The sequence below is a fragment of the Halomonas sp. 5021 genome, from assembly GCF_036663435.1.
Taxonomy (GTDB): Bacteria; Pseudomonadota; Gammaproteobacteria; order Pseudomonadales; family Halomonadaceae; genus Vreelandella; species Vreelandella janggokensis.
The window spans coordinates 1-109,965 of sequence record NZ_JAXOVU010000008.1 but is presented as its reverse complement, the minus strand read 5'-3'; the positions used below and the strand labels follow the sequence as shown (position 1 = coordinate 109,965).

Below are 109,965 nucleotides of genomic sequence, written 5' to 3'. Positions count from 1 at the left end.
TCGACCACTTCAATGGCAACGGATGGCAAGCCTGCAATGCGGCGATTATGGATAGGAGCGGTAGCGCTCAATATAGGTTTGGTGGCCCCACTTTGGTGGCGCTATGGCGATATGTCAGGGAACCTGATCGCCTGGGAGGCTTGGCTGGTCATGCCTCTCATGCTGCTCATGCCCCGAGGAAACTTGCGCTTGGGGCTTGGCATTGCACTAGCAAGCTGGCTCATCCTGGCCACGTTGATCAACCTTGGGGATGCGGCGACTTACACCGCCTTTGGTCGACCGTTAAACCTGTATCTCGACATGCCGCTGCTGGGCTCCATTGTCGACTTGCTAGTGGGTAATGTAGGCCAAATCTGGGCAGTTTGCACAATAGTCGTGGCGGTTTCATTGCTTCTGCTATTGGCCTTTGGCGTTTTCAGGCTGCTGTTGCCGGGTGAACGTTACCCGCTAAAGGGAAGGGCGAGAGTATGGGCACTGGCAGTGCTGGCGTTCTCAAGCCTGGGGGCGGGACTAACCCTGGGTGGCATGCCCATCATTGAGCGCACCAGCCTGCCGGTGGTTAAAGCGACCCATGTTCAGTGGGGGCAACTGGTCACGACCCATCAGGCCAAACAGGCTTTTGCGCGAACGCTTGAGGCAGCGCCGATCGAGCAACGCTCGCTCAACGGTTTGGCGGGTCGCCGGGTGTTGATGACGTTTATCGAATCCTATGGTGTTACGGCGCTGGAGGACGATCGCTATCGCTCTGTCCTGGCACCTACCCTGGACGAGATCGAACGGCGGCTCGCCGAGCGGGAGATCAACGTCGTATCGGGTCTGCTCGAGTCGCCGATTCGTGGTGGTCAATCCTGGCTGGCGCACGCCACGGCGTTAAGCGGTTACACCATCGATAACCAGCTGTGGTACCAGCTATTGTTAGACAGCGATGCGACCACGCTGGTGGATGACTTTCGGGCCACAGGGCAGCGCACGCTGGTCGTGATGCCGGCGATTACTCAGCCCTGGCCGGAAGGCGCGGCCTACGGTTTTGATCAATTGGTAGTGGAGAAAGATATTGACTACCGGGGACCAGCGCTGAACTGGGTGACGATGCCGGACCAGTTTACCCTGGCCTATACCCAGCGCGAATTGCTGGATGATTCGCCTGTCTTTGCGCAGTTGGCGCTGATTTCGAGTCACGCACCATGGACGCCGATTTTGCCGGTACTGGATGACTGGTCCAGCATTGGTGATGGCAGGATTTTTGCCCCTTGGGAAGACGCAGGGGATCCACCGGAAGTCTTGTGGCAGGACATCGAACGTATTCGCGATCACTATGCCTGGTCGGTCGACTACTCGATCAAAACGGTCGGCCGCTGGGCCGAGCGCGTGGCGGACGACAATACGTTGCTGATTGTGCTGGGCGACCACCAACCGGCCCCGTTGATTACCGGCGACGACGCCAGCGGTGCCGTCCCCGTCCATATTATCAGCGGCGACCCGGACTTGCTGGTGCCGTTTCAGGCCCGGGGCTTTGTACCCGGCATGTGGCCGACGCCAGAAAGCCAGGCACCCGCGGCTGAACTACGCCAGTTGCGACGTTGGCTGCACGCTGATTTCACCTCGGACGCTACCCGCTGACACCACGAAGCGGCCGGTGTTATGGCATACGCTTGCGACGGCAGGGGAACTAGTAAATCCGGTAATCGTGGAAATTGGCCAGCTTCTGCTGTTCTTGAATGGTTTTGCGGTAGCGCTTGTATTCCCACTGATACTGGGCCGGGGCAAGGGCAATGGCGGCTTCGACGCTGGCATTGACGCCGGTGGCTGACTGCACGTCGTCTGGGTCGTAGACGCGCTCGTCGGCGTCGAGGAAGTGAATCTCAAACCCTTTCCCGGGCACGCGCAGGGCGACTCCCGTCACCACGCGGGCCTGGGTGCGTGCTACCAGTTTAGGCAGCAGTGTGGCCGTGTAGGCATCGCGGCCAAAGAACGGTGCAAAGACGCCACTGCCCCAATCAGGCTCCTGGTCGGGCAGGATGCCGATGGCTTCGCTGCGTTTGAGGGCCTTGAGCAGTGCCGCAACCCCGCGAGGGTTGGTAGGCACCAACTGCGCGCCCATGCGCTCGCGGCCCTGCCGGATAACCGGGTCAAGTGCGGCCATCTTGGGTGGCTCATACATGGCAGTGAATGGAAAATGGCTCGACAGCCAGAAATTCAGCACTTCCCAGTTGCCAAAATGCGGCGCCAGTACAATCACGCCGCGTCCTTCCGCCCTGGCGTTGTCCAGTTTGTCGCGGCCATGCACCGCTAAAATGCTGGCTTCCACTTTATGAGGTTCCGCCATCCATGCATGGCCAAGTTCCAGCATGGTGGCGGTTGAGTGACGTAAACTGTGTTGGGCAAGTGTTTTGCGTTTTAAAGCAGACAGGCGAGGATACACAACGTCCAGGTTGCGCTCCGTCACCTCGCGCTCTCGCTTGTTAAAGCGGTAAACCAGTGGACCCAGGCGAGAAGAGAGTCGCCACAGTCGCACGAGTGGCCAGCTTGATAACGTACGCCATAACCAGCTGATCGCACTGGCTTTGAAGCGCTGCACGCTGGCTTCACCCCGGTGTTGAGCCATGCTTAAAACAGCCAGGTGTCTACATTAGAAGGTGCACGTTGCTCCTGCAGCCCTTTAAAGCCTTTGACACAGCGCACAATGAGCCACACGGCCAGTGCCAGCATGAGCAGGAATCCAATGCCGATGACGGCCAGGACCAGGCACAGGAGCCCGTAAACCATACCCATCCAGAAAGTGCGAATCTGGTAGCGGTAGTGTTCGTCCAGCCACTCAGGGCCTTTGCCTTTGTAGACGTAGGCGATGACGACGCCGACAACCGACGTGAAGCCGAGGATAAAGCTGGCGAGATAGAGCGCATAGACCACCATCGCCATGGTGGTGTCGGGTTTGCGCTGGTTTTCAGCCGCGCGCTCGGGCTCTCCGTTGACAACCGTTCCTTCAGTTGGCATGTCCTGGCTGCTGTCTTGCATAACGTTTCCCTTTACGTGTTTTCGGAGTGATACTGTAACAATAAGGATTGTCTATCGTATTTCAGCGACCGCTATTATAGCGTGCCTGATCAGCCTTGGCATTAACGTGCCGCGGGGCGGCAAATCTCGAGCAGGTTGCCGTCCGGGTCGCGTAAGTAAATCGACTCGATGGGCCCGTTGGCGCCCTGACGTGCCACCGGGCCCAGTTCGATATCAATACCCAGAACGTCCAGATGCTGTTTGAACTCGTCCAGCGGCAGCTGGCAGCGCAGGCAGAGGTCCAGACTGCCAGGGGTGGGCGTTGCGGAAATGGGGGCGATATCGGTGTCGGTCTGATGCAGACGCAACGCGGTATCACCGAGCAGTAAATCCACCCGTTGAGCGTCTCGGTAGCGTACCTCCAGTCCCAGAACACGTGAGTAAAAATCCACCGCGCGACCCATGTCGGTCACAGTCACAACCAGATGGTCCAGACCTGAGAGCATGCCACTTTCCTTAATACAAAACAGTGAGCCAATGAAGACGACGACGCGGCGTTGCCCGCTATGTGATGAGGACGATGCCACCTTCTACCATCAAGATCGTCGCCGAGACTATTTCCAGTGTGCCACCTGTGCACTGGTCTTCGTGCCGCCAGAGCAGCATTTGAGCGCAGCCGCCGAAAAGGCGGAATACGACAAGCACCGGAACTCGCCGTATGATACGGGATATCGACGCTTTTTAGGGCGTTTATTTACCCCGCTGACCGCTAAACTGACCGCCCAGGCCCGTGGGCTTGATTTTGGCTCTGGCCCTGGGCCCACGCTGTCGGTAATGTTCGCAGAGCAGGGCTACCCCATGTCAATTTATGATCCCTTTTATGCGCCAGAACAGCGGGTGCTTACTCATGAGTACGATTTTATCACCGCGACAGAAGTGGTCGAGCACCTGGCGAAGCCCGGCCCGGTGCTGGCTCAGCTGGCTGGAATGCTCACGCCCGGTGGCTACCTTGGGTTGATGACCAAGCGGGTCACTTCCCCGGAAGCGTTTGCCCGCTGGCACTATATTAGCGACCCTACGCATATCAGCTTTTTTAGTGAGAAGACCTTTCGCTGGTGGGCGCAAAAGAATAATTTAGTAGTGGAATTTCCTGGGCCAGACGTGGTTCTTCTATACAAACCGCTAACGTGAATAATTGTAACGTTAGAAAAGCATTGACTTTGCTCCCTTGAGGGTAATAATTGCGCGCCGCTATCCCGGCCTGACTCGATGCGCCAGGTGAGATAACGGTTTCTGTGAACCCATTTATTTGCGTTTTCACGCCTGTTTTTCACCCCTTTAGGCAAGACGAGGTTTTCATGTCGCGGCAATTGCTGGCCATGGCGCTGGCCCCCCTGTTAGGGCTGTTCATTCTCGGGATCGGTAACGGTTTTCTCGCTACCTTGATCACCATCCGCCTGGATGCAGCGGGTGAGTCGGCCACGTTAATCGGTATTGTCTCGTCTGCCTACTTTATTGGCCTGGCACTGGGTGCCATGGTGAATGATCGCCTGTTGCTGCGTATCGGTCATATCCGTGCCTACGGTAGCTTTGCCTCGCTGGTGGCCGTGACGGTACTCCTACAGGGGCTATTCTTTGATCCCTGGGCCTGGTTCGTGCTGCGCTTGATCGGCGGCTGGGCCACGGTGGGCGTGTATCTGGTCATTGAAAGCTGGCTGTTGACCTCTGGCGACCAGAAGGTACGCGGTCGTCTGCTCGCGCTGTATATGATCTCGCTGTATGCCGCTGGCGTGTTGGGCCAATTGCTGCTGGGCGTGACCGATGCCATGGGCATGACGGCACCGTTCATGGTGATCGGGCTTCTAGCGTCACTCTCGGTACTGCCGATGGCCATGATTCCCCGCGTATCACCGCTTATCGAGCATGCCGAACCACTGCCTCCTCTGCGTTTGATTACCATGACGCCTACCGGTGTCATGGGCAGTCTGGGGTCGGGCATGGTGGTCGCGGCGGCGTATACGCTGCTGCCGCTCTATTTACAGCGAATTGGCATGACGGTCAGCCAGGTCGGCCAGATGATGGCCGTGGTGATTATGGGCGCCATGCTGCTGCAGTATCCCATTGGTCGCTGGTCGGACCGCCACGACCGCCAGATGGTGTTGATCGCGATCAGCGCTTTCTGCGTGCTGATCTCGGCGGCCATGCTGTGGCTGCCGCTCTCCACGCCAATGCTGGCGGTGCTGCTCTTCCTGCTGGGGGGCGGGGTATTTGCGCTTTATCCGGTGGCGGTCAGCCATGCGGCTGACCGTGCCCCGGCCGGTGCCCTGGTGCGCATGAGCCAGGGACTGCTGTTGATCAACTCCATCGGGGCGACGATCAGCCCCTTGATGATCTCCCCGGTGATGACCGCCCTGGGTGATGCCGGGCTGTTCTGGGCTTTCGGGGCGCTGAGCCTGTTTTTTGTGGTGTTCTTCAGTTGGCGTCGACGTGTCCGCCCCGCGCCCGTGCCGGTGGCACCGTTTACCGCCACGACGCCGATGAGCTCTGCGGGTGCCGAGCTGGTGGTCACCGAAGAGTTGATGCAGGGAGCGCTGGAGCACGAGCATCTGGAGGATCTATCCGACCTGGTGCCCGATGTGGACGTGGCGGAACCTATTGTCGGGCCACCGCCTGAAGATGAAAGCCACATCGTTTATTACGATGATACCGAGCAGGCTGGCGAGCGGCATTGAAGGGCCTCCATTGCCTGGATGACGACTTGTTGAGACCTTGGGCTAATGGTGTGTAGTGGCGAGGATTACTAGTATCCTCTGTAGACTTTCAAACAATTGTTTAAAATCTCAGCCCGAGGTCTCGTTATGAACTATTACGCCGCGCCGGTACGCGATTTGCGCTTTGTGCTTGAAGAACTGCTAGCGCACCGTTCGCTGAACCTGCCGGGCTTTGAAGACGCCACCCCTGACCTGGTCGAGGCTGTGCTTGAAGAAGCAGCCAAGCTGGCCGGTGATGTCTGGGGGCCGCTGAACGATGTTGGCGACAAGCAAGGGGCGATGCGCCATGCGGATGGCAGTGTAACGACGCCGGATGGCTTCGCGGCGGCTTACCAGGCGTATGTGGAAGGTGGCTGGAACGGCATTGGCGTCTCTGAATCCCTGGGCGGACAAAATCTGCCGGAAGTGGTGGCCAGCGCCGTTCAGGAAATGCTCCACGGCGCCAATATGGCGCTGGGCCTGTGCCCCATGCTGACCGCCGGTGCCATCGAGGCCTTGGCCCACCATGGTAACGACGACCAGAAAGCGGTCTATCTCCCCAAGCTGGTAGAAGGCACCTGGACCGGCACCATGAACCTGACTGAGCCCCAGGCTGGCTCGGATCTTTCGAAAGTCCGTACCAAAGCCATTCCCGAAGGCCGTCATTACCGCATCAGCGGCCAGAAAATCTACATTACCTGGGGCGAGCACGACGCCGCCGAGAACATTATTCACCTGGTACTGGCCCGCAAACCCGACGCCCCGGAAGGCAACAAGGGCATTTCGCTGTTTCTGGTGCCCAAGTTTCTGGTCAACGACGACGGTTCCCTGGGGGAGCGCAACGACGTCACCTGCGCCTCCATTGAGCACAAGCTGGGTATTCATGGTTCGCCCACCTGCACCCTGAGCTTTGGCGAAAATGGTGGCGCGGTTGGCTATCTGGTCGGCGAGGAGGGGCGTGGTCTCAACCATATGTTCACCATGATGAACGAGGCGCGCCACAAGGTTGGTATTCAGGGCATTGGCGTGGCCGAGCGCGCCTGCCAGCATGCCTTTGCCTACGCCCTGGAGCGCACCCAGGGGCGTTCCCCTAAAGCCCGGGGCGGTAAGGACTGCACTATCAGCGACCACCTTGATGTGCGCCGCATGCTGCTCTCCATGCGTTCACGTACCGATGCGCTGCGCGCGCTGGCCCTGTACTGCGCCGCCGAACTGGACACCGCTCGCCATGGGGAAAACAGCGATGCCCGCCAAACCGCCCAGGCCCGCGCCGATATTTTGATTCCCGTCATCAAGAGCTTCTCCACGGATCAGGCCGTGGATATTGCCTCCATGGGCATTCAGGTACACGGCGGCATGGGCTATGTGGAAGAGACTGGCGCCGCCCAGCTGCTGCGCGATGCCCGCATTGCACCGATTTACGAAGGCACCAACGGTATCCAGGCGCTCGATCTGGCGGGGCGGAAGCTCCAGCGTGACAACGGCGAAGCGCTCACCGCGCTCTTGAAAGAGGTCGCCGCGACGGTGGAGCATCTCAATGCCGACCCCGCCTTGGCAGCATTGGGCCGCGGCTTGGCCGCCGGGCTTGACGATTTAAAAGCCGCCCGGGCCATTGTGCTGGCAGAGGGTAAAGACCCCGATAGCGGCGCAGACGCCGTTCAGGCTTACGCGACACCGTTCCTGAATCTAGCGGGGCATGTACTGTGCGCGTGGCAAATGGGTCAGTCAGCGTTGAGTGCCAAAGCCGCCATTGATAATGGCAGGAATGATCCCTTCTATACTGCCAAGATGCGCAGCGCTGAATTTGCCATCACCCAGTGGCTGCCGGTAGGCAGGGCCCAGCGGGCGGTGATCGAGGCAGGCGTTCAGTGTTTAAGCGACCTTGAGGTTCATTAACGCGAACCTTTTCAGTCAGCACCGCCGCCCTTTGAGGCGGCGGTGCTGTTTCTAAGCAATCAAAACAACTATTTAAAACGAACGCTTTTAGTAATACCGACTTCAACAACACGCTTAATAACAAGCCCAGGAGCCGACCATGACCGCTATCTTTGAGCAAGGCTTGCCCAAGACCGTTGCCAACCACGTGCCGCTTTCACCGCTGACCTTTATCGAGCGCTCCGCGTCGATCTACCCTGACTATACGGCGGTGGTGCACGGAAGCACGCGGCGCACCTGGGGCGAGACCTGGTCGCGCTGCCGTCAGCTTGCTTCTGCCCTTCAGCAACGGGGCATTCAGCCGGGCCAAACCGTGGCGGCGATGCTGCCCAATGTGCCCGCGATGTTTGAAGTACACTTTGGCGTGCCGCTGGCGGGGTGTGTCTTGAACACGCTCAACATTCGTTTGGATGCCGAGGCGATCCGCTATATGCTGGAACACGGCGAGGCCAAAGCCATTCTGGTCGACCCCGAGTTTGCCGACGTCATCCAGCAAGCGGTGGCCAAGCTTGAGCATAAGCCGCTGATCATCGATGTCGCCGATGTGGAGTTTCTAGGCGACACCCGGGGCATTGGCGAAATCGAGTACGAAGCGCTGCTTCAAGAAGGCGACGCGGATTTCGCCTATCAGTTGCCCACGGATGAGTGGGATGCGATCTCGCTGAACTACACCTCCGGCACCACCGGCAAGCCCAAGGGGGTGGTTTATCACCACCGCGGTGCTTACCTTAACGCGGTGAGCAATATCATGGAGTGGGCGATGCCCCACCACCCGATCTACCTGTGGACACTGCCGATGTTCCACTGCAACGGCTGGTGTTTCCCATGGACGATTGCCGCTAACGCCGGGGTCAATATTTGCCTGCGTAAAGTCGACCCTCAAAAGGTCATGCAGCTCATTACCGCCGAGAAGGTCACGCACTTCAGCGGAGCGCCGATTATTCTCAATGGCCTGGTGAACCTGCCGGCTGAAGACAAATGCGAGTTTGACCACCCGGTGAAAGTCACCACTGCCGGTGCAGCGCCGCCAGCCTCGGTGATTGCCGGGGTAGAGAAGCTGGGCATTGAAGTCACCCACGTCTATGGCCTGACAGAAGTGTATGGGCCGGTGACCGTGTGTGCCTGGCGCGAGGCCTGGGATGAGTTACCACTGGAAGCTCGGGCCAAGATCAAAGCCCGTCAGGGAGTGCGCTACCACATGCTTGAAGCATTGTGCGTTGCCGACCCTATCAGCCTTGAGCCGGTACCCAAGGATGGCCAGACCATCGGCGAGATTCTGATGCGCGGCAACAACGTCATGAAGGGGTATTTAAAGAACGCCGAAGCCACCGAGCAGGCGCTGGAAGGCGGCTGGTACCATACCGGCGACCTGGCCGTGTGGCACCCGGATGGCTATATCGAGATCAAGGATCGCTCCAAGGACATTATTATTTCCGGCGGTGAGAATATCTCTACCATTGAAGTGGAAGACGCTATTTACGGCCATCCCGCCGTGGAAGAGGCCGCGGTCGTGGCCAAGCCCGACGAGAAGTGGGGTGAAACCCCCTGTGCCTTTGTGAAGCTCAAAGTCGGTTATGGCGAAGTCACCGAGGCCGATATTATCGCCCATTGCCGTGAACACCTGGCGGGCTACAAAGTCCCTAAAACTGTTATTTTCAGCGACCTGCCGAAAACCTCGACGGGCAAGATTCAGAAATTTGTACTGCGGGAAGAAGCCAAACAGCATTAATAATCGTCAACAGCATTAGTCATCGACAGGGGAGAGAGTGCATGAGTAATCAGAATATCGGTGTCGTCGGCGCAGGCACGATGGGGCAGGGGATCGCCCAAGTGGCGGTTGCCAGTGGCTTCAATGTGCACCTTTACGATGTGGCCGAGGAGCCGCTTGGCCGTGCCAAGGCGAATATCGATAAAGGTTTGACCAAGCTGGTCACGAAAGAAAAAATCAGCGAGGCGGATAAAGACGCCGCGCTGGCGCGCCTTTCTACCACGACTACACTGGACGCGCTAAGCAACTGCGCGGTGATTATCGAAGCCGCTCCTGAACAGCCTGAACTGAAAGAGTCGCTGTTCCGCGACCTGAGCCAGCTGAGCAGCACCGCGATACTGGCCTCCAACACCTCGTCGTTATCGCTCACCCGTCTGGCAGCGGTGTGCGAACGGCCCGAGCGCGTGGTAGGCATGCACTTCTTCAACCCGGTGCCGGTACTCAAACTGGTGGAAGTGATTCGCGCCGAGCAGACCGCCGATGCCACCGTGGCCGAGATTGAAAAACTCGCCAAGGCCCTTGGCAAAACCGCCGTGCCGGTAGGTGACGCGCCTGGCTTTGCGGTCAACCGCTTACTCGTACCGATGATCAACGAAGCGGCATTTATCGTCCAGGAAGGCACTGCAACGCCTGAAGCCGTGGACGACGCCATGAAGCTAGGCGCGGCTCATCCCATGGGGCCGCTAGCGCTGGCGGACCTGATTGGCCTGGATGTCTGTCTGGCGATTATGGATGTGCTCCAGGAGGGCTTTGGCGACCCCAAATACCGTCCCTGTCCGCTGCTCAAGCGCATGGTCGCGGCGGGCTATCTAGGTCGTAAGAGCGGCCGCGGTTTTTATCATTACGATTAGCTTGCACTGACCTGAAGAGCGCGGCATAAATAAGTGATTGCCACTCAACCAAGCGTTCGCTAGGGTTGATGGGTATTCATTTTAAAATTCCATAACAAATCAAATAAGGAGCCCATCATGAGCGAAGCAGTGATCGAAAAGGTTGATAACGATGGGATGGTGCGCCTCACCATCAATCGTCCCAAAGCACTGAATGCGTTGAATAGCGATGTACTACTAGCGCTGGAAACACACCTGGTGGAGCTTGAAGCCCACCCGAATTTACGCGGCGTACTGCTTACCGGTGCCGGGGAGAAAGCCTTCGTGGCCGGTGCCGATATCACCGAAATGCGTGATAAAACACCTGAGGAAGCGCGGGACTTTGCCAGTCAAGCGCTGCGTACCATTAAACGCCTGGAAACGTTACCCGTGCCGGTGGTCGCGCTGGTGAACGGGTTTTGCCTTGGCGGCGGCTGCGAACTGGCACTGGCCTGCGACTGGGCGGTAGCCAGCGACAACGCCGTGTTCGGTCAACCTGAAGTGCTGCTCGGGGTCATCCCGGGCTTTGGCGGTACCCAGCGACTGCCGCGCCGCGTTGGCCCCGCCATGGCGATTGATCTGGTCACCACCGGACGCAAGATCGACGCCCAAGAGGCGCTGCGTATCGGCCTGGTGAACCGGTTAATGCCGCAAGCCGAGCTCGAGAGCTACGTTGAAGAGCTCACCAAACAGCTTAAAGGTAATGGCGCACAGGCGGTGCGCGGTGCCAAGCAGGCGGTTCACGACGGCTTGGATCAGGATCTGGACAGTGCTCTGGCGCTGGAAACCAGCCTTTTCGCCTTCTGCTTTGCCGGTGGTGAGCAGAAAGAGGGTATGTCCGCCTTTGTCGAGAAGCGCAAACCGAACTTTTAAGCGTTTGCTCATTCAATATTTGCTGATTTAGGGGGTGGCGCTTGCGCCACCCCCGTTTTATGCTCGAAGCAACATGGTGAAGCATTTCGTTCGATTAACGTCTCTGTTATCAACAAGGAGCGCTGCATGTTTGAGTTGTATATTGCCAACAAGAATTACTCTTCCTGGTCGCTGCGTCCTTGGGTGCTGATGAAAGCGCTGGAAATTCCGTTTAACGAACATCTCATGCCGTTCGAGGGTGGCTTTGGTGCCAGTCATGAGGCGTTTAGGCGTTTTTCCCCTTCGGGGTTGGTTCCTTGCTTGGTGGATGGCGAGCTGGCCGTGTGGGATTCTCTGGCAATCGTCGAGTACCTGGCCGAGCAACACACCAACGTATGGCCTGCAGATAAGGCAGCCCGTGCCTGGGCACGCTCAGCCACTGCCGAAATGCACAGTGGCTTTGGCGCTTTACGCGACGAGTGCTCAATGAACTGCGGCCTGCGGGTTGAGTTAAACGGCTTGTCGGATAAGTTGAAGGCTGATGTGTACCGCCTGGATGCCCTATGGCAGCAGGGACTTGAGCGCTTCGGCGGGCCCTTCCTGGCAGGCAAGTACTTCAGCGCTGTCGATGCGTTTTATGCGCCCGTGGCGTTCCGTGCGCAGACGTTCAACCTACCGCTCAGTGCACCCTCTCAGGCTTATGTGGAGCGCCTGCTGGCGCTGCCTGCCATGCAGGCCTGGTATCAAGCCGCCCTCGAAGAGCCGTGGCGCGAGCCGATGCACGAGGCCGAAACGCTAAAGAACGGCACCCTTAAAGCGGATCTCCGCCTGTCATGACCTGTCTATACCCTGTATCAGGTACACTGGCGTAAATTTTCGTTTGGAAACTGCAATGGCCCTTAGTGCAACGCCCTACAAAGTGGATATCAATCTGACCGATCTGGATCGCGGGGTGTATGAGACGCTGCGTTTTACCGTGGCACGTCATCCGTCAGAGACCGAAGAGCGCATGACCGCGCGCTTGCTTGCCTATGTGCTTTGGTATGACGAAGCCCTTGCCTTCGGGCGTGGCCTTTCCGACGTCGATGAGCCCGCTTTGTGGGAAAAGAGCCTGGATGGCCGTGTGCTGCACTGGATTGAAGTCGGCCTGCCGGATGCTGAGCGCCTTACCTGGTGTTCCAGGCGGGCTGAGCGCGTATCGCTGCTTGCCTACGGTCGCGTCGATATGTGGGAGAGCAAGGTACTGCCTAATGTGGCATCGTTGAAAAATGTGCATGTGGCGGGGCTGCCACAGGAAGCACTCGCGACCATTGCCAAGGATTTGCCAAGGGCGATTAACTGGGCCGTGATGATCAGCGAAGGATCGATGTTCATTACCGATGAAAACGGCCAACATGAAATCACGCCGTACTGGCTGCTAAGGGGTGGTTAGCCCTGCGCAAGAGTCGCTGGAGCACGGTGAATCGGAGACGCATCGGAGTGCCCTTGAGATCATCTTTTTTGATGCGCGCCAGGCTTGGCGCGCAGCGCCTTGACTGGCGCTGTTCCTGAGTTGGTACCTGAGGGTGACTTTGGGGTTAAAGTCCCCTGCACGCCCGGTAAGGGTGTCCCTCGCGAAGGGAAATCTGAAGAAAGCTCGAGGCAAAACGCTGGCCTGACGAACATGAAACGGATTGAGGCGTCATAGCGGCGTGAGGTGGCCCCATCATCAAAGCCTAGCACTTTTGCTGTACGCCATGACGTATATCCGACAGACTCAAGCGGTACAAATTCGTCTGGAACGAATTTGAGTGTCAGCCTGAAATGTGAGGCGCAAGGATGCGCTGAACAACGTCGCGTGCCTTACCTTGGGAGGTCTGGTGGTCTGCTAGGGCGCTATCGGGGTCGAGAGGCGACGGGAGGGAGTATTAGGCGAGGTCTAAATAATCGCTGATTTTCGCTGGCCTTGATTTTAGTCGGCCTAAATCAAAGATTGAGACGCTATTTTTCCGTTATTGGCGTTTTTTGCCTATTTCCGCCATGTCGGCGAAAACAGTCGCACTGGCCCTACGCCAGCAGGTATTTTTCACCGATCAGCAGATTGCTGAACGCGGCCAGCAAATTTCATCTTCAACTGCCTCCAGGGAATCAGCTTGTCATCCGCTTAAGAAAGATCTCACGACGGGTCTTCTTGCGCTTCTTGGTTTGGTACTCGGCTTCGGAAAAGGTGATTTGATCCATGGTGGCAACGAATCCTGTTGTGAGCAGGGACAGGATTATCGCTCATTTCGTGAGTTATTCAGAGTGTCCATAAAAAATATCTTTATTTTATTGAATGACTACCTTTTAGTAGGTAAGGTGTTGTCATATTCATTACTAATAAAGGTCAAAAATGAAAATCTACGAAACCGAAGGCTTTCCCAACCCGCTACGCGTCCGTATTGCCCTTGCCGAGAAAGGTGCTACCGACAAAGTGGTGTTTGTCCCGGTGGATGTCATGGGTGGTGAACACCGTACCAGTGATTTCAGGGCAAAGAACCCCGATGCCACCGTACCGGTACTGGAGCTTGATGATGGCACCTGCATTGCACAGTGCAACGCCATCACTGAGTACCTGGACGGTGTGTTTGACGGGCCCTCCCTAACGGGCGCCTCGCCTAAAGAGCGTGCGGTTATCGCGATGATGAATATTCGTGCCGAATCCGGTTTGATGAATGCGGTGGGCGCGTATTTCCACCATGCAACCCAGGGCCTGGGACCCGACCTCGAGACATGGCAATGCCCTGACTGGGGCAATAAGCAGAAGGAGGTCGCTCAGTCCACGATGGCCTACCTCAACGAGGTTCTTGCGGAAAACGAGTTTCTTGCTGGTGACCGTTTCACTGTTGCGGATATCACGACTTATGCCGGGATGGTGTTTGCAGAATTTGCCAAGGTTGACATTCCCGATCATCTCGATCATCTCCTCGCCTGGCGTGCCCGGGTCGCGGCCCGTCCGTCGATTACCGGCTGATGCCAGGGGCTTTTGGCTTGGCAGACTGATTAACCGGAGGACAGAGCATGGAAATCAATGCAGACTTTACAAAGCCCGTGGTCATTGACACCGACCAGCTTGAGTGGCGCCCTTCACCTATGAAAGGGGTGGAGCGGCGAATGCTGGATCGTATCGGTGGCGAAGTGGCCCGTGCTACCAGTATTGTGCGGTATGCGCCAGGCAGTCGGTTTTCGGCGCACACGCATGACGGTGGTGAAGAATTCATCGTACTTGACGGTGTGTTTCAGGACGAACATGGGGATTATCCGGCGGGAACCTATGTGCGGAATCCGCCAACCACGTCTCATGTGCCTGGTTCTGACGAGGGATGTACGATTTTCGTCAAGCTCTGGCAGTTTAATCCAGCGGACCGTACTCAGTTCAGCAAAAACATGGAAGCGGAACTGGGTGCTCCGGTGGAAGGCATTTCCACCTCGCTCCTGCACGAGGACGAGCGTGAAACGGTCACTTACCGCAAGCTTGAGCCCGGTGCTACCTTAACATCAGACGCGGCTGGCGGGATCGAGGTGTTGGTCCTGGACGGCGATGTCGCGGTAAACGATGATGTGCTGGGCAGGAATGCCTGGCTGCGCCTGCCTGAAGGAGAAGCATTATCCGCAACGGCCGGAGCCCATGGGGCGGAAATCTGGATTAAGACAGGGCACCTTCAGTTTGTCAGGACCCCCGAAGTTTAACTGGTGGGAGTCTGAACATTCTGTACCGGTAAGGAGCCCAAAGGGCTTGATCAAGGGAAGGAATCTCAACCTTCCCCTGATCAAGGTACCATACTAGGTAACTGCCTGAGTGAACGACGTCAACCTTTGACTAATTATGAACCGTGACACAAGAACCGCCCTGTTAGACTTCGCAGAGCGCACCGCCCGATCAAGAGGGTTTGACGGGTTCAGCTATGCGGATCTCGCGAAGGCCATCGGCATCAGAAAGGCTTCCATTCATTATCACTTTCCGACCAAGGCGGACTTGTCGGAGCGTTTGATCGAGCGGTATCACACCAGCCTGAAAGAGCGGCTGGCTGAAATAGAGGCGGCTTGTCCCAGCGCTGGCGCACGCCTAAGTGCTCTCATCGCTGTGTACCGGGGTGCCCTGCATGACGGCCAGACTGTCTGCCTGTGCGTTGCCTTTTCAATCTGTCGAGAAAGCCTGCCCGAGGCGGTTGTTAACCGGGTGGGTAGCGTTCGGACAATGGTGCTGGACTGGATCAGGGCAACCTTTGAACGGGGCCTGAGGGATGGATCAATCTCGTCCATTTCTGATCCTGCACAAGAAGCCTGCGCAACCCTGGCCATGCTGGAAGGCGCCCATCTGGCGGCGCGCACCGTAGAAGATCCCGCTCCGTTTGATGCGGCTACACAACTTTTAAGGGCTCGCTGCCAAAGTGCTTCGGAAGGGAACAACACTGGCGTTTGAATGGCAATGAATGAGACACGACAAAAAGTCACGACATTAACCTTTCATCAGGAGGTGCAACATGACCACTCACAACCTGCCAAGATTTGATAGCAATTCGTTACGCTACAGAGCACTCGGAAACTCGGGCTTGTTCGTCTCCGAACTCTGCCTGGGCACCATGACCTTTGGCGGTGATGAAGGCATCTGGGGCCTGATCGGGCAATTGCAGCAGGAACAGGCCGACGAACTGGTGAAGATCGCCCTGGAAGCCGGTATCAACTTCATCGATACGGCCAACATCTATGGCTTGGGTGCCAGCGAACGCATCGTTGGCCAATCCCTGAAAAACCTCGGTGTCCGCCGGGAAGATGTCGTGTTGGCCACCAAAGTGCTCGGCCCCATGGGCGAGGGCCCCAATGCCCGTGGTGCTTCCCGAGGCCACATCATGAGCGAATGCAAGGCGAGCCTGGCGCGATTGCAGACCGACTATATTGATCTGTACCAGATCCATGGCTTTGATCCGGCCACCCCGATCGAAGAAACCCTGGAGGCACTGAACACCCTCGTGCAACAGGGCCATGTGCGTTATGTGGGCTTGTCTAACTGGGCCGCCTGGCAGGTCATGAAGGCCATCGGTATCACCCGGGCCCGCAACCTGTGCCCGGTCGCGTCTCTGCAGGCGTACTACACCCTGGTGGGGCGCGACCTGGAACGGGAGGTGATCCCCATGTTGGCGTCGGAAAAGGTCGGGTTGATGGTGTGGAGCCCGCTGGCCGGCGGTTACCTGTCCGGCAAATACGAGGGTCCGGACGTGTCCGAGGACAACCGGCGCGCCAAATTGGACTTCCCGCCGATTAACCGAGAACGGGGCAGAGAGGTTATCAAGGTCATGCGGGAGGTGGCTGACGGAAAACAGATTGACGGCGAACCCGTCACCATGGCCCAGATCGCGCTAGCGTGGCTGCTGCACCAGAAGCCTGTATCCAGTGTTATTGTTGGTGCCAAGCGACCAGATCAGCTGAAAGCCAATATCCGGGCCGCACGGATCCGATTGTCTGATGGCGAGCGTAAAGCCCTGGACGAGGCGAGTCGTATCCCGGAGGAGTACCCGGGCTGGATGATGAGCATGATGGCTGGGTACCGCGAGCAAGGCGAATCATAAAGGTCGCTATTTTATTGATGAGGAATACCCATGACGCCAACACAGACACAAGATCTTTCTCTAACGGAACACCACGACCAGTATGACGCAATCGCTCCAACCTCTACGCTTTCAGGCACCGCCTCTGGCAAAATTGTCCTCATAATGGGTGCCTCAAGGGGAATTGGTAGGGAAACGGCGATATGCTTCGCTAAAGCAGGAGCCAAAGCCATTTATCTGACAGCACGCTCTGAGCAGTCGCTGGTGGAAACACAAGACTTAGTCTTTCAGGCAAATTCCGATACTCGGTGCGCTTATTCCATCTGCGACGTCACCAATGCGGCACAGGTTGACGCTGCGGTATCAGCTTGTGTAGAACAATTTGGCGGCATTGATCTAGTTGATGCGAATGCAGGGCATCTTGAACGGTGGGCTAAAATCGGTGAGTCTGATCCAGAGAGCTGGTGGCATACTTGGGAGGTCAATATCCAAGGAACCTATCATATCATACGGTATTCTATTCCCCACCTCATTCAATCTGCAAAAAAGTGGGCAGACATAGGAGGCAGCGGCGGTCATTTGGTTCTACTGTCGTCTGTCGGGGCTCAGCGAGTTGCGCCTACCGCATCCAGTTATCAGACATCCAAGCATGCCATCAATCGCCTTTGTGAGTTTGTGGATGTTGATCATGGTGAGGATGGTGTCAAATGCTTTGCCCTTCATCCAGGCGGCGTTGCTACAGAACTTGCTCGAAACATGCCTGAGGATAGGCACTCCTTTCTGATCGACAGTCCGGAGCTGTCAGCCGCCTTTCTAGTCTGGCTGGCGTCAGGAAGGGCAGATTGGGCACGAGGGCGCTATCTGAGTGCTAATTGGGATGTGGATGAGCTTACCTCGCTCAAAGAGGAAATCCTGCGAGACGACTTATTGGTCAATCGCCTCCAGACTGGTATGCAATAAGTAATGCTAGGTGTGTAAACAACCAACTTTTGGGGGGCGGGAAAGAAAAGTATGCTTGCTATCTTTTTACATCATTACATACAATCAACAATGTTTGTATCCGTTTCCTCAACTCAAGGAATGAGCCATGATGCCGTTCGCCAAACATCCCAGCATCCGCAAAGGCATATTTTGCAAAGCTGCGCTGTCGTTTGTATTGTCTTCCAGTTTACTACCGATGGCCGTGGCCGCTGAGGATAATACGCTTTCCCTTAAGTTCGAAAACGATCTATTTGCCAGTAGTGATGATGGTCACTTTACCAGTGGCTTTGAGCTGAACTGGATGTTTAAGCCTGAGCCGCAAAGCTGGATGCAGCGTTTAGCCACGGCGTTGCCGGATGGGCTCATTAGCCAGGCAGATCGCGCCTCTTACCGTTTGATACACCAAATTTACACGCCCGATGTCATTAAGCGTCGCGATCTTATTGAAGATGATCGCCCATACGCTGGTTTAATATATGGTGGTGTATCGCTTTATGAAGATAAGCCAGTAGGCCGTTGGCAGCAGGCAACGGATCTGCATTTGGACGTTGGCTTAGTAGGGCCTTCCTCTCAAGCAGATAGCATTCAGCAAGAGGTTCACCGCCTAACAGACAGTGATCGCCCACGTGGCTGGCGAAACCAGTTGGACGATGAGCCTATTATCAATTTTACGATGCGGCGTCAGTGGTGGCACGATACCCCCTTGGCTGGCAAGCAGTTTTCTCATGGCCCCAGCGTCGGGGCAGCACTTGGCAATCTCTATACTTATGCCAGTGCAGGTTATAGCGTGCGCTGGGGAGATGATGCACAGGGAGTTCCGACGCTGACCCCCAATCCCGGCAGTCGTCATCAGATCCATGGCAACAGCGGTTGGCAATGGTATCTGTTCGCCAACATGGAAGGATATTACATGGCGCAAAATCTGACACTTGACGGTAATACTTTCCAAGATAGTCACTCGGTCGACCGCAAGGAATGGGTAGGCGATATTTCAGGTGGGTTGGCGCTCGCCTGGGAAGACTGGCAGGTCACCTATGCAGCCGTGGCGCGCTCTCGGGAGTTTGATGGTCAGGAGGAGTCGGATAAATTCGGTGCGGTGACGCTCTCGAAGCGTTTTTAAGTCAAGTTTAGCCCTATAGGGGTCGCTTTTGGATGGACATCATGGAACCTGCGGGCGGCCTATCGAGCCGCCCGCAGGTTTTTTTGTGGTGGCTAAAGTGGTGATGGTTAATTGATGGTGGCGTGTTGACATCCTCGGCCCGGATTATTACTATAATGCAAATAAAAATCTATATCATTAATATTTGCTCCGGGATCTGTTTATCATGCGAAACGCTTTTTTCTCTATGCGTTGCCTTTCCAGCGCAGTTGCCATGGCATCAATATTTGGCACGCCGACGCTTGTCGTCGCCCAACAAAACCCCTCCGCCAACGATGTAGAGTTAGAGGCGATGCAAGTGGTCGCCACCGCTGTGGATGCCATGGGCTATATCGAAGCCGAAAAACAGCCCAGCGTCGGCAAGCTGGATGTGCCGCTCAACGAGCAGCCGTTTTCGCTCTCGGTGGTGGATGAGCAGTTTATGCAAGATACCGGCAGTAAAACGATTCAGGATGCGCTGCTCTATACGCCTGGCGTGTATGCGGGTAACTTCGGTTTCGATACGCGAATTGACGGTGCCACCGTGCGTGGCGTTGATGCCGGGCGCTATCTGGATGGCCTGCGCCAGATTTACGGCTCTTACAACTCGGTGCGCACTAACCCTTACGCGCTGGAAAGCGTGGAAGTGCTGAAAGGGCCGTCTTCCATGCTTTACGGCCAGGCTGACTTGGGGGGTATCATCAACGGTGTTTCCAAGCTGCCCGAAGAAGAGCGTAGCGGGGAAGTGTGGGCGCAGTACGGCTCTAACAACCGCAAGCAGCTGGCGTTTGACGTAACCGGGGCGGCAGACGAGGACGGGAAACTGCTGTATCGCCTGGTCGGCCTCAAGCGCGACAGTGATACCCAGGTCGACCACGTGGAAGACGACGGCTATGTGGTTTCGCCATCGCTGACCTGGCGGCCTAGCGACGACACGGAAATTACCCTGCTGGTCAATCGCCAGGAGAACAAGGGCCAGGTGTCGGCGCAGTTCCTGCCCCAGGCTGGCACGCTGGAGCCGGGATCCCAGGGCTTTATCGGCTCGGAGCGTTTTGTCGGCGAGCCGGGCTGGGATCGTTACGACCGCGAGAAAACCGAAACGACGTTGTTTTTCGACCATCAACTGAACCGCGACTGGGCTTTTTCGGCCACCGCACGTTACACCGATTCCAGCACCGAAACCCGCGAGCACTGGGTGGATATTGGCACCCAGCCGGATGCCAATGGGGAGGTCTCGCGGACGATCTATACTGCCGATGCCGAAACCCAAATTTTTAACCTTGACGCCCGTCTGGAAGGGGAATTTGCTCTGGGTGATACCAAGCACAACCTGATTGCTGGTATTGATCGCCAAGACGCCACTTGGGAGCAGGATAACTATTCATCGGTAGCGGGAGGCGGTGGCACCATTAATATTTATGACCCGCAATATGGCAACTTGCAGTTGGATTCGCTTGACCCTTCAGACCGGCCGGGCAACGAGATTGACCAAGTCGGCATTTATTTGGCCGATCATATCGAAGTCGGTCCGGTGGTGGTTTCCGCTGGGTTGCGTCACGACTGGGCTGAAAACCGTCAGGTAGCGGTTGCGGGCAGCGATACAGTGAGCGATGAAGAGGCCACCACCGGGCGTCTGGGCTTGATGTACCAATTTGATAACGGCATCTCGCCCTATGTGAGCTACTCCGAAGCGTTTGCGATGAACTTGGGTAACGATGGTGCGTCGGAAGGCGGTACGTTAGACCCCACCACTGGCGAGCAAGAAGAGGTGGGCATCAAGTACCTGTCACCGGATAAATCGCTGTCGGTCAGTGCGGCGTATTTTGACATTAGCGAAGAAAACCGCATTGCAGAGGGCGCAACCCCCGGTGGAGTGACACAAACCGGTGCCGTCATTGATGGCTGGGAGTTGCAAATCAACAAGCGCTGGCAGGACTTTGAAACCCAGCTGGGCTACACCAATATGAATGCCGATGATGAAAGCACCGGCGAGCGGCTACCATACGTGGCGGAAAAGCAGGCGTCCTGGTGGAACAAGCTTTATCTGGGGAATAACTGGCGATTTGGTGCCGGGGTTCGCTACATCGGTGACAACGTAGGCTCGGGTGGTGCGCCCAAGGTGCCGTCCGAGACCCTGGTTGACGCCATGATCGGGTATACCGTCGGGAAGTGGGATCTAAGCCTGGATGCCAAAAACCTGACTGACGAAGAGTTTATCTCCTGGTGCCGTTATGAGGGCGGCGACTGTGGCTATGGCGAGAGACGCAACGTGACGGCCAACGTACGTTACCGATTTTAATTCCTGACGTTCAGCGCATTGAAAGGACAAAAGGGACGGCTACGCCGTCCCTTTTGCGTTAGCCATGAGGCTTTTTAACCAGAATGGCCACCAACCTGCGCACAATGGGTAACACCAGGTTAATGACCGGCAGCGCGACGGCAAAGGCAAACAGCCACGCTTTGAGCCAGATCATCACAATCCCGTCAATAAAGCCGATGTTGTATAGCGTAATCACCAGCGACATCACACATGACATGAACAGCGCCATCAAAAAGGTAAACAGCAACTGGCTATATTTTGGGTCAATCATCGTGCGCCCCTTCACACTGCGTATCAGGCCAGGACTCAACTCAAAACGGCCCGCGTGGGCCGTTCGTGATTAAGGTGGAGCACTATTATTGCTTGTCTTGGGTACGCAGTTCAAAGTCGCTGGCGTCGTGGCGCTCATGTAACTGCTCATGGGGTTCGCCCCAGGTGCGGTTGACCATGCGGCCCCGTTTGACGGCCGGGCGCTCATCGATCTCTTCGGTCCAGCGAATGACATTTTTGTAGGTGTGGGCTTCAAGGAACTCAGCCGCCTCGTAAACCCGGTTTTTGACCAGTGCGCCGTACCAGGGGTATATCGCCATGTCGGCAATGGTGTATTCATCGCCTGCAATGAAGCGGTTTTCGGCCAGGTGGCGGTCGAGTACATCAAGCTGGCGCTTTACTTCCATGGTGTAGCGATCGATCGGATACTGATAGCTCTCCGGTGCGTACGCGTAAAAGTGGCCGAAGCCGCCACCGAGTAGCGGCGCGCTGCCCATTTGCCAGAATAACCAGGACAAGCACTCGGTGCGTTTTGCCGGGTCAGTGGGCAGGAAGGCGTTAAATTTCTCGGCCAGATAAAGCAGGATGGCGCCGGATTCAAATACGCGCTGGGGCGGGTTAACGCTGTGATCCATCAGCGCGGGAATTTTCGAGTTGGGATTCACTTCGACAAAACCGCTGCTGAATTGGTCGCCTTCACCAATCTGGATCAGGTGGGCATCATACTCAGCGCCCTCAATGCCTTTCTCCAGCAACTCTTCGAGCATCACGGTGACTTTCACCCCGTTGGGGGTGGCCAGTGAATAAAGCTGTAGGGGATGTTTACCAACCGGCAACGGTTTGTCATGCGTTGCGCCCGCGACAGGGCGGTTAATGTTGGCAAATTTGCCGCCGTTGCCGGGTTCCCATTGCCATACGCGTGGTGGGGTGTAGGTGTCTTCGCTCATCGTTCCCTCCTGTTAAAGGAAGCCACCGCACCAAATGATGCGGTGGCTGATGGTTCGCTGACTATCGACCTTATACCACTGTCAGTGTGACGTCGATATTACCGCGCGTTGCATTGGAGTAGGGGCAGACAACGTGGGCCTTATCGACCAGCATTTGCGCCACGTCTTTTTCAAGGCCGGGCAGGCTGATTTCGAGTTCCACTTCAATGCCAAAACCGGTCGGAATAGCCCCAATGCCAACGTGGCCGTTAATTTGGGTATCGTCTGGCAGCTTGACTTTTTCTTGGCTGGCAACGTGTTTAAGGGCGCCTAAAAAGCAGGCTGAGTAACCTGCTGCAAAAAGCTGTTCGGGATTGGTGCCGTCGCCGCCGGGGCCGCCCAGTTCTTTGGGCGTGCTTAGCTTGACGCTCAACGCGCCGTCCGACGATTTGGCATGACCCTCGCGGCCGCCGGTAGCGGTGGCGTGGGCACGGTAGGCAATGGTTTCAATCGACATCGTCAATACTCCCTGAATAATTCGATAAGTAGGGTTTACCCAGCTTGTACACATCATGGACGTGATCAATAGGTTAGTGCAGCTTTAGTTTGTGCGCAAGGTAAATGAGGGAGCGCTGTGTAGCCGGACTGGCGATAGGCTGATTACTGGGACTGCTGCAGTTTATCTCGAAGTTTGACCAGGTCGTCCTTGAGCTGGGTGAGTGCCTCAATGGACTGCTCGCTAGCATTGACCACGCAGCTGGGGATGTGGCGCGCCTGCTCGCGCATTGCGCGTCCTCGATCGGTTAGAAAAAGCTCCACGACCCGCTCATCCTGGCAGCTACGCTGCCTGATCAGTAGCTGATCGGCTTCAAGCCGTTTAAGCAGCGGCGTGACCGAGCCAGGGTCAGTGAGTAAGCGCTTGCTCAATGTGCTGACGGTAATGCCGTCTTCCTGCCAGAGCACCAGCATTGCAAGGTATTGGGGGTAGGTAAGCCCCAGTTCTTTAAGCAGCGGCTTATAGACCTTGGTCATCATCAGGGACGTGGAGTAAAGCGCGAAACAAAGCTGGTTATCGAGTTCCAGTTCGCTACAGGTCGGGGCGTCGGCCATGAAGGCTCCGTAACAAAATGCGTGACCTTAATGTAGCGTGATCCACCGTGGAGTGGCTAGCGCTCTATACCTTGGTCGCAATTTACCTGTTTCGCTTTGACACCGTGATGGCAGATGGCTAGCCTTCGCTTAACCAATGTTACCGGTAACAAAGCGTCGATAATCGTCGTGGCCGGCAACGTTCACTCGGTGGCGATGCCATTCATCCGCTATCAATCATCATTATCAACAACAATGATCTGTATGGAGATACGTCATGACTGCAATTTGGCGCAACACACTGACTCTGGTTGGCGCAACAACCCTGACACTGGGCATGGCCCATGCCCAAAGCCCCGAACTTTCCGATCCGCCTGAAATCGATGGCGATAAGGTGGGCGACCATGGCTCCCATACGCTGCGTATGGGTATCGGCCTATCGGAAAACTCGCCGCAGTACATTTCCAGCCAGTATTTCGGTGAGATTCTCGAAAAGCGCACCGATGGGCGTATCACCGTCAATGTCTTCCCCAACAGCCAGTTGGGTGACGACGTCCAGATGCTCGAAATGCTGCAAACCGGCACGCTGGACATGACCTACCCGTCCAGCTCTGCAGCCACGGGCTATGTTGAAGAACTCGCCGTGTTTGACCTGCCGTTTTTGCTGCCCAGCCGTGAAGCGGCGATTGAGGTCCTGCAAAGCGATGTGGCACTGGAACTGCTGGAAGGCTTTGAAGGTTCTGGCCTGAAGCCGCTGGCTTTTTCTGAGAATGGCTATCGCCAGCTTTCCAACAGCGCTCGTCCGGTTGAAACGCCGGAAGATGTTGCTGGCCTTGATGTGCGTGGCCTGAGCGTACGCACCATGGAAAACCCGGTGCATCTGGACATCTGGGAAACGCTGGGCGCCAACCCTACGCCCATGGCGTTTGGCGAGCTTTTCTCGGCGATGGAGCAAGGCGTTGTCGATGGCCAGGAAAACCCCTGGAGCACCATCCTGACGTCCAACTTTCACGAAGTTCAGGATTACGGTACCGAAACCCGTCACGTTTACACGCCGTTTATCATGATGCTTTCCGAACGCACCTGGGACAGCATGGCACCTGAGTACCAGGAGCTGGTGATGGAAGCGGCGCGTCAATCGGCCGAGTACGAAATTCAGCTGTCGGCGGAGTACGATACGTGGTCGCGGGAGCAGCTTGAAGAGCGTGGTATGCAAATCACTCGCCTCAATGACGAGCAGTTGGAAGCCTTCCAGGAAGCGGTGCAGCCGGTATACGAAGAGTGGGCGCCGCGCATTGGCGAAGAGCTGATTCAAGACATTCAAGCGATTGTCGACGACAGCACCGAATAACCCTCGCCTTTGTTGGTGATCGGGCAGGCCCATTGGCCTGCCCGAGTTGTCAGTATCTCCGGAGTTATCATGACCACTTCCCAGACGACTACGCTTGACGATCCCGTGATCGAAGATCCTTCGGTGTATCTGGATGATCCCAATCGCAAACAGTTAGAACTTCACACTGACACCGCCCAAGGCCCCGCTGTGTTTCGCTGGCTAACCCTGGGCATGGAGTATCTGATCGGCGCTATTCTGGTCGCGCTGATTGCGTCTGTTTCCTGCAATGTGGTGGGTCGTGCGGTGTTTAATCATTCGCTGCCCTGGGCGGATGAACTGGCGCGTATGCTCTTTATCTGGTTGGTGTTCATCGGGGCCGCAGCCGCCTTTGCGCGCTATGAACATATTGCGGTAGACGCCTTGGTACGCCGTCTGCCCATGCGTTTTGCCCATCTGCTTTATTTTATTCAGCATTTGATTATTACCGCCTTGATGGGCGTGATGTTAGTTGGCGGGTACCAAGTCATCGCGAACTCCAGTGGCCGCTCGGCGATTTTGAATGTGCCATTGAGTCTGTTGAGTTTGTCACTGGTGCTGTGCGTTTTATTTATCGCCGTGGTGTCGCTATGGCGGATGTGGGTGAGTCTTTGCATCATTCGCCAGCCAGAAAAGGGGGCCTGAGCCATGTTGTGGATTTTTCTGGGTATCTTATTGATTTCTATTGTGCTGGGCCTGCCGATTGCCTTTGGCTTAGGGGTTGCCGCGGTGGTAATGGCGGTGCTCTCGGATATTCCCCTGTCGATCATGATCGAGCAGTCGATTCGAGGAGTGAACAGCTTTCCGCTGCTGGCGATTCCCTTCTTCATTCTGGTGGGGGAGGTGATGAGCCAGGGGGGCATCGCACGTCGCCTGATGGAACTGGCCGGGGCGCTGGTCGGCTTTATGCGCGGTGGCCTGGGCCAGGTCGCGATCACCGGCTCTATGTTCTTTGGCGGTATCAGCGGTTCGGCAGTGGCCGATACGGCCGCCACAGGGGCCATGATGATCCCGTCGATGAAACAGCAGGGCTACACTGCCGCTAACGCCACGGCGATTAACACCGTGTCATCGGTAATCGGCATTATCATTCCGCCCTCCATTCCGCTGATTCTCTACGGCATTGTGACCGAAACCTCGATCAGCCGTCTGTTCATTGCCGGTATTGTCCCGGGGATGATGATCGGCTTTGCACTGATGGTGACCACTTTCATTCTGGCGAGTAAGCAGGGCGGTGGGGTGCGCAAGTTCCGTTGGGATGCCCTCTGGAAAGCCTTTAAAGATGCCTGGCTGGCGCTGGTACTTCCGGTCATTGTGATTGGCGGTATTATTGGCGGTATCTTTACGGCCACTGAAGCAGCCGTTGCCGCATTACTCTACGCGCTGGCGATTTCCCTGCTGGTGTATCGTGAGTTCAGCATCAAGGCATTGGGCGGCATGTTGATCCGCACGGCTCGTCTTACCGGTATGGTGATGATGCTGCTGGCGTTTGCCACCGTGATTGCCTGGTTCCTGACCATCAACATGGTCCCGCAAACCCTGGTGTCTCAAGTGCAGTCGATCACCCAGGATCCTTTCTTGCTATTGTTGATTGTGGCTGCTTTGCTGTTGGTGGTGGGCTTTGTGATGGATCTGACGCCTGCCATGGTGATCATGGCGCCGATGCTGGCACCCATTGTCACCTCCGTAGGGGTGGATGAGGTCTACTTCGGCGTGCTGATGGCCTTTATTCTCGGGGTTGGCCTGCTGACACCGCCGGTTGGCACCTGTCTGTATGTAGGGTGCGGGGTCGGTAAGGTATCCATGGAGTCATTAGTGCGTGCGATGCTGCCGTATTATGCCGCGCTACTGGTGGTGCTGGTAATATTGATCGCCTTTCCGGGCGTGGTCACCTGGTTACCGGATCTCACCGCTGTGCGCGGCAATTAAACAGGAGCGTCAGTATGGAAAGTGCTTCTCAGCGCATTCTGGTGATGGGCGTGTCCGGTTCGGGTAAGTCTCATATTGGACAGGCGTTGGCGGCCTCCCTGGGGGCGACCTTCATAGACGGCGATGATCATCATTCACCCGCCAATGTGGCCAAGATGGCCAGCGGAACCCCGCTTGACGATGATGATCGCCGGGAATGGCTGGACACGCTTGCTGGCCTGTTTGCCGAGTACTACCGAGCGGACCGCTCGGTAGTGATTGCCTGTTCGGGCCTTAAAAAACGCTACCGTGACCGCCTGCGCGTGGGAGATCCGGGGCTGCGTATACTCTACCTGGAAGGCAGCCGTGATCTTCTGCATGAGCGGCTCACTACACGGGCGGGTCACTTTTTCAAGGGCGATACAATGCTGGCAAGCCAGTTGGCCGACCTGGAACCTCCGGATCCGTCAGAGGCGGTTAGCCTCTCGATTGCGTTAAACCCTCATCAGATTGTGCACGAATTTATCGCGACACTGTCTGCATCGGCCAGGCCCCCCTACTAAGCGGGCATCGTCTTCGGGCCAAGGTTTCGTTAGGCTAAGGCCCCTGACATCTGTTGTAGAAGGCCTTCGATTGAAAAAAAAGCGACCCACCTTGCAGGATATCGCGGATCGCGTTGGCGCCACCAAGATGACGGTGAGCCGCTGCCTGCGCGATCCTGAAACGGTGTCTGAAGGCTTGCGCGAGCGCATCTTTTCGACGGCGGAAGACATCGGCTATATCCCCAACCGTGCGCCCGACTTGCTCTCCAGGGCCACTAGCCACTCGATAGGCGTGCTGGTGCCATCGCTCACTAACCAGGTGTTTGCTGACGTTATCGTCGGCATCGAAACCCTGACGGAACCCGCCGGCTACCATCTGATGCTGTCCCACTATGGCTATAGCCCCGAGCTTGAAGAGCGCAGCCTGGCGTCGTTGCTTTCCTACAATGTCGATGGCGTGATTCTCTCCGACCGGGATCATACCGACCGCAGCCTGCGGATGCTGGAAACCGCAGGCATCCCGATTGTTGAAATCATGGACACTCACCGTGCGCCACTTCAGCAGGCGGTGGGCTATGACAACGTCCGTGCGGCTTTTGACATGGTCAGCGAGATGATTCGCCGCGGTCGGCGGCAGGTCATTTACCTGGCGGTGCGGCTTGACGAGCGTACCCGGCAGCGCGAGCAGGGCTATCGCGATGCCATGGAGGCCCATGGCCTGCCGCCCGTGACGCTGTACAGCACTTTGCGCTCTTCGTATACCGTGGGGGCGTCGCTGCTCGAACAGATCATGTGCGAGTATCCCGGCGCCGATGGGGTCTTCTGTACCAATGATGACGTGGCAGTAGGGGCCTTTTTTGAATGCCAGCGGCGTGGCATCAAGGTTCCCGAACAAATGGCGATTGCCGGTTTTCACGGTCACGACGTTGGCCAGGCAATGACCCCTCGGCTCGCCAGTGTGATCACACCCCGCCAAGCTATCGGCAAGGCGGCTGCCCAGGCGCTGCTGGCACGTATCGAAGGCGCCCCGGTAACGCACAAGGTGGTCGATCTGGGCTACGCCATTGAAGCAGGTAGCACCCTGTGAACCCTTCACGTCTGGCGAAGCGGCAGGCAACTGGCTAAAGTAAGCGTTTTCTTTAAAGGGGGCCGCCATGAAGATTGTCCAGCTGAACGTTTACCCGGTTAAATCACTGCAGGGAATCACCCTGGAGCAAACCCGGCTACATGCGCATGGGCTTGCCTGGGATCGCCGCTGGATGCTGGTCGACGACCGGCAACGGTTTGTGACCCAGCGCCAGTTGCCCGCCCTGGCGACGATTGGCGTTGCACTGACCGACGACCACCTGGTGCTCTCACATCCCGACGTCGAGCCACTGAGCGTACCGCTGGCAGAGCCGGAAGGTAATCTACGCCTGGTTAGCGTCTGGGATGACCACTGCAAAGCGCTTCCGGAAGGCCCAGAGGTCACACAATGGCTCGAAGCCGCGCTCGGCGAGCAGGCCTGGGGGATGAGCCTGGTGCGCTTTGCCACCGAATTTACCCGTGCCGTCGAAGAGGATTTTCTGGATGGCGGGGCGGCGCATACCTATTTTTCCGACGGTTACCCCTTTTTATTGACCACCACCGGCTCGCTCGACGCCTTGAACGATGCCTTGACCGCAGGTGGTCAAGCGCCGGTGCCGATGAGTCGCTTTCGCCCCAATGTGGTGATCGAGTGCGACCTACCCTGGGCGGAAGACCGCTGGGCCACGTTAAGTGAGTCCACGGGGACATTTCAGTTTACGCTGCGTAAACCCTGCCAGCGCTGCAAGATCACCACCATCGACCAGCAGACAGCTGCGGTTCCCGAGCCGGGTGAACCGCTGAAAACGCTGCTGTCGCTGAATACCCAGCCTGACTTGAAAGGCGCCCATTTTGGTCAGAATGCCACCTTGACCGGCGGAGACGGTGCGATTATCCGGGTGGGGGCGGCGCTTGAGGCAAGCGAGCGCGACGCCTGAAACGTAATAGGCGTGTGGCAATTGCGGTGCCCAGTAGCGTGATCAACATCCCTGCGATAATTTGCAGGCTGAGCGTCTCGCCCAGCAGCAGGTAGCCCCAAAGTAACGCGCTGACCGGCACCAGAAACGTGACGGTGGATGTTGCGGTGGCTCCGGCGCTGGCGAGCAAGCCGAAGTAAAGCAAAAAAGCCAGCGTGGTGCTTAGGATCGCCAGTGCCAAGGCGTTACCCCATGCCAGTGGAGATATAGACTCGCCTGGCCACAGTAGAATGCCCGGTATCAACAGCACGGTGGCCGACATCGCACAGCTACCGGCCGCCAGCACACGGCTGGGTAGATGGCTCAAGCGGGTTTTCGAATAGTTACCGGCAATGCCGTAGCAGAATGTCGCCCCCAACACCGCCAGGATAAACCAGCCGTCGCCGCCTACCGCGAAGTCGAGCCGATTGGCCGACAGCACATAAACACCTGCCAGGGCGAGTGCCAACCCGAGGTATTGCTGGCGGATGATCGGCGTGGCAAAGAAGAATGCCCCGATAAGCGCTGTAAAAATTGGCGTGGTGGCGTTGATCAGCGACGTGAACCCTGCTTCCAGGCGCGTCGTCGCCAGGGCCAGCAGTGAGAAAGGCAGCACGTGGTTGATAATGCCAAGTAACAGTAGCGGTCCCTTGTGCTGCCATATCAGATGCAAATAGCGGGCGCTGAGAAGAAACGGCAGTAACAGCAATGCACCTATCCCCATACGTACCAATATCAGCGGAATCGGACCAAACTCGGGTACGGCGACGCGCATAAAAATAAACGATAATCCCCAGAGAGAGGAAAGCAGCACTAATTTCAGCGCATCTGCCGACGACATGGCGAGTCCTTGCACAAAAGGGTTGGCATTGAGCCGACAGCTTACGACCGTCCTGGCGTCAATGGAACCTGGGCTGTCGGCAGAGCGGCAAAAATCAGCTACGCTGGTGAAGTGGCTGCCGTTACTGGCGGCTCCATCAATAACCTGACATTTGACGCGAAAGGAGCTATCCATGGATCGTAAAGCAAGCGCACGTTGGGAAGGTGGACTGAAAGATGGTCGTGGCCATGTTGCCACGGAAAGCGGCGTACTCGACGCCAGCTATTCATTCAAGAAGCGCTTTGAAGACGAAAAAGGCACCAACCCTGAAGAACTGATCGGCGCCGCCCACGCCAGCTGTTTTTCCATGGCCTTGTCGATGGTGTTGGGTGAAAAAGACCTAACCGCCACCTCTATCGAGACCAGCGCCAATGTGACGCTCTCTCAGAGCGACGCCGGGTTCGATATCTCGAAAATTCATCTGGACGTTGAAGCTCAGGTGGACGGTGCCGATGAGGCGACCTTTAAAGAAGCGGCAGAAACGGCCAAGGCCAATTGCCCGGTCTCCAAGGTGCTCAACGCCGAGATCAGTATGACGGCAAAGCTCAAACACTGAGTCTCCGCTGACAACGAACGGGTCAAGCTGATTGCTTGACCAATGTTGACTGTTTCAGATACTGACGCCCTGGCAATGGCCAGGGCGTTTTTTATTTTATGTTGGGTTTATGGCTTAGCGCGCCGGGTCGAGCACGCCCCCCATCGACGCATTGCGCCGGAACCAGCCGGCGATGCTGGCCCGTGGTTGTTGGGTGGGGAGCACTTCGTGGGGAATGGTGTCCGACATGAAACAGGCAAAGGTACCCGCTTCCGGTACCACTCGGGCTACTGCCTGGTCGGGTGCGTCGGGATGGTACAGAACCATTTCACCGCCGCCATCGGCAGGCCAGGCAGGGTTCAGGTAGCCTACCGTGGAGATCACGCGATTGGCTCGCCCGCGGAAGCTGTCCAGGTGGCGCTGGTAAAATGCCCCGGGCGGGTAGTGGGCAAAATGGGCTTCGTACTCGAACAATCCCAGGAACAGTGTCTGGTTGAGCACCTGCTGTAAATTTTCCATTGCCATTAAGTAGCGCCGCTGAGCGTCGCTTTCACGGTCGAGCCAGTGGATCGCGTCGCCACGAACGTCTTTGCGCAGGTGATGCTGTTTTCCTCGGCCGATACCCGCTTCATCCAAGGCGTTATGCGCGGCCATATGATGCAGCTCTTGATGAAGGGCATGGCACAGATCAAGGTCAATAACACCCCGGCCGACATACCAGCCTTGTTCAACCAGCGCATCCACCAGCTCTGCCTGGGCAGCTGATGACAGAACGGAAGGCGATAAATGCATGCTTGGGGTCATTCGTTGGTTCTCAAAGGTTTTGAATGCAAGGTCGGCGAGTTGCGTTCTGGGTAATGACGCAATGCACCGTCAGGACGCTGGTAAAGGTCGATCGGCATGTCAAAACCCTCGGCCAGCAGTTCCACCAGCATCATGGCAGACAGCCCCCAAATGATATGGCCGTCAACCTGGTAACTGGGCACGTAGTGGGCGACGCCATCGACGGTAATCACATCGGTATGCGTTCGCCGATCGTCCAGGAAATGGCTTAACGGCACTTCAAAAATAGCGTCCAGCTCACCGGGATCGGCCACCAGCGGCAGGTCGGGCGGAATAATCCCCACCCAGGGCGTTACCCGGATACCGTGCAGCGAGATGACATCGGATAATCGGCCCAGTGCCGTGACGTGCCCTGGGTCGAGGGCAACCTCTTCCTGGGCCTCGCGCAGCGCCGTGGCGTAAAGGTCGTGGTCGTACGGCTCGCGCATACCGCCGGGGAAAGCCACCTGGCCACTGTGGGTACTGAGGTGGCGGGCGCGCCGGGTAAACAGCAGGGTCGGGGCCGGGCGCTCGACAATAGGCAGCAAAACAGCCGCCTCGGGCAAGCCAGCGTGGTCTAGCCGTTGAGGGGAGAGTTGTTGCAGCCGATTGCGAAGTGTCTCTAACATGTAGCATCCATAAGCGTTGTTATCTTTTCCCAGCAGCCGTAGAGAAATCGCAATGAACTTTTGCAGCCAGTGTGGCAATACCGTCCGTTTTGCCGTTCCTGAAGGCGATGATCGCCCGCGCTATCTTTGCGATACTTGCGGCACCATCCATTACCAGAACCCTCGCATTGTGGCAGGGACGCTACCCGTGAGCGGTACCAAGGTATTGCTATGCAAACGCGCCATTTCCCCGCGTAGAGGGTACTGGACCCTGCCGGCCGGCTATATGGAAAACGCCGAAACCACCGAACAGGCCGCCACTCGCGAAACCCGTGAAGAAGCCTGCGCTGAGGTGGCGCTGGCCAATCTCTACACGCTGATCGATTTACCGCATATCAACCAAGTTTATATGATTTTTCGGGCGGAACTTACCGGTGGCTTCAACGCCGGACCGGAAAGCCTTGAGGTGGCGCTATTCGAGGAACACGAAATCCCCTGGGATGAGCTGGCGTTTCCCACCATTGAGCAAACGCTCCGACACTTCTATGCCGATCGCGTGCGTCACGAATATCCGCTGCATATCAGCGCCATCAATCCTGAGGATCGTGAGCGCTACGCCGGTAGTGCCTGAGAGGCCCTAGAGATCGGCCAGTGCCCAGACATCATAGGCAACTTCTTCATAGGGATGCGCCAGTTTTAACGCAGCGATAGCGGCTTGAATATGGTCGTCGTCGCAAACCAGTTCAACCTTCAGCTCGTCCACGAACTCAAGCTCGCCGACCTTGCCAATATGCGGGTCTGCTCCGTTAAGCGGGCGGAACTGACCCGTACCCCGGGTCTGGAAACAGCAGGCCTCGTAATCGCCGATGCGCCCCGCGCCGGTTTCAAACACGGCTTCCTTGACGCTTTCTGCTTCCTCAACGGGGACAAAAAATGCCAGCTTATACATGGGTTAACGCCTCCTGATTCCACCATGATGTAGGGTTGCGCTATCGTCATATTAGCGAACAGGCGACTTCTGGTCTTCCCGTTGACTTTGTATGATGCAATTTAATCACCTGGGTAGCGAGCCAGCGAATGGATAAATTTGAGGTAAAAATAGATCAGGCGGCCAGAGCCGCCTGGATGTCCTACGTCGGCGGCATGACGCAGGATGACATTGCCACTCAATTGGGCGTCTCAAGGCCGGGAGTGCAGCGACTGTTGGCTCTCGCCCGGCAGGAAGGCCTGGTAAAGGTGCATATCGATCACCCGATTTCCACCTGCATGGCATTGGGCAGTGCACTGCGCGAGCGCTTTGGATTGGCTTACTGTGATGTGGTGCCCGCTGACAGCCATGCCCCTGAAAGTGCTGCTTACTATCTGGCAGTGGCCGGGGCGGAACGGCTTTCCCGGCTCGTTGAGCGTAGCGAACCGCTGACGTTGTCATTGGGCACCGGCCGCTCGGTACGCGCGGCGGTGGAGGCGCTGAGCCGCGTTGAGCGTCCTCAGCACCGTTTCGTCTCGCTGGTGGGCAATGTCGCTCGGGATGGCTCGGCGAACCGCTATGACGCGGTGATGGTGCTGGCCGATAAAACCGGTGGCGAACGCTTCTTGCTGCCCGCCCCGGTAGTGGCCGAGTCACTCGATGAGAAACAGGCCATGCTGTCGCAGCGCCTGTTCAAGGCGATTGCCGATGTGGCTAGAGAGTCCGAGGCGGCCTTTATTGGTGTGGGCCGTATCGATCGGCAAGCGACATTGTTTCAGGATCATTTTATCAGTGAAGATGAGCTTGATGAGCTGCTTGGCCTGGAGGCCGTCGGCGAATTGCTGGGCTGGCCGCTCAATCGTCAGGGGGAGGTGATCGACTGCTCGATTACCCGCCGGGTCACAAGCCTGCCCCTTGAGCGCTTTGGCAAACACATGATGGTGGCCATGGCGGGCGGGCGTGACAAAGCCCCTGCCATTCATGCGGCTCTGAAGGGGGGCTGGTTGAAAGGCTTGATTACCGATGAGATAGCGGCTCGGCACATTGTCAATACGGAAGAATTGGGAGCCCTCTGAGATAGGTATGTGGCGGCGCAACATGCTGTTTTGCTGATTCATTAGCGTAAAGTCTAAGTGCCGGGGCTTTGCTTTTTTTTGGCTTTCGTACGATCATTTGATCGATTATTGATCAATGAGATCAGATTGAGAGAAAACATCTGGCGAAAACAATGCCAACACAAAGCCAACAGGAGTGCCTTATGCAACTTGCACGTTACTTACCCCTTACTAGTCTGGCGGCGGCCATTGCCTTCGCTGGTCAGGCCCAGGCCGAAACCGAACTGACCGTTGCAACGGTGAACAACAACGACATGGTCATCATGCAAAGCCTCACCGATGCATTCGAGAAGGCGCATCCTGACATCACCCTGGATTGGGTGGTGTTGGAGGAAAACGTGCTGCGTCAGCGCATGACGACGGATATCGCCACCGGTGGTGGGCAGTTCGATGTGATGACCATTGGCACCTATGAAGTACCGATCTGGGCTGAACGCGGCTGGCTGTCACCGCTTGACAACCTGCCCGACGACTACAATGAAGACGACCTGTTGACCTCTGTCCGCGATGGTCTGAGTCATGACGACACGCTCCATGCGCTGCCGTTTTATGCCGAAAGCTCGATGATGTACTACCGCAAGGACCTGTTCGAGGAAGCGGGCATCGAGATGACCGATCAACCCACCTGGGAAGAGGTTCGCGAATGGGCCGGTAAGCTGCACGGTATGGAAGAAGACCTGGCCGGCATTTGCCTGCGTGGCAAGCCAGGCTGGGGCGAAAACATGGCCTTCGTATCCACCTTGGTCAACACCTTTGGCGGTCGCTGGTTTGACGAGGACTGGAATCCTGAGCTTAATTCCGACGCCTGGGTTGAGGCGGTTCAATTCTATGTTGACCTGCTTAACGATTACGGCCCACCCGGGGCAAGTTCCAACGGCTTTAATGAAAACCTGGCGCTGTTCTCGCGTGGTAATTGCGGTATGTGGGTCGATGCCACCTCCGCGGCTGGCAAACTCTACGACGGCGATGAGTCCGACGTGGCCGACAGCCTAGGCTTTGCACCTGCGCCGATTGCCGAAACGCCGAAAGGCTCGCACTGGTTGTGGTCCTGGGCGCTAGCCATCCCTGCGTCTTCTGAAAATCAGGACGCCGCGCGTGAGTTTATTACCTGGGCGACTTCGCAAGCGTATGTCGAACTTGTCGGTGAAACCGAAGGCTGGACCAGCGTACCTCCCGGCACGCGTGAATCCACCTACGCAGACGAGCGCTATATCGAAGCAGCCCCGTTTGCCGATTTCGTGCTGAAGGCGATTCAGGATGCTGATCCCACCGACTCGACGCTCGAACCCAATCCCTACATTGGCGTGCAGTTCGTCGGCATTCCGGAGTTCCAGTCGATTGGTACCCGAGTCGGCCAAAGCATCGCGGCGGCGCTAACCGGTGATAGCACGGTGGAAGAGGCGCTCGATACTGCCCAGCGCGCCACCGAGCGCACCATGCAGCGAGCAGGTTACTTAGACTAACGCGGTTAACGCCTGGGCCTTCGAGCCCAGGCGTTTTTCCTTGCGCCTTCTGGCAGGTACTTCCATGAATACGAAACGTACTTCCGGCCGCACCGTCGGCGGGCTGAGAACGCTGTCGCTTCAAGCACCCGCTGTCACGCTACTGCTGCTTTGGATGGTTGTGCCGTTGGGCATGACGATCTGGTTTTCGCTGCAGCGCTATAACCTGTTGATGCCGGAGATGACCGGCTTTGCCGGATTCGAGAACTATCAGTATCTACTGACCGATCCGTCGCTCTGGGCGGCGATGGGCAATACCCTGCTGTTGGTGGGGTGGGTACTGGTGATTACCGTGGTCGGCGGTACGCTGCTGGCCGTGCTGTTTCAGCAGGAGTTTGCCGGGCGGGGCATTGCCCGCGTGCTGGCGATTTCACCGTTTTTTGTCATGCCCACCGTCAGTGCTTTGGTGTGGAAAAACATGATGATGCACCCATCCAATGGGGTGCTGGCCTGGCTGGCTGAGTCGTTTGGCTTGCCCGCATTGGATTGGTTTTCATCGCTACCGCTGACCTCAATCGTGATTATTGTGGCCTGGCAGTGGACACCGTTCGCGCTACTGATCCTGCTGACGGCGATGCAGTCGCTGGACGAAGATCAGGTCGAAGCCGCCCGCATGGATGGCGCGGGGCCGGTCGCCATTTTCTTCTTTATCACGCTGCCGCACCTCAAGCGCGCCATCAGCGTGGTGGTCATGATCGAGATGATTTTTCTGCTGACCATCTTCGCGGAAATTTTTGTCACCACCTCCGGCGGGCCTGGGCTTGCCACGACCAACCTGGCCTATCTGATTTATATCCGTGCGCTATTGGATTTCGATGTCGGCACTGCCTCCGCCGGTGGGGTGATCGCGATCATTCTCGCCAATATCGTCGCTATCTTCCTGGTCCGCATGGTCGCCAAAAACCTGGAAGAGTAACCGGCACGTAAGTGTCCTGGGAGTCTTGTGATGACAAGCTTACGTTCCATTAACAGCAAAAAACTGCTGCTGACGGTCTTTGGCTGGTCGGTGGCCTTGGTGATTTTCTTCCCCATCCTGTGGATGGTTCTGACAGGCTTTAAAACCGAGACAGCGGCGATTGCCGACCCGTCGTTTATTTTTTCGCCTACCCTCGAGAGCTATCAAGCGGTTCAGGAGCGGTCGGGCTATACACGCTTCGCGCTTAACAGCGTCGTGGTGGCCTTTGGCTCGACGCTACTGGCCTTGTTGATCGCGATTCCTTCGGCATATTCGATGGCGTTTTTGCCGACCAAGCGTACCAAAGGCACCTTGCTGTGGATGCTATCCACCAAGATGCTGCCACCTGTTGGTGTACTGGTGCCGATTTATCTGATCTTCCGCGATGTTGGGCTGCTGGATACCCGCACCGGACTGATCATCATCTATACGCTGATGAACCTGCCGATTGTGGTGTGGATGCTTTACACCTTCTTCAAGGACATGCCCAAGGACATCCTCGAAGCTGGCCGCATGGACGGCGCCACGACGTTCCAGGAGGTGTTCTTTCTGCTTTTGCCGCTGACCCTGCCGGGCATCGCGTCGACAGGCTTGCTGTCGGTCATCCTGAGCTGGAATGAAGCGTTCTGGAGCCTCAATCTCACGTCGTCCAAAGCGGCGCCGCTGACCGCCTATATCGCCTCGTTTTCAAGCCCCGAGGGGCTGTTCTGGGCCAAGTTATCAGCGGCCTCCACGATGGCGATTGCGCCCATTCTAATCCTCGGCTGGATGACCCAGAAGCAAATGGTGCGCGGCCTGACCTTTGGTGCCGTCAAGTAAAGGAGTTTTCCTATGGCAACCCTACAACTCAACAATATTACCAAGCAGTTTGGCGACACCGAGGTCATCAAAGGGATTGATCTTGACGTTGAAGATCGTGAATTTGTGGTCTTTGTGGGTCCTTCAGGCTGCGGCAAATCCACTCTGATGCGCATGATTGCCGGGCTGGAAAGTGCCACAGGCGGCGATATCCTGATTGACGGCCAACGGATGAACGATGTGGGGCCCGCCGATCGCGGGCTTGCCATGGTCTTCCAGAGCTACGCGCTTTATCCCCATATGACGGTGGAAGGCAACATGGGCTTCAGCATGCGGCTGGCCGGTGTTTCCAAGGAGGAACGCCGGGCCAAGGTCCTGGAAGCGGCCAAGATTCTGCAGCTGGAACCGCTGCGGGACCGCAAACCCAAGGCACTGTCCGGCGGCCAGCGTCAGCGCGTGGCCATTGGCCGCGCCATCGTACGTAACCCGAGCATTTTTCTGTTCGATGAACCCCTCTCCAACCTGGATGCGGCGTTGCGTGTGCAGATGCGTATCGAGCTGGCGCGTCTGCACGACGAGCTCGACGCTACCATGATCTACGTCACCCACGACCAGATCGAAGCCATGACCATGGCGGACAAGATCGTTGTGCTGCGCGATGGGGTCGTCGAGCAGGTCGGCTCGCCGATGGCGCTGTATCACCATCCCCAAAACCGTTTTGTCGCCGGATTCATTGGCTCGCCGAAGATGAATTTTTTCGACGTGACGCTGCTTGGCGTCAAGCCCGAAGGGGTAGGTATTCGAATGCCTGGCGGCGGCGAGCGCCATGTGCCGGTGGACGGTCAGCATCTGGGTGACGACGCGGCGCTGGAGCTGGGTATTCGGCCCGAGCATCTGGTGCTTGAAGAGCAGGGACCCTTGGTCGGGCAAATACAGGTGCTGGAACGTCTTGGCGGCCAAACCTCGCTCTATGTGCAGATGGCCGACCAGCTCGTCACCATCATGGCCGACGGCGATGTGGCCTACCGGGTTAACGATACGGTGCACTTTGGTTTTGCCCCGGAGCGGGCTCACCTGTTCGAGGCTGACGGCCAGGCCCTGCCGAGTTTGCAGCAGCACCCTCTGGCGGGCCTCACACGCGAGGACAATCGCGCCAACGGGGACAATACGTCTTCCGAGGCGTCGGTATGACGGCGCTTATTTTCGACTGTGACGGTGTTCTTGTCGATAGCGAAGCCTTGGCCGAAGGCACCCTGGCGGAACACCTTGGCCGCTGGCTGCCGGATATTGATGTTGAGCAATCGCTTGGACAGGCGTTAGGCATGACCACTGCTAACATTCTGCGTCATGCCGAGCAGTTAAGCGTCTATCCGTTACCCGCGAATGCGGCGGAGCGGGTCGATACCGCCATTGAGGCGAGGTTGGCACGTGAACTCATCGCGATCGACGGTGCTGAAGCTGCTGTGCGGGCGCTGACGCTACCCAAGGCGGTGGTTTCCAACAGCCGTCGCTGTCGAGTGCTGGCATCGCTTGCGGGTACTGGGCTGGATGCCGCCCTTGGCGATGTACCGATTTTTACCGCAGAACAGGTCGACCAACCGAAGCCAGACCCCGCGCTCTATCAACTGGCGGCCGAGACCATGGGAGAGGCGCCCCATGACTGTCTGGTAGTGGAGGATAGTGTGGCCGGCGTGACGGCGGCCACCGCGGCAGGTATGTGGGTGATTGGCTTTGTGGGGGCCAGCCATGTCGATGATGGCCAATCGGAGCGGCTTCGTAAGGCGGGCGCCTGGCGCATCTTGCCGCACATGAAGGGGCTAAATGACCTGGTTAGCGAGTGGCAAGATCTTGCCCACAATGGAGGTCGGCATGAAGCTAACCAGTAAGGTAGCCATCGTGACTGGTGGGGCGAAAGGTATCGGACTGGCGATCGCCGCGCGCTACCTCAGCGAAGGGGCCAGCGTGGTGGTCGCCGATATTGATACAGCGGCCGTCAATGACGCTGTTAATCTGCTACGCCAGGCAGCGGGTGAGGAACGGGTGCTGGGAATTGAGCTGGATGTCTGCGATACAGCGTCCATCGACGCCATGGTGGCAGAGGTTCGCGAGCGCATGGGGCGCATCGATATTCTGGTCAATAACGCGGCGGTATTTGATATGGCGCCTGTGCTTGAGGTCACGGAGGCGAGCTTTGATAAGCAATTCGCCGTTAATACCAAAGGCATGTTTTTCACCCTTCAGGCGGTGGCCAAAGCGATGGTGGACCAGGGGCAGGGTGGCAAGATCATCAATATGGCGTCCCAGGCGGGGCGCCGTGGTGAAGCGCTGGTGAGCGTTTACTGCGCCAGTAAGGCGGCCGTGATCAGCCTTACCCAGTCCTGTGGGCTGGACTTGATCAAGCACAGCATCAACGTCAATGGCATTGCCCCCGGCGTGGTGGATACGCCGATGTGGGAAACCGTGGATGCGCTGTTCGCCCGCTATGAAAACCGTCCATTGGGCGAGAAAAAGCGCCTGGTCGGCGAGGCCGTACCGTTTGGCCGTATGGGGCTGCCGGAAGACCATACTGGTGCAGCGGTCTTCCTGGCCAGCCAGGACAGTGACTATATCGTCGCCCAGACGCTCAACGTCGATGGCGGCAATTGGATGAGCTGACTTGCCATGACCCCGGATATTGACCATATCAGCCGCCAGATTATCGATGCGGCAGCCGGCATTCCTCGTTATATCGTCGCCCTGGCGGGTCCGCCCGGTGCCGGGAAGTCTTACCGCAGCGAGCAACTGTGTGCAGCGATTAACCAACAGTTGCCAGGGCAGGCTGGGGTGGTGCCGATGGATGGCTATCACTTCGACAATGCCGTGCTCGGTGAGGCGCAGCTGCCACTCAAGGGCGCGCCGCACACCTTCGACGTGGACGGTCTGCGTGTTGATCTGGAGCGACTTCGCCGCGCTGACCAGGCGGTCGCTGTCCCCGTGTTCGACCGCCCGCTGGATCTGGCTCGCGCCGGTGGGCGGCTCATCCGCCTTGAACAGCGCATCGTGATTGTCGAGGGCAACTATTTATTGCTCGACCGCCCGATATGGCGCGACCTGCAACCTTTGTTTGACTGGACGCTGATGCTTGATGTCGACGATGACGTCTTGGCGCAGCGCCTGGTGGCCCGCTGGTTAGCCATGGGCCAGGACCACGCAGGCGCCATTGAGCGCACGCACCAAAAAGACATGCTCAATGCTCAACTGGTGAAAACAGGCAGTTTTTCGCCCGATCAGTACTGGCGTTAGCACGTCATGTCCAACGAATAACCTGGAGAGCGACGATGACCCAACTCAATAATCACAATGTGGGCAAACTAGGCTCCCCCATTGCCACGCCTGACTATGATCGCAGCAGGATTACCCCGGGTATTGTTCACATTGGTGTGGGCGGCTTTCATCGCGCCCACCAGGCGATGTATCTGGATGCCCTGATGAACAGGGGCGAAGCGCTGGACTGGGGGATTGTCGGTGTGGGCGTAATGCCGGGTGATAAACGCATGCAACAGGCGCTGGCAGCGCAGGACCACCTTTATACGCTGGTCGTCAAACACCCGGATGGCCGCTATGAGCCGCGGATAATCGGCAGCATGGTTAACTACCTGTTCGCGCCTGAGGCCGCCGAGGCGGTGATCGAACAGATGGCCGATCCACAGATTCGCATCGTGTCGTTGACGGTCACCGAAGGCGGTTACAACTTCCACCCGGTGACCGGCGAGTTCGATCTGGATAATCCACAAATACGCGACGACCTGGCCCATCCCACCCAGCCCTCATCCAGCTTCGGTCTGGTGGTGGAGGCGCTGGTACGCCGCCGCGAGCGGGGGATCGCCCCCTTTACGGTCATGTCCTGCGATAACATTCAGGGCAACGGCGATGTGGCGAAGCGCATGTTCAGCGCTTACGCCCGTGCCCGGGATAACGCGCTGGGGGAGTGGGTAGCCGACCAAGTGGCGTTTCCCAACGCCATGGTGGACCGTATTACCCCGGTGACCTCAGAGGCGGATATCAGCGAGCTTTCGCAGCATTTTGAGATTGACGATGCCTGGCCCGTGGTCTGTGAGCCTTTCACGCAGTGGGTGCTGGAAGACCATTTTCCGCTGGGGCGTCCGGCGCTGGACAAGGTGGGCGTACAGTTGGTTGATGACGTTGAGCCTTACGAGCTGATGAAACTGCGGCTGCTTAACGCGAGCCATCAGGCGCTGACCTACTTTGGCTATCTGGCCGGTTATCGCTACGCCCACGAAGTCTGCCAGGACCCGCTATTTGTCGACTTTTTGCTAGGCTACATGCGTGAAGAGGGCTCACCCACGCTGGCGCCGGTGCCTGGCGTTGACCTGGAAGCCTATCGGCTGACGCTCATCGAGCGCTTTGCCAACCCCCAAATCAAGGACACACTGGCGCGCCTGTGCGCAGAAAGCTCTGACCGTATACCCAAGTGGCTGGTACCGGTGATTCGTCAGCAGTTGGCCGATGGCGGTGAGATCAAACGCAGCGCGGCGGTTGTAGCCAGTTGGGCGCGCTATGCTGAAGGGGTCGACGAACAGGGCGAACCGATCGAGATCGTCGATCGTCTGAAAGCGTCACTCATGCAGGTTGCCGCCAATAATCGCACCCAGCCAACGGCGTTTGTTGAAAACCGTGAGGTGTTTGGTGACCTGGCAGACCAACCCCGTTTTCTGGCGGCCTACCTTGAGGCGCTGACATCGCTGCACGAACGCGGCGCACGCGCTACGCTTGAGGATCTGGTCTCGTCCATAGGAATTCAGTAATGTATATCGGAGTCGATTGCGGAACGCAAAGTACCAAAGTGGTGGTCGTGGATGTTGAGCAAGGCCTTATCCGCGGGGAGGCGAGCCGCCCCCACCATCTGGATGAAGGTGAAAATGGCCGCCGTGAGCAGGCCCCAAGCGAGTGGCTGACAGCGCTGAAAGGCGCTTTCTTCGAGGCGCTTGAGCGTGCTGAAGTCGATGCCAGCCAGGTGCGCGGTATCGGTGTCTCCGGCCAGCAGCATGGCATGGTGGCACTGGACGCCGAGGGCGAGCCGGTATATCCCGCCAAATTGTGGTGCGATACCGAAACCAGTACCCATAACAGCGACCTGATGGTGCGCCTTGGCGGAGAAACGGGCTGCCTGGAAAAGCTTGGCCTGGTGCTGCAAACCGGCTATACCGCCTCCAAGGTGGCGTGGTTGCGCGACCATCATCCTGCCGCTTATCAGCGTATCGATAGTCTGTTGTTGCCTCACGATTACCTGAATTTCTGGCTCACCGGCAACCGCGTGACCGAGGCAGGCGATGCCTCCGGGACTGGCTACTTCGACACGCTAAGGCGCCGCTGGCGGCTGGATGTGTTTGCCGAGATAGCCCCTGAGCTGGATGCCAAGCGCGTGCTTCCCCGGTTGCTTGAGGCGCATGAACCCGCTGGAGTTGTGCAAAGTGCCGTAGCCGCCGAATTGGGCTTGGCAGATGATGTCGTGGTGTCTTCAGGCGGCGGGGATAACATGCTTGGCGCGATTGGTACCGGCAATATAACCCCGGGGCTGATTACGTTAAGCTTGGGAACATCAGGCACGGTGTGTGCATACTCACCGGCCCCTGTGGTTTGCGATAATGCCATGGTCGCCAATTTCTGTTCGAGCACCGGCGGGTGGTTGCCGCTGATCTGCACCATGAACGTGACCTCTGCCACTACCCGTGTGCGCGAGCTGTTCGGTTTGGACCTGGCTGCGTTTGGCGAGCGGGTGGCCAGTGCCCCGGTTGGCGCCGAAGGGGTGACGGTGCTGCCGTTTTTCAACGGTGAACGGGTTCCCATGTTGCCGGAGGCGTCCGCGGACTTCCTGGGCCTGACCAGTCTGAATACCACCCAGGCCAACCTGTGCCGTGCGGTGATGGAAGGGGCAACCTTTGCACTGCGGTATGGGTTGGAACTGCTCGGAGACTTAACCGCGGGGGCCAGCCAGATTCGTCTGATTGGCGGCGGCGCCAAGAGCCCGGTATGGCGGCAGATGGTGGCGGATATCACCAATACGCAGGTGATCTGCCCGGAAATCACCGATGCCGCGGCGCTGGGTGCCGCCCTGCAGGCCGCTTGGTGTGACCAGCGGGAAGATGGGGTTACCCTGGAAGCGTTGTGTGAACGGCTGGTAACGCTGGATGCTGAATCGCAGGCAGATCCTGACCCCATACAAGTGGCGGCTTACCAAACAGCCTATGCGCGTTATTGTCGTGCGCTCGAGCAACGCCACGGCAGCACTCATTCATTGAAGGCACCCGGTTAATAAGGAGCATTTATGTTGGATCAACTACAGCAATTAAAACAACACTCACTGGTGGTGGCCGATACCGGTGATCTGGAGGCGATTCGTCGTTACCAGCCGCAAGACGCCACCACCAATCCGTCGCTGTTGCTCAAAGCGTTTAGTTTGCCGGGCTACCAGGCGATGATCGATGAGGAGTTGAGCCAGGTTAAGGCGTCCGGTGGTGCTCGCGAGCAGCAGGTCACCCACGCGGTAGACCGTTTGGCGGTTGCCGTGGGTAGTGAAGTCGCCGCGGTGGTACCGGGGCGTGTTTCCACCGAAGTGGCGGCCCGACTGTCGTTTGACACCCAGGCGAGCATCGCCAAGGCTCACGAGCTGATCGAGCTTTATGAAGCCCGAGGCGTTAGCCGCGACCGCGTGCTGATCAAGCTGGCGTCTACCTGGGAGGGCATTCGCGCCGCCGAAGTGCTCGAGCGAGAGGGCATTCAGTGCAACCTGACGCTGCTGTTCAGCGATGCCCAGGCCCAGGCCTGCTTTGATGCGGGCGTGTTTCTTATCTCGCCCTTCGTGGGGCGCGTGACCGACTGGTACAAGAACGCCACCGGCAATGACTACACACCAGAAAACGACCCGGGTGTTCTGTTCGTGCGTGGTGTTTGTGAACGCGCTAATCAGGGCGGCTACGATACCGTCGTGATGGGTGCCAGCTTCCGCACCACCGGCCAGGTGCTGGCGTTGGCGGGCTGCCCACGGTTGACCATCTCCCCGGCATTGCTTGAAGAGCTGGCCTCGGCAGAAGGTGAAGTGACGCCCCGGATTGCGGCACATACCGGCAACGGTCAGCCGTTACCGGCTTTGAGTGAAGCTGATTTCCGCTGGGGTCACAATCAGGATGCGATGGCCAACGACAAGCTGGCGGAAGGTATCCGTCGTTTCCACGATGACCAGCTTGAACTGGAAAAGCTCATTCATCAGCGGCTCGGGTGAGTCGACGTCGCCGACAGTCGGCAGTCATAATAGACAGACATTCAGCGCACAGGAGCATGCAATGGACTCGGCCCTAGACGCGTTACTGGAAACACTCGACCTTACCCCCAAGGGCGCATTAACGCCGCTTGGCGGTGGCGATATTGCGGCCGTCTATCAGCTTGATACCGAACAGGGCAGCGTCGTCGTCAAACATGACGACGCGCAGCGGCTGCGCGGTGAAGCCGAGGCACTGCGGGCGTTAAAGGGAGCGTGTTCCATCTTGATTGTCCCTCAGGTGCTGGGCCTTTCCGACAGCTGGCTGGTAATGGAGACGCTTGAAGCATCCGGCCGACGCGATAGTTCAGCGCTGGGTGAAGGCCTCAAAGAGCTTCACGCAAGCGTCGGTGAGCAACATGGCTGGCACTGGGATAACGCCTGTGGCAGCACCCCTCAGCCCAATGCACCGTTGGACGATGGGCGTGTTTTTCAGCGCGAGCGGCGGCTGTTGCCTCTCGGCGACGCCTGCTATCAGCGCGGTTTGCTCGATAAAAAGCTTTATGAGCGCATCGCCCGTCAGGCACATGAGTTGGAAGATTGGCTGCCCGACAGGCCCGCGAGCCTGGTGCACGGCGATCTGTGGTCGGGCAATGTGATGTTCACGCCGCGTGGCCCCGCCATTATCGACCCGGCGATATATCGTCACTACCCGGAAGTCGATATTGCCATGTTGACCCTATTTGGCTCCCTGGATGAACGCTTTTTCGAGGCCTACTGGAACGGCGACGCCCCGGCCGATTGGCCGAGGCGTGAAGCGTTATTTCAACTCTACCCGCTGCTTAATCATTTGCTGCTCTTTGGGGCGAGCTATCGCAGCGGCGTTGAACGCAGCATTACCGCGCTCGAGGCGTACCAGAAGTAGGCGTTACCAGGACTTATAAGGTAAAAACTTGCCATTCAGGGTAAGCAGAACACGGTCGCCTTTGGGATCTTCCACCTTATCGACGTCCATGGTGAAATCGATAGCACTCATGATGCCGTCGCCAAACTGCTCCTGCACCACATCCTTGAGTGTCTCGCCATATACGCCGACAACTTCATAGAGCCGATAAATGAAGGGGTCCTGTGGGATGGCTTCATCCCACACCTTGGTCGGGAATGTCACCAGGGCATCGGCAACGTCGCTCTCGACATCCAGCGTGTTGCAGATCTTTTGGGCGATATCGGGGCTGGCGCTGTTCATGCCATAGCAAGCTGACGCTACCCACACAGGCGACATCCCGACAGCGGTGGCGATATCATCCCAGCTCATTTTCTTGCGCGCTTTGGCGGCAAGCAGGGTGTGGCGCATTTCAAGTTTATCCATGAGAGTTCTCCCGTGTGGTAAAGGGCGCATGGCGCCCTGTTTTGTTAGCTGTTTTAAGTCAATGGATCTCGATCAAGATAAATTTTTCTTGGGCTGGGTACGCACGTGGGTGGTGTAAAGAACCAGACCGACCAATGTCAGACCACCGACCAAGTTACCCAGAACCGTAGGGATTTCATTCCACATGATGTATTGATACAGCGTAAATTCAGCGCCCATCATCAGGCCGATCGGGAAGAGGAACATGTTGACCACGGAATGCTCGAAGCCAAGATAGAAGAACACAATGATCGGCATCCACATGGCCATGATCTTGCCGGATACCGTTGTCGAGATGGCGGCACCCACAACCCCCATGGAAACCATCCAGTTGCAGAACATGCCCCTCAGGAAAAGCACAATCCAACCGGCTAGGCCAGCATCCTGGTAACCCACAGTACGGCTTTCACCGACAGACATCATGGTCTGGCCGACGGCGTTGATTTCCTCAGTGCCGCCCATGGTGAAGTTCATATAGCCAAACGTGGCAATGAACAAGGCGCCCCCCAGGTTACCAAGTCCTACCAGCCCCCAGCACCTGAGCATCCGTGGCAGGGTGACCCCGGGTCGTTTATCGAGCCAGGCGATTGGAACCAGCGTGAAAACCCCGGTGAGCAGGTCATAACCCATCAAGTAGAGCATGACAAAGCCCACGGGAAAGAGCAGCGCTCCAATCAGGAAATTACCTGTTTGGGTGGCGATAGTAATGGCGAAAATAACCGCCAACGCCAGGGTGGCCCCCGCCATGAAGGCGCGAATAAGCGTATCCCGGGTGCCCATATAGACTTTCGCTTCACCCTGGTCTACCAGCTTGGTAACAAACTCACTGGGCATTAGATATGACATGAATAGGTTTTCCTGTGTCATTTTCGGTTGATTAACGCCGCGCCTGAATGTCCAGTGTTAGTCCTTTAGTCTTTAGCCCTTTGCGTTAGCTTTTTGAGTTAGCTCTTCGATTGGATCTGGGTATTGCAGGCGCTGAGCTCGTTGTCAGGGTGCTGCATTTGGCATGCCAATTTATTAACTGGAGGGCTGAGAAAATTGTAAAATCGATTTATTTCATTGATTTATTTTTTTTAAGGTCGAATTTATATTTTCCAGTGGTGGGGTGAGAATCAGCCATCGCAAGGCTTGCTCGGTGAGGGCTGCACCACTGAGGGGCACACTTGTGGGCTGTGCACGATCTTGTTGCAAGAAGGCCGCTCTGTCGTTGATTGTCTCGGTGGTAGCGTTGATTCGGTGGGAGAAGTTAAATTGACGGAAATGAAGGCGAATGCTAGCTTACATACATAAATGTATGTTATGCGTGGCTCCTGCGCCACGCTGATCGTCAATCCATTTGCAGCTGGCCATTCCTGGTGAGGAGTTGTCGCTGATTGCTTACGTCAAGGAAGACGGCCTTTGGTTGGTTAAGGCATTGCTTCCAAACCTAAATGATAACAGTGGGTTTTAACCATGAGATCGAGACTATCTGCCCTATCATATTTTACGCTATCCACGTTGCTGATGGTTGCATCGGGTAGCGCTTTGGCCCAGTGGGAAGGCAGCGTTGGCGCCGGTGTATTTAGCGTTCCCGACTATCTGGGTAGCGACAAAAATGAAACGCGTGGCTGGCCAAGTGCCAGCGTTACCTATGGTGATACCTTTTATGCCAGTGTCCGTGATGGTATTGGCTGGAATTTACTTCGCCAGGGAAACTGGAAGGTTTCACCGTTCATCACCTACCTGCCGGGGCGTGATAACGATGGCGAGCTAAGCGGCCTTGACGAGGTAGACGATGGTGCAGCGGCGGGCGTACGTGTCCGCTATTCAAACGGCCCTTGGGGGCTGGAAGCCGCGACGAAAGCTCCTCTAGGCGGCGATGTAGACGGCTATGAAGCTGACCTGAAAGCCAACTGGCGCACCATGCTGTCTCAGCAAATGGCGTTTTCGATTGGTCCTGAGTTGACCTACTCAAGCGATGACTGGACTCGCGACATGTTCGGCATTTCGCCAGCAGAAAGTGCGCGCTCAGGGCTAGCCATCTACCGCCCGAACGATGGCTATGTCCGTTACGGGCTGAACAGCCGCCTGAGCTATTACCTGACCCGCGATTGGTCGGTAACGGGGTTACTCGGCGTGACGCGGTTAACAGGCGATGCCGCGGACAGCCCGATCGTGGATGACGTGGGTGACAAGACCCAAGTGATGGGTGGTGCGCTGATCAACTATCATTTTTAGCCGCGAGGGTGGATCAGACGTTGCCACCAACGACTGATCCGCTGCCCCGGGGTAGCTGTCTGGGGAGAGGCAATGTCGCCATAGCGGCTCAGAAAGCGCTTGAGGGGAGCCACCTGCTGATCATTGTTGAGCATAGGGGCATGGCCACATCCCGGCGCCTCAAGCGTTTCCATATGCGGCTGGTCGACCTGCATGCGTTCTACACTCCCGGCACGAAGTAGCGTGGAATGTTCACCCCGAATAACCATTAGCGGGCAGCGGATTTGCTGCCAGTCGCGCCATGTGTCGCGGGGCGTATCGTGAACAAACTGCTCGCTTATGCGGGGATCGTAATGAAAGCTCCAACTGCCATCAGGCAGCCGGCGGGCACTGCTTAGTGCCATCTGCTGCCACTCAAAGCGGCTGAGGTCACCAAACCCCTGGTAATGTTGCTCAAGTGCCTGTTGTAGCTCACTGAGCGTCAAAAAACGTTTGAGCACGCTAAAGTAGGTTGCCATTTCGGCCAGCGTCTGGCTGTCCAGCTCGGGGCCTACGTCATTGAGAACCAGGCAGCGAATTCGCTGCGCGGTGTTTTCATCAGCGGCCAGCAGCATGCCGAGCAAACCGCCCATCGACGTGCCGACCCAGTTAGCGCTCTCAATGTGGAAATGGTCGAGTACCGCCAACGCGATCGTCACATAGTGGCTGTATAAGTAATCATTGGCAGGGTAAAGCGACCAGCTGGAAAGTCCGCGTCCCGGCGTATCGGGCGCAATGACTCGCCATTGGGGGCCGAGCTTTCGGGCCAGGGATTCAAAGTCGCCACCGTGACGGGCCAGTCCGTGCCAGGCGATCACGGTATTGGAGGCATCGGGATGCCAGATACGAACAGCGATTTCGAGCTGCCGTACGCTAATATATTCAATGCGGTCCATGATATGCCTCAGTAAGCTGTTTGTTGCTTTGCAGCATGATGACGTACAGGATAGCCAAATAAAGCCAGCTTGTACGGCCTGGCGATGTGGTTGCCATGGAGAAAGGCAATGACCCTAAGGAAAAAGGCCCAAAAGCAAAAGTGCAAAGCCAACAATGCCAAGGCAATCGTTAAAGAAAAATGAAATATAAGCCGAATATTTGACCAAGGTCTGGTATCGCCAAAAAAACATGCGACAATGTATGTAAGCATTCAGACTAATATTAATGAGGAAAACGCTATGCTGCGACTCCCTTCCACGTTGGCTTTCAAAACTCCACGCCCTTTTGTGGCAAAGCGCACGTTGCTTCCTGCGCTATTGCTTTCAGTATGGGCGGTTCCCGCTTGGTCAGCTGATCTACTCACCATTACCCGGGATGCGCTGGAAAATAACGCCGAGTTGAGTTCAGCGCGCTCTCAAACCCAGAGTGTCGAGGCTGGGCGTGACGTTGCCCGTGGCGACTTGCTGCCTCAGTTGAACGCGTCAGGGAATGTGGCGCATAACCGCACCTACGAAAGCCAAAGCAGTGCAGCGGGCACTCAGGCAGGTCAGGTGGCTAACGGGACGGGCAACACCAGCGGCAATGACGATCCCTTCAATAGCGTCAGCCTGACACTTGAAGCCTCGCAAGCACTTTATGATGCGCGCAACAGCCGCGAGGTTGAACAAGCCGAGCGGGAAATCGATCAGCAAATTTACGCACTGGCTTCGACCGAGCAGCAAGTGCTGATCGATGTGGCGACGGCTTACTTTGACATTCTTCGCGCCAACGACATTCTCGATGCCCGCCTGGCTCAGGAACGTGCCATTGGTCGTCAGTTGGAACAGGCTGAAGAGCAGTTCGAGGTCGGACTGATCGCGATTACCGAGGTAGAAGAGGCGCAGGCGAGTTTCGATCAGTCGCGCGCCGAACGTATTGCCGCACAGAGCGATCTGCAGGTGAGTTTTGAGGCCCTTGAGCGCTTGACCGGCCAGCGCTATGCCAGCATTGAAGCGCTGAGCGACGACTATCCCATCCAGCAACCGTCGCCTAGCGATCGGGATTACTGGGTTGATCTCGCCGTTGAGAACAATCCTCTGGTGCTCGCCGAACAGGCGGGTGTCGAAGTGTCCCGCAGTGCTGTGGGCGTGGCCCAGGCGCAGCGCTTGCCCACCCTGGAGGCGTTCGCGAGTTATCAGTATGCCGATAACGATATCGATGGCATTCAAGGTCACGACGAATCCAGCCAGATAGGGTTGAGCGCCAACTGGCCGCTATACACGGGCGGCAGCACCCAGGCCAGCATCCGTCAAAGCACTTACCAGTTGGAAGCCAGCCAGTTCGACTTTGAGGCCCAGCGCCGCGACACCGTTCAGCAGGTGCGCTCGCTATATACCCAGGTCAGCAATGATGTCTCCACCGTGGATGCCCGCGAGCAAGCCATCGTTTCCAACCAGAGCGCACTGGATGCCACACGCGCAGGCTATGAAGTCGGTACCCGCAACATTGTCGACGTCTTGAATGCCGAGCAAAATCTTTATAACGCCATTTCCGACTATGCCCAGGCGCGTTACGACTACGTAGTCAATCTGCTGTCCCTGCGCCAACAGTCGGGGAGTTTGGACGTTGAGGCCGTCGAAGAGATCAATGCCTGGCTTCAGGGCGAAGAAGTTACCTTTACATTGCCTGAAGACGCTGGCTCCAGCAGCGTAACCAACATCGGTGAGCGACCGGTACTTGAGCAGTAACTACCTCTTTGGCGGCACTGAAAGCCGCCAAACATTTACATTCATACGTGTATGGTTGTAGTCTGTGTCGGTTTTATAGGCGCCTCAAGGGAAAAAGTAATGAAGAACATGTTTTACGGCGTACGTAGCGCGCTGATGGTGATTGGCGCTAGCGCGCTGCTTGTTGCCTGTGGCCAGGAAGAGCAAGCCGGCCAAGCAGAGGGACAGCAACAAGAACCGCCTCCGCATCCTGTTGAAGTGACCGAGGCGGCCCGACAAGATCTGCCGCTGGAAAAATCATACTCATCGCTGCTCCGCAGCGACGATGAAGTTACTCTGGTTGCCCGCGTCACCGGCTATTTACAGGAGCGTCATTTCGAGCCCGGTGAGTTTGTCGAGGAAGACCAACTTCTCTACTCCATCGAGCCTGATGTCTACCGCGCCACGGTGAACCAGCGAGAAGCCGATTTGCAAAGCGCCCGTGCGGAGTTTTCCCGCGCTCAGCGTGATGCAGAGCGCTTTGAGCGGTTGCTGAACCAGAATTCGGTGAGTCGTCAGGACTACGACCAGGCGCGTGCGGACCTAGGCGTTGCCCAGGCCAATGTGGCCCAGGCTCAGGCGGCACTGGAAAGCGCCCAGATCGACCTGAACTATGCCGAAGTGACGGCGCCCGTCGCTGGTATGATCAGCTTGAGCGAGATTAATGTGGGCAATCTGGTGCAGTCCGGCACCGAGCTTGCCACCGTCACGCCGCTGGATCCTTTGGAAGTTCGCTTCCAGATGCCGCAAGACGATGCGTTTGCACTGCGTCGACAGCTGCATGAAGAGGAATCGGTTGAAGACATTCGTGCCACCCTGGCGCTGCCCGGACGTGATGGCGGAGACGATCAGTCCCTTGAAGGTCGCCTTGATTATCTGGGGTCGCGGGTCAGCGACCGCACCAGCACCGTGCAGGCCAGCGCCACCTTTGATAATCCCGACGGGGACATTCTGCCGGGTCAATTCGTCCGCGTCAGCCTTGAGGGGCTGAAGCGCTACGGCGTTTATGCGGTGCCCGAAATTGCCGTTACCCAAGGCCTGATGGGGCCCCAGGTCTTCGTACTTGACGATGAGAATCGCGCCCGCTCACGCACGGTCACCCTTGGCGAGATGGCCGGCCCTTGGCAGATTCTGCGCGACGGTCTGGAAGAAGGCGATCGCGTGGTGGTCGGCGATCCTACCGGTATCGAACCCGGGACGGCGATCGACCCTCAGCCGTTTAGCGGCAGCGCCGAGGAAGTGATTGAAAACCTGGATGAAGCGCAGGCGGAAGCTGCCGAGCCGGCACGGCAAGGCCAGGGAAACCATGCCGGCGGTGAACAGGAAGGCGGTGAGGAAGGGGACGCCTCGCAATGAATTTCTCTAATTTCTTCATCAGCCGCCCCATCTTCGCGACGGTTCTGGCGATTATCCTGACCATCATCGGGGTCGTCAGCATGCGGGTGCTGCCCATCGAGCAGTACCCAAACGTCGTGCCGCCGACCGTTTCGGTGCAGGCGCAGTTCCCGGGGGCCGACGCCGAAACCGTCGCCCAGACCGTCGCAGCGCCGATCGCAGAAGCGATCAACGGGGTCGAGGGCATGATCTACATGACCTCGAACAGCAGCGATAACGGCAGCATGTCGCTCAACGTGTCGTTCGATATCGGCACCGAAGGCGACATTAACACCATCAACGTCAACAACCGGGTACAGGGGGCGCTCTCGCAGCTCCCTGAAGCCGTGCAGGATCAGGGCGTGACCGTCGAGCTGCGATCAAGCTCGATCTTGATGTTTGTGGCGCTGACCTCGCCGGAGGGCGACTACAACAACATCTTCATGCAGAATTACGCCACCCTCAACGTCATCGACGAGTTACGTCAGGTCCCCGGGGTGGGCGAAGCCGAGGTGTTGGGCGGCGGCGAGTTCGCCATGCGCATCTGGATGGACCCGGAAAAACTCTCTCAGTACGACCTGACGCCCACCGAGCTGGCCTCGGCCATTCGCGCCCAGAATACTGAAGTGCCGGCGGGCAGCCTGGCGGCCACGCCGCAAAGCGATCCGCGTGCCTATACCTATACCATCACGGCGGGTGGTCGGCTCAACAACGTCGACGATTTCCGCAATATTGCGCTGCGCACCAATCCGGACGGTTCGACGTTGCGCCTGGATGACGTCGCACGGATCGAGCTCGGCGCCTCGTCGTACGGGGTGGATGCGCGCCTGAACGGCGAGGCCATGGCGCCCATCATCATCAATCAGCAGCCGGGTGCCAACGCGCTGGAAACCGCGCGCGCGGTGAAAGCCACAATGGAAGAGCTGAGCGAGCGTTTTCCGCCGGGGCTCGAGTACGCGGTGCCCTACGACACCACGCTGTTCATCGACGCCTCGGTCAAGACCGTGGTGAAAGTCTTTATTGAAGCCTTCCTGATCGTTGGCGTTATTCTGTTCATCTTCCTGCAGAACTGGCGATTCACGGTGATCGCCATGTCGGTGGTGCCAGTGTCCGTACTGGCAACGTTCGCGGGCTTTTACATGTTCGGCTTCTCGATCAACTTGCTGACGCTGTTCGCGCTGGTGTTGTCGATCGGGATCGTGGTGGACGATGCGATACTGGTGGTCGAAAACGTTGAGAGGGTGCTCAGCGAGGACGATGACATCAGCGTGAGGGACGCCACTATTCGCGCCATGAAGGAAGTCGGCGGGCCGGTTATTGCGACCTCGCTGATCATGGCGGCTGTCTTCATTCCCGTGGCGTTCCTCGGCGGTTTCACCGGGCAGATCTATCAGCAGTTTGCCTTGACCGTGGCGATATCGGTGGCGTTCTCGGCGCTGATGGCGCTGACCTTCACGCCCGCGCTGTCAGCGATCTTCATCAAGCACAAGGCCCAACACGGTCAGTCCAAATTCATGCGTGCGGTGAACACGCCGCTGCGCCTGTTTGACCGCTTTTTTGCCGCCATTACCGCGGTGTTCATGGTGGCGGTGAAGTTCCTGGTACGCTTTTGGGGACTGGCGCTGGTATTGACTGGCTTGGTCATCGGCGGTTCATGGTGGCTGTATCAAACCACTCCCTCGAGTCTGGTGCCGGAAACCGACCAGGGCGTGGTGTTGGCGAGTATCCAATTGCCCAATGCGGCGTCTCTGGACCGCACCCAGGATTACATGGCCGCGCTAAGCGAGCGGGTCGAAGCCATTCCGGGGGTAAGCTATTCATCAGCAGTGGCGGGTTACGACATCCTGACGGGTTCGGTGAATACCGCCCGCGGGGTCATGTTCATCAACCTGGCGCCCTGGCCCGAGCGCGATATTACCGCTACTGAGCTTGTCGGGCGGATTATGCAGATCGGTGCTGAAATACCCGGCGGCTCGGCCAGGGCGTTCAATGCGCCGCCGATCCAGGGGTTGTCGACCACCGGCGGCTTTACCGGCTACCTGCAGTCTTTCGGCGGGGCCTCCTCCCAGGAGCTGTTCGAAGCCTCGATGCAGGTCATGCAAAAGGCCAACGCGCACCCGGCGCTCGAGCAGGTGTTCACGACCTTCAGCGTCAACGTGCCCGGCTACCGCGCTGATATCGACCAGCAGAAAGTGCTGAGTTACGGCGTGTCGCTGGAAGATCTGCATTCGACGCTGTCCAATACGTTCGGCACCGGCTTTGTTAACTACTTCAGCTACCAGAACCGTAACTTCCAGGTATATCTGCAAAACGAAGACGAGTTCCGCCGAACGCCGGATGACGTGAACCATGTATACGTGCGCGGCGGCGACGGCGAGCGTATTCCGCTGTCCGAGTTTGTCAGCCTCGAGCGGGAAGCCAAGCCTGCCGTGGTATCGCGCTTTGGCGTCTATCTGGGGGCGCAGTTCCAGGGCGGCCCGGCGGAAGGCTACAGCTCGGCAGAGGCGATCGAGGCGATGGATCAAATCGTTGCCGACAATTTGGGTAGAAACTGGGGCATGGGCTGGACCGGTACCGCTTACCAGGAAGCCGAAATGGGCAATACAGCGGCGCTTGCGATTGTCTTCGGCATCCTGATGGTGTTCCTGATCCTTGCGGCCCAGTATGAAAGCTGGTCGCTGCCGCTGGCGGTGCTGACCTCTACGCCCTTTGCGTTTTTGGGGGGCGTCGGCGGCATCGTGCTGCGCGGGCTGGATACCAGTATCTACGTGGAAATCGGCCTGCTGGTGGTGGTCGGCCTGGCCGCCAAAAACGCTATCCTGATCGTTGAGTTCGCCGAGCTACAGCGCAAGGAGCAAGGCAAGACGATAAAAGAGGCAGCCATTACCGCTGCCGAGCTGCGTTTCCGGCCGATCATCATGACGTCGCTGGCGTTTATCTTCGGTACCCTGCCGTTGGCCTTGGCCACGGGGGCGAGTGACGTCAGCAGCCACCACATCGGCACCACGGTGGCGGTGGGTATGGCCACGGTGGCCATTCTGGGCAGCCTGTTCGTGCCAAGCTACTACGTCATGATCGCTCAGCTCTCTGACTGGTTAGGCCACATATTCCGCGGTAAATCCAAGCAAAGCGATCAGTCGGCGATGGAACAAGGCCGTTAAGCCACCCCGCTGATCCAGCAAAAATTGACGGGCATCATCGCGAGCGATGATGCCCGTTTTTTATGCTGCGCTGCTACATGTTATTGCCAGGGCAGGCCGCTACGCTGATAGGGCAAAGCTCAATAACATGAGCGCAAGCGTAGGAGGGACGCGATATGGATACCATACGCCAGCTGATGATGGGGTTTCCATTTATCCTGTTCAGCGTATTGTTGCCCCTTGTCGGGCTGTATTGGCTATTGGTGCTACTACGGTTAGCCCCTGTGGAGCTGTTCGAGCGAGACAGCCTACGCGATGACCACCTGGCGAGTGCACTGGTCGCCCTTGGGTTCGCCGGGGTGCCGACGACGGTTGCCTTGAGTTGGCTGATCGTTTTAGCGGCTGGGATGACACTAGCGGTAGAACTGCTGGTGCTGCGCTGGCTGTCGGTTGGGCTGTTTATCGTGCCGATTGGTGTGGTGCTGCTTTGGGCAAGCTTTGCCCTGGCGTCGCCAATCGCAGAAATCCTGTGTCGGCAGGTAGGGCCATGGTTTCATCGCCATCACGCTCGTCGCAGCTTACTGGGCAAGTGTGTGCAAGTGGTGCAGGCGAGCAGTGAAGGGCATCCTGGGCGCGCGGTTCTCACCGACGACCCTTCCTGCGAGGTGCAGTTACTTGGTAAGCATGACGCGGCAGAAAACGTGGGTGAATACCGCGTTCTGGTCAAATACCTGCCTAGAGAGGATGCGTTCCGCAGCGTTGCGCAGGATGCATTTCTCGAAACCCGCACACGGTTGCGTCTGCTTAAAGGCAAGTCCGGGTCGGCTGGGTCTTTAGCGCATCATTAGCGGTCAGTTTGCCCCGCTGGTGTCAGTTGAACGGCGCATCATGCTGGTCAACTGGTTCACTAGCGGGACACCCCGTTCATAGATTGAAAATCGCGAAGGGTCTCTGATCCATTCATGGAACAGCCCGGCGAGGGTTGCCTGGAGCAGGTCAGTGGCAACGTCGGGTGATAGGCCCTGAACGAGCATCTGTTGCTCTTCGGAGATCAGCAGGTGCTGGTAAAGCGAGTCGCGGCATTCGTCGGCGATTTCCTGCTGCATGGCGATAGGATCGATGTCGCTAAAAAACTCACAGCGATGAATCAGGATGGCGTGAACCCGGCGCGCGCGAGGGTTCTGTTCAAAGCGCTCCAGCCCCTTTAGGCAGGCCAGTCGAATGGCTTCCAGCGAGGAAACATCGTGCTCCAGCGCCTCGATTTCATCCACCAGGTCCTGGAACGGCATATGAACGCGCTCGAGCATGGCACGAAACATGTCGCCCTTGTTTTTAAAGTGCCAGTAAACCGCGCCCCGCGTCATCCCGGCTTGACGGGCGATTTGCTCCAGCGAGGTGCGGGCGACACCGTGTTCCATGAACATCTCTTCCGCAGCATCGAGTAGCGCCTCGCGCGTGGCCGCTGCTTCAGCCTTTGTTTTTCTTGCCATGGAAACCCAACCTCGTCGACGTTATTTATGCATATATCTTATCTGATTCTGCAATTATTTTACATTCAATTGTGTATGGAAACGGTGTGCGGAAACGTATGGGTAAGCACTCACATATTCAGGGGGCTGATATTTCAGAGCGAGGCGGGTATAAAGAATAATTGGAAACGCTGTTTTTAAATGTCGTGGCAGTGCACGCTGTACAACCCGCAAAGCGAGACAATCCATAATGGCACGAGCCTCTTTTCAACTTGCCGGACACAGTATTGCGCCCGGCAAGCGCTTACAGATCGATGTACCGGTCGCCCGGCTGTATACCCATACGCCTTTGCACATTCCCGTCGAGGTGGTGCACGGACGGCGCAGCGGTCCGGTCATGCTGGTATGTGGTGGCATTCACGGCGATGAAATCAACGGTGTGGAAATCGTTCGCCGCGTATTACGCGCAAAAACCATCAATAGCCTGAAGGGCACCTTAATTGCTGTGCCGGTCGTCAATGTGTTCGCCTTTCTGCAACAAACGCGTTACCTGCCCGACCGGCGAGATCTCAACCGCTGCTTTCCGGGTAGCGAATCCGGTTCCCTGGGTGGGCGTGTGGCGGCGTTGTTCCGTGAAGAAATCGTCGATCACGCCACGCATATCATTGACCTGCATACCGGGGCGATCCACCGCACGAACCTGCCACAAATCCGCGCTCAACTGAGCCCGGAGAGCGAAACCGAACGTATGGCCGATGCCTTTGGTGCACCGGTGGTCCTCAATGCTGAGCTGCGCGAGGGCAGCCTGCGCCACTATGCGCAAAGTCGCGGTATTCCGGTGCTCACCTACGAAGCCGGTGAGGCGCTGCGCTTTGATGAATGGGCGATCGCTCCGGGGGTACGCGGCGTACTGCGAGTAATGCGCCGCCTCGGCATGCTCAGTGGCGAGCAGCGCCGCCGCTCGCCGGCGCCTGCGGAAGTCGCCAATGGTTCGAGCTGGGCGCGGGCACCCATCGACGGCATCCTGCGACCCAAGGTGCGCCTGGGGGCACGCGTTGCCAAAGGTGAAGTATTGGGTAAGGTGGCGGACCCATTCGGCAATGATGAGGGCGACGTGCGCGCCATGGCCGACGGCATCGTGATTGGTATGAGCCGCTTGCCGTTGGCCAATGAAGGCGAAGCGCTGTTTCATATCGCGCGCTTTGATGCCATCGAGGAGGCCGAGACAGCGATCGAAAGCTTCCAGTCGAGCCTTACACCACCCCCTGACGCGATTTACTGAATAAAATTGATAATAGAAAACTATCGATTTGATAGTTGGAGCCCCACCGCCATGGATGGCGGGAAGTGCTGTATTTAACTATAACTGATGACGTGACCAACGCAGCCAACTGGCCAGTGGCCAAGCTTTAGCGGCAGAGACGGTGACTGGACAGTGACCGCGCCACCTCGAATGAAGGGAGAACTAACGATGGCAGGCGACAACCCCAACTACACGACAACTGAAGCAGGCAATCCGGTTGCCAGCGACGAGCATGCGCTTTCGGTAGGCCAAGATGGTCCTATCGTCATGCACGACCATTATCTAATGGAACAGATGGCGGCGTTCAACCGCGAAATGATTCCCGACAGACAACCCCACGCCAAGGGCAGCGGGGCGTTCGGCCATTTCGAGGTGACCCACGATGTCAGCCAATACACCAAGGCCAAGTTCCTCCAGAAAGGCGCCAAAACCGATGTGGTGATTCGCTTTTCAACCGTGGCCGGGGAAAGCGGCAGCCCGGATACCTGGCGCGACCCGCGTGGGTTCGCGGTGAAGTTCTATTCCGACGACGGCAATTTCGACATGGTGGGTAACAATACCCCCGTGTTCTTTGTGCGCGACCCGATGAAGTTTCAGCACTTCATCCATTCGCAAAAACGTCGTGCCGACAATGGCCTGCGCGACCACGACATGCAGTGGGATTTCTGGACGCTGGTACCCGAGTCTGCTCACCAGGTGACCTGGCTGATGGGCGACCGGGGCATTCCGGCCACCTGGCGGCACATGAACGGGTACTCGAGCCATACCTATATGTGGGTCAATGAAGATGGCGAGCGCTTCTGGGTGAAGTATCACTTCAAGACCGACCAGGGCATCAAATGCATGACCCAGCAGCAGGCCGATGAGATGGCAGGCACCGATGCGGATTATCACCGTCGTGACCTGTTTGAAGCGATTGAGCGGGGGGAATACCCGACCTGGACGCTCAAGATGCAAATCATGCCCTTCGACGATGCCAAGACCTATCGCATCAACCCGTTCGACCTGACCAAGGTGTGGCCCCACGACGACTATCCGCTGATCGACGTCGGCAAGCTCACCCTGGACCGCAACCCGACGGATTTCCACAGCCAGATCGAGCAGGCCGCGTTCGAGCCTAACAACATGGTGCCGGGAACGGGGCTGTCACCGGACAAAATGCTGCTGGCACGTTCGATCTCCTATGCCGACGCCCACCGCGCTCGCTTGGGGGTCAACTACAAGCATATTCCGGTGAACACGCCCAAGAGCCCCGTGCACAGCTACGGCCAGGGTGGGGCGATGCGCATCAAGCATGCCACCGACCCGGTATATGCGCCGAACAGCAAAGGCGGCCCCAAAGCCGATCCGCAGCGCTACCCGGAAGATGCCGTTTGGTCGACCGACGGTCAGTTTGTGCGTGAGGCGTACGCGCTTCGCCCAGACGATGATGACTGGAGCCAGGCTGGCGCGTTGGTACGTGACGTGATGGACGACGCCGAACGTGAACGGCTGGTCAACAATGTGGTGGGCCACCTCTCTGGCGGCGTGACGGAACCGGTGCTGGAGCGCGCGTTCGAGTATTGGCGCAACGTTGACCCGGATATTGGCAAGCGCATCGAACAAGGCGTGCGCGGCCAGTAACAGCTCCGGCAATCGCCTAATCGCAGCCCGTCACTGCTAAGCGGTGGCGGGCTGTTTGGCGTCGGCAGGCTGGGGTGAGGGCTCGCGGACCAGACTCAGGGCTTCGTCAAACAGGCGTAGCCCGGCGCCTTCTTTATGCGCGTTTTCCGACAGGTGGCGGCGAAAACGACGCCCACCCGGGCAGCCCTGAAACAGACCCAGCAAATGACGCGTGATGTGGTTGAGCTTGGCACCTTCGTCCAACCGCGACTGTATGTAGGGGCGAAATGCCCGTGCAGCATCCAGGCGGCTAGCGGCGGGTCCTGGTGTGCCAAACAGTTGCTCATCCACGCCCGCCAGCAGCCACGGGTTTTGATAGGCCTCACGGCCTACCATCACGCTATCTACGTGTTCGAGCTGTACCTGGCATTCCTCAAGCGTTTTAATGCCGCCGTTGATCCCGATGTGCAGCGTGGGATGCTGCTGCTTCAAGCGATGCACACGCGGGTAATTCAACGGGGGCACATCGCGGTTTTCCTTGGGCGATAAACCTTGCAGCCAGGCTTTACGGGCATGAACGGTAAACGTCTGGCAGCCCGCATCCGCCACGGTGTCAATAAAGCGTGCCAGGTCAGCATCTTCGTCCTGATCATCAACACCGATACGACATTTTACCGTCACGGGAATCGACACCGACGACTGCATGGCACGCACAGCGGCAGCGACTTTTTCCGGGTAACCCATCAGGCAGGCGCCAATCATGTTGTTCTGCACCCGGTCGCTCGGGCAGCCGACGTTCAGATTGACCTCGTCGTACCCCCACGCTTCGGCAATCGCTGCGCACTCAGCAAGCTCAGCGGCATCGCTGCCGCCAAGCTGCAAGGCTATCGGGTGCTCAACGTCGTCAAAGCCCAAAAAACGCGCACGCGGCGAACCGTGCAGGATAGCCCCGGTGGTCACCATCTCGGTATACAGCAACGCACGCCTGGTCAAGGTGCGCGCAAAGGCTCTGTAGTCCCGGGTTGTCCAGTCCATCATAGGCGCGACGGAGAAAGTTCTATCCAGCTCAGGGCGGACGGTGCCAGACTTCATGCGGGTTTGCGGTGTTGTGGTATCATTCATAACTGTTCATATTTACAGTGGTTGAGCCACGTTTTTAGCTAATTAGTGTCACAAATTTGGCACTTCGTGGCACTTTAATTTGTCACATTTCGAGGCAGTGATGGCGACGATTGTGAAGCGTCCAAAAAGGGACGGCAGTTTCTCATATCTAGCGCGTATTCGCATTGCGCGTACTGGTCAACCTGACTACTCAGAGTCCAAAACATTCCCTAAAAAGGCGATGGCCGCAGAATGGGCCAAACGACGCGAGCTCGAACTGGCTGCACCAGGTGGTGTGCTGACCGCAAAATGGAAGGGTGTCACTTTACACGATGCCATTGAGCGCTACCTGCAAGAATTTGCCGATGGGGCCGGGCGTAGTAAGCGAGCCACAATTGAGCAGCTTCGGCGCTTCCCGATCGCACGCGTCAAAATTACGGAGCTCAGCAGCGAGCAAATCATAGATCATGCTCAGATGCGGCGCCGCAGTGGCGTGAAGCCTTCGACCTCCGCCCTGGATATAACCTGGCTTGGTATCATCTTAAAAACAGCGGTCGCTGCCTGGCGTATGCCGGTGGACCTGAACGAGTTTGAGTCGGCCAAGCTGTTGCTTCGAAGCAAAGGGCTGATAAACCGCCCGGCATCTCGCGATCGGCGACCGACGCTAGAGGAGATCGAGCAGATTCGCGCTTACTTCCAGCGATCTCAGAAGATCCGGCCGAGCGCGATTATCCCCATGGAAGACATCATGGACTTTGCGATCGCCTCATCTCGACGCCAGGAGGAGATCACCCGGCTCACCTGGGATGATCTGGATACCGAAGCGATGACCTGCTGGGTGCGCGATGCAAAGCATCCGCGCAAAAAGTGGGGCAACCATAAGCGGTTCAAGCTGACGCACGAAGCGATGGCCATCATCCAGCGGCAGCCACGAATACAGGGTGAACCGCGGATTTTTCCTTACGGCGCTAAATCGATCGGCACTCGGTGGCGAGCCGCTACGACAGCAAAACGCATCGACGATCTGCGTTTTCATGACCTGCGCCATGAGGCCACGTCTCGTTTGTTCGAGGCGGGGTATGAAATCGTGGAGGTGCAGCAGTTCACGCTCCACGAAAGCTGGGATGTGCTAAAGCGTTATACGCATTTAAGGCCTGAAACTTTGCAGCTTCGTTAGCATGCATTGAAATTAGTTGTTTTTCTTATTATGCGGTGTGACTTTGTCATCAGAGCCCCATCTTCTCACATAGTCAACTGTGGGAGGTGGCTGTTTTTTCTCGTTGCTAAGATGCTTGTTAGCAACAGGCTTACTAGTAGTAGGCTTATCTTTTTCAGCCATGATTTATCTCCGAAATGTAAAATGAAACCAACAAGATAGAGGATATCCATCCACTGATTATTAAGAACCTATGGCAGTAAAATAGAGCTTCGGCTTTTTTTTCAATTACAATGCTAAGAAGCTCAATTACATCAATGTGGCATTGTATGATGTACGCTTCGCAATCTTCTTTGTCAGCTTCTGTGATGTATTCAAGCGCCACTCTATTGGCCGGTACTATAGGATAGCGGCTAATATTGATTGCTAGCATGGCATTTGACCAGCTAATTAACAGGAAAATAAAAATAAGCCCTGATAAAACGATTATAATCCAGTCAATTAGAAGCGTTGGGGAGATTAGAGGTTCTCTATTAATGCCTAGCCCAGTACCTAAAGCGGCCATTAAAACAGATAGTAACGATGTTAGCTTAATAGATTTGTCCTCAACATCTCTAAACCGTTGAAGTTCCTCTGTATAGCGTTCTTTTAAGTATGTGAGTGCTTGCTCGTTACCGACCATTTTAAGCACCTCGTTATTTTTAAGTATTCAGCATAGTTCACTCATTCACCATCTTCCAATGTTCCCTAGCTTCGGCACGTTTCTCATCAATGTACTGCGCCAGGTCGATCGCGCTGACCAGCCAGGGGCTTTTTTGTGAGTCGCCGGCGCGGTAGGCGGGTACCGGCAAGGCTTGGGCGCCGGCGCGGAATCCGGCCGTGCGAGCGGTGATGCCGAAGAATCGCGGGGCGACTTCTTCCAGGGGTAACTCGGTGCGGCCGTTGAATTCGGCGAGTAGGCCAAAGTAAGTGTTCATTGGTGCCTCCTGGGCGCTGCTTCCACTTCATGAAGCGTTGGCGAATGCGGCGGAACATGGCCGCCGCGGTTGGGTTGTGATCCAGCTCCGCCCGGCTTTGGATCTGGCAGGCGGCGCAGAGCCAGTCGCGGGCGTCGTCGGCGTTGTGCGTGCCGTCGGGTAATTGGGCCTCGGTGAGGCCCTGTTTGTGGCGGCGGCGTTTGTCCAGGTAGCCCTGAAAGGTGCGATCCTGGCAGAGCATGGCGGCTTGCCTGGCCAGCTTGCCGCCTTTGACCTGTTCAGCGCACATGCCGCCTCCGTTGCTCGCGTATGCCCTGGCACTCTATGCAGGTGGTGGCCCAGGGCGCCGCCTCGCGTCGGGCGGATGGGATCTCGTAGCCGCAGTCTTCGCAGTCCGGATCGGTGGCGGGAATGTATACCGCGTTGCGGCTGGCCAGCGCCGCTTCCATGCGGCGCTCCATGGTGTCGGTGGCGATGTCGGCGTTATCAGCCATCGTTCACCTCCTGGGCTTTGAAGCGGTAGATTGGTGTGACGCTGGGGCAGCGGGTCACGGTGATGGTGTTGTCGTTGAAGGTGTCTTCCACCACGTCGCCGTCGTTGATGACGATCAGGTGCTCCATATCCTCGATAGGGTTTTCCGAGAGCGCGGTGAGCGTTTCGTGAGGCAACGTTTTCAGCGTGTTGAAGGCCTCAAGCTTGGCTTCTTGAAGCTCGCGCTCGGTTTGCTGGTACGCCCGCCGGTGCTGATTGGCGATGCTCGTTAACCGGCTGATACGGGTCAGGGCGTTGTAAATGGCGTTATCTTGAAAGGTCATGATGATTAGCTCCTTCATTGTTGAAACACCCAGCACTTCACGCTGCCGCCGTGGAGGCGGACGCGGGAGTTCACGGTGCGGTTGGAATCCACAAACTTGCGGGTCTTGCTGCTCTTCAGGTACCGCTTCAGCTCGCGCATTTCCGGCGTGCGCAGCTTGTATTCGGCGCAGGTGCGCTCGAAATCCTTCAGGTTGATGGCGATCAAGTCGCTGCCCTTGCCGTAGTGGTTCAGCACGGGCTCGTCGCGCAGGCCCTCGATGTAGTCGACGGCCTCCCAGAATTCGGCGACCAGGGGATGGTCGGCATTGATGGACTGCTGACGCTCGCGGGCCATCTGTTGGATGTGGCCCATGGCCACGGTGATGGTCTGCTCGTCGAACAGGTCGAGCCCTTCCGGCCCCAGGCACTCGACCAGGGCCATCAGCTGGCCGTGGCACTTGGCGATGCGCAGCACCTTGATATCTGGGTCGTCGCCCAGCTGGTTGGCGAACCGGCGGGCGCGCTGGGTGATTAAGGCCAGCAGCGCGGCCTCGCGCTGGGCGACCTCAAGGGCAAACTGGCTGATGTGCTCGAGCTCGGCTTTTTCCAACGCCTCGGCCATGGCCTTGGTGTCTTTGTTTTGGCCTTCCCGGGAGAAGTGCAGGTGGCAGATCCGCGTTTGGATCGCCTCACCCGCCTGCACCGGCGCGTTCTGGCTGATGACGATGCTGCCGCGAAAGGGTGGCTCGTAGGTGTCGTTACCGCTGTTCTTCACGCCCCGGGCACGGATCGAGCGGCCGTTGAAGGCGGTCTTGAGCTCGTCCCAGTCGAACTGCTTTTGCTTGGCCCCGCCTTCCTGCTCGCGGTCGGACTCGATCAGCACCACCGGCAGGTTGCTCACCTGGGCGAAGTTGCGCGAGCGGGCGGGCATGGTCGCCTTGCTGGGGTCAAAGCCCTCGTAGTCGCGGCGGCCGCACAGCTTCCAAAGAAACTCGATCAGCGTGGATTTACCGGCGCCTGCTTCGCCGACGATCTCCAGAAAAGGGAAGCTGCCCATCTCGGCGCGGATCTGCTCGGCCAGCAGGCTGCCCATCCAGTAGCCCAGGGCCACCACGCCCCGAGGGCCGAACGCGCCGAGCAACTGTGGAATCCAGTCGGTACTGAACGCTTTGCGATCTGGGTTGATGTGCAGCGCCACGGACTGGCTGAGGGTTTTCAGTTGGCGGCGGGGGCCGAGCTCGAAAAAGTCCTCGCTGTTGATGGGAACCACACGGCCACCAGCCACAGCGAGATCACCGAACACATAGGCACCGTGGTCTTTGCTGTAGCCGATGAAGTCGATGGTCTCGACGGTTTTGATGTTGCCGATCTGATCCTGCAGCAGCTGGTCGAGCTGTTGACTGGTACCGGTCCACACTGCGCCGGGGGCCACGCCCAGCAGGCGCTTTTTGTACTCGCTGGCACTGGCCAGCTGGCCACCGCTGAAGGTGTTCTTGATCGGCGGGCGACCGTCGGGGAATTCCACGCGGTAGTAGTACCAGCTCTCATCGGTGACCGCGTTGGCCTGGTAATACAGCGCCGTGGGGTAACAGGTGCAGATCCGCTTCACGCTGCCCGCTTGCTCCAGGGCGGCGTCACGCATCGCCGGGTCGAGCTGTTCCTGGTCGTGGCCATCCGCTCCATCGGCACGCAGGGCACGGTCGAAGGCGTCCATGTCCAGCTTCCACCACCACACCTGGCGTTTGAACTCGAACCAGAACTCCCGCTGCTCGCGGCGCTTGTACATCAGCAGCGCCTTGGTCATGGCGGTCGGTGCTAACAGCAGGTCGCCGTGGTAGCGGTAGGTCTCGCGGTCGGCATCATTAAGCTCGCCGCGCTGGTGGGCATCGTTCCAGTCGTGGCCACCGTGGGGAATCTGCGCGGCGTGGCACTCCCAGCCAGCCGCCCGGGCACGTTTAACGTGCTTGAGCGTGGCGTTGTGGCCAGCGCGGTTGTTATCCAGCGCCCACACCAGCGCCGGGCGGCTGGTGCCTGCGTGATGGGCTGCGTCCGCCAGGGCTTTGAGCGCTTCATCGGGGTAGTTACCGCAGCTCATGGCGGACACAGCGGCGATGCCGTGGTGGTACAGGGCGATGGCATCGAAGATGCCTTCCACGATCCACACCTCGCCGGCGGCAACCAGGTCGTTAAGCGTCAGCGCGGGCGGACACCACCACTGGCCCTTATAGCGGCCCACGAAGTTGGCTTTCTGCTTGCCGAAGCGCTCCGGGTTATCCAGCAGGCGCTCCCAGTAAGCGCCGCCGGGCAGGGCGAAGCGCACCGTGGCGGTGCCGCCGATCTCCGGCTTCCAGTAGCTCTCTTGCGTGTACCAGCCCTGAATGCGGGCAAGCTCAAAGCCCCGGCCATCGCGCAGGTAGCCATCCGCCACCGGCGTGGCGGAGGCGGGCTGTTCCCCCGTTTTGGGGCTGTAGCGTTCGCTCCAGGAGCGGAACAGGTCAGGGAACAGCGCTTTCACGTGCAGCTGCGCGCCGCAGTTGTTCTCCCGGCCACATTTCAGCATCCACGGCGCGTCGGCATTGATATACGCCTCGCGCTTCCCGCACTCCGGGCAGCGCACCCGTTGCAGGTAGGGGCCGCGCTCAATGGCCTCAAAATCGCTTATCAAGCGCGTAACAATGTCCTGGCGCAGCGATGGATTCACGCTCGCCTCCTTAGTTTCAGAGTCATTGGCTGGGCCGGTCAGGCGTTTACGATGCCTGTTGCGCCTGCTTGATCGCTTGTTGAAGCAACCTGGGCGTAAACGGCAGATCCACCTGGGCGTTGGGGCTGTCGCTGGGTGTCAGCGTGTTGCACACTTCGATGCGCGCTTTGCCCCGAAACCCACAGTCTTCATTGCGGCATTCCACGACCGCCTCGCGGTACACCGGTGTTAGCCCCTGGCTTTTGCGAATGCGCAGGTTGTGGCCACAGTGCGGGCAGGGAAGGCGGTGTTTGCTGGTCATCGTCATCAGTGTTTTCTCTCAATGGGGTAAAGGGCGCGGCCTCGGCCGGTGAGTCCTTGGGTGCCTTTGCGCAAGCGGCGACGCATCAGCCACTCGGCGGCTTCGTCCAGGCTCGATAAGTTCTGCTGGTCGCATACCTGCTGCAGCACGTCCTCTAGCTGCTCATTCAGCGGAAGGCGTAATTCGCCGCGGGCCGGTTGGTCAGCCATACATCAGTGCTCCTTGGGGTCCTCAAAAAGACCTGCCTTTACGACGCCTCTTGAGGCACATTGCTAACGGAGAGATCAGCAACGCCCAGCGTCTCCAGTGCTTCTTTCAGCACCAGTTGACGTAGCAGCGAGGCTCGGTCGATGCCGGTGTAATCCACCAGGGCATCGATCAGTCGGGCCTCGTACTGATCCAAATTGAGAGCGGCGTAACGAGAGCGCACACGTTTGGGGTCCTGGTACATGGCAAACATCCTTATGCAAGGCAGCGGGTCGTCATTCGGCACTGAGGGTGTCTTGGTCGTACTGCTCGATACCGCGCAGCATGAGCATGCGAGCGGTGGCCGACAGCGTGCGCATTTCCAGCTGGGCGATACGCTTCAGGTCGTCGCGCTCGTTCTCGGTTACGTGGGCCATGATTGGGCAGTTACACCCCTTGGGGGCATAAATTGCCTTTGGGGTAATGGAGTTAGGGCGGTTCATGGGTTAGGCTTCCTTAACAAAGTGAAAGACAATGCGAACCAGTGGTTAGCGCTGGTACAGGCGAATCAGCTTGCGTTGCACGAAGTGCTCATCCAGGTGGGTGCGCAACGCTTCCAGCGCGTGTTCCCGCTGAATGTCGGAATGCTGGCCGTTGGCGATCAACGTGGCCGCCAGTTGGCCTACCGCCTCGGCGGTGGTGCGCTCTTCCAGCGCCTCAATTTCCGCCAGCGGGTTGAGCGTTTGGCTACCGCCGCCGGTGGCCAGCTGCAGCAACTGGCGAGTGCGTTGCGGGCAACGCTCCAGCTCAACGGTGACGCCGCGATAGGTCACGGTTTTGGGGTGAAGCGGTGTAGGTTTGGCAGGTGTGGCCATGGCAGTGGCTCCCTAGCTATGTGTTGTGATCTGAAAGACATCGATAGAATGGTTCACAAAAATGAACCTGTCAATAAGGATGGTTCATAAAAATGAACATTGGCGAGCGCCTGAAAGAAGAACGCGAGCGGATTGGGTTGAGCCAAACGGCTCTGGCCCAGATCGGTGGCGTGGGTAAAACGACACAAATTAAATATGAGAAAGGCGCTAGCAGCCCTGATTCTGCGTACTTGTCGGCAGTGTCAGACGAAGGCGTTGATATCTTTTATGTGCTCAAGGGCCATCGTTCAGGCACACCCAACGCGCAACCATTGGGGTTGCCGTTAAGTGAACCATCGCCGGATCTTTCGCCGGTGAAGATGTACGACATCGAAGCCGCGGCCGGGGCAGGGCGCAGCTTTGAAGGCGAGCCAGTGCAAACCACGCTGTACTTTTCCACGGCAGAGCTTTCCGACCAGGGGCTGGACCCGGCCCAGGTGGTCGGCGTGAAAGTGCGCGGCGATTCGATGCTCGGCACGCTGGACGATGGTGATTGGGTATTGGTGGATCGCAGCAACCGCGACCCGAAACAGGAAGGCGTGTTTTTACTACTGGTGAGCGGGGAAAGACGGATCAAGCGGGTACAGCGCCTGGCGGGCGGCGCGCTGTATCTGATCAGCGACAACGACCACTACCAGCCGGAGATGATCAAGCCGCAGGATATGCACGATGTGGAGATTCTGGGGCGGTGTGAGATTCGGATTGGGCGGGTTGTGTGAAGTCGTTAAGTATTTCAATTATGTTTATATAAAAAGGGGGTTTTATGACCAGTTCTCCTCATCCTAAAGAAATTAATACTAACCAACTATTTTTTGATCCTGAAAATCCGCGTTTTCCTAGAGAAATATCATCTGGTGAAGAAAGCATTATTTTAGAAAAAATGATACGTGATGAGCGTGTAGCTGAAATAATGCAAAGTATTGGAGTTCAAGGTTATTTTGCTGGTGAGCCTCTTTTGGTAGCCCAAATAGATGATAGTGATCAATACTATGTGGTTGAAGGGAATCGCCGTTTAGCTGCGTTGAAATTACTCAATGGTGAGCTTGCGATACCTAAAAGGTTGAAAACAATAATTTCTATTGTTGAAGAAGCTGAACAAAAGCCAGAAAAAGTGCCATGCATCGTATTCTCGGAAAGAAGGGAGATTTTAAGGTATTTAGGGTTTAGACATATTACGGGAATAAAAGCATGGGGTCCTTTAGCTAAAGCTAGATATTTGAAACAATTGAGAGAAGATATTTACGCTGATGAACCAGAAGATCAGCAGTTAAAAATGTTAGCTAAAGAAATTGGAAGTAGGTCTGATTACGTTGGTACCATGCTAACTGGCTTAGAGCTTTATGATAAAGCTAGAGAGCAAGAGTTTTTTCATCTGCCCGGCGTTAATGAGAAAAGTATAGAGTTTACGTTGCTAACCACTTCAATTGGCTATAGAAATATATCTGATTATTTGGGGTTGGATAGTAAGGTTGATACTTTTTGCGAAAATGTCGATGATGATAAGCTGAGAGATATATTTTCTTGGATCTACTCTCAAGATCAGCAAGGGAATACAATAGTGTCTGACTCTAGGAAGCTCAAAGACCTTTCCGCGGTAGTTGCAAATCCTGACGCAGTCGCTAATTTAAAGAAAAAAGGTGATCTTAATGAAGCATTTCTAATGACAGAAGGTCCTCAGGTTGCTTTCTCACAAATGCTAGAGGCAGCTAAAAAGAAACTTAATTTGGCCTATGAGACGCTTCCATCTGTCGGTGAGGTTGACCAGAGTCATAGAGATGAAATACAAAGCATATTTGATTTATCTAAGAGTATTCGTTCTGTAATCCAGGGGCGGCTTGACGATGAGTAAAGAGATTTTCACTAAGTTGTCGTTGTTACCTCGTTTGTCAGATGTTTTCGTATGGTGTGACTATATTGAACTTCGTTGTTTAGTGCACCCTGATAAAAGTTTTTCACGTTCTGACTTAATGGAAACCCAGGAGGAAATGACCGATACAAGAGATGATGCAGACGATATATCGGACGAAGAATTTGCTGATGACTTGGGCTTAGATATAAATGAGTTTGAACACGATGAAATATATCACTCTGTCCCGATTGTAAATGATCGCCTACATCAGAAAACTTATGAAAGATTTCTTCACTTAAAAAGCAGATTGCGTAATTTTGGTGAAGATCTTTATCCATTCTATTTTGATGATGAATTGCAGGCAATATATTTAAAAGAAGATCTTACTGAATGGCATTATTTTTATATACAGCTTTTAATATCTTCCGCACTTCGATATTGCCCTCGGTCTCGTCGCCATGAGCTGACTGGTCCATTTGAAGAAGTCAGTCTTGAGATTTTTAAATGTTTGATGCCAAAAGGGTGGATGGTTTATCCGTTTGGAAAAGATAAATCGAGTAGATACAGTGGACATCTTTATGACAAACTTTTACTGCTAGCTAATGATGTAAGAGGAGAGCTATCAGCTAAAAGAAGTCACTTTAGCGATAGAGATTATGGTGATGGTGGACTCGACTTGGTCGCTTGGCACCCTATGTCTGATGAACGAAACCTCATACCTATGGCATTTGCTCAATGTGGATGTACTGCGGAAGAATTTGGTATGAAGATGTTGGAAGCTTCTCCTGGCAAGCTTGGTCTGCATCTAAGAGTCGGTTACGCATGGGCTTGTTATTACTTTATGCCACAGTCTATGTTGACGAACGATGGAAAGGATTGGCTAAAGTACTCCGATTTCTCACCGTCGATTGTAGTAGATCGTTTTAGGATTATGAGAATTGCAAAGCAGTACCAGCTTGATATTCAAGAAGTTTTAAAGACAGAAACGATAAGCGAAGCACTTTCGACTTCCTTTCATTAATCCCAGATATCTGGCAATGACTCGGCCACCGCTTCAAAGAGAGGCGGTGGTACAGCATTTCCTACCACTTTGTATCGCATGCTCATGCTTCCGTATTTATGCTCTGGAAACATTAGGTCGCCAAAGCCTTGCAGCTTAGCGGCCTCCCGGTAACTGAAGCGGCGTGCTGGCCCATCGTGCGCGAAACGCCAAACGTTATGCTCAAGCTTTTCTAGCGGCGGGCTCATTGGATGAAGCGGCATATGCCGAGGATTAGCCACAATCGTTTTTGACTGATCTGCCCATTCGTTACGCCGGTTTCTTGATAAGTAGTACCAGTGGAAGTCTAGGTCGTAGAACTCGCCTTCTGGCCATTCGGGCATTCCACCGATGGCGTCATGAATTGTCTTTTTTGGAGTGCCGCCCAGCACGCCATGGGTTGGCTGTGGGAATTCATACTCAATACCAAAGTCGTCTCGTATACCGACGATGAAAATCCGCTTACGTTCTTGGGCAACGCCGAAGTCGGCTGCATTAAGCACTTGGAATGAAACGTTGTAACCAGCTTCAGTAAATACCCGCTCCTGGTCCTGGAGGAGGTAGGCGTAATTTTTACGCACCATGCCAGATACATTCTCAACAATGAATGCCTTGGGCCGTATCTGCCTCAGCGCGCGTGCAAATTCAAGATACAGCGTGTTGATTTTTCTGTTAGCGTCGCGAACGCCGCCTTGACTGAATCCTTGACAGGGGTAGCAGCCAACCAATAACTCAGCATCTGGAAAATTTTCTATTTTGCTGATGTCGCCTAAGCGGTAGTCAGTCTCTGGGTGGTTGTGCTCATATACTGCCTGCGCGTATGCCAACACATCGTTGGCCATCAGCACATCAAAGCCAGCATTGATGATGCCAGCGTCTGAGCCTCCGCAACCTGAGAAAAGTGACACTGCTGTTGGCATGACGTTACCTTAAACCTTAATTCCCTCTCGGGATGGATGTTCTTGAAAGGGTGGGATTCTAACGTCTCTTGGCCGAGTAGGCACACCCTCGTTGCGTTATTTCTTTATTTCATGATTGAAACACATTTTAATACCTCGCTGCCTTCATGGCCAGGCTGATTTTTTAGCCGCCACCTCATCCGTGTACGCCCGCATCAGCTCATCCCAGTTCGTCGTGTAACGGGGGCTGCGGTGGGCGCAGCGTAGGTGCCAGGGGGCGTTCTTTTCCGGTAGCCCCAGGCGGACTGTACCCTTTCCCATCTTCTCGTTGAGCGCGTCCATGGTGGCCATTAGCTTGTGGCTGCGCTGGCGTTCTTCTTCCGTTTGCGGGGTGTCCATCAGGCTGAGCTGCTGGCGATTTTCGTCGGTCAGGTCGAGCATCATCACGCCTGCCTTCTTGTAGCCATATTTGGGCCGGTAGATCTTGCGTAGCGCCTCCTGGGCGGCGTGGAGAATGTCGCGAGTGTCCTGGCTCGGGCGCTCCATTTCCACCACTAGGCTGGGCGAGTATTGAGGCAGGTCGGGCCGGAAGCGGTCGGTTTTGAGAAACACCAACACGGCGCGGGCGAGGCTTTGCTGTTCGCGTAGCTTTTCGGCGCCGCGTTGGGCGTGCTGGCGAATGGCGCCCTGTAGGTCTTGCAGGTGCGGCGTGGGGCGGCCGAACGATCGGCTGGTCATGATGCGCTTCTTGGGTTCGTGCAGGTCGTTCATTTCCAAGCAGCTGATGCCGCGCAGCTCCAGTACCGTGCGCTCCATGTTCACCGAGAACTTGCGCCGCAGGCGCTTGGCGTCGGCCTCGCGGAGATCCCAGGCGGTTTTGATGCCGAGGATCTGCAGGCGCTCGTTCAGGCGGCGGCCAATGCCCCATACATCGCCTACCTCGATCTGTTGCAGCAGGTGTTTGGCCTCGTCGCTATCCGCATGGAAGATACACACGCCCGGGTAGCCGGGGTGCTTTTTGGCGATGCGGTTGGCCAGCTTGGCCAGGGTGTGGGTTGCCGCCACGCCCACGCACACAGGAATGCCGGTGTAGCGGTGGATTTTCCAGTGCAGGCTCTTGGCATGTTCCAGCAGCGCCTCGGGCGTGAAGCCGTCCATGCGCACGAACATCTCATCGATGGAGTAGGGCTCCACGCCAGCGGTTTCCTGCTCGAGGGTGGCTTGTACGCGATGGGACATATCGCCGTAGAGCTCGTAATTGGATGAGTAGAGAATAACCTCGCCGCGGTCCACCAGGTGGCGGACATGGTGCGCCGGGGTGCCCATCTCCACGCCCATGGCTTTCAGCTCGTTGGACCGGGCCACGATGCAACCGTCGTTGTTGGACATGATGCCCACGGCGCGGCCGTTGAGCCTGGGATTGAACACCCGCTCGCAGCTCACGTAGAAGTTGTTGCAGTCCACCAGCCCGATCATTTTTGCCTCCTGATACTTGTGTAAGACTGCTTATTTATACAGTATTGGCTACAGGGAAAGCGACAGGCAAACGCTAATGTACGTCGCCAAACATCGAGCAAGCACAGGGGGAGAGAATGCGAGTGACTTACTTGGGGCCAGCCGTGGTGGGCATTGATCATCCGGCGGTAGCGGAAATGGACAGGCGAAAATTTACCCCGAGCTGTTTTCTGGTGGAGATTAGCGAGGAAGCGCATCCAGGCGGGCCGTTGATGGAAGGCGACGTGCTGGTGGTGGACGAAGCGCGCTCGCTTGGCCACGCCGATCTGGTGGTGGCTGAGATAGAAGGCGAGTACCGACTGTTTAAATCCCATCGCGCTGGTAGCCGTTGCCGGTTGTTGCCACCCAACGGCGGGCAGGGCTACTTTGTGAACGCGCAGCAGTTCAAGGGGGTGGTGGTCAGGCAGGCGAGGTGCTGGGCCGTGTAAGCGATTTCTTACACGCGCTGTGGGTAATGGCTTACATCATCCTGAGAAGAAATTTGCCACTCTGAGGGTGTCGCCTTGAAGCACGCGGGACGGAATCCGGCTCGTCAGAAGGATGCGGCATTAAGAACCCCCGGCCATGGAATGGCTGGGGAGTTCCAATAAAACAGTGAATAATAGATATTTACTATATTGAGTTGGTATAGTTTATGAAATCGTTATAAGTTTCAACAAGTAAGGCTATTGTAGATGCTGCGGGGTCGTTGAAATGTATATTTCCTTCATTATCCTGCCATGTTGTTAAATCAACAATGCATGGGGTACTGTCATAACCCTTAGGTAGTTGTGAGTCCAGTACATTGAAAATACGTATTATTTCTTGCTGCCGTAGCTGTAATCCTTCCTCATAGCACCAGTCGCTAGACCTATTATTCCACTGGTTTGCGATGGATTTTCGACATTGATTTACTATTTCAAGTCTAAGCTCATCACTGACTATCGCAATGTTTTGAAAGTCCTTATTAAAATTTAGTAAACTAAGCTTGTTTATTGTTGTTTTCATATTTTCACAAAATCTGATTGCAGTCTTAACCTCAGTTCGCCAATCAAATCCAATATAGATAGGTTGGTTGCCAGTCCCTTTTTGTTTAATTCGCTTAATTGCTTCTTCTTTCCAACTGTATAAGAGTTCAGGTGTAAAAGAATGTTCATATCTGTCAATTTGACGATGACACATAGGGCATAGCCAAATGCCGTTAGATGCAGAATTGCGCTCGTTTTCATTTTGATTTTCATCATAGCGGGCCTGACCCGGTTTTTCGGCTTTTATATGAGCAGCATCACCTTGGTTAGGATGTCCACATGAATCATCAACTATGCCAGCATAGTTATTGCATGTTGGCCTTGAACAAAAACCGCCTACTTCGTGGCTCAACTGTCGCCGTACAGATTGGCTGAAAGGCATTGTATCCCCTAATGAATATTCTATAAGTATTGGATTGCTAGTAACTTAGCATTAGCAAAGTATTATTGCATTCCCTATGAATTCTTATCCTTTCTCTCAATAACCTCACACCTTACCTGCGTCCCAAAGCCCCCATCATTCAGCGAGTGCACCACCTCTGTCGCAAGCCATTCGGTCTCATCGATCTCCGGCTTGTAGCCCTGCGTGGTGACAGTGGCCTCGGGGGTTAGGCGCGCATCGCCACGCGCCAGGGTGAGCTCGAATTCTGCCACGCCGCGCTGGATGCGTTGCCATTCGGCGCGGGCGGCGTCCAGGGCGTCGGCTTCGGTGGCATGGGTGGGGCGCAGCTGTTTGGCGTTGTCGTCGCTGCCAGCCAGTACGGTTTGGCGCTCGGCGCTTTGGGTGTCGTTCCAGTAGGCTTTTACGCCGCTGTAGGCGTCGCGGTCGGTGATGCTGTAGCGGTGCTGGTCGCCATCGCGGCGGGTGAGGGGCACGCGGGGCATGGGGTTGCCGCTGGCGGTGAGCGCTTCGCCGGCGACGGTGAACAGCATGCGCCCGGCCTTGATGGTGGCTATGGCGTCGAACCGCTCACCCAGGCGGGTAAGGAAATTAAGATCCGACTCGTCGGTTTGGTCGATGTGGGCGATGCGTCGCTCGCCGAGCTGTGTGGCCACCACGGGCGTTAGGTCGTGCCGGGCGGCAATGGTGCTGATGATGTCGAGCAGGGTGATGTCGTGCCAGCTTTGCGTGCGTTTGCTGGGAAGCTGGCCGCGCATATCTGCCGAACGGGCGCGGAGGGTGAGCTTGTCCGGCGTGCCGCTGTGCTGCACCTCGTCTACCGTGAAGCGGCCTTTGTCCACCAGCCCTTCTTCCTCCCAGCCGAAGGCGACCTCCAGCGCCGCGCCGCGTGAGGGTAGTTCCAGCTGGCCGTCGTGATCTGAGAGGGTGATATCCAACTGGTCGGCCTCCATACCGCGCTGCTCGCGCAGGGTGAGGTTGATCAACCGGCCGTTGATGCGCGGGGTGATGTCCTGGTCGCCCAGGGTGATGCGGTAGCTGGGCCGGGGGTAGCCATTGAGAGCGTTCATGCGTAGGCCCCGGCCAAACGCGCTGCCGCCGAGAGCGTCAGGCGGCCGATAAGATCGGTGCGCTGATCGTCAACGTGCTCGAGCGTTACGACGAAGTCGATTTTCTCCGCGGCGCCGTCACGGAAAAAGTGCGTGGAGGTTTCTTCGACCCGCGTGACCACCCAGAGGCCGTATTGCCGCCCGGTGCCCTCGACCAGTGGCCAGGCGCTGCCCTGGTCGGCCATCTCACGCAGCTCATCGAGGCTGAGCCGCCCGCCGGTGAAGGTGGGTAGCAGGGTGCCAGAAAGATTAATGGTATCAGCGCCTTGGCCGATGTACTGGAACGCGGGACGATCACCCACGCGAGATTGGCTGGCGTGCCGCCATTCGGTGATCCTCTTTAGTTCCTGGTAGGGGACGGAGCGGGTTTCAAATACGAACATACCTAGGGCCATTAGCATGAGTAGATCTCTTTCAGTTGGATATTACGGCGGTTTAGCCACAGTGGTGATCGTCTTATTTGTATTCATCGCATCATTTCTAAATGAGAGTAAGACGCTTGCGATGGATATCATCATTGAAGCAAATCTCGACGGACTATTCTTATTTGTTGGTGCTGTGATTGGCGTTACGAGCAGAGGGCAGCCGTTCAAACATCGCCATGCCCAAATGTCACTACTTGCTGGTTTGGGAATGGCCATGATCGATTTCTTCCTCACTGGAATGGGAGACTCGCTGCAGGATAATGAGCTTCTTTTCCTGATCGGCAACAGTGCTGCTCTAATGTTTTACGGTCTCATGGTCCTGCTCGTTATCGGTACATACTTGGCATTCAGTCTTCCTGATCAGGATTAATCGATATCCCACAACGATGAGCGGCGCCGCGCTTGGCTCTCGCGTTGGGCGTTGGCCAGGGCCCGTTCCACTTCCTGGGCGACGTATTGGGCCAGTTGGCGTTCGTCCATGCCCTGGGCGGGCGTTACGCTGATGTTGATATCACCCATGCTGAAGCCGCTGCCCGTTTGGGCGCTGGCTTGGGTGAGCGGCGGGCGGTTATCAAACTGAATGGGCGCTGGCTGCTCGATGGCGGGCATGGCTGCAGCGGGTAGGGCAGCGGTGCCCAGGGCCAGCCCGGCACCGGCGCGGGTGACGCGTTTGGCGATCTCCTGAATACGCCTGGCGGGTTCATCACGCTGGGCGTCAAGGCCTTTGTTCAGGCCATCCACCGTGTAGCCGCCCAGCTGGGTAAACACCCGGGAGGGGCTGTTGATATCCAGCACGTCGGCAAACCAGCCTTTTACGCTACCGGCCATGTCGGTGACGCGGTTGCGCAGCTCGCCGAGTTTGCCGCTTAGCCCGCCGATGATGCCGCCGACAATAGCGTTGCCTAGAGAGCCGAACTGCTCAGGGATCTCGACCCCCAGCGCCGAGAGCGCCGTGGTAATGCCCTTGTAAAGCAGGCCCAGCGGCGACCAGTTCACCAGCAGCTTGGCCACGCCACCAATTCCGTCACTAAACGCGGCTTTGACCTGCTGCCAAAGCCCCTGGAAAAACGCCTTGATGGGTTCCCAGTAGCGATAGATGAGGTAAGCCGCCGCGGCGATCGCGGCTATGGCGATGCCGATGGGGTTGGCAAGGAAGAACATGGAGACGGCCCGAAACACGCCGCCCAGCCACATCATGGCTTTACCGGCGGTGAGCAGCTGCGGCCCCACCAGGGCCATGCCGTAGCGCACCATGGCGATGGGGCCGAGAATCGAGGCGAGCATCAGTGTCAGTGCGCCCCCGGCGGTAACCATTACGGCCAGCCCGGCGGCTACCTTGGCGAGGGTACCGGCCAGCCGTGGGTTTTCGTTGATCCAGGCGCCTACGCCACGGGTAATGGCGGTGACGCGCTGAATGAGGTCGCGCAGCGGGCCGTTGTTGGTCTCGGTGATCGAGATGCCGATTTCATCCCAGACGCTGCTGAGCGATTTGAGGTCACCGCCGATGTTATCGGCCATGGTTTTCGCCACGCGGGCGTTCTCACCAGCTGAGTTGCTGAGGATCTCGGTAAACTGCTCGATCCCGGCGCTGCCTTGCTGTGCGATTAGCTCGGCCATCCCCGCGCCGGGTTCTTCTCCGAAGATCTCTTTCAGGTAGGCGGCGCGATCGGCGTTGCCCATTTCTTCCGTGGCGCGGGCCACATCGGCGAGGATCTTGGGCACGTCGCGCAGGTTGCCCTCGGCGTCCTTGGCGTTGACGCCCAGGTCTGCCAGTGCCCCGGCGGCGGCGCTGGTGGGGGCGGACAAGCGCGTGACCATGGCGCGCAGCGTGGTGCCCGCCTGGCTGGCCTGAATGCCCACGTTACCCAACAGGCCCGCCATGGCGGCGGATTGTTCCAGCGACATGTTCATGGCGCGGGCCTGGGGGGCGACGTACTTCATCGACTGGCCGAGCATTTCCAGGTCCACATTGGCCCGGGTGGTGGTGGCGGTGAGCACGTCGCCCACGCGGCCCATCTGGTCGGGGTCGAGACCAAAGCCGGAGAGAATATTGGAGGAGATATCCGCCGTGCGGCCGAGATCCGTGCGGTTGGCCAGGGCGAGGTTGAGCATGTCCGGCATGGCGGCCTGGATCGCCTCCGGACCAAACCCGGCCATGGCCAGGTAGCCTTGCGCGTCGGCGGATTGCCCGGCACTGAACGCGGTGGAGGCCCCCAGCTCCCGCGCCTGCTGGCGTAGCGCCTGGAAGCGTTCGTCGTCTGCGTCCATGCGAGTCAGCGCCTGCACGCGAGACATCGACTCGCCATAGGCCACACCAGGGGAAAGCAGGCGTGCCCCGGCATACAGGGCCGCACCGCCGCTGGCCGCCATGCCCGCGCCGGTACCGGCCATGTTGTTGCGCATGCTCATGGCGCGGTCGTACTGGCCGCGTGCGCGGGCGGCGTTACGCTGCTGCTCAGCCAGCCGCTTCAGCCGTTGCCGCTGCTCATCCACCACGGTGTTGGCCTGGCGGATATCGCTGGAAAGGCGGCGCTGATCGCGGGCGAGCTGGCCGGTGCTGACGCCGTTGTCTTTCAGTGAGGTGCGCAGCCGGTGCAGCTTCTGGCGTTCGTCGTCGTAGCGCTGGGTCAGCCGGCGGGCCTGGCTGATGGCCTTTTGGCGCTCGGCGGTGAGGGCGGCGGTGTCACCCTGGTTATCTTGCATCTGCTGCGAGAGGCGGCGGATACGGTCCTGCTGCTCGCGTAGCGCGCTGGCGGTATCGGTGGATTGGCGAGACAGGGTACGAAAGGAGCTGACGTCCTTCTGCGTGGCTTGCAGCTGCTTCAGGCGGTCGCGGTTTTCGCGCATGGCCTGGGAGGCGCCCGCCGATGCGCGGTCGATGGAGCGCAGCGGGCGGGTGGCCTGGTCAACAGCGTTGAGAATTACCTGAAGTTTAAGATCGCGTGCCACGCTGGCTCCCGCTTTCCGTTGGTGTGCTGCGCTTACGCGCTCGTTCGCGCCATTCCATTAGCTCGCGCAGGCTAAAACCGGCGCAGTCCTCCGGTGACCAGTGGAAGACGATGGCGAGATCCGCCATCGCGTCTTCTACTTGCCCGGGTAGGTTTATTCGCTCTCGCCCTTGGCCCGCTTCGTCAGCAAAAAACCGGCGATTTCACCGCCGCATTGCACGAGATCTGCCGGGTCCATCTGGCGTACCTCGGCAGCGGTAAGGGAGGGGCTGGAAAGGCGCGGTACCAGCGTGATCAGCGCGTCGGTGTTCATCTGCAGCACCTCGGCCAGCGAGACGCCGCGCAGCTCGCCGGAGGTGGGTTTACGCAGGCGCAGCTCGGTGATCTCGGTTTCGCCTCGGGTGAGTGGGGTATCCAGCGTGATGGTGGAAGCGATGGCTTGGGTAACGGCAGCTTTGGTCATGGGGTCGTCCTAATGTGTGAGTGAAGTGCGGGAATGGGAGCGGTTTAAATACCTGTCTTCAAATGCCTAAGCGTTGCCGGCGACCGGCCAGGCGGTCTTCGCCGTTGACCTTGAACATGCCGTTGACCAGGTCGATCTCGATCTTGGTGGTGCCATCGATGGCCAGCTTGTAGTAGCTGAGCGTGCTGGTGACCTGGTGCTCGGTGTTCTCACCGGCCTGGGCGTCGCCCATATCGATTTCGGTGTGGCGGCCGCGCATGACCACCTCGACGGCGGAGGCGTCGTCCACGTCGTCGCGCTCGTAGCTGCCGGTCATGCGGAGCATGTCGGCGTCGATGCGGGCGGTGCCGAAGTTATCGAAGATGCTTTCGACCAGCCCGCCCACGGTCCATTGAACGGTGAGCAGGCCGTCCTGGCCCAGGTCGATGCCGACGGGGCCATCCATGCCACCGCCGCGCCATTCTTCGATCTTGCGGGTGAGGGTGGGCAGGGTGATGGCCTGCACGATGCCCTGCCAGCTGTCGCCATTGCTGAACAGATTCAGGTCTTTGAGCTTTTTGGGGAGTGCCATGGAAAATCCTTACGAAGTGGCCGCAACGCGCTCGGCGAAGTCGGCGAGGTACGAATCGGTAATGCGCTGCAGGAAGCCGAGATCCTCGAGCGGCGGCACCGGGGTGTAGTCGTAGTCGATGCGCAGCTTGCCGGCCTTGAGCGAGGTCTGGGTATTGAGCTCTTCGTTCAGCCAGGCGTTGGCATCGACGATCAGCCCGAGGTTTTTCAGCTCGCGGAATTTGGCGTTGAGGCCTTCGATGATGTCCCGGGCCAGCGAGGCATGCAGGGGCTTGTCCACCGCCCACAGGTGCGCTTCCGCCACGGTGTCGGCGATGATCTGCGCGGTGCGGGTGTAGTTCTCGAACGGGTAGAGGCTTTCCGGCCCGGCGCAGGTGCGCGAGCCCCAGAAGCGATAGCCGTTCTGGTTGATCAGCGTGGTGACATCCGCCGCATTGAGCAGGCCTGCATCGGTATTGGGCGATTGCAGATCCCAGAACACGTCTTTACTGATGCCGGTCACGCCGTTGACCACCACGTTACTCAGGGTTTTGTGCCAGCCCACGGTTTGATCAAGCTGGGCGCGCAGGCCAAGGGCAATGGCCACTGGGCAGAGGGTGGTGGTGTCGGCGTCGTCGGTATCGAACGCCTCCCACTGCGGCCAGATCGGCATCAGCTCTCGGGCGCCGAACTCATCGCGGTAAGCAATCACCTCGGACACCGTCTCGCAGCCGTGGGCGTAGAAGTAGCCGAAGGCGCGCAGCTTCTGGAGTACCGAGACCATGGCGGTGACCACCGGCTGGGTATCCAGGTACGGCACGCCGATAATGCGCGGCGTGACACCCAGCTTTTGCTTGGCGGTTAGCAGCGCCTGCAGGCCGGTGCGCTGGCCGGTTTCCGTGGTGGTGCCCGCCACGTTGGCGGTGGTGGTTTCGTCGTCCATGCCTTCTTCGACGCGCACCACGACGATGATCGGCTTGGCCTGCTGGCTAATGGCGGTAAGGGTGTCTTTCAGCGTGCCCTGGGTACCGGACTTGCCAATGGCGGTATCCACATTGGTGACCAGGGCCGGGCGGTTGAGGGGGAATGTTTTGTCATCGGCATCCGGCGCGGTGCACACCACGCCAATAACGGCGGTTGAGACCGTGCGGATGGTACGGGTGCCGTCGTTGACTTCCGCAACGCGCACGCCGTGGTGGTATTGATCGAGTGCCATGGTGGCTCCTGCGCAGGTTCACAAGAAAGGTGAATTCACGCAGGTATCGTGCGGGGTCTTGGGGCAGGGTGTTAGCAGCGCTGGGGGTGAGTGGGGCGGTTTACACTGTGGGGTGTGGTAAGGTGCGAGGAAATGATTGTTAAGGGAATGTTGGGATGGATAAAGAAGTAAAGAAGGTAAGTTATAAATGGTTAGCGATCGGAGTTGGTGTCACCGCTCTAATAGCTGTAGTGGCTTATATTTGGAATTTTTGGAGTTGGCCCCCTTCACAGAAACCAGCAGATTGGGCAGATTTTGCGACTTATATTTCGGGGACAGTGGGTGTCGCTGCGGTAGTGGCAACGCTGATAGCTTTTGTGATTACGCTGAGACAGCAGAATAGGTTGATAAATAGTCAGGGGGAAATGATCGATAAACAAGAAGAGCAGTTAGACGTCAGTAAGAATCAGTTGGCTTTGTCAAGGCAAAAAGAAAAATTGGAAATGGTTTATAGAAATTCATTTCAAGTTTTGCCAATTATGGTTGATGCATTATGTGCTAAAAGTGAAAAATCTTTTCCGTATTATGTGAGTTTTGATAAAGATAAAGGCGGTGAGTGTGTTGTTTTTTTTCAGAATTTAGCATATTTAGGCGCGGCTCGGTCTATTCATAATTTAGGCCAAGCTTTAATAGGAGAAGAAGTTACCGCCAAAGATGTAATGTTGTTCGTTGATGATTTTTACTCTGAGGTAAAAGAAATTTTTGAGTTTTCTTTTAAGCAAGTTGCTGAGAGTGATGACTTGTATTATGTGGTGGATGGGTTTCTTAAAAGGGAGGTGCAAGTCGGTGTGGATGCATGGTTTTATTTTAAATGCTATTATGCATATCGTTCTGGGCTTAATGATTTTGAATTTTGTGAAAAAGCAAAGAAGTATTTGAAGCTGAATGATAATTTTAGTGGCTACGTGCATAACTGGCATGTTTTGGGTAGAAATGTTGCTATGAAAATTAGTGAGTGATATTTCTTACGGAAAAAGCTAGTTAAAATAGTATTGTCATGAATTATTTGAGATAAGGAAACCTGTTTTGCAACGCTTAAAAAAGTTGGTTTTTATTTGTGGTGTTGTGCTGATAGCAGCTTTTGGTCCCGGCTTGTTAGAGAATGGGTTCTATTTTTCAAGTTGGCAGTCTGATTGGGTCCAGGCTTTTTCTGCAACAGTTGCAGTGATCGTGGCACTTTTACTCCCAATGTATAGGGATTACAAGAACGATAAGAAGGTCGAGTCATCAAAGAAGGATTTGGAGACCATTGCTATTTTTGCGATTTACCATGAGGCATTTAAGCTTAGAGATTTTTTTAAAACTGTGTATGGTTATCTCGAATCCAGCGAGTATGATAAACTCAAACATTACCTCTCTCAAGAGAATGAGCTAACTGGTAATGGTTATGGACGGTTTGATGTGTCCTCTGCGCTTGGTTGTAAATATGCAGCGCATTATTATATGGCTTTGACAAGTAAGATGCAGTTAAGAAGTGATGCTTTAGAGATCCTTGACTTAATAGCTCATAAAAATGAGTTTGGTGTTATTACATATAATCCTAAAAGGGCGGTTGTAGAGATAAATGAAATAGAAAGGCTGGCTAAAAAGGGAGTTAGGATTAGCGAGCTTCTTAAGAACGAGACTGAAGCAAGATCTCGCAGTATTGAGCTGTAGCGCTAGAAAAGTGATTTATGATATACGCCCGCTGAATGCGAGCGTTATATTCTCAATAGATTTTAGATAATGTTCACCAGACGACAGCCTTAATCCCCTCCCGATCCTCGGCCTTCAGCGCCACATCAATCGCGTCCTTCCGCTCCCAACTATGATCGTAAATGTCCTCGATATGAGCGAGCGCGTCCTTGGTCAGCGTGTACATCTCATTGGGGGTGAGGTAGCGGGTGACGTTTTGCTCCCCGCGAAATTTCATCACTGGCTCGGTGATTCCTTCCTCAATAGCTGATTCGGCTTTGGCGCGTAAGCCCAGCAAGTTGATTTGATCCTGAGGGCGGGTTTGCACAACGTCCGGCTCGCCAGCGATGTCTCGGGGCAGGCCTTCAGCAAAGGCTGCATCGCGGGCGGCGTCGATCTCGGCGCGTTTCTGGGTTGCAAGTTCGTTGATATCTGGCGCTGGGGGCGCTGAAAATTCGCCGTTCTCGAATCGCCAGCCGATCGCTACATTACGTCGACCATCGAATTTCTCCCAGTGCATGCTGGGGTGAAAGCGACCGGCGGGGTCGTGTTGTGTAATTTCAGCTACGTGCTTGCCATCAATTCTTGCCCACATACTTAAAACCTCACCGTAATAATGCCATTTCCACCTGCTCTCCCTGATCCTTGGAGATTTCCTCCACCTCCAGAACCATGTGTGGCCGCTTCCCCGGCGTTTGAGGCGCCGGTTGTTCCGCCTCGCCAGTAAGATGCACCACCAGTTCCCCCATAAGGTGAGAAAGCTGAAGGTGTATTGGCATTTATAGTGGCGTTAGTACCATCCCCACCGGGGATATTTATGTCTCCCCCTACTCCAGCTGGAGCTCCAGTGTTTGCACCAGTTACTAGTCTGCCCCCGATACCTCCCGGAGCCGATATTAATTCTCCGAAACTTGATGAACTGCCATTGTTGCCAGGGCCAGTTGAGATTTTCTCATCGCCACCGGCACCGATGGTGATTTCGATGGTTGAAATGCCAGTTAAATCAACCAGACCAAGACTTGTCGCCCCGGCACCACCACCTGTGCAAAAAGATCCAGATCCAGATGCACCCCCGGCACCGCCCCCAGTCACTACGACGAAAGCTTTTCGTAAACCTTGTTTAAGCACCTCGGGGACAGGCCAAGTGATAATGCCTGGTGTTTCAAAAACTGCGATGTTCTGAAAGCCGTCTGCTGCGAAATTGCCCAGCGCAGCGAGTGCCTCGGATACTTTCGTTGCATTGGGTGCCTGGGCAATGGGGACGCTGAGGATGATTTGATCATCCGTATGGGCCTCGTCGTCGTCCTCATGCTGGCGACGTTGGATATCGACATACTCTCGGGTGGCCAGCACCACTGCCGGGTCGACTTTCAGCTCCACGTTGGCGGTGTTGCTCAGGATGAGGTGCATGCGCACCACTTGATTACGGCCAGAGCCTTGCGCGAGCAGGGGCTTGTAGCTGGGCGGGCAGTTGGCTACGGCGACGAAGTCGCCATCCTCGTCTTCAATGCCCAACTCGCGTATCCACCAACCGCCAATGTTGGGCGGCAGCACTACCTCGGCGATCAGAATGCCGGGGTTATCCGGGTCGATGGATAGTTGATTGATGGCGGCGCGGTGTACCTGGTTAACCAGCTGGGTCTGGTCAGCGTCGGGTACCGGGTCGCTGCCGTTGGCATCGCCCAGCAAAAGGTGAGTGAGCTTCCAGGGCGTTTTCAGGGCATTGGCGTTGGCTTGCTTGGCTTCCCCAACGGTGGTGAGAAAACCGCCGAACGTAGAGTTTTCATCGATCATGGAGGTAGACATCCAGCGTGTCGTGGAACAAGGGGGTGAGCGCGTGCGTGGTAAGGCACTGCACGTGCAGGTCGGGCGTTTGCCAGGGCAGTACCTCGAGGGTGTCGCCATCGAACATGGCCACACCCACATGGCTGGTAACGCGGGTGCTTAGGGTGATATCCAGCCCGGTGATGTGACGGGTGAGCGGCTTGGCGTCGTCGATCAGACGCTCGAGCTCCTGGTACATGGCGTCGGTAATGCCGTTATCCAGCACGCCGATGCGCAGCGAAAACGTGCCGCGTTGGCCTGCCGGTTCGGTCTCCCACCACTGGACCACCTCGAGCAAATACCCCAGCGGCTCGACCACCCGGCGCAGCGCGCTAATGGTGCCTTTGCGCTTGTGCACCGCCCAAGAGGCGCTGACCACGTCGCGCTTGGTAGCGGTGGTCCAGGCCGGGTCCCAGCGGTCGACGCTGAGCGCCCAGGCCAGATAGGGCAGCAGATGGGCGGGGCAATCGTAGGGATTCCAGAGTTGGCGAAGTGGTACCGGGACGTCCTGAATTTCGGCCAGCGCCTGGGCGGCGGCGCGTTCCAGCGGCGTGCTGTTGGCAGGCAGCAAGGGGCGGCGTTGGTCAGTCATCGCTACCCCCGATGCGCAGGCGTTTATCCGTACAGCGCGCCGCCTGGGTGGGGCTGATGATCAGGTGCTCGGCGGGCTTGATCAGGTTGACGTGTTCGACCCCTTCTACGTGCAGCGCGGCCTTGATCGCATCGCGGTAGATGCTGACCCCCAGGCGCCGACGTTGGCGATGTTGGGCTTCAATAAAGCGCGCCAGGCGGTCATTGGCGGCGGTGAGAATCGGTTCCTGGGCGGTGTCGGCGTCGTCGTACAGCTGCAGCTCGGCGTCGATCTCATAGTCGATGATCTCGGCGGATTGCACCGTGACCCGGTCGCCCAGCGGGCGCACATCTTCCGGCGTGAGGGCGGCCTCGACGATATCAAGCAGGGGCTGGCTGGCGGTGCCGTTTCCCTCGCGAGAAAGAATGATCACCAGCGCCTCACAAGGCTCCGGCGACAGGGCGCGGGCATCGGCCACGCGGCCGTCCGCCGAGCGGGCGTGAAATTCATAGGCACCGCGTGGCCCGGCGATACTCAGGCCTTCCCACGCTTCCTGGGTGCGCAGGCGCAGGTCGGTGTTGCGCTCGTAGGTCGGCGGGATAGGCGGCGAGGCGTCTGGGTCGCCGGGATCGATCATCAGCCGTTCCACCTCATTGTTGGCGGCCAGATGATCGAGGTCTTCGTCCTCTGCGTAAGCAAGCATGACGCCGCGGGCGGCTTCATTGACGCGCTGGCGTAGCAGCAGCTCCCGGTAGGCGTTTTCTTCCAGCAATTTGACAAGCGGCTCGGATTCCAGCGTGAGCAGCTCGGTGATCGTTTCGCGCTCGTCTTCAGGGTGGAGCGCCACTAGCCGCGCTTTGCGTTCGGCGAGAATGGTTTCAAAGTCCAGCGGCTCGATCACGTTGGGCGGTGGCAACTGGGAGAGATCGATCGGCGTGCTCATTGGATGGGCACCTCCATGTCGAACGTCTCACCGGTGGCCACCTGCTGGGCGGTAATGCTGAGGGTTAACCGGCCGGGTCGCGTCGTGCTGACCTGGCGGGTGATGTGTTGCACGCGCAGGCGTGGCTCCCAGGTCATCAGTGCGACCACGGTGGCGGAGTAAACGCGCAGTACCGTGGGGCCGTTGAGCGGCTGGTCGATCAGCTCCGGCAGTAGCGAACCATAATTGCGGCGCATGACCCTCGAGCCTAGCGGGGTGGTGAGAATATCCTGCACCGACTGCGCCAGGTGTTGGCGTTCGTTCATTTGGCGGCCGGTGGTGGCGTTCATCCCGGGCATGCTATTGCACCTTGTACGTGCCGGAGGAGCTGCCACCGGTGACCGGTACGGCGGCGTTACTCTGAATTTCATCCACCACGGCATTGGCGATGGCTTCGGCCATGCGATTCACCCAGCTGTGCTGGCCCGAAGCGGTCGCGCCCTGGGCCTCCATTTCGCTAATGATTCGACCTTTTAGTTGGGATTTGCTGAGCGCCATTATTTGCCTGCCTTGACCGTTGAGCTGCCATCGCCATGCGGGTTACCGGTGAAATGGCAGATGTGCTGTTGCGTCACCACGCCGGTGCCCTGGTTGTGCTTGATCAAGGGCGCATCCACCGTGACGGTGCCGGTGGCCTTCACCTCAATGGGCCCCACGCAGTCGATAAACAGCCGATGCTTGGCATGGTCGTACTCGACTCGGGAGCCATCGGGCAGCCAACGGCCGATCACGTTGTGATTGCTGGAAGGGGCTGGATGCGCGTTTGAGCAAAGGCCGGCCAGCACCACCCCGGCAGCGGGGTCACCGCCGGGGGAGAAAATAATCACCTGCTCGCCCACCGTGGGCGGGTCCCAGTCCCGCGTGGTCCCGGCGCGTGCTTCCAGCCAGGGCAGCCAGTCGGTCAGCAGATCGCCTGCTTTGACGCGTACCCGGGCAGCGAAATGATCCACCTCGGCGATGGTGCCGGTGCGGATCAGGTTGTGGAGCAGGCGGAGAAGTTCGGGAATATTCATGCCGCTATCGTGCGGCGGCAGGCTTTGAAGGCGAAGCAGTGGCGGGTGTGAGTGGTGCGGTTTACACCGAGTCCAGATGGGTAAGCACTGAATCCAAGATCAGCTCGCGATCCAAGTGGGTAAAACCCAGCAGCTCGCGCTGGGCGTATTCCACGCGAGGGCCGTCGCGGCTGACGCGATCACGCAGGCCGTATTGGTGGGTACGCGCAATGCGGGCGATGTTGCCAAAAAAGCCGACCATGGCAGTGTCGCTGCGGGCCGTGGCCTTGAGCCACTTGGCGGTGGAGAGCTTGCTGAACATGGCGCGGCGGCGAATATGGCCTTGTTTGGCCCGCCACGTTTGCGGCTTGCGGGGGGTGTAGGGCGTGCCGTCCGGGTTGGTTTGGGCGCGGATGCGCTCGCGCTGACTGCGCCGAAGATCCCGCGCCACGCGCTGGGCGAGTACCCTGCGTTGTTTGGCATCGAGCTGAGACAGCAGCGGGCCGACCCAGTCTTCCAGGGCGTCCAGGTTATCCGCCATGCGGGCCTTCCCATTCGGCGGCCAGGGTGTAGTCGGTATCAGTCGCGCTATCGCGCATCAGCAGTTGCCAGCGGGGACTTGGGCAGCCGGTGACCTCAAAGCGTGGTAGGGCGTGGTCGATCTTGATCTGGCCGGTGTCGCAATCCACCTTGGCGAGCACCCGTTCGGTGAGTTTGACGCGCAGGGCGACGTCCACCGATTGATGGCTGAGGATCTCGGCTTCAAAACTGACCGCCTCATTGGGGTCGGCATCCGGCTGGTACTCGGCCAGCCATTGGAGCAGCGGCACAATGATGGTGTCGAGATCCGCGCTGAAGTCGGTGAGCACTAGCTGGGCGGTGAACTGGTATTCGTGGGTGAGGTTGGGGCCACGGTGAAACTCGATACTGCCTTCTTCCACAAAGGTGAGCAGCCGTTCGGGATCGTTGACAAGCGCAGGCACGGCGTTAATCAGGTGGGCGCGTAACCGGTGCAGCTTTTTCATCGGCATCCTCATGGCAGGCAATGATGGCGTCGACCTCGGCGGCGCACTGCGCCCAGGCGGTCTCGGTGCGTTCTAGCTGCAGGTGTAGCTCGCCGTTGGTTTGCGGGTTACTCGCGGGCAGGCTGCAGGGGCTGGGGGTCGCGCATTGATTGATGGTAAGCACTGGCGCCGGTGATGGCGGGGCGCTTGCGCAGGCGGATAACAGCATCAGGCAGGCGAGTGCCAGCCCAAGCGCGCAGGGCTTGGTTTTCACGTTGCAGCTCCTCGATGGTGGCAAGGCGGTTGGAGGCAGTGCGGGTGAGCGCTGCCTGCTGTTTGGCCAGGGCGCGGCGCTGCTTGGCCTGTCGGCGAGCGTTATCCCATAGCGAGTCAATGATCACCTGGTGTTGGGCTTCGCGCTGCTGGGATTCGGCCAGGCGTTGCTCGGCGAGATCGGCCCGGGACTCGGCGGCGGTGCTACGCTGCCAAAGCGCCCAGGTCACCAGGATGACTAAGCCGAGGATGACAAGCGCGGCGGTCAGGCGGGTCATGGCGTTGGCTCCTCTGTTTGCTTGGCAGCGTTCACCCCGGCCAGACACAGCTCGCGCTCCGTGGCGCGGCGGTTCACCAGCCCTTTGAGCTTGCGGCCCTGGGCGTAGACCCAGCGGGGTAGCTCCTGACAGGCGCCGCGTAGGTCGCCCTGGTTGAGTTTGCGCAGCAGGGTGGAACGGGCAAACGCGCCTTCGCCGACGTTGTAAACGAACGAGGCCAGCGCGGCCCGGGTAGGGGCTGGCAGTTTGATCTGGGCGTGGCGATCCACGACCTCAAAGGCGTGGCCGAGATCCGCCTTCAGCAGCTCGGTGCATTGCTTTTGGCTGAGCGTTTGCCCCATGCGAGCGGTGGCGGTGTGACCATAGCAGATGGTCGGAATGCCCACCGGGTCCTGATAGGCGGTGGGCTCGTAGCCTTCGTAAAACGACACCACGGCGGTGGCGATGCTGACGGCGCCGGCGGCAAGGCTGACGCCAATACGTGTTTTAAGACCCACGGCGGTTCTCCCAGTATTCACGTAGGCGGGTGATGTAGCGCGGTACCAGCAGGCCGATTTGCAGGGCGAGGTACAGCAGCGTGAGCACCGTGACCCAGTCGGCCGGGGTCATGCCGCCAACGTGCATCATCGAGACCACGGCGGGCGGGGTGGCTTTGACGCTCTCGGTGGTGATTTCAAAGGGCTGGCTCATGCGGGCCTCAAGCAGATGATGGGGTGCGCGTCAGCGGGCGCAGCAATGTATTAGTCCCACAGCCGCACGGTTTGGCGGCGTGGCGGGGCGGTGGCGTTGGGCAGCTTGACCGGTGTGCCCTGGGGCAAGGCGGGGCCGAGGTCGGCAAGGCCGGGATTGGCGGCCAGCACCTGTTCGGTAATGCCTTGGGTAAACCCCACGGCGCGGTAGCACAGGGCATCCAGGGTTTCGTTTTGGCGAGCGTGAAGCGTTTTCATATCAGCTCGACCGTGCTGTGCGGGCGGCCTTCGATCTCGCTGATCGCCCAGGCGGCATCGCGCCGGTAGCTATCGGCGGGGTCGGCAAGCTGTTCGCCGCGCTCGCGGGCGCTGTTGGTGGCGTCATAGTCGGCGTAGCGCTCTAGCAGGCTGGCATGGGCGGTGGAGAACACGGCACGGTGATACAGGCCGAGGAAAACACCGGGTGCCTGCCAAACGGGGACGGGGATGTCGTCTACCGTGGGATAACCCGCGTCGACCTTTTCCGCCTGCCAGTGGCGCAGCATGCGGTTCACCGTGGCCATGGCGGCCAGCAGTGCGCCTTCGATGCGGGCGCTGGTAATGGTGCTATCCAGCCGGTGGCGTTCGCGGAAGTCGCTGGGTGGAATGTCCGGCCAGAAGCCGTTGTTCTCGATGGTGCTTTCAGCGGTGTCGCGGGTGGTGCCTGCCGAGATAAAGCTGCTCATCGGTTCCCTCTATCAATAAAAGGGGGTGGGCGGCGTTCGAGCGGCCGCGTTAAAACGCTTGGCTCTTACGTCGCGCCCCCTGACGTCGGCGGTCGACTCGGTTGGCCGCTAGCCCTTGGGCTGCGCGGCAGCGTTCTGTTTCAGTTCCCGTTCCAGGCGTTCGAGGTCTTTCTTCACGCCAATGCGCTCGTTGAGGGTTAAGGCGCGCTCGAGCGTGGCCTGGGCGTTTTCCAGCTGGCCATTGGTGCGTTGGGCGTAACCCAGGGCCTTGTGGAGCTTGGCGCGGATCTGGTCGTGCATGTCCGCCTCGCGGGTGAGTGCTTCGACGCTGACCAGGTGCTCGAGGAGGGCGACCGTATTGGCGTCTTCGTCGTCCAGCTGTTTGAGGGCCTGGTCGGCGACTTCCTCAGCGATGATGGCGGCGGTACCACGCTCGAACTGATCCGGCGGGGTGAGGCCGTGGGAAATCGCGTAGTGGGCGATCGCAATGGCCCCGGCAAGGTCGCCGGCGTCAATACGCCAGAGCATGACGCGCATCAGCACGTCGTCCTGGGCGCCTTTGCCCGCTTCCAGCACCCCGGTGACATACTCGGCGTACTTGGGCAGGATCTCGCGCTTGATCTCGGCCTTGCGCTCCATCGACTGGGTGGATTTAAGGCGGCGGTAGTCTTCAAACAGGGCGGCCTGCATGAGCTCGTAGGCATCGCCCTGCATGGGTTGGTCGCCCGCATCAGCGGCCGCCTGGGCGGCGCTGACGCGTTCAAAGTGTCGGCGAGCTGGGCTGGTCATCGGTTCTCCCTTAGCCGTTGAGGGCTTTGTCAGACAGCTCGATGTTCTCGACCATGCAGCCCGCGCCGAAGTCTTCCACCACGTAGTCGTCGTTGGAGGACTCGTAGTTTTCGACGCGATTACGCTTGGGGTTCTCTGTGACGTAACGGCGGCGAGCGCCGTTCTGCCAGTAGATCGAGAGGTTATCCAGGGTGGTGACCATCAGCGCGTTGTCGGGGAAAAAGGGCAAGTCCATGCCTTGTAGCCCGCCGATGCGCTTCTGGCTGATCACCAGGTCGGCGGCCAGCTGCTCGGAAGGCGGCAACTGGTTCAGCAGCGGGAAATATTTATCCGACATGAGATTGCGGCCGAGAATCACCACTAGCCCCGGTAAGCGGCGGAACCACGGGGCAATCATGCTGTTCACCACGTCGTAGACCAGGGCATCCAGGGTGGCGTAGTCGCCGACGATGCCCGGTTCGGTTTCGTTGGGCGTTGGGTCGATCAGCACTTTGCCGTTGGTCTTGCCGCCCTGCATCACTCGCGCCGGGGACTGGGTGCGGTAGTGCTCAAGCCAGCCAATATTCACGTCTTCAAGCATTGGATTGGCGGCAGGGTCGGTTTGGCTGGCGGCCGAGGTGCCGTTGAAGCCGATCATCATTCGATCCAGCGCCTGCTGGCGAACAATCACATCGCGGACCATGGCCTGGAAGTTGGGGAACTTGGCCCAGGCGTCCAGCTTGGCGTAGCTCAGGTGGGTGTCGAATTCGGTCATTCGGCACTCGTAGCCTTGAGCGTCCAACGTGGTGAGATCGCGAGTTTTGCGATCCTGGTTGTTGACGTTGGTGCGGGCGGCGATGGGGCCGGTAACACCCAGGGTGAGTTTTTCGCCTTTCAGCTCATCCACGCCCACCATGTTGATGCGCGAGAGGAAGTCGCTTGATTCCTGAATGCGCTTTTCCAGCCGCTGCTGAATGGTCGGATCGACGGCGAATTTCTGGGTGGCGTCCGGGACGCCGTTGAGCTTCGCCACCTGGCTGGCGAAGTTGTTGAAGTGCTTGCGGGTATCGTTGCGCATGGGCGTTGGCGTCTCTTAGCAGTCGGTTTCGATGGTGCCGTCGTTGCCGGTAGCGGGCGTGCGCGGCGAGCGGGTTGGGGTGTTGTCGAGCTGGGTGTAAAGCGCGTCGAACTCTTGCTTCAGCGTGTCGTGGGCGCTTTTGAGCTCGTTGAAAGCGGCCTGGGTGGGGCGCTTTTCGAGCGCTTCGCTCAGGGCCTGATGTTTTTCCACGAACAGGCCCAGGGTGTCTTCCAGGTCGGCCCGGAAGGCAGCAAACCCGGCGGCGGTCTTGGCATCCTGCTTTTTGAACAGCGCCTTGACGCGCTCGGCCAGCGTTGGGCCTTGCTCTTGCTGTTCTTCGCTGAAGGAGAGGTCGACTTCTACCGCCTCGGAGAAGACGTTATCCGGGCGTTGCTTGCGGGCGGCCAGCGGGGAGTTTTTGCCTTCCTGCGCGCTGAACTTGAGCATCGAGGTACCCAGCGAGGCGGGCGAGTCGGTGACCGCCAGACCCACCAGGTAGGGTTCGCCTGAACCCGCAAAGTCGAGGTCGACTTCCATGGAGGTGTAGATTTTCTGGCGCTTCTCGACCATGGCCTTGAGGTCGTCGGTAGGGTCGATCTCGGCGAACAGACCCAGCTTGCCGTCGTCATCTTCTTCGGCCTTGAGCGCGGTGACATCGCCATAGGCTTTGAAGGGGCCGTCCGGCAGGATGCCTTTCATGTGCTCCATGTTGATCCGGCAGCCGTACTTGGCGGGGTCAAAATTGGCGGCCATTTGGGTGAGCCATTCGGCGCTGATGTTGCGGCCATCGGTGGTGGCGCCTTCGGTTGCAATGCGATGCCAGGGCATGGGCGGGCCTCGGTGTCTGAAAAAGGGTCTGGGCGTTTTGGTTGCCGTCAGGTTCCGCGCACATGCCTTTGCGCTCAACACGTTACGGGTGTGAGTAGGGCGACTTACACCGAGCGGGGCAATCGTCGGCTCGCCTGCGCGGGTACGCTGGCGGCATGACGCCTCAAGCCCACATCGACGACGATCACTACCGCTTATCTGCCCGCCATCTCTATTGGATGGGGTGGCGGATTGCGCGTATTGCCGAGTTTTTGGAGCTGCCCCGGGCCACCGTGGATTCGTGGAAAAAGCGCGATGCCTGGGACGACGCCACGCCGACCCAGCGGGTGGAAGGGGCGCTGGAAGCGCGCCTGGTGCAGCTGATCTGGAAGGATCAAAAGGAAGGCAAGGACTTCAAGGAGATCGACCTGCTGGGCCGCCAGATCGAGCGGCTCGCCCGGGTGCACAAGTACCAGGGCAGCGGCAAGGAAGCCGACCTGAACCCCAACATCGAGCGCCGCAACGAAGCGCCCAAGAAGAAGCCCGCCCGTAACGATGTGGGTGATGAAGGGGTGATTCAGATTGTCGAGGCGTTCGAGGCTTCGCTGTTTGATTACCAGCGCGGCTGGTACCGGGCGGGGCAGCATGAGCGCATCCGTAACCTGCTCAAGTCGCGGCAGATCGGGGCGACCTGGTATTTCGCCCGGGAAGCGATCGCCGATGCCCTCGAGACCGGCAAGAACAAGATCTTCATGAGCGCGAGCAAGGCGCAGGCGCATATCTTCCGGCACTACATCGTGCAGTTCGTGAAGGAAGTCACCGGCGTTGAGCTCAAGGGCGACCCGATCATTCTGGCCAATGGCGCCGAGCTGCACTTTTTGGGTACCAACGCCAAGACGGCGCAGGGCTACCACGGCGATACCTACCTGGACGAATACTTCTGGATTCATGGTTTCGAGACGTTCCGCAAGGTGACGTCGGGTATGGCCATGCATAAGAAGTGGAAGCAGACCTACTTCAGCACGCCATCCTCCGTGGCCCATGAGGCTTACCCGTTCTGGACCGGTGACCGGTTCAATAAACGCCAGAAGAAAGCCGACCGGGTGAAGATCGATGTCAGCCACGCGGCCTTGAAGAACGGGGCGCGGGGGCCGGATGGCCAGTGGCGGCAGATCGTGACCATTGAAGATGCCATCGCCGGGGGCTGCGATCTGTTCGACATCGATCAGCTGCGCCTTGAGTACAGCGACGATGAGTTTGCGAACTTGCTGATGTGCGAGTTCGTGGACGATACCCAGAGCGCCTTCCCGCTGGCGATGATGCAGCGCTGCATGGTGGATAGCTGGGATGCCTGGCGGGATCTGAAGCCCTTCGCGCCGCGGCCGTATGGCGAGCACCCGGTATGGGTGGGCTATGACCCGGCGGGGGATGGCGAAGACGGCGATGGGGCGGGCCTGGTTGTCGTGGCACCGCCCAAGTCGATGGACAGCAAGCACCGCATCCTGGAACGCCATCGCCTCAAGGGCCGCGACTATGAGGCCCAGTCAGAGTTTATTCGCAGCGTCACCCACCGCTATAACGTGACCTTTATCGGTATCGATACCTCCGGCCTGGGTGAAGCCGTGGCCCAGCTCGTGGCGAAGTTCTTCCCCACCGTGACCCGTTATCGCTACACGCCGGAAATGAAGTCGCGCCTTGTCATGCAGGCGCAGCAGATCATTAACAAGGGGCGCTTGGAATTCGATGCGGGCTGGGTGGATCTAGCCCAGTCGTTCATGGCGATCCGCCGGGAGCTGACCGCCTCCGGCCGTCAGATGACTTACACCGCAGGCCGCAATAACCAGACCGGCCACGCCGATCTGGCGTGGGCCACCATGCACGCCTTACACAATGAACCCCTTGATGGCCCGGTCGATCACGGCACGGGCCGTTCCCTGATGGAGATGTTTGGATGAGCGATTCGCTGGCGGAAAAGCCTCGGGTGCGCGTGCCCGCCTACGATGTGAACGAAGCGAGCGAGGCGCCGGCACCCGCCAAGGCGGAGGCGTTCAGTTTCGGCGAGCCGACGCCGGTGATCGACGGCTATGACTTTTTCTACACCGGCTGCTGGATGCTGGGTAATGAGTGGTACGAGCCGCCGGTGGACTTCCCGGCGCTGTCTCAAACCTACCGAGCAACGGCACACCATGGCTCGGCTATCCAGGTGAAGCGCAACATCCTGGTGCGCTCGTTCATTCCCCACCCGCTGTTAAGCCGCCAGGCGTTTAGCGCGCTGGCCACCGATTACCTGGTGTTCGGCAACTGCTACCTGGAGAAGATCTACGGCCGATTGAACCGGCTGCTGGCATTGAAGCCTGCGCGGGCGAAGTACGTTCGCCGCGGGGCGGATCTCAATCGTTACTTCTGGGTACCCAACTGGTCGGAGCGTAGCGAGTTCGACGAGGGCAGCATCATCCATCTGTTGGAACCGGACATTAACCAGGAGGTGTATGGCGTGCCGGATTACCTGGGCGCGCTGCAGTCGATCTACCTCAATGAGAACGCCACGCTGTTCCGGCGCAAGTATTACCTCAACGGCTCCCACGCGGGCTTTGTGATGTACGTGTCTGACACTGCTCAAAACCAGGAAGACATCGACGCCATGCGCGAAGCGCTGAAGGAGTCGAAGGGCGTGGGCAACTTCCGTAACCTGTTCCTCTACAGCCCTAACGGCAAGAAAGACGGTATCCAGATCATCCCGATCTCTGAGGTGGCCGCCAAGGACGACTTCGCCGCGATCAAGAACATCACCCGCGACGACCAGCTCGCCGGCCACCGCATCCCCCCGCAGCTCATGGGCATCATCCCCAATAACACCGGCGGCTTCGGCGACGTGGAGAAAGCCGCCAAGGTGTTCGTCACCAACGAGCTCGAGCCGGTGCAAGCGGTGTTCAGCGAGATCAACGACCTGCTGGGGGAGGAGGTGATTCGGTTCAAGGAGTACACCCTGGAGGGGTAATGTAAAACGCCTGGATAAGCTAGGCGTTTTATCATCTGAACTGAAACTATAAAGCCGCCCACCTGGGCGGCTTTATAGTTTACTAGCTTGATCCTGGTAGGTCTGCCACAGATAGGCGTAGTTCTTTCAGTGCAATTGAATCTAATTTTAACGCTGCATCATAAAATTTTCTGGAAATTTCAATTAGCTCATCCGATTCATTTTGGTTTGCTTTTCTGGCTACTTCACTTTTCCTTGAATCCGCTGTCCTGGTAGTACAGATCAGGTTGTCAATATCGCCCTCTGGTGTCGTTCTGGATACAATATCTCCTGCTAATTCTTCGGCCACTTTATGCAGTTGACGAGCAGCAGAGTTAAGCTTTTTATTATAAAAAATATACAGGTTGGGATTGTCATTCAGTTGTTCTATGTGAAAGATATTGTCTACGATTCGTTGGGGCACGCCATTGTAGAAATTTGCATCCTTTAAGTACGTAAGATCATTGTTGGTGAATAATTTTTTAATATTTATATACGTTTTTCTATCAGCTTCGACTCGCTCTTTACGTATGCCTAAATGGTAGCTTATTAACCCAGAACCAATTAGTGCTCCTACTATTGAACCTCCAAGTCCAATAAGGGCTTGCTGAATTTCAGGCGACATTTTGTTTCCTTTAAGTTAAGCGCGTTACTACAACCGTTTATTCATATGCTATCAGCTCCAAAACGGCACTTACAGTGTATTTGACCAAGCTGGATAAAGTAGCCTGGTTGCCCCCTTAGATAACCGTAGCACCCACGGCGCGCCGTCGACTCCCCGCCCCGCCTGCGCGCTAAACCTGTTTGTTTTTATGCACCCATGCACATGCCGCAAAGCTGCGCCGCAACTAGGGTTCACGGCCTGATTGCGAGCGCTCGTTCTCATGCGGAATCCTGCGAATTTCTTCACAAAGCGGGATGGTACTGACTCAGGTTGGCTGGGGTGCTCTCAGAAGTATGGGGGTCGTCGGAAAAAGGTAATCTAGGTGATTTGGCTTTTTTTCTTACTTAAATAAATGATTTTAAACGATATTTAGATCACCCCTAAAAGGTAATAAAAGGTGATGAAAAAGGTAATATTTCCGTAAGCTGTTGATAGTAAATGGTTTTATGAATTGATTATTTCACCTTATAAAAAGGTAATGTGGTTACCTATTGATCACCTTTTTATTACCTTTTGAACGAGTGTTTTAATTATATTAATTTCAAAAGCTTATGCAAAATTTCTGAGTTTGATTACCTTTATTACCTTTTTCCGAGACCCCCAAACATTCTGACGTACCCTTCACGCATGATGCGCACGCACACGCGTCACGTGCGTATTTACCAAGGAAGGCAAACAGAGCAAAAGCCAGATTGAGTTGGCACAATTTTGGTACTTATTCTGTACGAGAGGCTTAACGGCGGGGTTTCGTTCTAATCCATCATAGGCGCGACGGAGAACCGACGCGCGGCGTCTGCTGGGTTAATGTTCGTCATATCAATCACTTGCATACTCGGTATGCGGTATAAATAACGTCCTGAAACAAGTGGAAATGATACACCGTAGCGGACGCATAGAATCGGGGATGGTTGGTGTGCGATTGTACGCAAAAAAAACCACCCGGCCCAGAGCCTAAATCGCCACCCAAAGAGGGTGAAATCGTCTCTGTTGCTGCCGTTGAACCCTGAAGAGCGTTTATCAGGCGTGGGGATAAATCGACTTCGAATGCGGTTAGGTCGGGCTATGGGTTAGGGATGAAGGTTGGTGAATCGATGCTCAATCAGCCATTTATCCCCAAAGCGCGCATTGAACGATTCGATGTGGTTGTTTTGGTCTGGTTTTTCAGGCTTGATCAAAAACAAAGCAACGCCACTTAGATATCGCCCACCAACGTATAGGATCGGATTCTAATCGGTAGTGCTACTCAATCGGGGCGTGACGTCGCTACATCGAGGCCATGACCCAAAAAGCCGGGCGGACGATCAATGTTATTTTTACTGTCGGCGTATGAATAACGCTTGGTAGCGGGATACTTGATGATTGCCCAACGAATTGAAGGCTTAGAGGACCAGTTGCACCTGTTCGGGGCGTCGCAGCTTACTTTTGAGTCAAAAGCGCGCATCGATGGTTGGTGAGGCGTGTGAAAAAGCCGTTATGGCAGGCGTTGGTCAGTTGGCACGCTTGTTGCTTTAACTCAATATTAAGAATTTTAGGGTGTGATCTTCGACTTTAAAAATATCGTCAGTGGGTTGACAAAGTCGATAAAGGGTCACAATCTAAATTCTGTAATAGACATATTGTGCGTCGGCATATGCCGAAAGAGCACAGAGCAATAGGGCTCCCATCGTTACCGTCAGGTAGCGTTGTGAGCCCTTTTTTTATGTCCGCAAACAGGAAGGTCGTTCAATGAACAGTCGTATTCCGGTTGGCATACTCTTTTCCACCCAGGGCCCTTACGCCACCGTTGGCCGCTCAATGCGAGATGGGGCGATGCTGGCGCTGGAAGAGGTCAACCAGGGCAAACGATTCCCCTTTGAACTTGTACCTATCGAATGCGAGCCAGCCGGTGACAACGCTGCCTACAGCACCCACGTGCGGCGTTTGCTGCGCCATGAGGGCGTGAAGCATGTGATTGGTTGCTATACGTCTTCCAGTCGCAAAGAGGTCATCCCGATTTTCGAAAAATACGATGGCTTGCTGTGGTATCCGTCTCACTACGAAGGGTTTGAGACCAATAATAACGTCATCTATACCGGCGCCGTTCAGAACCAGCATGTTCTCCCGCTGATGGACCATGTACTCGCCCATATCACCCGGGATGTCTACTTCGTTGGCTCCAACTACGTGTGGGCCTGGGAAAACGGCCGCATCATCAGAGAGCTGACCAAGGCGCATGGCGGGAAAATGATCGCCGAGCGCTACCTGCAGGTCGGTGATCTGGATGTGGCCCGTATCATTGAAGAAATTCACGAAAAGCAGCCCGCGTTCATCATGAACATGCTGATCGGTGAGTCCAGCTATGCGTTCTACCGCGCGTTTGCCAAGGCGCGGGGTGAAAACGCAGCGCTTCAAAAGACCGTGGTTGGCAGCTGTACGCTCTGCGAGCCGGAGCTTGCCCAGATTGGTCCTCAGGCGTGTGCTGGCCATCTCGCATCGAGCGTTTACTTCTCGACGATCGACACGCCGGTTAACGAGCAGTTCGTTGCCAGTTATCGCCAACGTTACGGCCATGATGCCCTGCCGAGTGCCGACGCAGAGGCTTCCTACAACACCGTGCATCTACTCGCCCTTGCTTTGGCTGGTGCTGATTCCGTTGATATCGACCGGGTGAAAAAAGCCTTGCATAGAGCGTCGTTCCAGGCGCCCCAGGGAAGGGTGCATGTCGACCCCGAGAGTAATCACAGTTACTTGACTGTTCGGCTGGGGATATCCCGCGAAGACGCGACGTTCGAGGTGATTTCAGAAGCCACGGCACCCGTCCGCCCGGATCCTTATCTCGTCTGGGCGGAAGCATGTGGCTCAGGGCCAGCGCAGCCGGAAACGCCTATAGCCCAGAACAATATTGGCTTGAGGATCGTGCGATGACGGTTACCACGCGACGCAACTTCAGGGGGCACCGGGCATTGATCGTGTGTGCCGCTGAAAAGGATCGAGCGGTGCTGACTCAGTTCCTTGTGGAGCTGGGTGTCACCCCGGTCGTTCATGAAAGTCACGATGAGGCGGAGGCTGACAAGCCGTTTGACCTGGTGTTCTTCGACGATGAATTGGGCCGCCAGTTTGGCAGCATTACGCGGATGATCGACAGCGTCCAGGGGCCGGCGATTGCCCTGATCGGTTCGGATGCGCCGAGTTCGGTCAATTGGTTCATCGAGCGCCGCGTGTGCGGCTATCTGACCAAGCCGTTACGCAAGGCCGGTATTCTGGCCAGTCTCATCATCGCTTACCAAACCTATAACGAGTCCTGCCAGACGGAGCAACAACTTCATCGTCTGGAGCAGCAGGTTCGTGCCCGTCAGGTCGTCTGCACGGCGGCGATCAAGCTCATCGAGGATATGGGGATTTCGGTCAATGACGCCTTTGCCCTGTTGCGGTCGGCGAGCATGAACCGACGGCTATCCCTTGAGGATTTGGCGGCAATGATCGTCTCGGGTGAGATCGCGGTGGCGGCCCTCAAAGAGGAGATCGACTCGGTTCATCGCCTTCGGGAGACCCGATTGAACGGCTATTTATAGCGGACTGATTGAGATCGGTCGAAGCGGAATATATCGGTCAGGCCTCAAGAGCAAAAGATCGCTTCTCATTTTAGGCAGAGGCGATTAGGGAGCTGTTTAGCTGCAGGACGGCTAGGAAGGAAAAAGTAAAACTACATCAGGGGTATACAAATGAAATACTCAACAATCCAGAAAACGGCCACCTTGACGACGTTGTTGGCGGGCACTTTCGTGACCCAGGCGTCAGCGGATGATCCCATCCAGATCGGTGTGCTTGAGGACCAGTCGGGCAACTTTGCCGCGGTGACGCAGGCTAAGGTGAGTGCCATTGAGTTGGCGGCTGAGGAAATCAACGATGCGGGCGGTATTGCGGGTCGTGAGGTCGAGCTGGTCGTTTACGATACGCAATCGGATGATCGTCGTTACCAGGAGTTGATGCGGCGGGTCCTGCAGCGTGATCAGGTGGATACCGTCTTTGCGGGTTTTGCGTCGTCATCTCGTGAAGCGTATCGCCCGATCGTCAACCAGTTCGACGGCTTGGCATTCTATAACAACCAGTATGAAGGTGGTGTGTGCGACGCCAACATGATCGTGACCGGCGCGGTCCCCGAGCAGCAGTTCTCGACCCTGATTCCCTGGATGATGGAAGAGTATGGCCCGAACGTCTATACGATTGCCGCGGACTATAACTTTGGCCAGATTTCGGCAGAGTGGGTGCGTCAGATTGTAGAAGAGGAAGGCGGTGAAATCGTGGGCGAGGAGTTCATCCCTCTGGATGTTTCCCAGTTCTCGCAAACCATCCAAAACATCCAGGGTGAGGCCCCGGACTTCGTCGTCACCCTGCTGGTCGGTTCCAATCAGGCGTCCTACTACGAGCAAGCGGGGTCTGCAGACCTTGGGATCCCCATGGCTTCATCGGTGAACGTTGGGCAGGGCTACGAACATAAGCGGTTTGCGCCACCAAGCCTTGCAAACATGTTCGTGACAACGAACTTCATCGAAGAAGTGGATACCCCTGAGGCGAATGCGTTCGTTGAGAAATTCTATGAGCGCTTCCCTGATACGCCCTATGTGAATCAGGAAGCCGCCAACTCTTATATCGCCATGTACCTTTACAAGCAGATGGTTGAGCGTGCCGATGGCTCGACCGACAAGGAAGACCTTCGCGCCGTCATCGCCGAGGGAGATGTCTGCTTTGATGGCCCTTCTGGCACGGTGTGTCTCGATCCGCAAAGCCAGCATATGTCTCACAATATCTTCCTGGCAAAAGTGGATGAGAACCACGAGATCTCCTTCCCTGAAACCTGGGAAAATATCGAGCCGTACTGGCTGGGTGACAATGGTTGCGACCTGACCCAGAACGACCCAAGTGCCCAGTACACCCCCTCTAGCCCTCCCAACGAGTAAATATCACGCATCGTCCCGGCAGGGTGGTGAACGTCACCCTGCCTGACCTGTGAGTTTGCATTAAGCGGGAAACCTCGCGGGCGTTTCCTGCCCAGGAGCTGGATATGGAATACCTACATTTAGCGTTCACAGCTTTCTATCAGTTTGGGGATGCGTTTGCTTTTCTGGTGCTATCTGCCATGGGGCTTGCGGTGATCTTCGGGATGATGGGCATCATCAACCTGGCTCATGGTGAATTCATCATGTGCGGCGCCTACGTCACGGTCGTAACGGCACGCCTGGGGGTGCCACTGCCCATCGCGATGCTGTGTGGCAGTCTGGCCGCCGGGATACTTGGCATTGTGCTAGAGCGCACGATCATCCACCGCCTCTATCACCGGCCGCTGGACTCTATTGTGGCCACCTGGGGGATCAGCCTGATTCTTACCCAGGGCACGCTGATCCTGCTTGGCTCAAGCATGTCGGGCATCAGTACGCCGCTTGGCAGCTTTTCGGTGGGCGACTACACATACTCTACCTATCGGATGGTGCTGCTTGGGGTCGCCGTGCTTCTTCTCGTTGGCCTGTATGTGCTGTTTCACCATACGACGTTCGGCATCCACTCGCGCGCCACCATTCAAGCACCGCACATGGCGAAAGCGGCGGGTATCGACACCGGACGTATGTACTCACTCACCTTTGGCCTCGGGGCGGCCCTGGCCGGGTTGGCCGGTGCGCTTTATGCACCGACGATTTCCATCGTGCCGACGCTGGGTGCCAATTTCCTGGTCGAGAGCTTCGTGACGGTGGTTGTCGGTGGCGCGGATGTGTTCCTGGGTACCGCACCGGCGGCGGCCACACTCGCGGTCATCAAGGCCTTTCTGACCGGTTGGCAAGGGCAGCTAATAGGCCAGGTGGGGCTATTAATAACCGTCATGGTGGTTATCCGCATTCTCCCACAAGGCCTGTCTGGCTGGTTACTCAAGGGGCGTACATAAATGGGTATGTTGCAGCGAGAAGGATCGGTGACGACACCTTCGTCGTCTCGAGTTCCCAACTGGATGCGGCTCGTTAACGGTCCGCAAACACTGGGTCGCGGCCCGTTGTTTTGGGTTGGCTTTGCCTTGGCCATTGGGGCCGCCATCGTTTACCCCGCCTTTGCGGATGCCTGGAGCGTCGGTAATACGGCCTACTTCTTTTGCTGGGTGTTCATGGCGCTTGGGCTGTCGTTGATCTGGGGCTACACGGGGTCGCTCAGCTTTGGCCAGACGGCTTTCTTCGGGCTTGCCGGATACACGTACGGTGTCGTCACGATCAACTTTGGCGCGGCTTACGGTATGACCCTCGTCGGCGTGTTGATTGGGGTTGGGGTGTCGTGCCTGGGGGCGGCGCTACTTGGTTACATTCTTTTCTACGGGCGAATCAGCGGTGTCTTCCTGGGTATCGTTACGCTGTCGACCACGCTGGTATTTGCCACCTTTATGGCACAGACCGCTGGCTCGCAATGGGCGATCGGCGATGCACGGCTGGGTGGCGACAATGGCATGACCGGTATGCCGCCGTTGACCATTCCTTGGCCGGGGGGCGATATCGCGCTGTATTCGGGCGTGCCGCTTTATTACCTGCTTCTGGCCCTGCTGGTGCTTTGCTACCTGGGGTTGCGGGTGCTGGTCAATTCGCGATTCGGCAATGTGCTGGTGGCGATTCGTGAGAATCCGCATCGCGCTGAAATGCTTGGTTATGACACGCGCCGCTATCAATTGATTGCCTTTGTGATTGGCAGCGGGCTGGCGGGGCTGTCCGGCGTGCTCTATACCGCCTGGGGGCAGTACATCAGCCCCTCCAACATGGATTTGGCGGCTGCTGCCTTGCCCATTATCTGGGTGGCAGTGGGTGGACGCAAAGATCTTACCGCGACGCTGGTAGGCACCTTGGTGGTGCTGGGCATCTTCCAGAATCTGACGATCTACGGCAGCTACTACGCCTTCGTCATCATGGGACTGCTATTGGTCGTCATCGTGGTCTATTTGCCGGAAGGCTTAATCCCGGGGTTGGCCAGGCTCTTTGTCCGCCTGCGTAAGCGTAAGGAGGGTATGTCGTGACCCTACTGCGAACCGAACATTTATATAAACATTTCGACGGCGTGAAAGTTGCCCAGGATGTGAGCTTTTCGATGGAGATCGGTGAAATCCGCTGTTTGATTGGCCCCAATGGTGCGGGGAAGAGCACGTTTTTCAAGCTTGTGCTTGGTGAGCATCGACCCAGCGCCGGAAAGATATTCTTCTCGGAGAAGGACATCACCAAGTTTCGTTCCTTTGAACGCGTGAAACAGGGCATCGCCGTCAAGTTTCAGGTGCCGGGTATCTTCGCTGAGCTGTCCGTTTGGCAAAACATGCAGATCGCGGTTCAGAACCATCTGCATGGCGATTCAATGACAGCGGCGATCGACAAAGCCCTTGCCTTTGTAAGGCTCACCGACAAGGCAGGCGAGCTTGCGGGTGAGCTCTCCCACGGCGAGCAGCAGTGGCTTGAGATCGGCATGGCGGTGAGTACTGGACCACGTTTGCTGCTGCTCGACGAGCCGACGGCGGGTATGACGCCGGAAGAAACGGCGCGCACGGGCGAGATGATCCAAGCCCTCAATCGCCAGGGGATGTCCATTCTGGCGGTCGAGCACGATATGGAATTCGTACGCCAGATTGCCCATAAGGTCACCGTACTGAACTTCGGTGAGATCTTCGCGGAAGGCACGATCAACGATATCGAGGCTAACGAAGAGGTCGCACGTATTTACCTGGGGACAGCCGATGACGACGAATAATACAGATCTGCTGAGCGTGGAGGGCGTCACGTCTGGCTACGGGACAACCTCTGTTCTGCAAGAGGTCAGCTTGAGTGTTGGCCGGGGAGAGGTGGTGGCCGTCATCGGCCGGAATGGCGTCGGCAAGACGACCTTGATGAAGACGCTGATCGGTCTTCTCAGGCATCGACAGGGCATTATCCGCTTCGATGGTGAGGATATCAGTACGCTCGAATCCCACCAGCGTGCGCGCTTGGGTATTGGCTATATCCCGCAGGGGCGCGAGGTCTTCTCGCGCATGACCGTCTGGGAAAACCTTAAGGTTGGCGAGATGCTCCAGCAGCCAGGAGAGGGCGTCGACTATGAGCGGGTCTACGAGTTCTTTCCTATCCTGCGCGAGCGGGCCAATCAGCGGGCGGGCACCTTCAGTGGTGGACAGCAGCAACAGCTGGCGATCGGCCGGGCCATGGTGGGCAAGCCGAAGCTGATGCTGCTCGATGAACCCTCGGAAGGTATCCAGCCGAATATCGTCAAGGACATTTCGCGCAACATTCTCAAGCTCAACCGTGAGCTGGGCGTCACGATTCTGCTCGTCGAGCAGAACCTGGACATGATCATGACCATGGCGCAGCGCTGCTACGTCATGGACAAGGGGCAAATCACCCACGAGCTGGCTAGGGAACAACTCCGTGACCGTGACGCGATGCGTCGCATTCTGGCGGTTTGAGGGTAGGGCGTGACCCCAAGGTGGGCATGCGAAGCGTAGGTTCATTTCACCATGACGCAAGCTCCGGGCTGCAGTTCCTGGAGCGATGACTGAAAGCAGCTAAAAGTACCTAAACAGTACATAAAAAGGAGTAGAACAATGAATTGGTTTGATCATTCCATCATGGCGCGTCGCGCCGTCGCCAGCGGTAAGCCGGGTACTACCCACCAACTGACAGAGGCGGTTCAAGGTCAGTATCACTATACGCTTGGGCCCAACCCCAAGCCCGTGCTGCATATTCAGCCGGGGGATATCGTCAGTGCGGAAACCCATGATGCTTTCGAAGGCAAACTGCGCTCGGAAAGCGACAAGCCAAGCGAATTGCTTAATCTGCCTTACCTTAATCCGCAAAACGGGCCGATCTACGTAGAAGGGGCCGAGAAGGGTGACTGCCTGGCGGTGTATATCCGCGACATGAAACCCCGTGGCCCGCAGCCTTGCGGTACGACGGCGCTGATTACCGAATTTGGTGGTTTGGTGGCGACCGGTGACACCGCGCTACTCAATGAACCACTGCCGGAGCGGGTTAAGAAGGTAGACGTTGACGCGGAAACCGGCGTGAAGTGGACCGATAAAATAACCCTGCCGTATCAGCCATTTATTGGCACCATTGGGGTCTCGCCAGAGATAGAGTCGATTAGCTCGCTGGTTCCCGATTATTACGGCGGCAATATGGACTTACCCGATGTGGCGCCTGGAGCAGTCATCTATCTGCCGGTGCATACCAAAGGTGCCTACCTTTATCTGGGGGACTGTCATGCAGCCCAGGGCGATGGTGAATTGTGCGGCGTGGCGATTGAGCACCCTACCGTGACAACCGTACAGGTCGACTTGATTAAGGATTGGACGTTCAAGTGGCCGCGCCTGGAAAACGAGCAGTTCTATATGACCATTGGTTCCGCACGGCCGATGGAAGATGCCTCGCGCATTGCCTACCGAGAGCTGGTTCGCTGGCTGGCGGCAGAGTTCGATTTCGATGAGATCGAGGCTTACATGCTGCTCACCCAGGCAGGGCGTGTGCGGTTGGGCAATATGGTGGATCCAAAGTATACGTTAGGTGCTTCCATCCTTAAGTCCATCGTTGGACAAGCACGCTAGCGAGCGGGGAGGTAACAATGAAATACCTTGCCGCCACGGTGCAGTTTGAGCCTGAAATGTTAGCCAAAGAGCGCAATATCGATGCGCTGAAACGGTTGGTGGAAGAGGCGGCTGCGTCGGGGGCGCGGCTGATCATCACGCCGGAAATGGGCCTTACCGGTTACTGCTGGTATGACAGGGAGGAAGTGACGCCCTATGTAGAACCGGTACCTGGGCCTTCAACCGAATGCTTCGCCGCTTTGGCGGCGAAGCTTGACTGCTATATCGTTATCGGGCTGCCGGAAGTGGAGCCTGCCAACGGCCTTTACTACAACACCGCGGTTCTAGTGGGCCCAGAGGGGTATCTGGGTAAGCATCGTAAAAGCCACCCTTACATTGCCGAGCCAAAGTGGGCGGCCTCTGGGGATACGGGCCATCAGGTGTTTGAGACGTCGCTTGGGCGGATTGCGCTGCTCATCTGCATGGATATTCATTTTCTTGAAACCTCACGTCTGGTGGCGTTGCAGGGCGCCGATGTCATCTGTCATCTGAGTAATTGGCTTGCCGAGCGCGCGCCTGCCCCATATTGGATTAGTCGTGCCAGGGAAAATGGCTGCTACCTTATCGAGAGTAACCGCTGGGGGCTTGAACGGGGTGTTCAATTCAGTGGCGGCAGCTGCGTGATTGACCCGGATGGACATGTCCAGGCGAGCAGGGATGACGGCGATGGAGTCGTGCTGGGCGAGATTGATACCGACCGAGTAACAGGGCCGTTAGCCAATGAGCGTCGGCCAGATCTCTATCATGAGTTACTTCATCAAACTTACGCCTGGAACCCGTTGGACTTTTTCAGGCTTTATGGTCATCAGCCACTGCCCAAGGGCAAGGCAAGTACCATTGCGGTTGCTCAATTCTCCCCTTCGAACAATCTCGACGATAATCTTTCCCAATGTATGGCGCTGATCGCCGAAGCAGAGCATGCCGAGCTGGTGGTTCTGCCCGAGTTAGCCCTGACGGGACTGAACGCTGGCGCGATCAATCCTATTTCATCGGAGCACCCTGCTTTCAGCGCACTCTGTCGACTCGCCGAGGATCGTCAACAGTACTACGTGGTGGGTTTCGCGGAGCAGGAGGATGGGCATCTCTATAATGCGGCCGCTCTTGTGGGGGCGCAGGGCGTTATGGAGGTGTATCGCAAGATTCATTTAACCGAGGTTGATCGAGAATGGGCAACACCAGGCGAACGTTGGGTTAGCGGCGATTTACCCTTAGGTCGCGTGGGAATGCTGATCGGCCATGATGCCGATTTTCCCGAGGCGGGGCGTATTCTGGCGCTGCGAGGGTGTGATGTGATCGCTTGCCCTGCCGCCTTACCCGGGCCTTTTCATAGTGCGCATCCCGGTACAGGCATTCGTCAGCCAGCCCCTATTTCTACCGGCCCGGACGAACACCATTGGCACCATTACCGGGTGCGTGGTGGCGAGAACAACTGCTATTTCGCCTTCGCCAATGTGCATATGCCCGAGTCGGGTTTACCCGGATTAAGCGGTATATTCGGACCGGATACGTTCCATTTCCCTCGCCAGGAGGCGCTGATGACCAGCGCCAGGGGCTGCATTCAGCTTGCCATCGACACGAGCAACCTGGAGTCGGCTTACCCGAACAGCGCTGTGCGCCGCAAGGACCTGGTGGCGATGCGCCTGCCACACCATTACCACAGCTTGTTGGAGAGGTAGTTTGTTCCTCACTTACTAGATGCCTTTTCAGGCAACCGTCTGTTTATAGGAGAGTTGACCATGAGCGTGAAGCGACCCGGCATTGATACCTTGGCGGCCATTTCCGATTATTACGGTTTTGACCTTTCCTTTGATGAACTGAGCGAGTTCCAGTCCGCCGTTGTGGGCTCAATGGCCATTTATGATCGCCTGGATGAACTGGCGGATGAATCACTGCCGGTCAACTACCCTCGGTCAGAATTGGGTTATCGCCCGGTAGGTGACGACAACCCGCTCAATGGCTGGGCGTGGAAGTGTTCGGTGCCTGGGGCCAAGGAAGGACCGTTAGCCGGTCGAACAGTGGCGTTAAAGGACAATATCGCGCTGGCAGGCATTCCCATGATGAATGGTTCGCCGATCATGGAAGGTTTTGTGCCCCGGGAAGACGCCACCGTGGTCACACGGCTGCTCGACGCTGGCGCGCATATCATCGGCAAGACGGCCGTACCTGCGTTCTGTTTTGACGGTGGCGGCTGTACCGGCTATCCCGAGCCTCAGCCGGTAAATCCGCACGATCATGACCGGCTGGCCGGGGCCTCCTCCAACGGCAGCGCCGTGGTGGTGACTAATGGTGAAGTGGATATGGCGCTTGGGGGCGACCAGGGCGGTTCCATTCGGCTGCCCGCCTCGTGGAGTGGCTGTTACGGCATCAAAGGCACCCATGGCCTGGTGCCTTACACGGGGATCTTTCCGATTGAGCTGACAATCGATCATGTGGGCCCCATGGCGCGCACTGCGGAAGATTGCGCGCGCATGCTGGAAGTGCTGGCTGGCTCGGATGGGTTGGATCCGCGCCAGTACGATGTACGCACGGCGAAATATACCGAATCGCTTAGCGAAGACCTTGCAGGTTTGCGTATTGGCATCCTGCGTGAAGGGTTTGGCATTGCCGGTGTCAGTGAACCGGACGTGGACGCCGCTGTGAGAGAGGCCGTCAGCATACTGGAAAAAGCCGGGGCGCGTGCCTCGGAGGTCTCAGTCCCCATGCACAGCGACGGGCTGGCGTTGTGGAGTGCGATCGCCTTTGAGGGTGCGACCGAGCTGATGGTCAGGGGCGATGGTTACGGCACCAACTGGCGCGGCCATTACAGTACGCAACTGATGGACTTTTACGGACGGGCTCGCCGCGCCCGTGGCCATGACTTCAGCGACACTGTGAAGATGACGGTGCTTGCCGGGCATTACATGTCCGAGCAGTATAATCGCCACTACTACGGTAAGGCCCAGAATATCGGTCGGCGGCTAGCTCGCGATTATGACAAGGCCCTGCAGGAATATGACCTGCTGATCATGCCCACCACCGCCATGAAAGCGGTCAGCAGGCCGGCAGATAAACACCTCACCAGCACACTCGCCGGTGCGCTTGGCAATCTGCACAACACCGCCCCGTTTGATGTGAGCGGGCACCCGGCAATGAGCGTGCCGGTCGGCTTTTCAGAAGGCCTCCCTGTCGGTATGCAACTGGTGGGGAGACGCTGGGATGAGGCAACCGTGCTGAAGGTCGCCCATGCCTATCAGGTCGCTATCGGCTAGCGGTATGCGTCCAGCGCCGTAGGAGGTGTTATACCCAGTCCTTAACCTTCGCTCGTAAAGCCCTTGTAGGCCAGCGCCCGACTTCGTCGGGCGATAACCTTCGGTGCCGGGATGCTTGCTGATCGCGCAATAAGTTGTGCTCCTTGTGTCTCTCAAGAGGGAATGATTAGCTACCATTCTCTCTGGCCAGAAGGGTAACCCGTTGGGCTCCTGAT

119 protein-coding genes and 1 pseudogene are annotated in these 109,965 nt (G+C 57.3%); 63 read left to right on the top strand and 57 right to left on the bottom strand.

Annotation, left to right across the window (positions count from 1 at the left end):
• Positions 1-111: 111 nt before the first annotated feature.
• Complete coding sequence (locus R3F64_RS13750; protein ID WP_332612018.1) at positions 112-1,620, top strand: alkaline phosphatase; 1,509 nt, start codon at positions 112-114, stop codon at positions 1,618-1,620.
• Between the two features lie 49 nt (positions 1,621-1,669).
• Here R3F64_RS13750 and R3F64_RS13745 read toward each other — a convergent pair whose 3' ends face one another.
• The 3 genes from R3F64_RS13745 to R3F64_RS13735 all read right to left on the bottom strand — a co-directional run bounded on the left by R3F64_RS13745 (position 1,670) and on the right by R3F64_RS13735 (position 3,500).
• Entirely contained in the window at positions 1,670-2,605 is a 936-nt protein-coding gene (locus R3F64_RS13745; RefSeq protein ID WP_066318755.1) for a lysophospholipid acyltransferase family protein, read from the bottom strand.
• Positions 2,606-2,607: 2 nt separating this feature from the next.
• The gene (locus R3F64_RS13740) at positions 2,608-3,015 is read right to left on the bottom strand and encodes a DUF4870 family protein (protein ID WP_066318753.1); all 408 of its coding nucleotides are present in this window, start codon (positions 3,013-3,015) and stop codon (positions 2,608-2,610) included.
• A gap of 101 nt (positions 3,016-3,116) precedes the next feature.
• On the bottom strand, positions 3,117-3,500 hold the full coding sequence (locus tag R3F64_RS13735; RefSeq protein ID WP_066318751.1) for a glyoxalase/bleomycin resistance/extradiol dioxygenase family protein: 384 nt from the start codon (positions 3,498-3,500) through the stop codon (positions 3,117-3,119).
• A gap of 31 nt (positions 3,501-3,531) precedes the next feature.
• Here R3F64_RS13735 and R3F64_RS13730 point away from each other — a divergent pair, with 31 nt between their 5' ends.
• The 15 genes from R3F64_RS13730 (at position 3,532) to R3F64_RS13660 (ending at position 21,150) form a co-directional block, all read left to right on the top strand.
• Positions 3,532-4,185: a class I SAM-dependent methyltransferase gene (locus R3F64_RS13730; protein WP_253023049.1), complete on the top strand. Its 654-nt coding sequence runs from the start codon at positions 3,532-3,534 to the stop codon at positions 4,183-4,185.
• A gap of 167 nt (positions 4,186-4,352) precedes the next feature.
• Positions 4,353-5,726, top strand: coding sequence for an MFS transporter (locus tag R3F64_RS13725; protein ID WP_332612012.1), 1,374 nt, complete (start codon positions 4,353-4,355; stop codon positions 5,724-5,726).
• A 126-nt stretch (positions 5,727-5,852) separates the two neighbouring features.
• Entirely contained in the window at positions 5,853-7,640 is a 1,788-nt protein-coding gene (locus R3F64_RS13720) for an acyl-CoA dehydrogenase (RefSeq protein WP_332612010.1), read from the top strand.
• A 139-nt stretch (positions 7,641-7,779) separates the two neighbouring features.
• Positions 7,780-9,408, top strand: coding sequence for an acyl-CoA synthetase (locus tag R3F64_RS13715; RefSeq protein ID WP_332612008.1), 1,629 nt, complete (start codon positions 7,780-7,782; stop codon positions 9,406-9,408).
• Between the two features lie 41 nt (positions 9,409-9,449).
• The gene (locus R3F64_RS13710) at positions 9,450-10,298 is read left to right on the top strand and encodes a 3-hydroxybutyryl-CoA dehydrogenase (RefSeq protein WP_253023057.1); all 849 of its coding nucleotides are present in this window, start codon (positions 9,450-9,452) and stop codon (positions 10,296-10,298) included.
• A gap of 117 nt (positions 10,299-10,415) precedes the next feature.
• Positions 10,416-11,189 (top strand): enoyl-CoA hydratase-related protein, encoded by a 774-nt coding sequence (locus R3F64_RS13705; RefSeq protein ID WP_199283722.1) that lies wholly within the window; start codon positions 10,416-10,418, stop codon positions 11,187-11,189.
• 126 nt (positions 11,190-11,315) lie between these two features.
• Positions 11,316-12,005, top strand: coding sequence for a glutathione S-transferase family protein (locus R3F64_RS13700; protein ID WP_199283721.1), 690 nt, complete (start codon positions 11,316-11,318; stop codon positions 12,003-12,005).
• A gap of 55 nt (positions 12,006-12,060) precedes the next feature.
• Positions 12,061-12,600, top strand: a complete 540-nt coding sequence (locus R3F64_RS13695) for a YaeQ family protein (protein ID WP_199283720.1) — start codon at positions 12,061-12,063, stop codon at positions 12,598-12,600.
• 939 nt (positions 12,601-13,539) lie between these two features.
• Positions 13,540-14,160, top strand: coding sequence for a glutathione S-transferase family protein (locus R3F64_RS13690; RefSeq protein ID WP_199283719.1), 621 nt, complete (start codon positions 13,540-13,542; stop codon positions 14,158-14,160).
• 47 nt (positions 14,161-14,207) lie between these two features.
• Complete coding sequence (locus R3F64_RS13685) at positions 14,208-14,876, top strand: cupin domain-containing protein (protein WP_199283718.1); 669 nt, start codon at positions 14,208-14,210, stop codon at positions 14,874-14,876.
• Positions 14,877-15,012: 136 nt separating this feature from the next.
• Positions 15,013-15,609 carry a TetR/AcrR family transcriptional regulator gene (locus R3F64_RS13680; RefSeq protein ID WP_199283717.1) on the top strand — a complete coding sequence of 199 codons (597 nt, stop codon included), beginning with the start codon at positions 15,013-15,015 and terminating at the stop codon, positions 15,607-15,609.
• Positions 15,610-15,670: 61 nt separating this feature from the next.
• A complete protein-coding gene (locus tag R3F64_RS13675; RefSeq protein WP_199283716.1) occupies positions 15,671-16,753 on the top strand; it encodes an aldo/keto reductase in 1,083 nt (360 codons plus the stop codon).
• Between the two features lie 30 nt (positions 16,754-16,783).
• Positions 16,784-17,692: an SDR family oxidoreductase gene (locus tag R3F64_RS13670; RefSeq protein ID WP_199283715.1), complete on the top strand. Its 909-nt coding sequence runs from the start codon at positions 16,784-16,786 to the stop codon at positions 17,690-17,692.
• 127 nt (positions 17,693-17,819) lie between these two features.
• Positions 17,820-18,833, top strand: coding sequence for a lipid A deacylase LpxR family protein (locus R3F64_RS13665; protein WP_325073157.1), 1,014 nt, complete (start codon positions 17,820-17,822; stop codon positions 18,831-18,833).
• A gap of 253 nt (positions 18,834-19,086) precedes the next feature.
• Positions 19,087-21,150, top strand: a complete 2,064-nt coding sequence (locus R3F64_RS13660) for a TonB-dependent siderophore receptor (protein ID WP_233337245.1) — start codon at positions 19,087-19,089, stop codon at positions 21,148-21,150.
• 58 nt (positions 21,151-21,208) lie between these two features.
• Here R3F64_RS13660 and R3F64_RS13655 read toward each other — a convergent pair whose 3' ends face one another.
• From R3F64_RS13655 to R3F64_RS13640, 4 genes are all read right to left on the bottom strand, one after another.
• Positions 21,209-21,442, bottom strand: coding sequence for a DUF2798 domain-containing protein (locus tag R3F64_RS13655; protein WP_066318722.1), 234 nt, complete (start codon positions 21,440-21,442; stop codon positions 21,209-21,211).
• 85 nt (positions 21,443-21,527) lie between these two features.
• Positions 21,528-22,388, bottom strand: a complete 861-nt coding sequence (gene yghU / locus R3F64_RS13650; RefSeq protein WP_199283713.1) for a glutathione-dependent disulfide-bond oxidoreductase — start codon at positions 22,386-22,388, stop codon at positions 21,528-21,530.
• Positions 22,389-22,458: 70 nt separating this feature from the next.
• The gene (locus R3F64_RS13645; RefSeq protein ID WP_066318718.1) at positions 22,459-22,884 is read right to left on the bottom strand and encodes an organic hydroperoxide resistance protein; all 426 of its coding nucleotides are present in this window, start codon (positions 22,882-22,884) and stop codon (positions 22,459-22,461) included.
• A 143-nt stretch (positions 22,885-23,027) separates the two neighbouring features.
• Entirely contained in the window at positions 23,028-23,477 is a 450-nt protein-coding gene (locus R3F64_RS13640; protein ID WP_066318717.1) for a MarR family winged helix-turn-helix transcriptional regulator, read from the bottom strand.
• Positions 23,478-23,733: 256 nt separating this feature from the next.
• Between R3F64_RS13640 and R3F64_RS13635 the strand changes: the two genes are divergently transcribed.
• The 6 genes from R3F64_RS13635 (at position 23,734) to R3F64_RS13610 (ending at position 29,278) form a co-directional block, all read left to right on the top strand.
• Positions 23,734-24,807, top strand: coding sequence for a TRAP transporter substrate-binding protein (locus R3F64_RS13635; RefSeq protein WP_199283712.1), 1,074 nt, complete (start codon positions 23,734-23,736; stop codon positions 24,805-24,807).
• Positions 24,808-24,876: 69 nt separating this feature from the next.
• Complete coding sequence (locus tag R3F64_RS13630; RefSeq protein ID WP_199283711.1) at positions 24,877-25,470, top strand: TRAP transporter small permease; 594 nt, start codon at positions 24,877-24,879, stop codon at positions 25,468-25,470.
• Between the two features lie 3 nt (positions 25,471-25,473).
• Complete coding sequence (locus tag R3F64_RS13625; protein ID WP_066318705.1) at positions 25,474-26,754, top strand: TRAP transporter large permease; 1,281 nt, start codon at positions 25,474-25,476, stop codon at positions 26,752-26,754.
• Between the two features lie 14 nt (positions 26,755-26,768).
• Entirely contained in the window at positions 26,769-27,296 is a 528-nt protein-coding gene (locus tag R3F64_RS13620) for a gluconokinase (protein WP_066318698.1), read from the top strand.
• Positions 27,297-27,366: 70 nt separating this feature from the next.
• On the top strand, positions 27,367-28,362 hold the full coding sequence (gene gntR, locus R3F64_RS13615; protein WP_199283710.1) for a gluconate operon transcriptional repressor GntR: 996 nt from the start codon (positions 27,367-27,369) through the stop codon (positions 28,360-28,362).
• A 67-nt stretch (positions 28,363-28,429) separates the two neighbouring features.
• Entirely contained in the window at positions 28,430-29,278 is an 849-nt protein-coding gene (locus R3F64_RS13610; RefSeq protein ID WP_199283709.1) for an MOSC domain-containing protein, read from the top strand.
• Here R3F64_RS13610 and R3F64_RS13605 read toward each other — a convergent pair.
• Entirely contained in the window at positions 29,232-30,137 is a 906-nt protein-coding gene (locus tag R3F64_RS13605; RefSeq protein ID WP_085918978.1) for a DMT family transporter, read from the bottom strand. The two genes, R3F64_RS13610 and R3F64_RS13605, sit on opposite strands and share 47 nt — an antisense overlap.
• 172 nt (positions 30,138-30,309) lie before the next feature.
• On the opposite strand from R3F64_RS13605, the gene R3F64_RS13600 reads away from it, so the two are divergent.
• Positions 30,310-30,732, top strand: a complete 423-nt coding sequence (locus tag R3F64_RS13600; protein ID WP_085918878.1) for an OsmC family protein — start codon at positions 30,310-30,312, stop codon at positions 30,730-30,732.
• Positions 30,733-30,846: 114 nt separating this feature from the next.
• Here the strand turns inward: R3F64_RS13600 and R3F64_RS13595 are convergent, their stop codons facing one another.
• Positions 30,847-31,503 (bottom strand): 2OG-Fe(II) oxygenase, encoded by a 657-nt coding sequence (locus R3F64_RS13595; RefSeq protein WP_233337244.1) that lies wholly within the window; start codon positions 31,501-31,503, stop codon positions 30,847-30,849.
• A gap of 8 nt (positions 31,504-31,511) precedes the next feature.
• Complete coding sequence (locus R3F64_RS13590) at positions 31,512-32,162, bottom strand: CoA pyrophosphatase (protein WP_085918880.1); 651 nt, start codon at positions 32,160-32,162, stop codon at positions 31,512-31,514.
• 52 nt (positions 32,163-32,214) lie between these two features.
• On the opposite strand from R3F64_RS13590, the gene R3F64_RS13585 reads away from it, so the two are divergent.
• The gene (locus tag R3F64_RS13585) at positions 32,215-32,772 is read left to right on the top strand and encodes an NUDIX hydrolase (protein ID WP_085918881.1); all 558 of its coding nucleotides are present in this window, start codon (positions 32,215-32,217) and stop codon (positions 32,770-32,772) included.
• A 6-nt stretch (positions 32,773-32,778) separates the two neighbouring features.
• Here R3F64_RS13585 and R3F64_RS13580 read toward each other — a convergent pair whose 3' ends face one another.
• On the bottom strand, positions 32,779-33,090 hold the full coding sequence (locus tag R3F64_RS13580) for an NGG1p interacting factor NIF3 (RefSeq protein WP_085918882.1): 312 nt from the start codon (positions 33,088-33,090) through the stop codon (positions 32,779-32,781).
• Between the two features lie 128 nt (positions 33,091-33,218).
• Between R3F64_RS13580 and R3F64_RS13575 the strand changes: the two genes are divergently transcribed.
• The 12 genes from R3F64_RS13575 (at position 33,219) to R3F64_RS13520 (ending at position 45,658) form a co-directional block, all read left to right on the top strand.
• Positions 33,219-34,184 (top strand): sugar-binding transcriptional regulator, encoded by a 966-nt coding sequence (locus tag R3F64_RS13575; protein ID WP_085918883.1) that lies wholly within the window; start codon positions 33,219-33,221, stop codon positions 34,182-34,184.
• 182 nt (positions 34,185-34,366) lie between these two features.
• On the top strand, positions 34,367-35,686 hold the full coding sequence (locus tag R3F64_RS13570; RefSeq protein WP_085918884.1) for an ABC transporter substrate-binding protein: 1,320 nt from the start codon (positions 34,367-34,369) through the stop codon (positions 35,684-35,686).
• A gap of 64 nt (positions 35,687-35,750) precedes the next feature.
• Positions 35,751-36,641 carry a carbohydrate ABC transporter permease gene (locus tag R3F64_RS13565; RefSeq protein WP_085918885.1) on the top strand — a complete coding sequence of 297 codons (891 nt, stop codon included), beginning with the start codon at positions 35,751-35,753 and terminating at the stop codon, positions 36,639-36,641.
• Between the two features lie 30 nt (positions 36,642-36,671).
• Positions 36,672-37,499: a carbohydrate ABC transporter permease gene (locus R3F64_RS13560; protein ID WP_199283708.1), complete on the top strand. Its 828-nt coding sequence runs from the start codon at positions 36,672-36,674 to the stop codon at positions 37,497-37,499.
• 12 nt (positions 37,500-37,511) lie between these two features.
• Positions 37,512-38,669 (top strand): ABC transporter ATP-binding protein, encoded by a 1,158-nt coding sequence (locus R3F64_RS13555; RefSeq protein ID WP_332611987.1) that lies wholly within the window; start codon positions 37,512-37,514, stop codon positions 38,667-38,669.
• Positions 38,666-39,364: an HAD family hydrolase gene (locus tag R3F64_RS13550; RefSeq protein ID WP_199283706.1), complete on the top strand. Its 699-nt coding sequence runs from the start codon at positions 38,666-38,668 to the stop codon at positions 39,362-39,364. The genes R3F64_RS13555 and R3F64_RS13550 overlap by 4 nt, the downstream gene beginning before the upstream one ends.
• Positions 39,348-40,133: an L-iditol 2-dehydrogenase gene (locus R3F64_RS13545; RefSeq protein WP_199283705.1), complete on the top strand. Its 786-nt coding sequence runs from the start codon at positions 39,348-39,350 to the stop codon at positions 40,131-40,133. Before R3F64_RS13550 ends, R3F64_RS13545 begins: the two co-directional genes overlap by 17 nt.
• Positions 40,134-40,139: 6 nt before the next feature.
• Entirely contained in the window at positions 40,140-40,760 is a 621-nt protein-coding gene (locus R3F64_RS13540; RefSeq protein ID WP_199283704.1) for a nucleoside/nucleotide kinase family protein, read from the top strand.
• 35 nt (positions 40,761-40,795) lie between these two features.
• A complete protein-coding gene (locus R3F64_RS13535; protein ID WP_199283703.1) occupies positions 40,796-42,283 on the top strand; it encodes a mannitol dehydrogenase family protein in 1,488 nt (495 codons plus the stop codon).
• Entirely contained in the window at positions 42,283-43,791 is a 1,509-nt protein-coding gene (xylB, locus tag R3F64_RS13530) for a xylulokinase (protein ID WP_085918892.1), read from the top strand. Before R3F64_RS13535 ends, xylB begins: the two co-directional genes overlap by 1 nt.
• A 12-nt stretch (positions 43,792-43,803) precedes the next feature.
• Positions 43,804-44,757 (top strand): transaldolase, encoded by a 954-nt coding sequence (gene tal, locus R3F64_RS13525; protein WP_199283702.1) that lies wholly within the window; start codon positions 43,804-43,806, stop codon positions 44,755-44,757.
• 61 nt (positions 44,758-44,818) lie between these two features.
• On the top strand, positions 44,819-45,658 hold the full coding sequence (locus tag R3F64_RS13520) for a fructosamine kinase family protein (protein ID WP_085918894.1): 840 nt from the start codon (positions 44,819-44,821) through the stop codon (positions 45,656-45,658).
• A gap of 3 nt (positions 45,659-45,661) precedes the next feature.
• On the opposite strand, the gene cynS is transcribed toward R3F64_RS13520, so the two are convergent.
• Both cynS and R3F64_RS13510 read right to left on the bottom strand, forming a co-directional pair.
• Positions 45,662-46,102 carry a cyanase gene (gene cynS, locus R3F64_RS13515; RefSeq protein ID WP_199283701.1) on the bottom strand — a complete coding sequence of 147 codons (441 nt, stop codon included), beginning with the start codon at positions 46,100-46,102 and terminating at the stop codon, positions 45,662-45,664.
• Positions 46,103-46,174: 72 nt separating this feature from the next.
• Positions 46,175-46,987, bottom strand: coding sequence for a formate/nitrite transporter family protein (locus tag R3F64_RS13510; protein ID WP_085918896.1), 813 nt, complete (start codon positions 46,985-46,987; stop codon positions 46,175-46,177).
• A 609-nt stretch (positions 46,988-47,596) separates the two neighbouring features.
• On the opposite strand from R3F64_RS13510, the gene R3F64_RS13505 reads away from it, so the two are divergent.
• Positions 47,597-48,361, top strand: coding sequence for a MipA/OmpV family protein (locus R3F64_RS13505; protein WP_199283700.1), 765 nt, complete (start codon positions 47,597-47,599; stop codon positions 48,359-48,361).
• Here R3F64_RS13505 and R3F64_RS13500 read toward each other — a convergent pair.
• Positions 48,358-49,275, bottom strand: a complete 918-nt coding sequence (locus R3F64_RS13500; protein WP_199283699.1) for an alpha/beta fold hydrolase — start codon at positions 49,273-49,275, stop codon at positions 48,358-48,360. The two genes, R3F64_RS13505 and R3F64_RS13500, sit on opposite strands and share 4 nt — an antisense overlap.
• A 279-nt stretch (positions 49,276-49,554) precedes the next feature.
• On the opposite strand from R3F64_RS13500, the gene R3F64_RS13495 reads away from it, so the two are divergent.
• The 4 genes from R3F64_RS13495 (at position 49,555) to R3F64_RS13480 (ending at position 56,422) form a co-directional block, all read left to right on the top strand.
• Positions 49,555-51,042, top strand: a complete 1,488-nt coding sequence (locus tag R3F64_RS13495; protein ID WP_264823435.1) for a TolC family outer membrane protein — start codon at positions 49,555-49,557, stop codon at positions 51,040-51,042.
• A 99-nt stretch (positions 51,043-51,141) separates the two neighbouring features.
• Positions 51,142-52,416: an efflux RND transporter periplasmic adaptor subunit gene (locus R3F64_RS13490; protein ID WP_085917730.1), complete on the top strand. Its 1,275-nt coding sequence runs from the start codon at positions 51,142-51,144 to the stop codon at positions 52,414-52,416.
• Complete coding sequence (locus R3F64_RS13485) at positions 52,413-55,595, top strand: efflux RND transporter permease subunit (protein ID WP_332611979.1); 3,183 nt, start codon at positions 52,413-52,415, stop codon at positions 55,593-55,595. Before R3F64_RS13490 ends, R3F64_RS13485 begins: the two co-directional genes overlap by 4 nt.
• Before the next feature lie 155 nt (positions 55,596-55,750).
• Positions 55,751-56,422 (top strand): hypothetical protein, encoded by a 672-nt coding sequence (locus R3F64_RS13480; protein ID WP_332611977.1) that lies wholly within the window; start codon positions 55,751-55,753, stop codon positions 56,420-56,422.
• Positions 56,423-56,425: 3 nt separating this feature from the next.
• Here R3F64_RS13480 and R3F64_RS13475 read toward each other — a convergent pair whose 3' ends face one another.
• Positions 56,426-57,064 (bottom strand): TetR family transcriptional regulator, encoded by a 639-nt coding sequence (locus tag R3F64_RS13475; protein WP_085917733.1) that lies wholly within the window; start codon positions 57,062-57,064, stop codon positions 56,426-56,428.
• 229 nt (positions 57,065-57,293) lie between these two features.
• On the opposite strand from R3F64_RS13475, the gene R3F64_RS13470 reads away from it, so the two are divergent.
• Complete coding sequence (locus R3F64_RS13470) at positions 57,294-58,325, top strand: succinylglutamate desuccinylase/aspartoacylase family protein (RefSeq protein WP_085917734.1); 1,032 nt, start codon at positions 57,294-57,296, stop codon at positions 58,323-58,325.
• Positions 58,326-58,514: 189 nt separating this feature from the next.
• Entirely contained in the window at positions 58,515-59,969 is a 1,455-nt protein-coding gene (locus tag R3F64_RS13465) for a catalase (protein WP_199283695.1), read from the top strand.
• A gap of 36 nt (positions 59,970-60,005) precedes the next feature.
• Here R3F64_RS13465 and dusA read toward each other — a convergent pair whose 3' ends face one another.
• Positions 60,006-61,070, bottom strand: coding sequence for a tRNA dihydrouridine(20/20a) synthase DusA (dusA, locus tag R3F64_RS13460; protein WP_332611973.1), 1,065 nt, complete (start codon positions 61,068-61,070; stop codon positions 60,006-60,008).
• A 100-nt stretch (positions 61,071-61,170) separates the two neighbouring features.
• Here dusA and R3F64_RS13455 point away from each other — a divergent pair, with 100 nt between their 5' ends.
• Positions 61,171-62,226, top strand: coding sequence for a tyrosine-type recombinase/integrase (locus R3F64_RS13455; RefSeq protein WP_332611971.1), 1,056 nt, complete (start codon positions 61,171-61,173; stop codon positions 62,224-62,226).
• Positions 62,227-62,238: 12 nt separating this feature from the next.
• On the opposite strand, the gene R3F64_RS13450 is transcribed toward R3F64_RS13455, so the two are convergent.
• The 11 genes from R3F64_RS13450 to R3F64_RS13400 form a co-directional block, all read right to left on the bottom strand.
• Positions 62,239-62,388 (bottom strand): hypothetical protein, encoded by a 150-nt coding sequence (locus R3F64_RS13450; protein ID WP_332611969.1) that lies wholly within the window; start codon positions 62,386-62,388, stop codon positions 62,239-62,241.
• Positions 62,381-62,887, bottom strand: coding sequence for a hypothetical protein (locus R3F64_RS13445; protein ID WP_332611968.1), 507 nt, complete (start codon positions 62,885-62,887; stop codon positions 62,381-62,383). Before R3F64_RS13445 ends, R3F64_RS13450 begins: the two co-directional genes overlap by 8 nt.
• A 37-nt stretch (positions 62,888-62,924) precedes the next feature.
• Positions 62,925-63,182, bottom strand: coding sequence for a pyocin activator PrtN family protein (locus R3F64_RS13440; protein ID WP_332611966.1), 258 nt, complete (start codon positions 63,180-63,182; stop codon positions 62,925-62,927).
• Between the two features lie 278 nt (positions 63,183-63,460).
• Complete coding sequence (locus tag R3F64_RS13435; protein WP_332611964.1) at positions 63,461-63,676, bottom strand: TraR/DksA family transcriptional regulator; 216 nt, start codon at positions 63,674-63,676, stop codon at positions 63,461-63,463.
• Positions 63,669-63,998, bottom strand: coding sequence for a hypothetical protein (locus tag R3F64_RS13430; protein WP_264823404.1), 330 nt, complete (start codon positions 63,996-63,998; stop codon positions 63,669-63,671). Before R3F64_RS13430 ends, R3F64_RS13435 begins: the two co-directional genes overlap by 8 nt.
• A gap of 14 nt (positions 63,999-64,012) precedes the next feature.
• Positions 64,013-66,679, bottom strand: coding sequence for a toprim domain-containing protein (locus R3F64_RS13425; RefSeq protein WP_332611962.1), 2,667 nt, complete (start codon positions 66,677-66,679; stop codon positions 64,013-64,015).
• 46 nt (positions 66,680-66,725) lie between these two features.
• Positions 66,726-66,986: an ogr/Delta-like zinc finger family protein gene (locus tag R3F64_RS13420; protein WP_332611961.1), complete on the bottom strand. Its 261-nt coding sequence runs from the start codon at positions 66,984-66,986 to the stop codon at positions 66,726-66,728.
• Positions 66,986-67,189 carry a hypothetical protein gene (locus R3F64_RS13415; protein ID WP_199283651.1) on the bottom strand — a complete coding sequence of 68 codons (204 nt, stop codon included), beginning with the start codon at positions 67,187-67,189 and terminating at the stop codon, positions 66,986-66,988. The genes R3F64_RS13420 and R3F64_RS13415 overlap by 1 nt, the downstream gene beginning before the upstream one ends.
• Before the next feature lie 38 nt (positions 67,190-67,227).
• Complete coding sequence (locus R3F64_RS13410) at positions 67,228-67,431, bottom strand: hypothetical protein (RefSeq protein ID WP_066317083.1); 204 nt, start codon at positions 67,429-67,431, stop codon at positions 67,228-67,230.
• 31 nt (positions 67,432-67,462) lie between these two features.
• Positions 67,463-67,669, bottom strand: coding sequence for a hypothetical protein (locus R3F64_RS13405; RefSeq protein WP_066317085.1), 207 nt, complete (start codon positions 67,667-67,669; stop codon positions 67,463-67,465).
• 45 nt (positions 67,670-67,714) lie between these two features.
• Complete coding sequence (locus R3F64_RS13400; RefSeq protein ID WP_199283650.1) at positions 67,715-68,041, bottom strand: hypothetical protein; 327 nt, start codon at positions 68,039-68,041, stop codon at positions 67,715-67,717.
• Positions 68,042-68,133: 92 nt separating this feature from the next.
• On the opposite strand from R3F64_RS13400, the gene R3F64_RS13395 reads away from it, so the two are divergent.
• Genes R3F64_RS13395 through R3F64_RS13385 form a run of 3 tightly spaced genes read left to right on the top strand, consistent with a single transcriptional unit; the run spans position 68,134 to position 70,950 of the window.
• Complete coding sequence (locus R3F64_RS13395) at positions 68,134-68,799, top strand: XRE family transcriptional regulator (protein ID WP_332611957.1); 666 nt, start codon at positions 68,134-68,136, stop codon at positions 68,797-68,799.
• A 44-nt stretch (positions 68,800-68,843) separates the two neighbouring features.
• Positions 68,844-69,929 (top strand): ParB N-terminal domain-containing protein, encoded by a 1,086-nt coding sequence (locus R3F64_RS13390; protein WP_332611956.1) that lies wholly within the window; start codon positions 68,844-68,846, stop codon positions 69,927-69,929.
• Positions 69,922-70,950 (top strand): hypothetical protein, encoded by a 1,029-nt coding sequence (locus R3F64_RS13385; RefSeq protein WP_332611954.1) that lies wholly within the window; start codon positions 69,922-69,924, stop codon positions 70,948-70,950. Before R3F64_RS13390 ends, R3F64_RS13385 begins: the two co-directional genes overlap by 8 nt.
• On the opposite strand, the gene R3F64_RS13380 is transcribed toward R3F64_RS13385, so the two are convergent.
• Together R3F64_RS13380 and R3F64_RS13375 are read right to left on the bottom strand one after the other, a co-directional pair.
• A complete protein-coding gene (locus R3F64_RS13380; RefSeq protein ID WP_332611952.1) occupies positions 70,947-71,888 on the bottom strand; it encodes a DNA cytosine methyltransferase in 942 nt (313 codons plus the stop codon). The two genes, R3F64_RS13385 and R3F64_RS13380, sit on opposite strands and share 4 nt — an antisense overlap.
• A gap of 144 nt (positions 71,889-72,032) precedes the next feature.
• Entirely contained in the window at positions 72,033-73,343 is a 1,311-nt protein-coding gene (locus R3F64_RS13375; RefSeq protein WP_332611950.1) for a Y-family DNA polymerase, read from the bottom strand.
• Positions 73,344-73,459: 116 nt separating this feature from the next.
• Here R3F64_RS13375 and R3F64_RS13370 point away from each other — a divergent pair, with 116 nt between their 5' ends.
• Entirely contained in the window at positions 73,460-73,810 is a 351-nt protein-coding gene (locus tag R3F64_RS13370; protein ID WP_199283645.1) for a hypothetical protein, read from the top strand.
• A gap of 184 nt (positions 73,811-73,994) precedes the next feature.
• Here R3F64_RS13370 and R3F64_RS13365 read toward each other — a convergent pair whose 3' ends face one another.
• The 3 genes from R3F64_RS13365 to R3F64_RS13355 all read right to left on the bottom strand — a co-directional run bounded on the left by R3F64_RS13365 (position 73,995) and on the right by R3F64_RS13355 (position 76,299).
• A complete protein-coding gene (locus R3F64_RS13365; RefSeq protein WP_332611947.1) occupies positions 73,995-74,741 on the bottom strand; it encodes an HNH endonuclease in 747 nt (248 codons plus the stop codon).
• A 104-nt stretch (positions 74,742-74,845) separates the two neighbouring features.
• Positions 74,846-75,859: a phage late control D family protein gene (locus R3F64_RS13360; protein ID WP_332611945.1), complete on the bottom strand. Its 1,014-nt coding sequence runs from the start codon at positions 75,857-75,859 to the stop codon at positions 74,846-74,848.
• A complete protein-coding gene (locus R3F64_RS13355) occupies positions 75,856-76,299 on the bottom strand; it encodes a phage tail protein (protein WP_332611943.1) in 444 nt (147 codons plus the stop codon). Before R3F64_RS13355 ends, R3F64_RS13360 begins: the two co-directional genes overlap by 4 nt.
• Here R3F64_RS13355 and R3F64_RS13350 point away from each other — a divergent pair.
• Complete coding sequence (locus tag R3F64_RS13350; protein ID WP_332611941.1) at positions 76,298-76,693, top strand: hypothetical protein; 396 nt, start codon at positions 76,298-76,300, stop codon at positions 76,691-76,693. The two genes, R3F64_RS13355 and R3F64_RS13350, sit on opposite strands and share 2 nt — an antisense overlap.
• Here R3F64_RS13350 and R3F64_RS13345 read toward each other — a convergent pair.
• From R3F64_RS13345 to R3F64_RS13325, 5 genes are read right to left on the bottom strand one after another with little or no spacing between them, the layout of a single operon-like run.
• Complete coding sequence (locus tag R3F64_RS13345; protein ID WP_332611939.1) at positions 76,690-79,272, bottom strand: phage tail tape measure protein; 2,583 nt, start codon at positions 79,270-79,272, stop codon at positions 76,690-76,692. The two genes, R3F64_RS13350 and R3F64_RS13345, sit on opposite strands and share 4 nt — an antisense overlap.
• Positions 79,256-79,399 carry a GpE family phage tail protein gene (locus tag R3F64_RS13340; RefSeq protein ID WP_082925995.1) on the bottom strand — a complete coding sequence of 48 codons (144 nt, stop codon included), beginning with the start codon at positions 79,397-79,399 and terminating at the stop codon, positions 79,256-79,258. Before R3F64_RS13340 ends, R3F64_RS13345 begins: the two co-directional genes overlap by 17 nt.
• 26 nt (positions 79,400-79,425) lie before the next feature.
• The gene (locus R3F64_RS13335) at positions 79,426-79,734 is read right to left on the bottom strand and encodes a phage tail assembly protein (protein ID WP_332611936.1); all 309 of its coding nucleotides are present in this window, start codon (positions 79,732-79,734) and stop codon (positions 79,426-79,428) included.
• A 58-nt stretch (positions 79,735-79,792) separates the two neighbouring features.
• The gene (locus tag R3F64_RS13330) at positions 79,793-80,305 is read right to left on the bottom strand and encodes a phage major tail tube protein (protein ID WP_332611934.1); all 513 of its coding nucleotides are present in this window, start codon (positions 80,303-80,305) and stop codon (positions 79,793-79,795) included.
• Between the two features lie 9 nt (positions 80,306-80,314).
• On the bottom strand, positions 80,315-81,406 hold the full coding sequence (locus R3F64_RS13325; protein WP_442908831.1) for a phage tail sheath protein: 1,092 nt from the start codon (positions 81,404-81,406) through the stop codon (positions 80,315-80,317).
• A 248-nt stretch (positions 81,407-81,654) separates the two neighbouring features.
• On the opposite strand from R3F64_RS13325, the gene R3F64_RS13320 reads away from it, so the two are divergent.
• Complete coding sequence (locus R3F64_RS13320) at positions 81,655-82,497, top strand: hypothetical protein (protein WP_332611931.1); 843 nt, start codon at positions 81,655-81,657, stop codon at positions 82,495-82,497.
• A 67-nt stretch (positions 82,498-82,564) separates the two neighbouring features.
• Positions 82,565-83,194, top strand: a complete 630-nt coding sequence (locus tag R3F64_RS13315; protein WP_332611929.1) for a hypothetical protein — start codon at positions 82,565-82,567, stop codon at positions 83,192-83,194.
• A gap of 73 nt (positions 83,195-83,267) precedes the next feature.
• Here the strand turns inward: R3F64_RS13315 and R3F64_RS13310 are convergent, their stop codons facing one another.
• From R3F64_RS13310 to R3F64_RS13230, 18 genes are all read right to left on the bottom strand, one after another.
• Positions 83,268-83,807, bottom strand: coding sequence for a DUF4376 domain-containing protein (locus R3F64_RS13310; protein ID WP_332611927.1), 540 nt, complete (start codon positions 83,805-83,807; stop codon positions 83,268-83,270).
• 2 nt (positions 83,808-83,809) lie between these two features.
• Entirely contained in the window at positions 83,810-85,006 is a 1,197-nt protein-coding gene (locus R3F64_RS13305; protein ID WP_332611925.1) for a phage tail protein, read from the bottom strand.
• Positions 84,996-85,628 carry a phage tail protein I gene (locus R3F64_RS13300; RefSeq protein ID WP_332611923.1) on the bottom strand — a complete coding sequence of 211 codons (633 nt, stop codon included), beginning with the start codon at positions 85,626-85,628 and terminating at the stop codon, positions 84,996-84,998. The genes R3F64_RS13305 and R3F64_RS13300 overlap by 11 nt, the downstream gene beginning before the upstream one ends.
• Positions 85,621-86,550 carry a baseplate assembly protein gene (locus tag R3F64_RS13295; RefSeq protein ID WP_332611921.1) on the bottom strand — a complete coding sequence of 310 codons (930 nt, stop codon included), beginning with the start codon at positions 86,548-86,550 and terminating at the stop codon, positions 85,621-85,623. The genes R3F64_RS13300 and R3F64_RS13295 overlap by 8 nt, the downstream gene beginning before the upstream one ends.
• Positions 86,547-86,888, bottom strand: coding sequence for a GPW/gp25 family protein (locus R3F64_RS13290; protein WP_332611919.1), 342 nt, complete (start codon positions 86,886-86,888; stop codon positions 86,547-86,549). Before R3F64_RS13290 ends, R3F64_RS13295 begins: the two co-directional genes overlap by 4 nt.
• Position 86,889: 1 nt before the next feature.
• Positions 86,890-87,087 carry a hypothetical protein gene (locus R3F64_RS13285; protein WP_332611917.1) on the bottom strand — a complete coding sequence of 66 codons (198 nt, stop codon included), beginning with the start codon at positions 87,085-87,087 and terminating at the stop codon, positions 86,890-86,892.
• Positions 87,087-87,602, bottom strand: coding sequence for a phage baseplate assembly protein V (locus R3F64_RS13280; protein ID WP_332611915.1), 516 nt, complete (start codon positions 87,600-87,602; stop codon positions 87,087-87,089). Before R3F64_RS13280 ends, R3F64_RS13285 begins: the two co-directional genes overlap by 1 nt.
• A 61-nt stretch (positions 87,603-87,663) precedes the next feature.
• Positions 87,664-88,122, bottom strand: coding sequence for a phage virion morphogenesis protein (locus tag R3F64_RS13275; RefSeq protein ID WP_332611913.1), 459 nt, complete (start codon positions 88,120-88,122; stop codon positions 87,664-87,666).
• On the bottom strand, positions 88,112-88,606 hold the full coding sequence (locus R3F64_RS13270; protein ID WP_332611911.1) for a phage tail protein: 495 nt from the start codon (positions 88,604-88,606) through the stop codon (positions 88,112-88,114). The genes R3F64_RS13275 and R3F64_RS13270 overlap by 11 nt, the downstream gene beginning before the upstream one ends.
• Positions 88,569-88,814, bottom strand: coding sequence for an Rz1-like lysis system protein LysC (gene lysC / locus R3F64_RS19410; protein ID WP_442908830.1), 246 nt, complete (start codon positions 88,812-88,814; stop codon positions 88,569-88,571). The genes R3F64_RS13270 and lysC overlap by 38 nt, the downstream gene beginning before the upstream one ends.
• On the bottom strand, positions 88,714-89,136 hold the full coding sequence (gene lysB / locus R3F64_RS13265; protein WP_332611910.1) for an Rz-like lysis system protein LysB: 423 nt from the start codon (positions 89,134-89,136) through the stop codon (positions 88,714-88,716). Before lysB ends, lysC begins: the two co-directional genes overlap by 101 nt.
• Positions 89,133-89,633, bottom strand: coding sequence for a lysozyme (locus R3F64_RS13260; RefSeq protein WP_332611908.1), 501 nt, complete (start codon positions 89,631-89,633; stop codon positions 89,133-89,135). The genes lysB and R3F64_RS13260 overlap by 4 nt, the downstream gene beginning before the upstream one ends.
• Positions 89,623-89,826, bottom strand: a complete 204-nt coding sequence (locus R3F64_RS13255; protein WP_332611906.1) for a hypothetical protein — start codon at positions 89,824-89,826, stop codon at positions 89,623-89,625. Before R3F64_RS13255 ends, R3F64_RS13260 begins: the two co-directional genes overlap by 11 nt.
• A gap of 50 nt (positions 89,827-89,876) precedes the next feature.
• Positions 89,877-90,083, bottom strand: coding sequence for a tail protein X (locus R3F64_RS13250; protein ID WP_066317157.1), 207 nt, complete (start codon positions 90,081-90,083; stop codon positions 89,877-89,879).
• Positions 90,080-90,550, bottom strand: coding sequence for a head completion/stabilization protein (locus R3F64_RS13245; RefSeq protein ID WP_332611903.1), 471 nt, complete (start codon positions 90,548-90,550; stop codon positions 90,080-90,082). The genes R3F64_RS13250 and R3F64_RS13245 overlap by 4 nt, the downstream gene beginning before the upstream one ends.
• Positions 90,551-90,658: 108 nt before the next feature.
• Positions 90,659-91,339 carry a phage terminase small subunit gene (gene gpM, locus R3F64_RS13240; protein WP_199283618.1) on the bottom strand — a complete coding sequence of 227 codons (681 nt, stop codon included), beginning with the start codon at positions 91,337-91,339 and terminating at the stop codon, positions 90,659-90,661.
• Positions 91,340-91,349: 10 nt separating this feature from the next.
• Complete coding sequence (locus tag R3F64_RS13235) at positions 91,350-92,396, bottom strand: phage major capsid protein, P2 family (protein WP_332611901.1); 1,047 nt, start codon at positions 92,394-92,396, stop codon at positions 91,350-91,352.
• A 15-nt stretch (positions 92,397-92,411) separates the two neighbouring features.
• Entirely contained in the window at positions 92,412-93,224 is an 813-nt protein-coding gene (locus R3F64_RS13230; protein ID WP_332611899.1) for a GPO family capsid scaffolding protein, read from the bottom strand.
• Between the two features lie 155 nt (positions 93,225-93,379).
• Here R3F64_RS13230 and R3F64_RS13225 point away from each other — a divergent pair, with 155 nt between their 5' ends.
• Positions 93,380-95,158 (top strand): terminase large subunit domain-containing protein, encoded by a 1,779-nt coding sequence (locus tag R3F64_RS13225; RefSeq protein ID WP_332611897.1) that lies wholly within the window; start codon positions 93,380-93,382, stop codon positions 95,156-95,158.
• Positions 95,155-96,201, top strand: coding sequence for a phage portal protein (locus tag R3F64_RS13220; protein ID WP_332611895.1), 1,047 nt, complete (start codon positions 95,155-95,157; stop codon positions 96,199-96,201). The genes R3F64_RS13225 and R3F64_RS13220 overlap by 4 nt, the downstream gene beginning before the upstream one ends.
• Positions 96,202-96,283: 82 nt before the next feature.
• On the opposite strand, the gene R3F64_RS13215 is transcribed toward R3F64_RS13220, so the two are convergent.
• Positions 96,284-96,844 carry a hypothetical protein gene (locus R3F64_RS13215; RefSeq protein WP_332611893.1) on the bottom strand — a complete coding sequence of 187 codons (561 nt, stop codon included), beginning with the start codon at positions 96,842-96,844 and terminating at the stop codon, positions 96,284-96,286.
• A 1,115-nt stretch (positions 96,845-97,959) separates the two neighbouring features.
• Positions 97,960-98,073, bottom strand: a pseudogene (locus R3F64_RS13210) (integrase core domain-containing protein); the annotation flags it as partial.
• Positions 98,074-98,608: 535 nt separating this feature from the next.
• On the opposite strand from R3F64_RS13210, the gene R3F64_RS13205 reads away from it, so the two are divergent.
• From R3F64_RS13205 to R3F64_RS13160, 10 genes are all read left to right on the top strand, one after another.
• Complete coding sequence (locus tag R3F64_RS13205) at positions 98,609-99,787, top strand: transporter substrate-binding domain-containing protein (RefSeq protein ID WP_332611891.1); 1,179 nt, start codon at positions 98,609-98,611, stop codon at positions 99,785-99,787.
• Positions 99,784-100,434 (top strand): ANTAR domain-containing response regulator, encoded by a 651-nt coding sequence (locus R3F64_RS13200; protein ID WP_332611889.1) that lies wholly within the window; start codon positions 99,784-99,786, stop codon positions 100,432-100,434. The genes R3F64_RS13205 and R3F64_RS13200 overlap by 4 nt, the downstream gene beginning before the upstream one ends.
• 150 nt (positions 100,435-100,584) lie before the next feature.
• On the top strand, positions 100,585-101,820 hold the full coding sequence (locus R3F64_RS13195; protein WP_085917739.1) for an urea ABC transporter substrate-binding protein: 1,236 nt from the start codon (positions 100,585-100,587) through the stop codon (positions 101,818-101,820).
• A gap of 104 nt (positions 101,821-101,924) precedes the next feature.
• A complete protein-coding gene (locus R3F64_RS13190; RefSeq protein WP_085917740.1) occupies positions 101,925-102,797 on the top strand; it encodes an ABC transporter permease subunit in 873 nt (290 codons plus the stop codon).
• Positions 102,798-103,901, top strand: coding sequence for an ABC transporter permease subunit (locus R3F64_RS13185; protein ID WP_217807976.1), 1,104 nt, complete (start codon positions 102,798-102,800; stop codon positions 103,899-103,901).
• Positions 103,898-104,620 (top strand): ABC transporter ATP-binding protein, encoded by a 723-nt coding sequence (locus R3F64_RS13180; RefSeq protein ID WP_332611886.1) that lies wholly within the window; start codon positions 103,898-103,900, stop codon positions 104,618-104,620. The genes R3F64_RS13185 and R3F64_RS13180 overlap by 4 nt, the downstream gene beginning before the upstream one ends.
• Positions 104,607-105,326 carry an urea ABC transporter ATP-binding subunit UrtE gene (gene urtE / locus R3F64_RS13175; RefSeq protein ID WP_085917742.1) on the top strand — a complete coding sequence of 240 codons (720 nt, stop codon included), beginning with the start codon at positions 104,607-104,609 and terminating at the stop codon, positions 105,324-105,326. The genes R3F64_RS13180 and urtE overlap by 14 nt, the downstream gene beginning before the upstream one ends.
• 138 nt (positions 105,327-105,464) lie before the next feature.
• Positions 105,465-106,463 (top strand): acetamidase/formamidase family protein, encoded by a 999-nt coding sequence (locus R3F64_RS13170; protein ID WP_085917743.1) that lies wholly within the window; start codon positions 105,465-105,467, stop codon positions 106,461-106,463.
• A 17-nt stretch (positions 106,464-106,480) separates the two neighbouring features.
• On the top strand, positions 106,481-108,178 hold the full coding sequence (locus R3F64_RS13165) for a nitrilase-related carbon-nitrogen hydrolase (protein ID WP_085917744.1): 1,698 nt from the start codon (positions 106,481-106,483) through the stop codon (positions 108,176-108,178).
• A 60-nt stretch (positions 108,179-108,238) separates the two neighbouring features.
• Positions 108,239-109,750: an amidase gene (locus R3F64_RS13160; protein WP_309780867.1), complete on the top strand. Its 1,512-nt coding sequence runs from the start codon at positions 108,239-108,241 to the stop codon at positions 109,748-109,750.
• Positions 109,751-109,965: the final 215 nt, after the last annotated feature.

Bases quoted from the DNA above. Each gene is read 5' to 3' on its own strand.
- R3F64_RS13220 (WP_332611895.1), top strand. From the start codon at position 95,155: ATGAGCGATTCGCTGGCGGAAAAGCCTCGGGTGCGCGTGCCCGCCTAC.
- R3F64_RS13585 (WP_085918881.1), top strand. From the start codon at position 32,215: ATGAACTTTTGCAGCCAGTGTGGCAATACCGTCCGTTTTGCCGTTCCT.
- R3F64_RS13320 (WP_332611931.1), top strand. From the start codon at position 81,655: ATGGATAAAGAAGTAAAGAAGGTAAGTTATAAATGGTTAGCGATCGGA.
- R3F64_RS13340 (WP_082925995.1), bottom strand. From the start codon at position 79,399: ATGGCGGATCTCGCCATCGTCTTCCACTGGTCACCGGAGGACTGCGCC.
- R3F64_RS13735 (WP_066318751.1), bottom strand. From the start codon at position 3,500: ATGCTCTCAGGTCTGGACCATCTGGTTGTGACTGTGACCGACATGGGT.
- R3F64_RS13435 (WP_332611964.1), bottom strand. From the start codon at position 63,676: ATGGCTGATAACGCCGACATCGCCACCGACACCATGGAGCGCCGCATG.
- R3F64_RS13565 (WP_085918885.1), top strand. From the start codon at position 35,751: ATGAATACGAAACGTACTTCCGGCCGCACCGTCGGCGGGCTGAGAACG.
- R3F64_RS13710 (WP_253023057.1), top strand. From the start codon at position 9,450: ATGAGTAATCAGAATATCGGTGTCGTCGGCGCAGGCACGATGGGGCAG.
- R3F64_RS13415 (WP_199283651.1), bottom strand. From the start codon at position 67,189: ATGGCTGACCAACCGGCCCGCGGCGAATTACGCCTTCCGCTGAATGAG.
- R3F64_RS13635 (WP_199283712.1), top strand. From the start codon at position 23,734: ATGACTGCAATTTGGCGCAACACACTGACTCTGGTTGGCGCAACAACC.
- R3F64_RS13430 (WP_264823404.1), bottom strand. From the start codon at position 63,998: ATGACCTTTCAAGATAACGCCATTTACAACGCCCTGACCCGTATCAGC.
- R3F64_RS13295 (WP_332611921.1), bottom strand. From the start codon at position 86,550: ATGAGCACGCCGATCGATCTCTCCCAGTTGCCACCGCCCAACGTGATC.
- R3F64_RS13165 (WP_085917744.1), top strand. From the start codon at position 106,481: ATGAAATACCTTGCCGCCACGGTGCAGTTTGAGCCTGAAATGTTAGCC.
- R3F64_RS13475 (WP_085917733.1), bottom strand. From the start codon at position 57,064: ATGGCAAGAAAAACAAAGGCTGAAGCAGCGGCCACGCGCGAGGCGCTA.
- R3F64_RS13705 (WP_199283722.1), top strand. From the start codon at position 10,416: ATGAGCGAAGCAGTGATCGAAAAGGTTGATAACGATGGGATGGTGCGC.
- R3F64_RS13520 (WP_085918894.1), top strand. From the start codon at position 44,819: ATGGACTCGGCCCTAGACGCGTTACTGGAAACACTCGACCTTACCCCC.
- R3F64_RS13355 (WP_332611943.1), bottom strand. From the start codon at position 76,299: ATGCTAATGGCCCTAGGTATGTTCGTATTTGAAACCCGCTCCGTCCCC.
- R3F64_RS13560 (WP_199283708.1), top strand. From the start codon at position 36,672: ATGACAAGCTTACGTTCCATTAACAGCAAAAAACTGCTGCTGACGGTC.
- R3F64_RS13720 (WP_332612010.1), top strand. From the start codon at position 5,853: ATGAACTATTACGCCGCGCCGGTACGCGATTTGCGCTTTGTGCTTGAA.
- R3F64_RS13405 (WP_066317085.1), bottom strand. From the start codon at position 67,669: ATGAACCGCCCTAACTCCATTACCCCAAAGGCAATTTATGCCCCCAAG.
- R3F64_RS13170 (WP_085917743.1), top strand. From the start codon at position 105,465: ATGAATTGGTTTGATCATTCCATCATGGCGCGTCGCGCCGTCGCCAGC.
- R3F64_RS13540 (WP_199283704.1), top strand. From the start codon at position 40,140: ATGACCCCGGATATTGACCATATCAGCCGCCAGATTATCGATGCGGCA.
- R3F64_RS13535 (WP_199283703.1), top strand. From the start codon at position 40,796: ATGACCCAACTCAATAATCACAATGTGGGCAAACTAGGCTCCCCCATT.
- R3F64_RS13225 (WP_332611897.1), top strand. From the start codon at position 93,380: ATGACGCCTCAAGCCCACATCGACGACGATCACTACCGCTTATCTGCC.
- R3F64_RS13410 (WP_066317083.1), bottom strand. From the start codon at position 67,431: ATGTACCAGGACCCCAAACGTGTGCGCTCTCGTTACGCCGCTCTCAAT.
- R3F64_RS13570 (WP_085918884.1), top strand. From the start codon at position 34,367: ATGCAACTTGCACGTTACTTACCCCTTACTAGTCTGGCGGCGGCCATT.
- R3F64_RS13300 (WP_332611923.1), bottom strand. From the start codon at position 85,628: ATGACTGACCAACGCCGCCCCTTGCTGCCTGCCAACAGCACGCCGCTG.
- R3F64_RS13675 (WP_199283716.1), top strand. From the start codon at position 15,671: ATGACCACTCACAACCTGCCAAGATTTGATAGCAATTCGTTACGCTAC.
- R3F64_RS13330 (WP_332611934.1), bottom strand. From the start codon at position 80,305: ATGGCACTCCCCAAAAAGCTCAAAGACCTGAATCTGTTCAGCAATGGC.
- R3F64_RS13375 (WP_332611950.1), bottom strand. From the start codon at position 73,343: ATGATCGGGCTGGTGGACTGCAACAACTTCTACGTGAGCTGCGAGCGG.
- R3F64_RS13470 (WP_085917734.1), top strand. From the start codon at position 57,294: ATGGCACGAGCCTCTTTTCAACTTGCCGGACACAGTATTGCGCCCGGC.
- R3F64_RS13725 (WP_332612012.1), top strand. From the start codon at position 4,353: ATGTCGCGGCAATTGCTGGCCATGGCGCTGGCCCCCCTGTTAGGGCTG.
- R3F64_RS13380 (WP_332611952.1), bottom strand. From the start codon at position 71,888: ATGCCAACAGCAGTGTCACTTTTCTCAGGTTGCGGAGGCTCAGACGCT.
- R3F64_RS13285 (WP_332611917.1), bottom strand. From the start codon at position 87,087: ATGGCGCTCAGCAAATCCCAACTAAAAGGTCGAATCATTAGCGAAATG.
- R3F64_RS13745 (WP_066318755.1), bottom strand. From the start codon at position 2,605: ATGGCTCAACACCGGGGTGAAGCCAGCGTGCAGCGCTTCAAAGCCAGT.
- R3F64_RS13400 (WP_199283650.1), bottom strand. From the start codon at position 68,041: ATGGCCACACCTGCCAAACCTACACCGCTTCACCCCAAAACCGTGACC.
- R3F64_RS13620 (WP_066318698.1), top strand. From the start codon at position 26,769: ATGGAAAGTGCTTCTCAGCGCATTCTGGTGATGGGCGTGTCCGGTTCG.
- R3F64_RS13385 (WP_332611954.1), top strand. From the start codon at position 69,922: ATGAGTAAAGAGATTTTCACTAAGTTGTCGTTGTTACCTCGTTTGTCA.
- R3F64_RS13245 (WP_332611903.1), bottom strand. From the start codon at position 90,550: ATGAGCAGCTTTATCTCGGCAGGCACCACCCGCGACACCGCTGAAAGC.
- R3F64_RS13575 (WP_085918883.1), top strand. From the start codon at position 33,219: ATGGATAAATTTGAGGTAAAAATAGATCAGGCGGCCAGAGCCGCCTGG.
- R3F64_RS13500 (WP_199283699.1), bottom strand. From the start codon at position 49,275: ATGGACCGCATTGAATATATTAGCGTACGGCAGCTCGAAATCGCTGTT.
- R3F64_RS13590 (WP_085918880.1), bottom strand. From the start codon at position 32,162: ATGTTAGAGACACTTCGCAATCGGCTGCAACAACTCTCCCCTCAACGG.
- R3F64_RS13600 (WP_085918878.1), top strand. From the start codon at position 30,310: ATGGATCGTAAAGCAAGCGCACGTTGGGAAGGTGGACTGAAAGATGGT.
- R3F64_RS13625 (WP_066318705.1), top strand. From the start codon at position 25,474: ATGTTGTGGATTTTTCTGGGTATCTTATTGATTTCTATTGTGCTGGGC.
- R3F64_RS13420 (WP_332611961.1), bottom strand. From the start codon at position 66,986: ATGACGATGACCAGCAAACACCGCCTTCCCTGCCCGCACTGTGGCCAC.
- R3F64_RS13495 (WP_264823435.1), top strand. From the start codon at position 49,555: ATGCTGCGACTCCCTTCCACGTTGGCTTTCAAAACTCCACGCCCTTTT.
- R3F64_RS13730 (WP_253023049.1), top strand. From the start codon at position 3,532: ATGAAGACGACGACGCGGCGTTGCCCGCTATGTGATGAGGACGATGCC.
- R3F64_RS13595 (WP_233337244.1), bottom strand. From the start codon at position 31,503: ATGCATTTATCGCCTTCCGTTCTGTCATCAGCTGCCCAGGCAGAGCTG.
- R3F64_RS13665 (WP_325073157.1), top strand. From the start codon at position 17,820: ATGATGCCGTTCGCCAAACATCCCAGCATCCGCAAAGGCATATTTTGC.
- R3F64_RS13700 (WP_199283721.1), top strand. From the start codon at position 11,316: ATGTTTGAGTTGTATATTGCCAACAAGAATTACTCTTCCTGGTCGCTG.
- R3F64_RS13490 (WP_085917730.1), top strand. From the start codon at position 51,142: ATGAAGAACATGTTTTACGGCGTACGTAGCGCGCTGATGGTGATTGGC.
- xylB (WP_085918892.1), top strand. From the start codon at position 42,283: ATGTATATCGGAGTCGATTGCGGAACGCAAAGTACCAAAGTGGTGGTC.
- dusA (WP_332611973.1), bottom strand. From the start codon at position 61,070: ATGAATGATACCACAACACCGCAAACCCGCATGAAGTCTGGCACCGTC.
- R3F64_RS13605 (WP_085918978.1), bottom strand. From the start codon at position 30,137: ATGTCGTCGGCAGATGCGCTGAAATTAGTGCTGCTTTCCTCTCTCTGG.
- R3F64_RS13750 (WP_332612018.1), top strand. From the start codon at position 112: ATGTCAGGGAACCTGATCGCCTGGGAGGCTTGGCTGGTCATGCCTCTC.
- R3F64_RS13715 (WP_332612008.1), top strand. From the start codon at position 7,780: ATGACCGCTATCTTTGAGCAAGGCTTGCCCAAGACCGTTGCCAACCAC.
- gpM (WP_199283618.1), bottom strand. From the start codon at position 91,339: ATGACCAGCCCAGCTCGCCGACACTTTGAACGCGTCAGCGCCGCCCAG.
- lysB (WP_332611910.1), bottom strand. From the start codon at position 89,136: ATGACCCGCCTGACCGCCGCGCTTGTCATCCTCGGCTTAGTCATCCTG.
- R3F64_RS13235 (WP_332611901.1), bottom strand. From the start codon at position 92,396: ATGCGCAACGATACCCGCAAGCACTTCAACAACTTCGCCAGCCAGGTG.
- R3F64_RS13645 (WP_066318718.1), bottom strand. From the start codon at position 22,884: ATGTCGATTGAAACCATTGCCTACCGTGCCCACGCCACCGCTACCGGC.
- R3F64_RS13290 (WP_332611919.1), bottom strand. From the start codon at position 86,888: ATGCCCGGGATGAACGCCACCACCGGCCGCCAAATGAACGAACGCCAA.
- yghU (WP_199283713.1), bottom strand. From the start codon at position 22,388: ATGAGCGAAGACACCTACACCCCACCACGCGTATGGCAATGGGAACCC.
- R3F64_RS13695 (WP_199283720.1), top strand. From the start codon at position 12,061: ATGGCCCTTAGTGCAACGCCCTACAAAGTGGATATCAATCTGACCGAT.
- R3F64_RS13350 (WP_332611941.1), top strand. From the start codon at position 76,298: ATGAGTAGATCTCTTTCAGTTGGATATTACGGCGGTTTAGCCACAGTG.
- R3F64_RS13230 (WP_332611899.1), bottom strand. From the start codon at position 93,224: ATGCCCTGGCATCGCATTGCAACCGAAGGCGCCACCACCGATGGCCGC.
- R3F64_RS13190 (WP_085917740.1), top strand. From the start codon at position 101,925: ATGGAATACCTACATTTAGCGTTCACAGCTTTCTATCAGTTTGGGGAT.
- R3F64_RS13305 (WP_332611925.1), bottom strand. From the start codon at position 85,006: ATGATCGATGAAAACTCTACGTTCGGCGGTTTTCTCACCACCGTTGGG.
- R3F64_RS13655 (WP_066318722.1), bottom strand. From the start codon at position 21,442: ATGATTGACCCAAAATATAGCCAGTTGCTGTTTACCTTTTTGATGGCG.
- R3F64_RS13455 (WP_332611971.1), top strand. From the start codon at position 61,171: ATGGCGACGATTGTGAAGCGTCCAAAAAGGGACGGCAGTTTCTCATAT.
- R3F64_RS13310 (WP_332611927.1), bottom strand. From the start codon at position 83,807: ATGTGGGCAAGAATTGATGGCAAGCACGTAGCTGAAATTACACAACAC.
- R3F64_RS13185 (WP_217807976.1), top strand. From the start codon at position 102,798: ATGGGTATGTTGCAGCGAGAAGGATCGGTGACGACACCTTCGTCGTCT.
- R3F64_RS13195 (WP_085917739.1), top strand. From the start codon at position 100,585: ATGAAATACTCAACAATCCAGAAAACGGCCACCTTGACGACGTTGTTG.
- R3F64_RS13360 (WP_332611945.1), bottom strand. From the start codon at position 75,859: ATGAACGCTCTCAATGGCTACCCCCGGCCCAGCTACCGCATCACCCTG.
- urtE (WP_085917742.1), top strand. From the start codon at position 104,607: ATGACGACGAATAATACAGATCTGCTGAGCGTGGAGGGCGTCACGTCT.
- R3F64_RS13370 (WP_199283645.1), top strand. From the start codon at position 73,460: ATGCGAGTGACTTACTTGGGGCCAGCCGTGGTGGGCATTGATCATCCG.
- R3F64_RS13335 (WP_332611936.1), bottom strand. From the start codon at position 79,734: ATGACCAAAGCTGCCGTTACCCAAGCCATCGCTTCCACCATCACGCTG.
- R3F64_RS13580 (WP_085918882.1), bottom strand. From the start codon at position 33,090: ATGTATAAGCTGGCATTTTTTGTCCCCGTTGAGGAAGCAGAAAGCGTC.
- R3F64_RS13390 (WP_332611956.1), top strand. From the start codon at position 68,844: ATGACCAGTTCTCCTCATCCTAAAGAAATTAATACTAACCAACTATTT.
- R3F64_RS13485 (WP_332611979.1), top strand. From the start codon at position 52,413: ATGAATTTCTCTAATTTCTTCATCAGCCGCCCCATCTTCGCGACGGTT.
- R3F64_RS13555 (WP_332611987.1), top strand. From the start codon at position 37,512: ATGGCAACCCTACAACTCAACAATATTACCAAGCAGTTTGGCGACACC.
- R3F64_RS13275 (WP_332611913.1), bottom strand. From the start codon at position 88,122: ATGGCGGATAACCTGGACGCCCTGGAAGACTGGGTCGGCCCGCTGCTG.
- R3F64_RS13440 (WP_332611966.1), bottom strand. From the start codon at position 63,182: ATGAACACTTACTTTGGCCTACTCGCCGAATTCAACGGCCGCACCGAG.
- R3F64_RS13680 (WP_199283717.1), top strand. From the start codon at position 15,013: ATGAACCGTGACACAAGAACCGCCCTGTTAGACTTCGCAGAGCGCACC.
- R3F64_RS13205 (WP_332611891.1), top strand. From the start codon at position 98,609: ATGAACAGTCGTATTCCGGTTGGCATACTCTTTTCCACCCAGGGCCCT.
- tal (WP_199283702.1), top strand. From the start codon at position 43,804: ATGTTGGATCAACTACAGCAATTAAAACAACACTCACTGGTGGTGGCC.
- R3F64_RS13465 (WP_199283695.1), top strand. From the start codon at position 58,515: ATGGCAGGCGACAACCCCAACTACACGACAACTGAAGCAGGCAATCCG.
- R3F64_RS13215 (WP_332611893.1), bottom strand. From the start codon at position 96,844: ATGTCGCCTGAAATTCAGCAAGCCCTTATTGGACTTGGAGGTTCAATA.
- R3F64_RS13610 (WP_199283709.1), top strand. From the start codon at position 28,430: ATGAAGATTGTCCAGCTGAACGTTTACCCGGTTAAATCACTGCAGGGA.
- R3F64_RS13510 (WP_085918896.1), bottom strand. From the start codon at position 46,987: ATGTCATATCTAATGCCCAGTGAGTTTGTTACCAAGCTGGTAGACCAG.
- R3F64_RS13200 (WP_332611889.1), top strand. From the start codon at position 99,784: ATGACGGTTACCACGCGACGCAACTTCAGGGGGCACCGGGCATTGATC.
- R3F64_RS13480 (WP_332611977.1), top strand. From the start codon at position 55,751: ATGGATACCATACGCCAGCTGATGATGGGGTTTCCATTTATCCTGTTC.
- R3F64_RS13690 (WP_199283719.1), top strand. From the start codon at position 13,540: ATGAAAATCTACGAAACCGAAGGCTTTCCCAACCCGCTACGCGTCCGT.
- R3F64_RS13685 (WP_199283718.1), top strand. From the start codon at position 14,208: ATGGAAATCAATGCAGACTTTACAAAGCCCGTGGTCATTGACACCGAC.
- R3F64_RS13740 (WP_066318753.1), bottom strand. From the start codon at position 3,015: ATGCAAGACAGCAGCCAGGACATGCCAACTGAAGGAACGGTTGTCAAC.
- R3F64_RS13630 (WP_199283711.1), top strand. From the start codon at position 24,877: ATGACCACTTCCCAGACGACTACGCTTGACGATCCCGTGATCGAAGAT.
- R3F64_RS13640 (WP_066318717.1), bottom strand. From the start codon at position 23,477: ATGGCCGACGCCCCGACCTGTAGCGAACTGGAACTCGATAACCAGCTT.
- cynS (WP_199283701.1), bottom strand. From the start codon at position 46,102: ATGGATAAACTTGAAATGCGCCACACCCTGCTTGCCGCCAAAGCGCGC.
- R3F64_RS13160 (WP_309780867.1), top strand. From the start codon at position 108,239: ATGAGCGTGAAGCGACCCGGCATTGATACCTTGGCGGCCATTTCCGAT.
- R3F64_RS13395 (WP_332611957.1), top strand. From the start codon at position 68,134: ATGAACATTGGCGAGCGCCTGAAAGAAGAACGCGAGCGGATTGGGTTG.
- R3F64_RS13270 (WP_332611911.1), bottom strand. From the start codon at position 88,606: ATGAAAAAGCTGCACCGGTTACGCGCCCACCTGATTAACGCCGTGCCT.
- R3F64_RS13250 (WP_066317157.1), bottom strand. From the start codon at position 90,083: ATGAAAACGCTTCACGCTCGCCAAAACGAAACCCTGGATGCCCTGTGC.
- R3F64_RS13505 (WP_199283700.1), top strand. From the start codon at position 47,597: ATGAGATCGAGACTATCTGCCCTATCATATTTTACGCTATCCACGTTG.
- R3F64_RS13445 (WP_332611968.1), bottom strand. From the start codon at position 62,887: ATGGTCGGTAACGAGCAAGCACTCACATACTTAAAAGAACGCTATACA.
- R3F64_RS13450 (WP_332611969.1), bottom strand. From the start codon at position 62,388: ATGGCTGAAAAAGATAAGCCTACTACTAGTAAGCCTGTTGCTAACAAG.
- R3F64_RS13255 (WP_332611906.1), bottom strand. From the start codon at position 89,826: ATGAGCCAGCCCTTTGAAATCACCACCGAGAGCGTCAAAGCCACCCCG.
- R3F64_RS13550 (WP_199283706.1), top strand. From the start codon at position 38,666: ATGACGGCGCTTATTTTCGACTGTGACGGTGTTCTTGTCGATAGCGAA.
- R3F64_RS13660 (WP_233337245.1), top strand. From the start codon at position 19,087: ATGGCATCAATATTTGGCACGCCGACGCTTGTCGTCGCCCAACAAAAC.
- R3F64_RS13280 (WP_332611915.1), bottom strand. From the start codon at position 87,602: ATGAATATTCCCGAACTTCTCCGCCTGCTCCACAACCTGATCCGCACC.
- R3F64_RS13670 (WP_199283715.1), top strand. From the start codon at position 16,784: ATGACGCCAACACAGACACAAGATCTTTCTCTAACGGAACACCACGAC.
- lysC (WP_442908830.1), bottom strand. From the start codon at position 88,814: ATGCTGTTATCCGCCTGCGCAAGCGCCCCGCCATCACCGGCGCCAGTG.
- R3F64_RS13545 (WP_199283705.1), top strand. From the start codon at position 39,348: ATGAAGCTAACCAGTAAGGTAGCCATCGTGACTGGTGGGGCGAAAGGT.